Origin of the sequence: Flavobacterium sp. (assembly GCF_027533505.1) — a bacterium.
GTDB lineage: Bacteria > Bacteroidota > Bacteroidia > Flavobacteriales > Flavobacteriaceae > Flavobacterium.
Genome location: NZ_JAPZUB010000008.1, coordinates 1 through 114593 on the forward strand (window position 1 = coordinate 1; position 114593 = coordinate 114593).

107 protein-coding genes, 1 tRNA gene and 1 pseudogene are annotated in these 114593 nt (G+C 42.3%); 89 read left to right on the top strand and 20 right to left on the bottom strand.

Annotated elements, in window-relative coordinates; translation table 11 throughout:
- The 35 genes and pseudogenes from O9316_RS02230 to O9316_RS02400 all read left to right on the top strand — a co-directional run.
- A pseudogene (locus O9316_RS02230) lies at nt 1-230 on the top strand (hypothetical protein); the annotation flags it as partial.
- Nucleotides 231-332: 102 nt separating this feature from the next.
- On the top strand, nt 333-1466 hold the full coding sequence (rffA, locus tag O9316_RS02235; protein ID WP_298203782.1) for a dTDP-4-amino-4,6-dideoxygalactose transaminase: 1134 nt from the start codon (nt 333-335) through the stop codon (nt 1464-1466).
- The gene (locus O9316_RS02240) at nt 1456-2841 is read left to right on the top strand and encodes a hypothetical protein (protein WP_298203781.1); all 1386 of its coding nucleotides are present in this window, start codon (nt 1456-1458) and stop codon (nt 2839-2841) included. Before rffA ends, O9316_RS02240 begins: the two co-directional genes overlap by 11 nt.
- Before the next feature lie 96 nt (nt 2842-2937).
- Entirely contained in the window at nt 2938-3450 is a 513-nt protein-coding gene (locus O9316_RS02245; RefSeq protein WP_298203780.1) for an ArsR family transcriptional regulator, read from the top strand.
- Nucleotides 3450-4301, top strand: a complete 852-nt coding sequence (locus tag O9316_RS02250; RefSeq protein ID WP_298203779.1) for an ABC transporter permease — start codon at nt 3450-3452, stop codon at nt 4299-4301. Before O9316_RS02245 ends, O9316_RS02250 begins: the two co-directional genes overlap by 1 nt.
- Before the next feature lie 2 nt (nt 4302-4303).
- Nucleotides 4304-5635, top strand: a complete 1332-nt coding sequence (locus O9316_RS02255) for an ABC transporter ATP-binding protein (RefSeq protein WP_298203778.1) — start codon at nt 4304-4306, stop codon at nt 5633-5635.
- Complete coding sequence (locus O9316_RS02260; RefSeq protein ID WP_298203777.1) at nt 5632-6819, top strand: UDP-N-acetylglucosamine 4,6-dehydratase; 1188 nt, start codon at nt 5632-5634, stop codon at nt 6817-6819. The genes O9316_RS02255 and O9316_RS02260 overlap by 4 nt, the downstream gene beginning before the upstream one ends.
- A gap of 3 nt (nt 6820-6822) precedes the next feature.
- Nucleotides 6823-7956, top strand: a complete 1134-nt coding sequence (locus tag O9316_RS02265) for a LegC family aminotransferase (RefSeq protein WP_298203776.1) — start codon at nt 6823-6825, stop codon at nt 7954-7956.
- 9 nt (nt 7957-7965) lie between these two features.
- Nucleotides 7966-8607 (top strand): acetyltransferase, encoded by a 642-nt coding sequence (locus O9316_RS02270; protein WP_298203775.1) that lies wholly within the window; start codon nt 7966-7968, stop codon nt 8605-8607.
- 4 nt (nt 8608-8611) lie between these two features.
- Nucleotides 8612-9619 carry an N-acetylneuraminate synthase gene (gene neuB / locus O9316_RS02275; protein WP_298203774.1) on the top strand — a complete coding sequence of 336 codons (1008 nt, stop codon included), beginning with the start codon at nt 8612-8614 and terminating at the stop codon, nt 9617-9619.
- 2 nt (nt 9620-9621) lie between these two features.
- Nucleotides 9622-10731 carry a UDP-N-acetylglucosamine 2-epimerase gene (gene neuC, locus O9316_RS02280; protein ID WP_298203773.1) on the top strand — a complete coding sequence of 370 codons (1110 nt, stop codon included), beginning with the start codon at nt 9622-9624 and terminating at the stop codon, nt 10729-10731.
- The gene (locus O9316_RS02285; protein ID WP_298203772.1) at nt 10718-11764 is read left to right on the top strand and encodes a nucleotidyltransferase family protein; all 1047 of its coding nucleotides are present in this window, start codon (nt 10718-10720) and stop codon (nt 11762-11764) included. The genes neuC (O9316_RS02280) and O9316_RS02285 overlap by 14 nt, the downstream gene beginning before the upstream one ends.
- Nucleotides 11764-12456: an acylneuraminate cytidylyltransferase family protein gene (locus O9316_RS02290; RefSeq protein ID WP_298346933.1), complete on the top strand. Its 693-nt coding sequence runs from the start codon at nt 11764-11766 to the stop codon at nt 12454-12456. The genes O9316_RS02285 and O9316_RS02290 overlap by 1 nt, the downstream gene beginning before the upstream one ends.
- Nucleotides 12453-13967, top strand: a complete 1515-nt coding sequence (locus O9316_RS02295; RefSeq protein ID WP_298203770.1) for a hypothetical protein — start codon at nt 12453-12455, stop codon at nt 13965-13967. Before O9316_RS02290 ends, O9316_RS02295 begins: the two co-directional genes overlap by 4 nt.
- Nucleotides 13957-14895, top strand: coding sequence for a glycosyltransferase (locus O9316_RS02300; protein ID WP_298203769.1), 939 nt, complete (start codon nt 13957-13959; stop codon nt 14893-14895). Before O9316_RS02295 ends, O9316_RS02300 begins: the two co-directional genes overlap by 11 nt.
- On the top strand, nt 14895-15857 hold the full coding sequence (locus O9316_RS02305) for a glycosyltransferase family 2 protein (RefSeq protein WP_288041481.1): 963 nt from the start codon (nt 14895-14897) through the stop codon (nt 15855-15857). Before O9316_RS02300 ends, O9316_RS02305 begins: the two co-directional genes overlap by 1 nt.
- On the top strand, nt 15854-16867 hold the full coding sequence (locus O9316_RS02310) for a glycosyltransferase (protein WP_298203768.1): 1014 nt from the start codon (nt 15854-15856) through the stop codon (nt 16865-16867). The genes O9316_RS02305 and O9316_RS02310 overlap by 4 nt, the downstream gene beginning before the upstream one ends.
- Before the next feature lie 52 nt (nt 16868-16919).
- Nucleotides 16920-17930 (top strand): glycosyltransferase family 2 protein, encoded by a 1011-nt coding sequence (locus O9316_RS02315; protein WP_298203767.1) that lies wholly within the window; start codon nt 16920-16922, stop codon nt 17928-17930.
- Between the two features lies 1 nt (nt 17931).
- Nucleotides 17932-19086: a polysaccharide pyruvyl transferase family protein gene (locus O9316_RS02320; RefSeq protein ID WP_288041485.1), complete on the top strand. Its 1155-nt coding sequence runs from the start codon at nt 17932-17934 to the stop codon at nt 19084-19086.
- Nucleotide 19087: 1 nt separating this feature from the next.
- Nucleotides 19088-20269 (top strand): glycosyltransferase, encoded by a 1182-nt coding sequence (locus O9316_RS02325; RefSeq protein ID WP_298203766.1) that lies wholly within the window; start codon nt 19088-19090, stop codon nt 20267-20269.
- A 42-nt stretch (nt 20270-20311) separates the two neighbouring features.
- Entirely contained in the window at nt 20312-21508 is a 1197-nt protein-coding gene (locus O9316_RS02330) for a glycosyltransferase (protein ID WP_298346935.1), read from the top strand.
- Nucleotides 21505-22668, top strand: coding sequence for a glycoside hydrolase family 88 protein (locus O9316_RS02335; protein WP_298203764.1), 1164 nt, complete (start codon nt 21505-21507; stop codon nt 22666-22668). The genes O9316_RS02330 and O9316_RS02335 overlap by 4 nt, the downstream gene beginning before the upstream one ends.
- Nucleotides 22665-23786, top strand: a complete 1122-nt coding sequence (locus O9316_RS02340; RefSeq protein ID WP_298203763.1) for a glycosyltransferase family 4 protein — start codon at nt 22665-22667, stop codon at nt 23784-23786. The genes O9316_RS02335 and O9316_RS02340 overlap by 4 nt, the downstream gene beginning before the upstream one ends.
- Nucleotide 23787: 1 nt before the next feature.
- A complete protein-coding gene (locus O9316_RS02345; RefSeq protein WP_298203762.1) occupies nt 23788-24894 on the top strand; it encodes a glycosyltransferase in 1107 nt (368 codons plus the stop codon).
- 13 nt (nt 24895-24907) lie between these two features.
- Entirely contained in the window at nt 24908-25999 is a 1092-nt protein-coding gene (locus tag O9316_RS02350) for an EpsG family protein (protein ID WP_298203761.1), read from the top strand.
- 43 nt (nt 26000-26042) lie between these two features.
- A complete protein-coding gene (locus O9316_RS02355; protein WP_298203760.1) occupies nt 26043-27107 on the top strand; it encodes a glycosyltransferase family 2 protein in 1065 nt (354 codons plus the stop codon).
- The gene (locus tag O9316_RS02360; protein ID WP_298203759.1) at nt 27107-27991 is read left to right on the top strand and encodes a glycosyltransferase family A protein; all 885 of its coding nucleotides are present in this window, start codon (nt 27107-27109) and stop codon (nt 27989-27991) included. The genes O9316_RS02355 and O9316_RS02360 overlap by 1 nt, the downstream gene beginning before the upstream one ends.
- A 2-nt stretch (nt 27992-27993) precedes the next feature.
- The gene (locus O9316_RS02365) at nt 27994-29076 is read left to right on the top strand and encodes a glycosyltransferase (protein WP_298203758.1); all 1083 of its coding nucleotides are present in this window, start codon (nt 27994-27996) and stop codon (nt 29074-29076) included.
- Complete coding sequence (locus O9316_RS02370) at nt 29073-30224, top strand: glycosyltransferase family 4 protein (RefSeq protein ID WP_298203757.1); 1152 nt, start codon at nt 29073-29075, stop codon at nt 30222-30224. The genes O9316_RS02365 and O9316_RS02370 overlap by 4 nt, the downstream gene beginning before the upstream one ends.
- Nucleotides 30217-30828, top strand: coding sequence for a sugar transferase (locus tag O9316_RS02375; RefSeq protein WP_298203756.1), 612 nt, complete (start codon nt 30217-30219; stop codon nt 30826-30828). Before O9316_RS02370 ends, O9316_RS02375 begins: the two co-directional genes overlap by 8 nt.
- Nucleotides 30818-31438 carry an acetyltransferase gene (locus tag O9316_RS02380; RefSeq protein WP_298203755.1) on the top strand — a complete coding sequence of 207 codons (621 nt, stop codon included), beginning with the start codon at nt 30818-30820 and terminating at the stop codon, nt 31436-31438. Before O9316_RS02375 ends, O9316_RS02380 begins: the two co-directional genes overlap by 11 nt.
- The gene (locus O9316_RS02385; RefSeq protein ID WP_298203754.1) at nt 31431-32564 is read left to right on the top strand and encodes an aminotransferase class I/II-fold pyridoxal phosphate-dependent enzyme; all 1134 of its coding nucleotides are present in this window, start codon (nt 31431-31433) and stop codon (nt 32562-32564) included. The genes O9316_RS02380 and O9316_RS02385 overlap by 8 nt, the downstream gene beginning before the upstream one ends.
- Nucleotides 32565-32708: 144 nt before the next feature.
- The gene (locus O9316_RS02390; protein WP_298203753.1) at nt 32709-34592 is read left to right on the top strand and encodes a nucleoside-diphosphate sugar epimerase/dehydratase; all 1884 of its coding nucleotides are present in this window, start codon (nt 32709-32711) and stop codon (nt 34590-34592) included.
- A gap of 46 nt (nt 34593-34638) precedes the next feature.
- Nucleotides 34639-35394: a polysaccharide biosynthesis/export family protein gene (locus O9316_RS02395; protein WP_298203752.1), complete on the top strand. Its 756-nt coding sequence runs from the start codon at nt 34639-34641 to the stop codon at nt 35392-35394.
- A 7-nt stretch (nt 35395-35401) separates the two neighbouring features.
- Nucleotides 35402-37807 (top strand): polysaccharide biosynthesis tyrosine autokinase, encoded by a 2406-nt coding sequence (locus O9316_RS02400; protein WP_298203751.1) that lies wholly within the window; start codon nt 35402-35404, stop codon nt 37805-37807.
- A gap of 9 nt (nt 37808-37816) precedes the next feature.
- On the opposite strand, the gene O9316_RS02405 is transcribed toward O9316_RS02400, so the two are convergent.
- Nucleotides 37817-38551, bottom strand: coding sequence for a CpsB/CapC family capsule biosynthesis tyrosine phosphatase (locus O9316_RS02405; protein ID WP_298203750.1), 735 nt, complete (start codon nt 38549-38551; stop codon nt 37817-37819).
- Nucleotides 38552-38634: 83 nt separating this feature from the next.
- On the opposite strand from O9316_RS02405, the gene O9316_RS02410 reads away from it, so the two are divergent.
- The 29 genes from O9316_RS02410 (at nt 38635) to O9316_RS02550 (ending at nt 69434) form a co-directional block, all read left to right on the top strand.
- Nucleotides 38635-39513, top strand: coding sequence for an ABC transporter permease (locus O9316_RS02410; RefSeq protein WP_298203749.1), 879 nt, complete (start codon nt 38635-38637; stop codon nt 39511-39513).
- On the top strand, nt 39513-40790 hold the full coding sequence (locus O9316_RS02415; RefSeq protein ID WP_298203748.1) for an ABC transporter ATP-binding protein: 1278 nt from the start codon (nt 39513-39515) through the stop codon (nt 40788-40790). The genes O9316_RS02410 and O9316_RS02415 overlap by 1 nt, the downstream gene beginning before the upstream one ends.
- Nucleotides 40787-41461, top strand: a complete 675-nt coding sequence (locus O9316_RS02420) for an FkbM family methyltransferase (protein WP_298203747.1) — start codon at nt 40787-40789, stop codon at nt 41459-41461. Before O9316_RS02415 ends, O9316_RS02420 begins: the two co-directional genes overlap by 4 nt.
- Nucleotide 41462: 1 nt before the next feature.
- Entirely contained in the window at nt 41463-42476 is a 1014-nt protein-coding gene (locus O9316_RS02425; protein WP_298203746.1) for a glycosyltransferase family A protein, read from the top strand.
- Nucleotides 42470-43381 (top strand): glycosyltransferase family 2 protein, encoded by a 912-nt coding sequence (locus tag O9316_RS02430; RefSeq protein ID WP_298203745.1) that lies wholly within the window; start codon nt 42470-42472, stop codon nt 43379-43381. Before O9316_RS02425 ends, O9316_RS02430 begins: the two co-directional genes overlap by 7 nt.
- Nucleotides 43378-44067 (top strand): acylneuraminate cytidylyltransferase family protein, encoded by a 690-nt coding sequence (locus tag O9316_RS02435; protein ID WP_298203744.1) that lies wholly within the window; start codon nt 43378-43380, stop codon nt 44065-44067. Before O9316_RS02430 ends, O9316_RS02435 begins: the two co-directional genes overlap by 4 nt.
- Nucleotides 44064-45104, top strand: a complete 1041-nt coding sequence (locus tag O9316_RS02440; protein WP_298203743.1) for an N-acetylneuraminate synthase family protein — start codon at nt 44064-44066, stop codon at nt 45102-45104. The genes O9316_RS02435 and O9316_RS02440 overlap by 4 nt, the downstream gene beginning before the upstream one ends.
- A gap of 5 nt (nt 45105-45109) precedes the next feature.
- Nucleotides 45110-46096: a glycosyltransferase family A protein gene (locus O9316_RS02445; RefSeq protein ID WP_298203742.1), complete on the top strand. Its 987-nt coding sequence runs from the start codon at nt 45110-45112 to the stop codon at nt 46094-46096.
- Nucleotides 46093-47214, top strand: coding sequence for a UDP-N-acetylglucosamine 2-epimerase (neuC, locus tag O9316_RS02450; protein WP_298203741.1), 1122 nt, complete (start codon nt 46093-46095; stop codon nt 47212-47214). The genes O9316_RS02445 and neuC (O9316_RS02450) overlap by 4 nt, the downstream gene beginning before the upstream one ends.
- Nucleotides 47215-47227: 13 nt before the next feature.
- Nucleotides 47228-48019, top strand: coding sequence for an FkbM family methyltransferase (locus tag O9316_RS02455; RefSeq protein ID WP_298203740.1), 792 nt, complete (start codon nt 47228-47230; stop codon nt 48017-48019).
- 219 nt (nt 48020-48238) lie between these two features.
- Nucleotides 48239-49162, top strand: coding sequence for a polysaccharide deacetylase family protein (locus O9316_RS02460; RefSeq protein ID WP_298203739.1), 924 nt, complete (start codon nt 48239-48241; stop codon nt 49160-49162).
- Nucleotides 49156-49992, top strand: coding sequence for a GNAT family N-acetyltransferase (locus O9316_RS02465; RefSeq protein ID WP_298203738.1), 837 nt, complete (start codon nt 49156-49158; stop codon nt 49990-49992). Before O9316_RS02460 ends, O9316_RS02465 begins: the two co-directional genes overlap by 7 nt.
- Before the next feature lie 3 nt (nt 49993-49995).
- Nucleotides 49996-51387: a hypothetical protein gene (locus tag O9316_RS02470; protein WP_298203737.1), complete on the top strand. Its 1392-nt coding sequence runs from the start codon at nt 49996-49998 to the stop codon at nt 51385-51387.
- Nucleotides 51388-51392: 5 nt separating this feature from the next.
- The gene (locus O9316_RS02475) at nt 51393-52475 is read left to right on the top strand and encodes a glycosyltransferase family 4 protein (RefSeq protein ID WP_298203736.1); all 1083 of its coding nucleotides are present in this window, start codon (nt 51393-51395) and stop codon (nt 52473-52475) included.
- Nucleotides 52457-53884 carry an MBOAT family O-acyltransferase gene (locus O9316_RS02480; RefSeq protein WP_298203735.1) on the top strand — a complete coding sequence of 476 codons (1428 nt, stop codon included), beginning with the start codon at nt 52457-52459 and terminating at the stop codon, nt 53882-53884. Before O9316_RS02475 ends, O9316_RS02480 begins: the two co-directional genes overlap by 19 nt.
- Nucleotides 53884-54777 carry a hypothetical protein gene (locus tag O9316_RS02485; protein WP_298203734.1) on the top strand — a complete coding sequence of 298 codons (894 nt, stop codon included), beginning with the start codon at nt 53884-53886 and terminating at the stop codon, nt 54775-54777. Before O9316_RS02480 ends, O9316_RS02485 begins: the two co-directional genes overlap by 1 nt.
- Nucleotides 54778-54820: 43 nt before the next feature.
- Nucleotides 54821-55975 carry a glycosyltransferase family 4 protein gene (locus tag O9316_RS02490; protein ID WP_298203733.1) on the top strand — a complete coding sequence of 385 codons (1155 nt, stop codon included), beginning with the start codon at nt 54821-54823 and terminating at the stop codon, nt 55973-55975.
- Between the two features lie 100 nt (nt 55976-56075).
- A complete protein-coding gene (locus O9316_RS02495; RefSeq protein WP_298203732.1) occupies nt 56076-57614 on the top strand; it encodes a glycosyltransferase family 2 protein in 1539 nt (512 codons plus the stop codon).
- A 1-nt stretch (nt 57615) separates the two neighbouring features.
- A complete protein-coding gene (locus tag O9316_RS02500; RefSeq protein WP_298203731.1) occupies nt 57616-59232 on the top strand; it encodes a hypothetical protein in 1617 nt (538 codons plus the stop codon).
- Nucleotides 59229-60299 (top strand): GNAT family N-acetyltransferase, encoded by a 1071-nt coding sequence (locus O9316_RS02505; RefSeq protein ID WP_298203730.1) that lies wholly within the window; start codon nt 59229-59231, stop codon nt 60297-60299. Before O9316_RS02500 ends, O9316_RS02505 begins: the two co-directional genes overlap by 4 nt.
- Nucleotides 60289-61035, top strand: coding sequence for a class I SAM-dependent methyltransferase (locus tag O9316_RS02510; protein WP_298203729.1), 747 nt, complete (start codon nt 60289-60291; stop codon nt 61033-61035). The genes O9316_RS02505 and O9316_RS02510 overlap by 11 nt, the downstream gene beginning before the upstream one ends.
- Nucleotides 61036-61074: 39 nt before the next feature.
- Complete coding sequence (locus O9316_RS02515; protein WP_298203728.1) at nt 61075-61521, top strand: GNAT family N-acetyltransferase; 447 nt, start codon at nt 61075-61077, stop codon at nt 61519-61521.
- Entirely contained in the window at nt 61511-62521 is a 1011-nt protein-coding gene (locus tag O9316_RS02520; protein ID WP_298203727.1) for a glycosyltransferase family 2 protein, read from the top strand. The genes O9316_RS02515 and O9316_RS02520 overlap by 11 nt, the downstream gene beginning before the upstream one ends.
- Nucleotides 62518-63462: a class I SAM-dependent methyltransferase gene (locus O9316_RS02525; protein WP_298203726.1), complete on the top strand. Its 945-nt coding sequence runs from the start codon at nt 62518-62520 to the stop codon at nt 63460-63462. The genes O9316_RS02520 and O9316_RS02525 overlap by 4 nt, the downstream gene beginning before the upstream one ends.
- Nucleotides 63463-63469: 7 nt before the next feature.
- On the top strand, nt 63470-64588 hold the full coding sequence (locus tag O9316_RS02530) for a glycosyltransferase (RefSeq protein WP_298203725.1): 1119 nt from the start codon (nt 63470-63472) through the stop codon (nt 64586-64588).
- Nucleotides 64585-65655: a glycosyltransferase family 4 protein gene (locus O9316_RS02535; RefSeq protein WP_298203724.1), complete on the top strand. Its 1071-nt coding sequence runs from the start codon at nt 64585-64587 to the stop codon at nt 65653-65655. Before O9316_RS02530 ends, O9316_RS02535 begins: the two co-directional genes overlap by 4 nt.
- Nucleotides 65648-67021: an O-antigen ligase gene (locus tag O9316_RS02540; RefSeq protein WP_298203723.1), complete on the top strand. Its 1374-nt coding sequence runs from the start codon at nt 65648-65650 to the stop codon at nt 67019-67021. Before O9316_RS02535 ends, O9316_RS02540 begins: the two co-directional genes overlap by 8 nt.
- Nucleotides 66987-67991 carry a glycosyltransferase family 4 protein gene (locus O9316_RS02545; protein WP_298203722.1) on the top strand — a complete coding sequence of 335 codons (1005 nt, stop codon included), beginning with the start codon at nt 66987-66989 and terminating at the stop codon, nt 67989-67991. The genes O9316_RS02540 and O9316_RS02545 overlap by 35 nt, the downstream gene beginning before the upstream one ends.
- A 48-nt stretch (nt 67992-68039) precedes the next feature.
- Entirely contained in the window at nt 68040-69434 is a 1395-nt protein-coding gene (locus tag O9316_RS02550) for an exopolysaccharide biosynthesis polyprenyl glycosylphosphotransferase (protein WP_298203721.1), read from the top strand.
- On the opposite strand, the gene O9316_RS02555 is transcribed toward O9316_RS02550, so the two are convergent.
- Together O9316_RS02555 and O9316_RS02560 are read right to left on the bottom strand one after the other, a co-directional pair.
- Nucleotides 69414-70532, bottom strand: coding sequence for a DUF4105 domain-containing protein (locus O9316_RS02555; RefSeq protein WP_298203720.1), 1119 nt, complete (start codon nt 70530-70532; stop codon nt 69414-69416). The genes O9316_RS02550 and O9316_RS02555 overlap by 21 nt on opposite strands.
- On the bottom strand, nt 70533-71516 hold the full coding sequence (locus O9316_RS02560) for a PorV/PorQ family protein (RefSeq protein ID WP_366941509.1): 984 nt from the start codon (nt 71514-71516) through the stop codon (nt 70533-70535). It abuts the gene before it with no gap.
- Between the two features lie 213 nt (nt 71517-71729).
- Here O9316_RS02560 and O9316_RS02565 point away from each other — a divergent pair, with 213 nt between their 5' ends.
- Both O9316_RS02565 and O9316_RS02570 read left to right on the top strand, forming a co-directional pair.
- Nucleotides 71730-72458 (top strand): CDP-alcohol phosphatidyltransferase family protein, encoded by a 729-nt coding sequence (locus tag O9316_RS02565; protein ID WP_298203718.1) that lies wholly within the window; start codon nt 71730-71732, stop codon nt 72456-72458.
- Nucleotide 72459: 1 nt separating this feature from the next.
- Nucleotides 72460-73290, top strand: coding sequence for a GH25 family lysozyme (locus O9316_RS02570; protein WP_298203717.1), 831 nt, complete (start codon nt 72460-72462; stop codon nt 73288-73290).
- On the opposite strand, the gene O9316_RS02575 is transcribed toward O9316_RS02570, so the two are convergent.
- From O9316_RS02575 to O9316_RS02595, 5 genes are all read right to left on the bottom strand, one after another.
- The gene (locus O9316_RS02575) at nt 73287-73508 is read right to left on the bottom strand and encodes a hypothetical protein (protein WP_298203716.1); all 222 of its coding nucleotides are present in this window, start codon (nt 73506-73508) and stop codon (nt 73287-73289) included. The genes O9316_RS02570 and O9316_RS02575 overlap by 4 nt on opposite strands.
- A gap of 160 nt (nt 73509-73668) precedes the next feature.
- Nucleotides 73669-74409, bottom strand: a complete 741-nt coding sequence (gene lptB, locus O9316_RS02580; protein ID WP_073363964.1) for an LPS export ABC transporter ATP-binding protein — start codon at nt 74407-74409, stop codon at nt 73669-73671.
- Between the two features lie 72 nt (nt 74410-74481).
- Complete coding sequence (locus O9316_RS02585; protein ID WP_298203715.1) at nt 74482-74832, bottom strand: carboxymuconolactone decarboxylase family protein; 351 nt, start codon at nt 74830-74832, stop codon at nt 74482-74484.
- Nucleotides 74829-75638, bottom strand: coding sequence for a twin-arginine translocase subunit TatC (tatC, locus tag O9316_RS02590; RefSeq protein WP_298203714.1), 810 nt, complete (start codon nt 75636-75638; stop codon nt 74829-74831). Before tatC ends, O9316_RS02585 begins: the two co-directional genes overlap by 4 nt.
- The gene (locus O9316_RS02595) at nt 75638-76603 is read right to left on the bottom strand and encodes a KpsF/GutQ family sugar-phosphate isomerase (protein ID WP_298203713.1); all 966 of its coding nucleotides are present in this window, start codon (nt 76601-76603) and stop codon (nt 75638-75640) included. The genes tatC and O9316_RS02595 overlap by 1 nt, the downstream gene beginning before the upstream one ends.
- A gap of 86 nt (nt 76604-76689) precedes the next feature.
- Between O9316_RS02595 and recQ the strand changes: the two genes are divergently transcribed.
- Nucleotides 76690-78885: a DNA helicase RecQ gene (gene recQ, locus O9316_RS02600; RefSeq protein WP_298203712.1), complete on the top strand. Its 2196-nt coding sequence runs from the start codon at nt 76690-76692 to the stop codon at nt 78883-78885.
- A 128-nt stretch (nt 78886-79013) separates the two neighbouring features.
- Here recQ and O9316_RS02605 read toward each other — a convergent pair whose 3' ends face one another.
- Nucleotides 79014-79253: a hypothetical protein gene (locus O9316_RS02605; protein WP_298203711.1), complete on the bottom strand. Its 240-nt coding sequence runs from the start codon at nt 79251-79253 to the stop codon at nt 79014-79016.
- 62 nt (nt 79254-79315) lie between these two features.
- Here O9316_RS02605 and O9316_RS02610 point away from each other — a divergent pair, with 62 nt between their 5' ends.
- The 3 genes from O9316_RS02610 to O9316_RS02620 all read left to right on the top strand — a co-directional run bounded on the left by O9316_RS02610 (nt 79316) and on the right by O9316_RS02620 (nt 83565).
- Nucleotides 79316-80839 carry a T9SS type A sorting domain-containing protein gene (locus O9316_RS02610; protein ID WP_298203710.1) on the top strand — a complete coding sequence of 508 codons (1524 nt, stop codon included), beginning with the start codon at nt 79316-79318 and terminating at the stop codon, nt 80837-80839.
- A 68-nt stretch (nt 80840-80907) separates the two neighbouring features.
- Complete coding sequence (locus tag O9316_RS02615) at nt 80908-81975, top strand: DUF2891 domain-containing protein (protein WP_298203709.1); 1068 nt, start codon at nt 80908-80910, stop codon at nt 81973-81975.
- A 12-nt stretch (nt 81976-81987) separates the two neighbouring features.
- Nucleotides 81988-83565: an NAD(P)/FAD-dependent oxidoreductase gene (locus O9316_RS02620; protein ID WP_298203708.1), complete on the top strand. Its 1578-nt coding sequence runs from the start codon at nt 81988-81990 to the stop codon at nt 83563-83565.
- A 25-nt stretch (nt 83566-83590) separates the two neighbouring features.
- Here O9316_RS02620 and O9316_RS02625 read toward each other — a convergent pair whose 3' ends face one another.
- Nucleotides 83591-84592: a bifunctional methionine sulfoxide reductase B/A protein gene (locus tag O9316_RS02625; protein WP_298203707.1), complete on the bottom strand. Its 1002-nt coding sequence runs from the start codon at nt 84590-84592 to the stop codon at nt 83591-83593.
- 262 nt (nt 84593-84854) lie between these two features.
- Here O9316_RS02625 and idi point away from each other — a divergent pair, with 262 nt between their 5' ends.
- The 6 genes from idi to O9316_RS02655 all read left to right on the top strand — a co-directional run bounded on the left by idi (nt 84855) and on the right by O9316_RS02655 (nt 87748).
- On the top strand, nt 84855-85382 hold the full coding sequence (gene idi / locus O9316_RS02630) for an isopentenyl-diphosphate Delta-isomerase (protein WP_298203706.1): 528 nt from the start codon (nt 84855-84857) through the stop codon (nt 85380-85382).
- 2 nt (nt 85383-85384) lie between these two features.
- Nucleotides 85385-85795 (top strand): 6-carboxytetrahydropterin synthase, encoded by a 411-nt coding sequence (locus O9316_RS02635; RefSeq protein WP_298203705.1) that lies wholly within the window; start codon nt 85385-85387, stop codon nt 85793-85795.
- Nucleotides 85796-85797: 2 nt separating this feature from the next.
- Entirely contained in the window at nt 85798-86253 is a 456-nt protein-coding gene (locus tag O9316_RS02640; protein WP_298203704.1) for a peroxiredoxin, read from the top strand.
- Nucleotides 86254-86313: 60 nt separating this feature from the next.
- On the top strand, nt 86314-87276 hold the full coding sequence (locus O9316_RS02645) for a type I phosphomannose isomerase catalytic subunit (RefSeq protein WP_298203703.1): 963 nt from the start codon (nt 86314-86316) through the stop codon (nt 87274-87276).
- A gap of 53 nt (nt 87277-87329) precedes the next feature.
- Complete coding sequence (locus tag O9316_RS02650; protein ID WP_073363939.1) at nt 87330-87596, top strand: hypothetical protein; 267 nt, start codon at nt 87330-87332, stop codon at nt 87594-87596.
- Between the two features lie 78 nt (nt 87597-87674).
- Nucleotides 87675-87748 (top strand) — tRNA-Thr (locus tag O9316_RS02655).
- A 244-nt stretch (nt 87749-87992) separates the two neighbouring features.
- On the opposite strand, the gene O9316_RS02660 is transcribed toward O9316_RS02655, so the two are convergent.
- The 3 genes from O9316_RS02660 to O9316_RS02670 form a co-directional block, all read right to left on the bottom strand.
- Nucleotides 87993-88946, bottom strand: coding sequence for a transketolase C-terminal domain-containing protein (locus O9316_RS02660; protein WP_298203702.1), 954 nt, complete (start codon nt 88944-88946; stop codon nt 87993-87995).
- Between the two features lie 13 nt (nt 88947-88959).
- A complete protein-coding gene (locus O9316_RS02665) occupies nt 88960-89805 on the bottom strand; it encodes a transketolase (RefSeq protein ID WP_298203701.1) in 846 nt (281 codons plus the stop codon).
- Between the two features lie 130 nt (nt 89806-89935).
- Nucleotides 89936-91162 (bottom strand): TlpA disulfide reductase family protein, encoded by a 1227-nt coding sequence (locus O9316_RS02670; protein WP_298203700.1) that lies wholly within the window; start codon nt 91160-91162, stop codon nt 89936-89938.
- A 156-nt stretch (nt 91163-91318) separates the two neighbouring features.
- Here O9316_RS02670 and tgt point away from each other — a divergent pair, with 156 nt between their 5' ends.
- The 10 genes from tgt (at nt 91319) to O9316_RS02720 (ending at nt 101236) form a co-directional block, all read left to right on the top strand.
- On the top strand, nt 91319-92449 hold the full coding sequence (tgt, locus tag O9316_RS02675) for a tRNA guanosine(34) transglycosylase Tgt (protein ID WP_298203699.1): 1131 nt from the start codon (nt 91319-91321) through the stop codon (nt 92447-92449).
- Nucleotides 92449-93531, top strand: a complete 1083-nt coding sequence (locus O9316_RS02680; RefSeq protein ID WP_298203698.1) for an LptF/LptG family permease — start codon at nt 92449-92451, stop codon at nt 93529-93531. Before tgt ends, O9316_RS02680 begins: the two co-directional genes overlap by 1 nt.
- The gene (locus tag O9316_RS02685; protein WP_298203697.1) at nt 93518-94396 is read left to right on the top strand and encodes a DMT family transporter; all 879 of its coding nucleotides are present in this window, start codon (nt 93518-93520) and stop codon (nt 94394-94396) included. The genes O9316_RS02680 and O9316_RS02685 overlap by 14 nt, the downstream gene beginning before the upstream one ends.
- Before the next feature lie 93 nt (nt 94397-94489).
- Entirely contained in the window at nt 94490-95443 is a 954-nt protein-coding gene (locus O9316_RS02690; protein ID WP_298203696.1) for an acetyl-CoA carboxylase carboxyltransferase subunit alpha, read from the top strand.
- 142 nt (nt 95444-95585) lie between these two features.
- Nucleotides 95586-97130, top strand: a complete 1545-nt coding sequence (gene dnaB, locus O9316_RS02695; protein ID WP_298203695.1) for a replicative DNA helicase — start codon at nt 95586-95588, stop codon at nt 97128-97130.
- Nucleotides 97131-97214: 84 nt separating this feature from the next.
- The gene (locus O9316_RS02700) at nt 97215-97532 is read left to right on the top strand and encodes a hypothetical protein (RefSeq protein WP_298203694.1); all 318 of its coding nucleotides are present in this window, start codon (nt 97215-97217) and stop codon (nt 97530-97532) included.
- 3 nt (nt 97533-97535) lie between these two features.
- The gene (locus O9316_RS02705) at nt 97536-98177 is read left to right on the top strand and encodes a hypothetical protein (RefSeq protein WP_298203693.1); all 642 of its coding nucleotides are present in this window, start codon (nt 97536-97538) and stop codon (nt 98175-98177) included.
- Complete coding sequence (locus O9316_RS02710; protein WP_298203692.1) at nt 98158-98958, top strand: sensor histidine kinase; 801 nt, start codon at nt 98158-98160, stop codon at nt 98956-98958. Before O9316_RS02705 ends, O9316_RS02710 begins: the two co-directional genes overlap by 20 nt.
- The gene (locus O9316_RS02715) at nt 98948-99613 is read left to right on the top strand and encodes a response regulator transcription factor (protein ID WP_298203691.1); all 666 of its coding nucleotides are present in this window, start codon (nt 98948-98950) and stop codon (nt 99611-99613) included. The genes O9316_RS02710 and O9316_RS02715 overlap by 11 nt, the downstream gene beginning before the upstream one ends.
- A gap of 357 nt (nt 99614-99970) precedes the next feature.
- Nucleotides 99971-101236, top strand: coding sequence for an asparagine synthetase B (locus O9316_RS02720; protein ID WP_298346938.1), 1266 nt, complete (start codon nt 99971-99973; stop codon nt 101234-101236).
- A gap of 272 nt (nt 101237-101508) precedes the next feature.
- Here O9316_RS02720 and O9316_RS02725 read toward each other — a convergent pair whose 3' ends face one another.
- The 3 genes from O9316_RS02725 to cphA form a co-directional block, all read right to left on the bottom strand.
- Nucleotides 101509-103644: a DPP IV N-terminal domain-containing protein gene (locus O9316_RS02725; protein ID WP_298203689.1), complete on the bottom strand. Its 2136-nt coding sequence runs from the start codon at nt 103642-103644 to the stop codon at nt 101509-101511.
- Between the two features lie 108 nt (nt 103645-103752).
- Nucleotides 103753-105213 carry a hypothetical protein gene (locus tag O9316_RS02730; RefSeq protein ID WP_298203688.1) on the bottom strand — a complete coding sequence of 487 codons (1461 nt, stop codon included), beginning with the start codon at nt 105211-105213 and terminating at the stop codon, nt 103753-103755.
- 94 nt (nt 105214-105307) lie between these two features.
- Nucleotides 105308-107923, bottom strand: a complete 2616-nt coding sequence (gene cphA, locus O9316_RS02735) for a cyanophycin synthetase (protein WP_298203687.1) — start codon at nt 107921-107923, stop codon at nt 105308-105310.
- Between the two features lie 233 nt (nt 107924-108156).
- Here cphA and O9316_RS02740 point away from each other — a divergent pair, with 233 nt between their 5' ends.
- The 3 genes from O9316_RS02740 to O9316_RS02750 all read left to right on the top strand — a co-directional run bounded on the left by O9316_RS02740 (nt 108157) and on the right by O9316_RS02750 (nt 110702).
- On the top strand, nt 108157-109029 hold the full coding sequence (locus tag O9316_RS02740) for a cyanophycinase (protein WP_298203686.1): 873 nt from the start codon (nt 108157-108159) through the stop codon (nt 109027-109029).
- 111 nt (nt 109030-109140) lie between these two features.
- Nucleotides 109141-109992, top strand: coding sequence for an isoaspartyl peptidase/L-asparaginase (locus tag O9316_RS02745; RefSeq protein ID WP_298203685.1), 852 nt, complete (start codon nt 109141-109143; stop codon nt 109990-109992).
- A 179-nt stretch (nt 109993-110171) separates the two neighbouring features.
- Nucleotides 110172-110702, top strand: a complete 531-nt coding sequence (locus tag O9316_RS02750; protein WP_298346940.1) for a hypothetical protein — start codon at nt 110172-110174, stop codon at nt 110700-110702.
- A gap of 391 nt (nt 110703-111093) precedes the next feature.
- On the opposite strand, the gene rplT is transcribed toward O9316_RS02750, so the two are convergent.
- From rplT to thrS, 4 genes are all read right to left on the bottom strand, one after another.
- A complete protein-coding gene (rplT, locus tag O9316_RS02755; RefSeq protein WP_073363906.1) occupies nt 111094-111438 on the bottom strand; it encodes a 50S ribosomal protein L20 in 345 nt (114 codons plus the stop codon).
- Nucleotides 111439-111531: 93 nt separating this feature from the next.
- Nucleotides 111532-111729: a 50S ribosomal protein L35 gene (gene rpmI, locus O9316_RS02760; RefSeq protein ID WP_073363905.1), complete on the bottom strand. Its 198-nt coding sequence runs from the start codon at nt 111727-111729 to the stop codon at nt 111532-111534.
- Nucleotides 111730-111827: 98 nt separating this feature from the next.
- Nucleotides 111828-112379 (bottom strand): translation initiation factor IF-3, encoded by a 552-nt coding sequence (gene infC / locus O9316_RS02765; protein ID WP_073363903.1) that lies wholly within the window; start codon nt 112377-112379, stop codon nt 111828-111830.
- A gap of 37 nt (nt 112380-112416) precedes the next feature.
- Nucleotides 112417-114363, bottom strand: coding sequence for a threonine--tRNA ligase (thrS, locus tag O9316_RS02770; RefSeq protein WP_298203683.1), 1947 nt, complete (start codon nt 114361-114363; stop codon nt 112417-112419).
- Between the last annotated feature and the right edge of the window lie 230 nt (nt 114364-114593).

Genomic DNA, 114593 nt, shown 5'->3' on the forward strand with positions numbered 1-114593 from the left:
TATGGGGACATTCTGAAAATGCGGTTAATATTCATATTTGGATAGCAATTTCAACCTATTTGATAGTAGCTAAAATCAAAAAAGACATCAATAGTAGCCTATCTATATATGAAATTATTCAAATTCTAGGGATATCAGTATGTAGCCTTCCCCGTTTTTTTTATGAAAAAATGGGATATGCAGTTAATGATGAGGTTATCATTAAGCATTATTGGAAAAAGAATTTGTAAGTTTACAAATTGTAATTATTAAAATGAAATATAGGCTTGTTGTATATTTCTTTTTTCAAAACGTTAATTTTTTATTGAATTTGAAAATCATTAATTTTAATTATGATTCCATTTAACAAACCTTTTTTAACCGGAAAAGAAACCCAGTATATACAAGAGGCTGTTCAGTCAGGGAAATTATCGGGAAACGGAATATTTACTCAAAAATGCCAAGCTTTTTTTGAGCAAGAATACGGATTCAAAAAAGCTCTATTGACAACTTCATGTACCGATGCTTTAGAAATGTGTGCACTTTTGGCCGACATTCAACCAGGGGATGAAGTTATTGTACCTAGTTTTACCTTTGTTTCAACGGCTATTGCTTTCGTTCGGCAAGGTGCGACTATCGTTTTTGCCGATTCGTATTCGGACAATCCCAACATGGATGCGTCGCAATTGGAAGCTTTAATTACTCCCAAAACAAAAGCTATTGTTCCAGTGCATTATGCAGGAGTGGCCTGTGATATGGACGCTATTATGGATTTAGCAAATCGTTATAATCTACTTGTTATTGAGGATGCGGCGCAAGCTATCGATAGTTTTTACACGGGAAAAGAGGGTGTAAAGCGCGCTTTGGGGAGTATAGGTCATTTGGCTGCTTTTTCCTTTCATGAAACCAAAAATATTATTTCGGGAGAGGGAGGAATGCTCACGATTAACGATGAGCGTTTTATCCATCGCGCAGAGATTATTTGGGAAAAAGGAACGAATCGCGCTGAGTTTTTTCGAGGCGAAGTTAACAAATATGGATGGGTAGATACGGGTTCATCTTTTTTACCCTCTGAAGTTATTGCCGCTTTTTTGTGGGCTCAAATCGAAAATTTGGCAGTGATTCAACAGAAACGAAAAACGTTGTGGAATGCGTATTATCAAGGTTTACAATCTGTTCCTTCGGTAACACTCCCGCAATTGCCCGAATATGCTACCAATAATGGTCATATGTTTTATGTTGTGTTGCCTTCTTTGTCGGCTCGGACGCAACTGATACGTTATTTACAAGAAGCGGGTTATCACGCTGTTTTTCATTATATCTCGCTGCATTCCAGTCCTTATTACCAGTCCAAACACGACGGGCGTTCTTTACCGCATTCTGATCATTTTACGGATTGTCTTTTACGACTTCCCTTGTTCTATAGTTTGAGCGAACTTGATGTCCAAAAAATTGTTGAAACTATTCGATTTATTTATGAGCAATAACAAAACTTCTAATATACTTTGTATTTTATTACTGCTACTTGTTTTTCTGTTTTTTTTAAATCCTATTATATATCCATTGGCTAGTGCTGACTCAGGATATTTTTTGTCAATTGCACGCGAGTTTTTTAATGGAAAAAAATATTTTATTGAAATTGGGACAATTTACAACCCATTGGCAATTTTTACTATTGGTTTTCCATTTACTTTCAATTCTAATCCTGATCTAAGATATCATATTCTTATTAATAGTTTTATTATTTTTTTTTGCGGAATAGTTTTTTATAACATTTGTTTAAATTTTTTAAGTAAAAAAAAATGGCGACTAATACTGAGTTTAATGTTGATTGTGTTAATGTTTTATAATGATGGGCGCTATATTATTTTAGAGCCTTTATCTATATTATTTCAACTCATTTCGTTATTAGTTTTATTTCAATTTTATAAGGGTTTAAGGAGCGTTTATTTATTCTTTATAGGTTTTTTTATTGCATTGTCATTTCTTTCAAAACAATTTGGGCTATTTATAATATTGCCTATTCTAATTAGTTTGTTTCTTGAAAATAAAATTAATTTGAGGAATATATTTTTACTTTTTTCTGGTTTCATTTCCCCATTGATCTTTTTGTATTTATTTTTAAATTACAACAGCAATTTGCATATTGCAGAATATTTAAAGTATATACTTGGATTAGGTTTTAAATTAGATGTTGGTAATGGTACGGGAATAGAGTTAGATTTTTATTCGAAATTGTTATTTTTAGCATTGGTGATTATCTCAAATTTTTACACACTATTATTCCCCTTTTATTTCCGTTCAATAGTTAAAACTAAATCTGCAGTTATTGTTATTAGCTCATTATTTGCTTCAATGACTGTTTTATATTTTGCTTTTTACTTACATTACTTTCTTTATGTAATTCCTTATTTTCTTATGTTAATGGCATTAGTGATTGATAAAAATTTTGAAAATAAAAATTTTAAATTTTATCTATTTTCTATGTTGGGGATTTCTTATTTCTTTCTTTTAAGTAATTCTTTAAGGGCATTTGTGAACAGAGCTGAGCAGTTGAAATTACAAAATGAGATGGCAACTAAGTTAAATTTTGTAGTTCCAACTAATTCTAAGGTTTATATAGACGGAATTTCCCCATCCTACTATTACAGTTGTAATTTTCGTTCCATCGATTCAAAATTTGTTAGCTATTCGTTTCCAGGTTATTTAAATGAAGCAACAATAGCGAAATACTTAAATTCAGGAGAGTACTTAATATTATCCTTAAATAAACTTTCATTATATGAGAAGGTTCTTCAAAAATATACTCTAAAATATTTATCAATACATGGAATACAATTAGTTGTTATCAAAAAAGTATAGATAAAAATGCTTTTATAAAGTATATATTATTTTTTGATAGAATGTTTGTACGGTTATGACAAAACGAGTACTTTTGTTACTCGATTTAAATCACTGATGTTAGAAACACTCATTACTTCCAAAACACGGTTGCGGCTATTGGTAAAGCTTTTTATCAATGCTGCCAATAACGGGTATCTTCGGGGGTTGGCAGACGAACTCAACGAGTCGACCAATGCCATCCGCAAAGAGCTCAACAACCTTACGGAGGCGGGTTACTTGGAAAAAGAGGCGGTACGCAATACCATTTTGTACAAAGCCAACACCCGACACCCTTTATTTAGTACCTTACAGAAAATTGTCCGCCAGCATTTGGGGTTGGATGCCATCATTGAAATGATTTTATCCCGAATGGGTACGGTCTACCAAATTGCTTTGGTAGGGGATTATGCCAACGGGATTGATTCGGGATTTATTCAGGTACAGGTATATGGTGCCGATTTGAATGCGGCGTACATTGCACAACTGCAACCCAAAATCGAAGCGCAAATCAAACGAAAAGTCTTCTTTGAACTGCGGGATGAACCGCTCAAAGAGGGTTTAATTATCTATGAAAATCAAGAATCCTAATGGCACAACACGAACAACATTGGACGGAAGAAATCAGGTCAGAGCATTCGCTTTTTAGTATTAATTTTAAAGAAGTTTGGCGCTACAGAGACCTTTTGTTTATGCTCCTTAAACGCGATTTTATTACTTTTTATAAGCAAACGATTTTGGGTCCCTTATGGTTTATCATCCAGCCTTTATTGACAACCCTAATTTATATTGTATTGTTTGTACAAGTAGCCAAAATTGACGTAGGAGGAGTCCCTTCTTTGGCATTTTACCTTTCTGGCGTTACCATTTGGAATTATTTTTCGGATTCGTTGATAAAAACAGCCAATGTTTTTCAAGGAAATGCCAGTGTTTTTGGTAAAGTATATTTTCCACGACTCATCATGCCTTTATCGGTAGTGTTTTCATCCTTGATGAAATTTGTGATACAATTTTTATTATTTGTGGGTGTTGTGGTTTATTATGCCTATGTAACTGATGAGATAAAGCCAAATATGTGGGTGTTGATGACTCCCATATTGTTGTTGATGATGGCGTGTTTTGCCCTAGGAGTGGGAATGATTTTTTCTTCCATGACTACCAAGTACAAAGATTTGAGTTTTTTATTAGCCTTTGGAGTACAGTTGTATATGTACGCTACTCCCGTGGTGTACCCAATTACCGCAATGCCCGATAAGTACCGTTGGATAGTTTCTTTGAATCCACTAACGAGTATTTTTGAATGTTATCGGTTTGGGTATCTTGGGGAAGGACACTTTGAACCTCAACGTCTTCTCTATTCGGCAATCATAATCATCATTTTATTACTCACAGGAACACTTATTTTTAATAAAGTGGAAAAAAGTTTCATGGACACAATTTAATCATGGGAAATATAGTAATCAAAGCAGAAAACATTTCCAAGCAATACCGTTTGGGTAAAGTCGGAACGGGTACCTTGACCCATGATTTGAATCGGTTATGGTATAAATTTCGGGGTTTGGAAGATCCCTATTTGAAAATTGGCGATGTAAATGATCGAACCGCATCGGGCAGTAGTGATTACGTATGGTCGTTGCGCGATATCAATTTTGAAGTTGAGCAAGGGGATGCTATTGGGTTGATTGGGCGAAACGGTGCAGGAAAATCTACTTTATTAAAATTGTTGAGTAAAGTCACTAAGCCCACCACAGGTTCTTTTAAAGTAAAAGGGCGCATAGCTTCCTTGTTGGAAGTAGGTACTGGATTCAATCCTGAAATGACTGGAAGGGAAAATATCTACCTCAACGGGGCTATTCTTGGAATGCGTCGGTCTGAAATAACCCGAAAGTTTGATGAAATTGTCGATTTCTCGGGGGTTGAACGCTATATTGATACCCCAGTGAAGCGTTATTCCTCAGGAATGTATGTGCGATTGGCATTTGCTGTGGCGGCCCATTTGGAATCAGAAATTTTGATTGTCGATGAGGTATTGGCTGTGGGTGATGCCGAGTTTCAAAAGAAATGTTTGGGTAAAATGGGCGACGTGAGCAAAGGGGAAGGGCGAACCGTATTGTTTGTGAGTCATAATATGGGAGCTATTCAAACTTTATGTAACAAAGGAATCATGCTTGAGAAAGGAACTATTGTTGGTCAAGGTCCCACCGATGAAATTGCAGCCATGTATTTTAATATCAATAATCAAGATAATGGTGTATTTACCCTAGGAAAGTCCAATACTTCGGATAAAGTTTACATCCAACAGGTACGGTTGTTTAATCAAAAAGGCGACCAAACCCACAATTTTGAGTTTGGAGACTCCATTACAGTGGAGCTTGAGATTAATGCAGCACATCAATTTAATAAGCCATATGTTTGGATGGTTATCAAATCATCAAGAGGTCCGTTGTTTTCGGCAACAGGAATGTTGGATGGCTTCCGGCCAAGCGAATTCAAAGAGGGCGTTACCATTGTGCGCTGTACGTTTCACCACGTTCCATTGTTAACAGGGACGTATTTTATTCACATGGGAATTCGTGCAGAAAATGGAATACAAATGTTGATGGCTTCACAAGATGTTGCCTCATTTAATAGCATTGGGAGTATTGGAAACAAAGGACTTAATGGAACATTAGCTGATGAATTAGCGAGTTCATTACATTCGCCATTAGTGCCTTACTCTTGGGAATTTGAGAATCAACCGATCCATTATTTTAACCCCTATGCCAAGGAATTATGAATTATTTAAAGTTACTCAACAGAGAGCGTCAGTTATTTGAAGCCGATATAGAAAGCAATAGAACGGCATTACAGTCTGTTGTTTGTCAATCTCGGTTTTTAGTTTTGGGAGGCGCTGGGTCAATTGGTCAAGCGGTCGTCAAAGAGATTTTTAAACGAAATCCGTTGAAACTTCATGTAGTTGATATCAGTGAAAATAATCTGGTGGAGTTGGTGCGTGATTTACGAAGTACGTTTGGCTATATTGAGGGTGATTTTCAAACCTTTGCCTTAGATATCAATTCTGTTGCCTATGATGCTTTTATAACACATGATGGCCGCTATGATTATGTGTTAAATCTTTCTGCTTTGAAACATGTGCGAAGTGAAAAAGACCCCTTTACTTTGATGCGCATGATTGAAGTCAATATTTTCAATACTACCAAAACCATTGAACAATCTATCGCCAAAGGGGTCAAAAAGTATTTTTGTGTTTCCACAGATAAAGCGGCCAATCCAGTAAATATGATGGGAGCCTCAAAACGAATAATGGAGATGTTTCTTCTTAAATATAGCAATCAAATCGAAATTTCTACAGCACGATTTGCTAACGTTGCCTTTTCTGATGGATCACTGCTCCATGGTTTTAATCAGCGTTTGTTAAAAAAGCAACCAATCGTTGCTCCCAATGATGTGAAACGCTATTTTATAGTTCCCGAAGAGTCAGGGCAATTGTGTTTGATGTCTTGTATTTTTGGTCATAATGGTGATATTTTCTTTCCAAAATTAGAAGGCGATTTACATCTAATCACTTTTCAAGAAATTGCCGAACGATACTTAAGGGAATTAGGATACGAACCCTATCATACGACAACCGAAGAGGAAGCACGTGAAGCTATTCAAACACTCGGAGGAACTCAAAAGTGGCCATGTTTATTTACCGCAAGTGATACCACCGGGGAAAAAGATTTTGAAGAGTTTTTTACCGAAAATGAACAGTTAGACCTCCTTACTTATCAAGGTTTTGGTGTAGTAAAAAATAATGTTGCTGTTGACTTGCGTTTGCTGGACCAATTTGCAGAAGCAATAACGCAAATGAGTACCTCCAAACAGTGGTCGAAGGCATCAATTGTAGCATGGTTTGAAAAGTTATTACCTGATTTTAATCATTTGGAAAAAGGAAAATACTTAGATAGTAAAATGTAGCCTATGCAAAACATTGTTGAATACATCCAAGAGGAATTTGGTACTCGGGAGTTTATTCCGCTACATGCTCCTGTTTTTTCTGGTAATGAAGCCCAATATGTTCAAGAAACCCTTCGCTCCACGATGGTCTCCTCGGTTGGAAAATTTGTCGATCAGTTTGAAGTCGCTTTAGCCCAATATACACAATCGGCAAAGGCAGTTGCAGTGGTTAATGGAACTTCAGGCTTACAAGTTGCTTTACAACTCGTTGGTGTGAAAACAAATGATGAGGTATTGACACAAGCCCTCACTTTTGTGGCGACAGCCAACGCCATTGCTTATTTAAACGCACGTCCTGTATTTTTGGATGTCGATCGAGACACCATGGGATTATCCCCAAATGCTGTTCAGGATTTTTTGGAGCAAAATGCCGAAATTCGTGAACAGGGATGTTTTAACAAAAAAACAGGACGACGCATAGCGGCATGTGTTCCTATGCATACCTTTGGATTTCCAGTTCGTATTGCTGAATTGGTGAAATTGTGCGACCAATGGCATATCCCCTTGGTTGAAGATGCTGCTGAGTCTTTAGGAAGTTTTATGGGGTCAAAAAGTACTGGAAGTTTTGGAGCTGTTGGTGTTTTTTCCTTCAATGGAAATAAGATAATTACAGCCGGTGGAGGAGGGGCAATAGTCACTTCATCAATACAGTTGGGTGAGAAAGCAAAATACATTACCACCACAGCCAAAGTACCCCATGCTTACGAATATGTACACGACGAGTTAGGTTATAATTTAAGGATGCCCAATTTGAACGCGGCATTACTATTGGGTCAAATGGAACAACTCGATTATTTTTTACAACGTAAAAGAGCTCTCGCACAGCGATATGCTCAGTTTTTTGCTACTACTTCGATGCGTTTTCGAATGGAAATTGAAGGGAGTACAGCCAATTATTGGTTGATGTGTGTAGAAACGGAAAATAAAGAACAACGGGATGCCTTGTTGCAACAAACCAACGCTCAGAAAGTAATGACCCGCCCCATTTGGCAATTGATGTATCGGTTACCCATGTATCAACATTGTTGGCGCGATGCACAAATCAATGCCGAATTTTTAGAAGAACGTATCGTTAATATTCCAAGTAGTGCCCTTTAAAAAAAAGTTATGAAACACTATTTTATTCTAGGTTCAGGTGGGTTTGCTAAAGAAGTTTATTTTCTTGCATCAGAAGTTTTAGATTCGAATTACCAATTTGGAGGATTTATTGATCGAAATCCTATTAATGATTCTATAGAAGTACGTAAACATAAAGTTAAAGTTTGGGATGAAAATATTTTTTTAAGTCAAGTCTTACCCCAAAATAATACTACACTGTTTATGGGGGTAGGAGACCCAAAATTGTTATTGAAATTAAGTGTTAAATTTCAAGAATATCATTTTCCTAATTTAATTCATCCCTCCTTTGTTGGAGATTTTCAATCCATCCAGTTAGGTCGAGGGAATATTATTTGTGCAGGATGTATCTTCACTGTAGATATACAAATAGGGTCATTTAATGTTTTCAATCTAGGGGTAACTGTTGGACATGATACCCGAATTGAGAATGGAAATGTATTTAATCCGGGCGTCAATGTCAGTGGTGGAGTTCAAATGGGTTCTGGTAATTTGTTGGGAACCAATGCAACTGTACTTCAGTATTTAAGTATCGGAAACTATACTACATTGGGTGCTGCTTCCTTGGCTACGAAATCCATTGAAGATCATCAAGTTATGATAGGTGTTCCTGCAAAACCTTTAAATCGTTAAATACATGGCTGTTGTTATCATTGCTGAAGCTGGAGTAAACCACAATGGACAGTTGGATTTGGCCTTTCAACTCATTGATGCCGCTGCTAATGCTGGGGTTGATTTTGTAAAATTTCAAACGTTTAAAACAGAACTAGCCATTTCAAAGAAAGCAGTAAAGGCTGCGTATCAAATTGAAAACACCGCTAATGCGACCGAAACGCAATTTGAAATGGTAAAAAAATTAGAACTTTCAGCCGAGGATCACGAGGCGATTATTGCCTATTGCCAACAGAAAGGAGTTGCTTTTTTTTCAACTGCATTTGATTTAGAATCCATGGATTACTTGGCTTCTTTGGGATTGAAAATGGTAAAAATTCCTTCAGGAGAAGTAACTAATTTACCTTTATTGCAAAAAGCAGCTTCCTTATTTGAGGAAGTAATTCTCTCTACCGGGATGTGTACAATGCCTGAAATACAAGAGGCAGTTGCAGTTTTTGAAAAAGCGGGAATCCCTCGTGAGAAGATTACCATTTTACATTGCAACACCGAATATCCTACCCCCATGGAAGACGTGAACTTGAAGGCTATGTTGAGTATTCAAAACACCATGGGAACCGCTGTAGGATATTCAGATCATACCTTAGGGATTGAAGTCCCAATTGCAGCTGTAGCCCTAGGTGCCACGGTCATCGAAAAGCATTTTACGTTAAACAAAAACATGGAAGGACCCGACCATCGGGCTTCGTTAGAACCGGATGAGTTGGTAGCTATGACCAAGGCCATTCGAAATATTGAAAAAGCAATGGCTGGTGATGGGATCAAACAACCCTCTCCGTCCGAAATAAAAAATATTGCAATTGCACGCAAAAGTATTGTAGCCCGAACGTTTATTCCAAAAGGTGCTGTATTTACTGAGGAAAATCTAATCACTAAACGTCCAGGAATCGGATTGTCTCCTATGCGTTGGCATGAGGTTATTGGACAAACGGCGCAACGGGATTATCAAGAAGATGAATTAATTGAATTGTAATCATGAAAATAGGAATACTAACCAGTTCACGGGCCGATTTTGGAATTTATCTTCCCTTATTGAAAGTGCTTCAAAACGAAACTCATGTTACGTTGGAGATTATTGCCTTTGGGACGCATCTTTCGGTTTTTCATGGATATACTCTCTCCGAGATTCAAGCGTATTCGTTCCCGATAGTACATGAGTTGAATACCGTCTTAGCTCATGATGATGCCAATGCCATTGCGACAAGCTATGGATTAACTGTTTTAAAATTTGCTGAGTTTTGGAATCAGCATACCTATGACTATGTTATATGTTTGGGCGATCGGTATGAAATGAGTGCGGCCGTTCAAGCCGGGATACCTTTTCGGGTTCGATTTGTTCATTTGTATGGTGGAGAGACGACTTTGGGAGCCATTGATAATATTTATCGCGATCAAATCAGTTTGGCTTCTTCCCTTCATATTACAGCCACGCCACAGTACAAAGATCGCGTGGAAAAACTTTTTGACTACCCTGTTCCTGTTTATGCCTTGGGTTCGATTAGTTTGGACGAACTATCGCATTTTACCCCTGTGCCTAGAGTAGAGTTGGAGGCCCAATTTAAGTTGCCGCAAACCCCCTATTTACTAGTTACATTTCATCCCGAAACGCTGCACCCTGAGGATAATGTACACCATATAGCAGCTATGGAAACCGCATTGGAAGTCTTGGCTCGAGAAATTCCAATTGTAGTTACTATGCCCAATGCAGATACCCAAGGGTCGGCTTATCGTAAGGCCTTGATTGCTTTAGAACAACGTGCCAATGGCGCCCTTGTCTTGGTTGAGAATTTTGGAAAAAACAATTATTTTTCAGCCATTCATTATTGTGCATTGATGCTAGGAAATACCTCAAGCGGTATCGTGGAAACGGCCTCTTTTGGGAAGTATACCATCAATGTAGGTAATCGTCAACAGGGAAGAGCACAAAGCGCTAATACATTTAATGTTCCTTTTGATGCCCCAGCAATTATTGAACTCACGCGTTCCGTATTACAAAAAGGAACATACAAGGGAATCAATTGTTATCAAGGCAAAAATGTAGCACAACAAATCTTCCAAATATTAGAAGCGCATGAAAAAAATTAGAGAACATCTTATCCCGTCTCATGCCCAATTGAAAGACGCGCTAGTACAATTGGATGCCCTAGGTAAAGACGCCATACTGTTTGCGGTGAACGAGGAACAGCAATTGGTGGGTGCCTTAACGGATGGTGATGTGAGACGTGCTTTGTTGAAAGGAGTGACTATCAATGATCCTATTCAAACAGTGTATCAATCAAAACCTAAATTTATTCGCAAAGGTGAGCATGATTTAAAAAAAATTATTGCTTTTCGTGAAGGACATTTCCAAATTCTTCCCGTTTTGGATAAAGATGATCGGGTGGTCAATGTGATAAATTTATCAGAAATGCGTTCTTATTTGCCTATTGATGCCATTATTATGGCTGGAGGACGTGGCGAACGCTTGAAGCCGCTTACCAACACCACACCCAAACCGCTTCTAAAAATTGGTGACAAACCTATTATGGAACACAATGTGGATCGTTTAGCGCTCTATGGTATCGATGATTTTTGGATTTCGGTCAATTATTTGGGGGAACAAATTGCCGATTATTTTGGATCGGGTTCTCTAAAGAATATCCAAATACAATATTTGTGGGAAAATCAGCCACTGGGAACCATTGGAGCGGTCTCTCAAATAAATAATTTAACGCATGATTATGTTCTTATCACCAATTCTGATATTTTAACCAATCTTGATTATGAGCATTTTTATCTTGATTTTATCGATCAGGATGCTGATTTTTCTGTAGTTACAATACCCTATCAAGTTCGAATACCCTATGCAGTTTTAGAATCGCAAGACAATGCAATTGTGAGCTTTAAGGAAAAGCCAACATATACTTATTACTCTAATGGGGGAATTTACTTAATGAAAAAAAGTATGTTGGATTTTATTCCAAAAAACACCTTTTATAATGCTACTGATTTGATGGAGCAACTCATTAAAAGGGGTAAAAAAGTAGTTTCATATCCTTTAGCTGGGTATTGGTTGGATGTGGGGAACCCTGAAGATTTCAATAAAGCGCAACATGATATAACGCAAATAAAGTTTTAATGAAGCCATTAATTATTATACCTGCTCGTGGAGGATCCAAAGGGGTTCCGGGAAAAAATATTCGTGTCTTGGGAGGTAAACCTTTGATTCAACACACGATAGTAGCCGCCCAAGCCTGTTTTGATAGCGCAGTAATCTGTGTTTCAACCGATGCAGAAGACATTAAATCACTGGCAGAGGAAACGGGTTTAAACGTCCCATTTCTTCGTCCAGCGGCACTGGCAACAGCTGAAGCTGGAAGTTACGAGGTCATTCTCCATGCTTTGGACTTTTATGCCCAACAAGGATATGAAGCGGATTATGTTGTTTTGTTACAACCCACGTCTCCTTTTCGAAATGCACATCATATTCGAGAGGCTTTGACCTTATTTCAAGAGGAGTTGGATATGGTTGTAAGTGTAAAAGAATCCAAACAAAATCCATATTATAATCTTTTTGAGGAATCCCATGAAGGTTGGTTAGCACCTTCAAAAGAAGCTCATTACACGCGAAGACAAGATGTTCCTCCTGTTTATGAATATAATGGAGCGATTTACATTATGGCGACAAAAGCCTTGCGAAAACAACCTTTAAACGCTTTTCAAAAAATTAAAAAATACGTTATGAATGAACAATCCTCGCATGATATTGATTCAGAGTGGGATTGGTTTTTGGCTGAAAAAATATGGGAAAAATACGGGAATAGCTTATGAAACATTTTAATTTTCCTCCAGGTATTAAAAAGGTAGCTTTTTTTCATTCACATGTAAATTGGCCTTCTCATTTGGAGACCGAACTCGAGCTAATGCACTATTTTGACGCACAAACCGAAGTATTGAGCTATCAATGTAATGATGTTTTGCAACGATGTGATGGGAATCCACATAGAGATTTGTACTACTGTTCAAAGTGTATTTCAAAGCGATTGAAAGGGTTGCAACTCATGCGCCGTCCTTTTCGATCTATCCCCATTCAATTGATGGGGGATAAGCTTTCTTTGGATTTAGATTTATCCATCGAGGAGTTTAAAAAAATGTGTCATCATAATTTTGATGTGGGGTATGCTGTTTTATCCTCGGTGGTTTCAATCTATCGCGATGCCTATCCTACATTGCGTAAATATGCATCAGACTTCCAAGATTTTTATGCCAATAGTATTCAATTGTATGACTTCTTTATCCAATCGTTTTCGAAAGAGCAGCCCGATTTGGTAGTTATATTTAACGGTAGATTCGCCTATACTCGGGCTCTTCTAAGAGCTTGTGAAGCGATGAACATTCCTTTTTATACTCATGAACGCGGTGCCGATCCTACCAAGTTTATGATGTACCCCAAGGCATTGCCTCATGACATGAAGTTATACAATTCGATAATGCTTGAAGCTTGGAACGACGATTCGGTTTCACTAACCGAAAAGACAGCCATTGCCGAAAAGTATTATCAAGACAGAATGGCTGGAAAAAGTCAGAGTTGGTTTTCTTTTGTTGCAAATCAAGAAAAAGAAAAGTTACCAGAACAATGGAATCCAAACCACTACAATATCGGAATTTTTCTCTCTTCCGAAGATGAATTTATTGCAATTGGTAATACTTGGGAAGCAGGTTTATTTTCGAATCAGTTAGTTGGGATTCAGCAGCTTTTTGAAAAATTACCTAGAAAAGAAAATTGTCATTTTTACATACGAATACATCCTAATTCTAAACAGTCTGTTGACTTCATTCGTAATCTAAAAGCATTAGAAAATGATGCGGTTACGGTTATTTTACCCGATTCAAAATACAGTACTTACAAGTTGATGATGGAAGTTGATAAGGTGATCTCTTTCGGTTCAACGGTTGGTATTGAAGCCACATTTTGGGGGAAAACATCTGTCGGTTTGGGACAAAGTTTTTACACTGCTCTCGAAGCAGTTTATTTTCCAACGTCTATAGATATGGCGATTCAATATATTGACGACGACAGTTTAGTGCCCATTGCTAAAGAAAGAGCGCTCCCATACGCTTACCATTTGGCCACTTTTGGATATGCTTTTCAGACTTACAAAGGGGAGTCGATCATGGTTGGAAGTTTTAATGGTACCGATTTGAATACCGTTCGTGGAATAAAGAATACATTTTTTAATAACGCAATACGCCGATGGGGTTGGTTTGGAAGAAAATTGTATAATTTGGAGTTCAAACTTCGCTACAACTATCTTAAAAATAAATCAACCTATGGAGCTTAAACCCAAAATATCGGTCATGATTCCCACCTACAACTGTGCGGCATTGTTGCGTAAAACCTTAGCTTCTGTTTTGGAGCAGGATTTGGGCCCTGAGCTCATGCAGATTGAAGTGATCGATGATTGCTCTACAGACCACCCTGAAGCAGTTGTGGCCGAACTAGGGAAGGGGCGGGTGATGTTTTTTCAACAACCCTACAACGTTAAGCACGTGAAGAATTTTCAAACGGCTTTGTCTCGTGCGCAAGGAGAAATTATTCACTTATTGCACGGCGATGATTTTGTATTGCCCGGGTTTTATACCCAAATGTTGAACATGTATGCGCAATACCCCGAAATCAAAGCTTGTTTTACACAAAATCATGTGGTGAACAGCGCCAATGAAATTATTCATACGGCCAAAAAAATTCAAGAACACCACGGAATTATTCCGAATTTTTTTGAAATGCAGGTCAAACAACAGCTTATTCAAACCCCTTCCATCACCGTAAAAAAAGAGGTGTATGAAACGCTAGGTACCTTTAATCCTACGTTGAGTTGGACCGAGGATTGGGAAATGTGGGCACGAATTGCCAAGTATTATCCCATCGGGTATATTGCACAACCCTTGGCCTGTTACCGCGTTCATACACAGTCGAGTACTTCAACAAAGTCGATTATTGGTGAAAACGTTAATGATTTAAAGCGTATTAAAGTAATTCTTTGTGACTATTGCCATAGCACATCTCTGAAAAAGGAAGTATCACAATCGCTAAATCGCATAATATTTAATACAGCACAGAAAAATTATCAAAAAGCATTTGCCCTCAAAAGTCGCCATGTTTTTACTAATTTGATAACATTAATTACTTATTCACCCAATGTGTATAATGTGATTTACCATAGTTTAATTTACATTAAATTAAAATTATTAAAAACCTTTGCCGATTAATGCAGTTGTCCATCGTTATCCCTGTCTATAATGTAGCCTCGTATTTGGAGGCGTGCTTGGCTAGTGTGACCCAATACACGGGGCCGCTCGAAATCATTGCGGTCAACGACGGCGCTACCGATGATTCGCCCGCTATACTCGCGCAATGGGCCGCTAAAGACGCTCGGATACGCATTATTTCACGTGAAAATGGAGGGTTGAGTGCCGCCCGAAATACAGGGTTAGAAGCGGCTACCGGCGACTATATTTGGTTTGTCGATAGCGACGATTGGATTGCCCCGCAGGCGCTTCCGATTTTGTTGGAAGCGATCGAAAGGCAACCCGCCCAGATGATTGCTTTTTCCCATATCGATTATTGGGAAGCCACCGCTACCTTTTCGGAAGCGCAATATTTGCAATCCATTCCGCTTTGCACGGGACGGGAGTTCATACAACAATCGCACTTCTTTTTTACAGGAGCATGGAGTTTTTTGTACCAACGTTCTTTGTTGATGGCCCATGGGTATCGTTTCAAAGAAGGGCAATTGCACGAGGATGATTATTTGAACTTTTCGCTGTTTGGAAAAGTAACGGAAATCTACAAATTGCCACAAGCTTTGTATTATTACCGACGTCGCCCGGGCAGTATTATCACCTCCATTCAATGTGAGAACATCGCCAAACGGATTCGTTCCTATTTGCATTTAATCCAACTGTTGCGGGGTATTACCGATTTGGATGCTGCTTTCTTGCACCAAAAATGCGAAGCCTACGAGCGCAATCTGTTTGGATTGTTGGAAAAGTATTTAAAATCCTCCGATGCCCGAGAACGGCAGTTGGCCTTGGTACAAGAAATCAAGAAAGTACTTCCTCAGCGTAAGCTCACTTGGGAGGCTTTTCGCCATTCAAAATGGAAATGGTTGTTGAAACTAATGTATAATTATTCCCCCAAGGGATATGTAACGATGGTGTCTTTACGATGAGTGTACGATTGAGTATTATAGTGCCTGTATACAATGTGGAGCCCTATTTGGAGCATTGTTTGCAATCGATAGTATCGCAACCGCTAGCCCCTTCTGATTATGAAGTGTTGGTGATTAACGACGGTTCCCCCGATGGTTGTGCTGCCATTATCGATCGCTTGGCTAAGGCTTATCCTCAAATCATTGCGATTCATCAAAACAATCAAGGGGTTTCAGCGGCTCGAAATGCCGGTTTGGATCGGGCACGTGGAACGGTTGTCACCTTTGTCGATTCGGATGATTCTCTTGAACCCAACAGTTTGCCTGCGGTTTTGGAACGCTTTGAAGCAGCCAATTTGGATATTTTGTATACCCATATTCAGGCTGTTGATGAAAATGATAACCCAGTAGCACATGATTACACCGTGGGTTTTGATGATGTGGTTGACACCGGTTTTCGTCATTCGCGGCGAACTTTCACAGCTACTTTTTACCATAAAGAAGTTATTGGAGACCACCGTTTTCCTTTAGGTATACCCATTGGGGAGGATACGGTTTTTAACCTAAAAGTACAAGCCTTTGCGCAACGGGTCAGTTACTGCTCGCTCCCGTATTATCGCTATTTACTTCGGGGCAATTCGGCGACCAAAGCGGTTAATACAGATAAAGCCTATCGCGGTTTTCGGCAGGCGTTGGATGAAATTGTACACTTTCAAAAAGCGCATTTTCTGGAGCATACAGCGGCCTCACGCTATTTTGACGCCCAACTTTTATTGTTTCTCGATCGAATCGCGAGGCATCATGTGGTGTATTCGCTAAAGGCAAGTTATTTTAACGATATTGCCCGCTGGGTGCGGGAACAACAGAAGGAATCCCTTTTGGTGTCATTGTCGGCTACCTATCCAGCGATTCACCGTCCGTATGTCGTTTTTTGGCTCATACAACACGGTTTTCGATGGAAGCAACGCTTTCGTACACTTTTGTGGCGCCTAAAGCAGGGACTTTTGCCCCGAAATAAAAATGAAGTTTAATCCGACCCACGGGATTTTGTATCTTTACCCGACGGTCCAAAAACGATAACGCGTGTTCGTTAGTATTCTCATTCCGGTCTATAATGCGGCTTCCCATTTGGCTTCTTGTTGGGCTACCTTGGAGGCACAAACGATGACCGATTTTGAAGCGGTGTTTGTGAACGACGGGTCGACCGATGCTACCGAAGCATTGCTCCAGGAAAAGGTTTCCCAAGAACCCCGTTTTCGCTTGGTTTCGCAGACCAACCAAGGGGTGAGTGCTGCCCGAAATGCTGCTTTGGCTGTGGCTCAAGGCGATTATATTGCGTTTATGGATGTCGACGATACGCTAGCTCCTGATTTTTTGGAACAGTTGGTTACCGCGGCGAGAAAATACGATTGTGATGTGGTTTTTTCGGGATTCCAGCGCGAGTTACAAGGCCAATGGTATGCTGAAGTCCCCCAATTGCCCTTGCATACACGGTTGGATACGGCACAAATTCGCCAAGAGGTTTGGCCAGCGTATTTGCGAAGTAATCGATTGAATTCGGTCTGTAACAAATTGTTTGCCCGTGCGCTGGTGCAATCGATTCGTTTTCCCGTAGGTCAAGCCTTGGGTGAAGACGGCGTATTTGGTCGACAGGTGGTTTCTGAAGCGCAATCGCTGGTGGTTTTGGACTATTGTGGGTATTATTACCGGGAAGTGGTTGGAAGTGCCACGCGAAATCTATTAAAACACGATTATTTTCAAGCGGCTTTACAGGATTATGCGACGCCTACGGGTTGGGAATCCATACCAAATTATACGGCATTGCAATCCGAAAAGTTCCTACGACAAGTGATGATGTGTTTGGGCTTGTATACTAAAAAAGCCAATGGACTCTCGTGGTGGGCGCAATGGCGTACCTTACGAAAATTAGCACATCACTCGGCGGTGCAACAAGCCTTGCTAGAGGTGCCGGAGTCGTTTCTAGCGGGTCAGTCCCGGTTTTATCAAACGATTTTAACTTTATTGAAAAAAAAGCAGGTTACCTTCCTTTTTTTGGCCCTGCGCTATAGTCATTATAAAAATAAAACGAAATAAATTGAAAGTACTATTATTTTATCACGGAGGAAGTTTAAACCGCGGTTGCGAGGCTATCGTGCGTTCAGCCCTAGGTATTATTAAAAAAAGTATGCCCGAGGCGCACATTGGATTGGCCTCTATGGCTCCCGATACCGATCGCCTATTTGAGGGGACGCTCACGATTCATGATGTGCGGCGAACCACCATAGCCAAGTATTCGCTTCCTTGGTTGAAAAGTGCTTTGTCCGTCAAGTTGTTTGGCGATGATTCGCCCATGCACCGTTACCAAAATGAGGCGTTGCTGGCCTTGATTCCGCAATACGATTTATTTTTGTCGATTGGTGGGGATAACTATTGTTACGGCGAGCAGCCTTGGTTGTATGTGGTAGACCGAGCAATCAAAAAAGCGGGAAAAAAATTAATTCTTTGGGGCGCATCGATAGGTCCGGAGGATTTGTCGCCGGCGAAGGTCGCCGACCTAAAGCAGTTTGATTTGGTATTGGTTCGGGAAACCCTTACCCAAGCCGCCTTGCAAGAAGCGGGGATTCCCAACGTACAATTATGTGCCGATGGGGCGTTTACCATGGAAAAAGAATTACTGCCCTTGCCCGAAGGCTGGTTGGAAGGAAATACGCTGGGATTCAATTACAGTCCCCTTGTGTGGCAACGCAATCCGCAATCGAAAGCAGCGGCTTTGGCGTTGGTGCAGCATATTTTAGCGACTACCGATATGGCTGTTTGTTTAACGCCCCACGTAATTATACCGGGGAATGATGATTATGCCGTTTTGGAAGAATTCAAATCGCATTTTTCATCCGAACCGCGGGTTATTTTATTGCCCAATACGCTCAATGCGATTCAATACAAGGGGTATATTGCCCGAATGCGCTTTTTTATTGGGGCACGAACTCATGCAACGATTGCGGCCTATTCCAATTTTGTGCCCACCTTAGTTTTGGGCTACAGTATCAAATCGAAAGGGATTGCCAAGGATTTATTTGGTTACGAACGCATGGTGTTGTCGATTGACCAGATTGCTGACACAGCCTTATTGATTGCACAATTTGATGCCTTACTTCGCGAAGAACATGAACTTCGTCAAGCGTTGACGCAACGTATTCCCGAAATTCAAGCGCTATCATGGTCGGCGGGTGATGCTTTGAAACGTTTATAATATGAAGAAAAAACTACTGTTTATTATCCCTGGCTTGCACATGGGTGGCGCTGAAAAGGCCCTGGTTAACCTCTTGAAAAAGTTGGATAAGGAGCAGTATGCGCTTCATTTGTGGGTTTTTGACCCTTCTGGGGTATTGATGCACGAAGTACCCAAAGAAGTAAAAATTTGGGATGCAGGGGCGCGGTTTGCTCAATTTTCAAAAGGGTTTCTACCGTCGGTACTGTATTGGTTGCTTCGTTTTCAGTGGCATCTCGTACTGCACCGTTTGCGTTTTACTTGGATTACCCAACGGCATTCTGTTAATCAAGCCGAGCAGTACAGTTGGAAAGCGCTTCGAAAATTTCTTACTCCCCCTTCGGATGCCTTTGATGTGGCCATCGGATTTTTGGAAAAAACCTCCATTTATGCCTGTGTCGATTGCATTACGGCTTCCAAAAAGATCGGATTCATTCGGGTGGATTATACCTTTTTGAATTTGGATAAAACCTTTGACGCGGCTTATTTTCAGCAATTGGATTATTTGTGTGCCAACGGTAATTTGTCAGAAGCTGTTTTGCTTCGCGAGTTTCCATCCCTTCAAACGCGAATTCGGTGTGTTGAAAATGTGACGTTTCCCGAGACCATTTGTGAGCGTGCCCGGGCCGAAAAAGTGATTGATCCCAATGAAATCACCTTGGTCACTGTGGGACGATTGGAGGGGCAAAAAGGGTATTTATTGGCCCTGGAGGCTTGTAAAATTTTGGTGGATCGGGGTATTCCCGTGCGTTGGTACATCATCGGGGAGGGAAGTGAACGGCAAAAGTTGGAACCCCAAATCGCCGCATATCAACTGCAAGACCATTTTATTTTGTTGGGACGTTTGGAAAATCCCTATCCCTATATGCAACAATGTTCGGTTTATGTGCAGACGTCATTGTACGAAGGCAAAAGCAATACCGTCAATGAAGCCAAGATTTTGAAAAAGCCCATTGTAGTCACCGATTTTGATGTAGTTTTTGAGCAAATTACCTCGGGCGTCAACGGAATCATTGTGGCCAAACATCCCGAAGCCATCGCCGAAGCCCTTATCGAAGTCTTGCAATCGCCTGAATTACAACAAAAGCTGACTTCCCAATTGGCGCAAGAAAGTCAGCGTTATGGTAATGAAATTGCACAGTTTACGGCTTTATTGACGCCCTAATTTTTTTGATAAAAAGCGTAATTTTATGAATCAAATCTAAGTATGCGGAAAAAGAGAGTATTGTTTGTGATCAATAATTTATCGGCCGGTGGCGCTGAAAAAGCCTTAGTCTCTTTACTTCACGAATGGGATTATGCGCGCTATGACGTTGATTTGTTGTTGTTTTCGCCTACGGGTTTGTTTTTGGATCAAGTCCCCGATGCCGTGCGCTTGCTCCCCGCACCCAAAGCCTTTCGTTTTTTTGACATGCCCATCACCCAAGTGTTGCGCCATGCGTTGACTCACTTTGATTTTGCTCCTTTGTGGGCACGTTTGCGCATGAAGAACGCTTTGCGCGGATCGTATCCCGCCACGGTGCGGGAGCAATTGACTTGGCCGTGTATCGCTCCGGTCATTCCAGCGTTGGACGAACCCTACGATGCCGCCATTGCTTATTTGCAAAAAACGCCCATTTATTACATTGTAGATAAGGTTGAGGCACCGGTGAAGATTGGGTTTATCCATAACGATTACCAGCATTTACAACTCCGTGCGGGATTAGATCGACCCTATTTTGCGCAATTGCAGGTCTTGGCTTCGATTTCGGAATCGTGTGTACACATTTTAAAAGAAACCTTTCCCGATCTTGCCTCACGCATTCATTTGAAATACAATATGATTTCAAAATCGATGATTCAACGTTTGGCGGAAGCCCCCATAACGGAGGATTTCGATGGCCTTACGGTAGTAAGTATTGGACGCTTACAATCGCAAAAAGCATTTGATCAGGCCATTGATAGTTGTGCTCTATTGGTCGCCAAAGGGTATCGCTTTCGGTGGTATATTATCGGAGAAGGTCCCGATCGCCCTATGCTCGAAGAAAAAATTAAAGCCCAAGGTTTGGAACAGGTTTTTATCCTTTTGGGGTTACGGGCTAATCCCTATCCCTATTTGCAAAAGGCTACGGTTTATGCCCAACCTTCGCGTTATGAAGGCAAGTCTATTGCCATAGACGAGGCCAAAGTTTTAGGCAAACCTATTGTGGTTACTAATTATCCCTCGGCGCGCGATCAAATTACCCATCGGGTCAACGGACTCATCGTGGATATGTCTGCTGAGGCGGTCGCTGCAACCCTAGCGCAATTGTTGGACGATGCTGCGTTACGTTCACAACTTACGGAAAACCTTCGGCAGGAAGCTTCGGTGGGAAAAGAAGAACTTACTAAATTGTACCACTGGATAGAAAACGCTACCCTATGATGCTTCTTTTTTGTATATTCCTCGCTATTGCGATGGTTTTTCTCGCGGTCGATGCGTTTCACCATGGGTATGTGTGGCAAAGTCGTATCAAAATTGGACGCTTACACGATGCCCAACAATGGCAAGAAGCGGTAAAAAAACGCGCCTTACGTTGGTTATACCATACCCCCACGGCCAAATTGACCGATCAGAGTCGTTTGATTTTGTGGGATATGCTTCGGGGCAATTATTCGCGTTCGACGATACAAGTTTGGCAAAAAGCCTCCTTGTTGATTGGGTTGACCGATGTGGCCGAGCGTACCCACGACAAGGCATTGCAAGCCGAACTTACCCGTTTTGTAGCGGGGTTGTTTACGGCCCATGGCACTTGGAAGAATCCTCCGCAAGAATCGGATTGGATTATGTTGTCTCATGCGGTGATTCGTATCCCGTGGATGGATGTCACACGCTATCAGCCTGCCTTTCAAGAGTCGTTGGCGTTATTGTATTCGCTGCAAGGAGATGATGGTACCATTGCCTATAAGGCGCATATGCGGGGGTATCGTTTTGTCGATACGATTGGATTTATCTGTCCATTTTTGGCCCTTTACGCCCAAAAGTTTAACGATGAAAAAGCGCTTACTTTAGCGCTTGACCAATGGGGATTGTTCTACCAATATGGGATGATGCCGGGCGGGGGCATACCTTGCCATACCTATCATGTGGCCACCAAAATTCCGGTGGGACTCTTTGGTTGGGGTCGTGGATTGGGTTGGTATAGCTATGGTTTAGTGGAATTATACCATGCTTTACCCGAAGGACATGCGCGAAAGCAAGAACTCGAAAAGGCGTTGCGTGCTTTAGTGGAAGCAGCGTTACCTTTTCAGCAGGCCGATGGGAGTTGGAACTGGTTGCTTTTTGACGCGAAAGCCCGAAAAGATTCTTCCATTACTGCGGTCATGGGGTGGACGCTCACACATTTGCCCTCTTCCTTACAAACGGAGGCGACCGCAAAAGCAGCTGCATTGTCCCGTCGCTATTTACAAAAAGTGACCCGTCGTGACGGGGCCATTGATTTTTCACAAGGGGATACCAAAGGCATCGGGGTGTATGCCCAAACCTTTGAGGTATTGCCCTTTACACAAGGGTTTGCGTTGCGTATTCCGTTACAGTTAACATGATGCGCATTCTTTACATCACCAACGGTATTGACGGTTCGGGCGGACTTGAGCGGGTCCTTTCGTTGAAAGCCTCGTGGTTGGCTGATACGAAAGGCTATGAAGTACATGTTTTAGTGCTCAATGGGGCTTATCAACAGCCGTTTTTTTCCTTCAGTCCGAAGATTATTTTTCATTCGATTGCTGTAGGTGGAAATCCATTTGCTTATTGGCGTGCCTATTCCAAAGGTTTGGTTGCTACAGTGAAAGCCATTCAACCCCAACTCATTTTGGTGTGTGATGATGGTCTTAAAGCATTTTTTTTACCGTTATTCTTAAAAAAGTATGCGCCGCTTATCTATGAACGTCATGTTTCTCGCACGGTATTTATAGGCACACAAAAAGGACTGTTACCCCGAATTGTAAAGGGTGTTCAAGCCCGACTCATCACTTGTTTGGCGACACGTTTTGATCGTTTTGTGGTGTTGACATCCAGTAATCGTAAGGAATGGCCTCTGTCAAATTTGACCGTAATTCCCAACCCGTTGCCCTTTTATCCTGAGTCGGTCGCGGCGCAACGGGAAAAGGTCGTCTTGGCGGTAGGGAAGCAATCGTATCAAAAAGGGTATGATTTATTGGTGCAGGCTTGGGCCCAAATTGCCGCTGATTTTCCCGATTGGCGTTTGGAAGTCTATGGCAAATTGGACCCAAATCAAGGGTTGGAATCGCTGGCGAAAACTTTGCAAGTGGATGCTTCGGTACATTTTTTTCCTCCTCAAAAAAATATAAGTGCGCAGTATCAAAAGGCTTCTCTTTATGTGATGTCTTCCCGCTACGAAGGATTTGGTATGGTGTTGATTGAGGCCATGGCGCATGGACTGCCCTGTGTTACTTTTGATTGTCCGCATGGACCTGGCGATTTGGTGCAACACGAAACCACGGGTTTGGTCATTCCCTCGGGCGATGTAGCTGCCTTGGCGCAAGGCATGGCTCGATTGATGGCCGATGCTTCTTTACGTGAGTCTTGGGGAACAACCGCGCGAGCCGATGTTACAAACTATGCTATGGAGACCGTGGGGCAGCAATGGATTGCCTTATTTGAAACCGTAGTTGGCGCTAGAAATTTTCACAAAAAAGGATAAAATGAAGGTGCTTTTTACGACAGATCAAATTTATAAACACGGAGGCATTGAAAAAGTGATGGCACTCAAGGCTAATTATTTTGCCCGTGATTTGGGGTATTCGGTTTCGATTCTTACCACCGAGCAAATGGGTAAAGCGCCATGTTATCCCTTAGACCCTTCGATTAGCCTCGTTGATTTGGGGGTCAATTATGTGCGTCACCAATCGTATTTTCATCCGGTTAATATTTTTCGGGTGTTTTCACATTATCGCCGTTGGCGTAAAGTCATGCAAAATCTCACTCCCGATGTAGTGGTAGTTTGTAATTATGCTTTTGATTTTTTCTGGACCCCATTGTGCGTGCCTCCACGGGTGAAAACCTTTAAAGAATACCATTCTTCCCGTTTTTATTATCATCAAAATCGCCAAAAAGCCGCTGTTTTTCGTCGTTTATGGGATCGATTTTACGGCTATTTTGAATCGAAATATACCCAAGTTGTGGTGTTGAATCCGGATGAAGTAGCGTTTTATCCCCAAGCACAAACGGTTGTGATTCCCAACCCCATGGCGCGTTTCCCTCAACAAGCCGCACTTACGGCTACAAAGGCTGTAGCTGCGGGTCGTATTGCCCCGGTGAAAGGCTTTGAGCGCATGATTGCTCTGTGGCGTGACGTTGTAGTGAAGCATCCGGAGTGGCAATTGGATATTTATGGAGAAGGGGAACCCGACTATATAGCCCAGTTACGTCAGTTGATTCAACACCATCAGTTGGAGCAGCATGTATTTTTTAAAACCCCTGTACCGAGTTTGCAACCTGTTTTGTTGGATTACTCCTTTTATCTAATGACGTCATGGACCGAGTGTTTTCCTATGGTTTTGTTGGAAGCGTTGAGTGTTGGTTTGCCGATTTTGACTTACGATGCTCCCACTGGGCCACGTCATATAGTTACTCATGCAGCCGATGGATTGTTGGCGCCCGATGGCGATAGTGCTGCTATGCTTAAAAATATTACTTTTGTGATTGCTAATGCCCAAGAACGGCAGGCTATGGGAGCGCGCGCCTACCAGCATAGTAGCCGTTTTGAATTGCCCATTGTCATGGCTTCTTGGCAAGCCTTAATCGAATAAAAAAAGAAATTTCTTGAATACACTTGTTCCGTTACCGATATACACCGACCTGTTTTACCATTTTACTTTGGTGATTTGTATTCTTGTGATTTTCAATTGTTTTACCCGTGATTTAGCCCTTACATCCAATCGAAAGTTTATATCAGGGATGGCTTTTCTTGTCTTTGCGTTGGTGCTGTTGCACATGGGTTTACGTCCTGTCAACTACCGGTTTGGAGACATGATGGTATATAATGCAGAGTTTGTAAATTTAATGCGAGGTAATCCTCCAAAGGGTGAGGTTGAATTTTTGTTCCAGAATTTGATGGAGATTTTAGCAAAATTTAAGTCTCCTGAACTTTTCTTTTTTACTTGTACCGCGCTGTATATTACCCCATTGTATTATGCTAGTAAACGTATTTTTTTAGATTATTGGGGCTATGCCTTTTTGATGTTGGTGTTTTCGTTTTCGTTCTGGTCGTATGGGGTTAATGGGATTCGTAATGGGATTGCAGGATCGATTTTTATTTTGGCACTTTCACAAAAAACTATAGTAAAGAAAGCGCTCTGGTTTTTAATTGCCTTGTTGTTTCACAAGTCGATGTTATTGCCTTTGATGGGATACCTGGCTTTTACATTGGTTAAAAATGTGAAATTGTATTTTTTGTTTTGGTTGTTTTGTATTCCTTTATCCTTAGTATTGGGAAGTGTTTTGGAAAGTTTCTTTTTAAGTGTAGGCTTTGTCGACGATCAGAAACTTTCGATTTATTTAGGTGATGTGAACGAGTTAAATGAGGGTGTAGAATTAAAAGTAGGATTTCGTTGGGACTTTTTGCTATTTAGTGCCTTACCGGTCATTTCTGGGGCCTATTTTATTTTTAAACAAAAAATTCAAGATGTTATATTTCAACAACTCACAGCCCTTTATTTGTTTGCTAATGGCTTTTGGATTTTGATTATACGTGCCAACTATTCCAATCGATTTGCCTATTTGTCTTGGTTTTTAATGGGTATCATTTTAATCTTTCCTTTAATAAAATATAAGTTTTTTAAAAATCAAAACTCAGTGGTTGCATGCGTGATTTTGTTCTATTTTTTATTTGGATATTTGTTGAACATAATATGAAGTTTATTTGAGAATAGTTTTAATTTTCAGCAATTTAAAATAAATGAAAAACTTTAATAACCCAAGAATTAGCGTAATTGTACCCATCTATAATACTGAAAAGTATTTAGCTAAATGTATAAAATCAATATTAAATCAAACGTATAAAAATTTCGAGTTGTTGCTAATAATTGATGGTTCGCCTGATATGTCTTTAGAGATTTGTGAAAAATTCGAAGAAAAAGACAATCGAATTATCATAATTAACAAAGCAAATGAAGGTTTAGAAAAAACAAGAAGGGTTGGAATACTTCATTCAAAAGGTGAATACATAACGCATGTTGATTCTGATGATTGGTTACATAAAACGGCATTAGAAAAAATGATTATTGCCGCGGATAGTTCAAAAGCTGATATTGTTATTGCTAAATATTTTCGTGTAATGGATAGATACGGAGTCTTTCAAAAAGCCTCTCCTTATAATATCCCTAACGATTTAATTCTTGATAGTCAAAGTTTTATCAGGGATTATTTTATCGGATTTTTTGGTGTTAATAGATTTTCAATTTCAATGTGGGCTAAACTTTACAAGAAATCATTTATTGATAAAATTGAAATTACAATCGGTGGATTTGATTTGGGCGAGGATTTGAATTATAATATTCAGGTTTTTCCCAAGGCCAATATAATCCATTTTATTGACTCGCCGATATATTTTTATCGATTTGGTGGTATGACTACAAAGCTTAATGAAAAAATTATTGAGTCTGCTCTTAGCATGTTTAATTTAAAGAAAAAAATGATTGTTGAATATAACAAACCAGAATATAATAAATGGATTATTATTGAAATGGTAAATTATATTAAATCATTTGTAAAAATGATGATTGAATATAAAAGAAACGATCCAGTTTTTATAAATACATCTTTAAATGAATTATTTAGTCGACCAGAAATTTATGATGTGATTGAATATAGTCGAAATCTAGAAAATTTTAAAAACGATAATTTTGTTAAGGCATTACAACGTCAGGACATTGACACTATGTTAGAAATTCAGGCTGTTGTTTATAAAAAAGAGAAATTTAGAAAGTCTTTAATTAGAACTGTTTCAAATTGTCTAAAATAATGTTTAATACAAAAGGTATTACAGTTTTTACGCCTACGTTTAATCGCGCTTACTGCTTGGGACAGCTTTACGAAAGTTTGTTGCGGCAAACGGCCACCGATTTTTGTTGGCTTATTGTGGATGATGGATCGTCGGATACCACAAAGGATTTAGTGGCGGGATGGATCGCCGCGCAAAAAATTCCCATTACCTATCTTTATCAAACCAACCAAGGGATGCATGGGGCTCATAATACTGCCTATGCTCACATCGAAACACCCTACAATGTGTGTATTGATTCGGATGATTACATGCCCGATGATGCTATAGCACAAATTTTGGCCCATCTTCCCCAACTCGAAGCGTCGGATTGTGCGGGGATGATTGGATTGGATTGTGATCCTCAAGGGAAGCTTATCGGAACCGCTATTCCAGCGCAATGGGAGCGTGGGACGTTGAATGATTTGTATCGAAAAGGGGTTACTGGGGATAAAAAAGTGGTGCTGAAAACAGCAGTAGTGCGCCAGTTTCCATCGTATCCGATCTATCCCGGTGAAAAATTGGTTCCTTTGGGAACGCTTTACCTGCAAATCGATCAGCACTATACTTTTTTGTATACCCCAGCGGTTTTGTGTGTGGTCGACTACCAGCCCGATGGATCTTCGAATACGATTTTGAAGCAATACAAGGTGAGTCCCCGAGGCTTTGGATACGCTCGACTACTCCGTTTACGCTATCCCGATACGTTCGTAAATCATTTTAAACAAGCCATGCACTTGGTTTCCTCTGCTTTTTTTTCAGGTGATTTTTCACTTCTCACTAGGAGTCCACGGCCTGTGTTGACGCTTTTGGCATTCCTACCGGGATTGGCTTTACATGCCTACATCCGTTTTAAAACCCGATAATCATGCGCATTCTTCAAGTCATCAACGGATTAGGAACGGGAGGCGCCGAGAAATTAGTCGTCGATATGGTCGTAGCGCTTCAACAACGCGGGATTACTGTTGATCTTTTGTTGTTGAATGGCACAGAAACGCCTTTTCTTGCCCATTTACAAGCCATTAGTACGGGTAAGATCATTGATTTGGGCCGTTCTTCCGTATACCATCCGAAGTTGTTGTTTGCCCTTCGATCCTCTCTTCAATCCTATGATGGGATTCATGTGCATTTATTTCCTGCTTTGTATTGGGCGGCTTTAGCAACGTTTTTACCCGGTACTTTTCCCCCTATGGTGTATACCGAACATAGTACGCACAACAAACGGCGCGACCGATGGTTATTTCGATGCGTTGACCGTTGGCTCTATGCACGCTACCGTTGTGTCGTAGCCATAACCCCTTTGGTGAAAACCAATTTACAAGCGCATTTGCAATGGGCCAACGACCGGATTCAAGTCATTCCCAACGGTATTGATGGTAGCGCATTGCGTCAAGCCAAGCCCTACACCAAAGCCGATTTGGGACTTCCCGAAGACGCACGGGTGCTGCTTCATGTGGCTCGTTTTTATCCTCCCAAAGATCCTATAACCCTTATTTCAGCGATGGTGGCTTTGGACTCTTCGGTACATTTGCTATTGGTGGGGGAGGGCCCTGAACGTGCGGCAGCGGCGGCTCATGCTGTGCAATGCGGTGTCGCTTCTCGTGTTCATTTTTTGGGAGTTCGTACCGACATTCCCCAATTGTTGCAATCGGCCGATATCATCGTATTGAGTTCGAAATATGAAGGATTATCATTAGCCGCTATCGAAGGAATGGCCTCTGGGAAACCCTTTGTTGCGTCGGATGTGCCTGGAATTCGCGATTCGGTAGCAGGAGCAGGTGTCCTTTTTACCTATGGCGATGCCAATGATTTGGCACAAAAAATACAGCGATTGCTTGGGGATGTTTCGTATCGAGAAGCTATTGTTGCCCAGTGTTTAACCCGTGCCGCGCAATTTGATAGTACGCTTATGGTTGATCGTTATCTGGCTTTATACCAACATTTGTTATGAAAAAGCTCATTCGTATTACTACCGTACCGCTTTCGTTGGACAAACTTTTGGAGGGACAACTCCGCTATATGGCCTCGCATTATGAGGTGGTGGCGGTGTCGTCGGAGGCTGCTTATTTGAAGCGTGTTGCCGAGCGGGAAGGGGTACGTTACCATCCCGTTACGATGACCCGAAAAATAACGCCTTTTCACGATGTGAAAGCGGTGTATCAATTGTATCGTTTCTTTCGAAATGAAAAACCCTTTATCGTTCATACCCATACCCCCAAAGCGGGTTTGGTGGGCATGTTGGCGGCTCGCTTGGCCGGTGTTCCCCATCGGTTGCATACGGTGGCAGGTTTGCCGTTGTTGGAGGCTCGGGGGATAAAGCGTTTAATTTTGAATGCGGTAGAGCGATTAACGGGGTTTTGTGCGACGAAGGTGTATCCTAATTCCAAGGCCTTGTGTCGCATTATGGTCCAAGAGCGTTTGGCTCCTGATCAAAAATTGAGCGTGATTGGGGCGGGGAGTTCCAATGGAATTGCGACCGCTTATTTTTCTAAACATCATTTTTCTTCTGAATCGCTTGCTGCGTTGCGGGAAACGCTTGGTTTATCCTCGGCTTTTGTGTTTGTTTTTGTGGGGCGCCTTGTAGCCGACAAAGGGATTCAAGAGTTGGTTGCCGCGTTTGAAGCGTTGCATAAAAAAGGGATTGCCTGTCAGTTGTTGTTGGTAGGTCCTTTAGAATCGGAATTGGATCCGCTGCAGGCCTCCACTTTGGAAGTAATTGAGCAGCATCCCCATATATTTACCACAGGGTATCAAAACGATGTCCGTCCCTATTTTGCCTTGGCGGATGCCTTGGTATTTCCGAGTTACCGCGAGGGTTTCCCGAATGTGGTATTGCAAGCTGGCGCGATGGCCTTGCCTTCGATTGTAAGCGATATCAATGGCTGTAACGAGATTATTGAACACGGGGTCAACGGTTTAATTGTTCCCGTAAAAACGGTGCAACCATTGTTTGACGCCATGTATACTATGGTAACCGATGTAGATTTACGCCATCAAATGCAAGCGAAGGCCCGCAGTTTGATTACGCAACGTTATGAACAGCAAGTAATTTGGGAAGCCATTTTGGAAGAATATCGTACCTTTGACCGCAATGCATAAGGCGTACCTACATCTCGTAAAACCTTTTTTCGATCGGCTGTTTGCCGCGTTTGGATTGTTGATAGCTCTTCCTGTTTTGCTATTGGTGACCTTTTGTTTAGCCGTGGTGAATCAAGGCAAACCGTTTTTTATTCAAGCCCGACCGGGGAAAAACGGAACGGTATTTCGTATTTATAAATTCAAAACGATGAACGACCGAAAAGATGCGGAAGGCAAGTTGTTGCCCGATGCGGATCGGTTAACTCGCGTGGGCGCTTTGGTTCGGAAAACCTCCTTGGATGAGTTGCCTCAATTGTGGAATGTGTTGAAAGGCGACATGAGTTTTGTAGGACCCCGACCCTTGCTTACGCATTACCTCCATTTGTATGATGCTTTTCAAAACCGTCGGCACGAAGTAAAGCCCGGTATTACCGGATGGGCGCAAGTCAACGGACGCAACGCCATCTCTTGGGACCAGAAGTTTGCTTACGATGTTTGGTATGTAGATCATATATCCTTTTTTTTGGATGTCAAAATATTGTTCAAGACTGTAAAAAAAGTCCTCATCAGTGAGGGAATCAACGCGGCAGATTCCGCTTCAATAGAACCGTTTGATGGAAACTAAAGTGCTTTTGTATGGGGCCAGTGGGCATGGCAAAGTGGTGTTGGATATTCTCCAAGCCCAAGGAGTTGTCGTCGATTGTATTTGTGACGACAATCCTAAATTTTCCCACATTCACGGTGTTCCGGTAGTGCCAACTAAGGAAATCGATTGGAACGAAAACTATGTGATGCTGTTTTCCATTGGGAACAATGCGATCCGAGCTGCTTTGGCGCAACGGTATGCAGGTCCATTTATAACGGCCTTACATCCCCAAGCGGTAATTTCTCCTCATGCTACTTTTGGGGAGGGGAGTGTGGTTATGGCCGGTGTGGTCATCAATACCGATGTCCGTGTGGGGAAGCATAGCATTATCAATACGGGGGCGACCTTGGACCATGATTGTGTGGTGGGCGACTTTGTACATATATCCCCAGGGGTTTCTTTGGCGGGCAATGTCACTATTGGTTCAGCGACACATGTCGGAATTGGGGCCTGTGTGATTCAAGGGGTGACTATTGGTAAAGGGTGTACCATTGGGGCCGGGGCAGTGATTATTCGCGATGTTCCCGATAGCGCTGTGGTCGTTGGTAATCCGGGAAAAATAATAAAATACAACAAAACGTATGAATAATTCTAAAATATGGTTGTCCTCGCCCCACATGGGCGGTACAGAGCAAAAATATGTTCAAGAAGCGTTTGATACCAATTGGGTGGCGCCCTTGGGACCGAATGTGAGTGGTTTTGAATCGGATTTAGAGCAGTATTTAGGGGGGCACTATCCCGTGGCAGCCTTGAGTTCGGGTACGGCCGCCTTGCACTTGGCCTTGATTATGGCTGGGGTCACGGCGGGTGATGAGGTCATTTGCCAGTCGATGACCTTTTCGGCTTCGGCCAATCCGATTGTGTATTTGGGGGCAACTCCGGTTTTTGTAGATTCTGAACCTGAAACCTGGAATATTTGTCCTCAAGCGTTGGAAGACGCCATTAAAGCTCGAATGGCGAAAGGGAAAAAACCCAAAGCCATCATTGCAGTGCACTTATATGGAATGCCCTTTCAAGTGGAGGCCGTGGTGGCCTTGGCGCGTGCCTACGATATTCCGTTGATTGAAGATAGTGCTGAGGCGTTGGGGAGCCATTATAAGGGTCAGTTTTGTGGAACATTTGGTGACTTTGGCGTATTGTCGTTTAATGGGAATAAAATAATTACAACCTCTGGCGGTGGTGCTTTGGTTTGTCGTACGGCGGCTGAAAAAGACCATGCCGTTTTTTTAGCCACCCAAGCCCGCGATGCTGCACCCCATTATCAGCATAGCCATATTGGGTATAACTACCGCTTGAGTAATATATGTGCGGGGATTGGTCGGGGACAGATGGAAGTTTTGGATACCCATATCGCCTTGCGTCGTAAGATGCATGATTTTTATACCGATTTATTTCAATCCCATGAGGGCGTTCGGGTTTTTCAAGAGCCGAGTTCCGACTATTTTTGTAACTTTTGGTTGTCTGCGATCCTGGTCGATCCTACGCAATGCCAAGGAAAAAATAGAGAAGATTTGCGTCTGGCTCTAGAAGCGGCCAACATAGAGAGTCGCCCCTTATGGAAACCCATGCATTTGCAACCTGTATTTGCTTCAGCACCCTACTATGGTGGAACAGTCGCAGCACGTTTATTTGACGACGGTTTATGTTTGCCTTCAGGCTCTAATCTTACCGATAACGATTGCGAACGAATCGCTCGGATAATAAATTCTTTTTAGTTTTTTTTAAGAATTAAAATTCCCTAACTTTACCTCAATAATTAGGTTGTATTGGAGGATAAGGATAGACATAATTATTTTGCCCTATTTCGAAGAACGTTTGCGGATGTCAATACGTCGTTTTCTTTTCGGAACCTCGGTTATTTGCCGCGATGGCTCATTTTGTTATTGGATGTGTGTATTGTGTTACTCTCCAGTATTCTCACTTATTTTTTATTTAAAGGGCTCCGTTTGTCGTATGTTCCCGACAATTCGCTCTCCTTTGCCTTGGTGTTTTACCTGCTGATTAATGTCTTTTTCTTTTGGTTATACCGCACCTACTCAGGGATAATTCGTCACTCCTCGTTAATTGATGCGTTGAAATTATTTTTCTCGCAGTTATCTACTTTCATTGCGCTCTTGGTGTTCAATTTTATCGTGATTGTATTTTCCAATTCCAAAGTATATCTCACGACAGGCGCCTTTATCAATGCGGTCTTATCCTTCAGTTTTTTGTTTTTTTATCGCTTGGTCGTGAAGCAAATTTTTGATCGAATGTTTACTTCGACTACCGACGAACATCGTATTTCTGCCATCATTTACGGGTCGGATGCCAATGCGATTGCGGTAGCCAATGCCTTACTTTCGGAGCGCCCGGGTCGCTTTAAGTTGTATGGATTTATCGATAAAGACAATCAAAATTTTACGAAACGAATTTTAAACTTACCTATTTTTCAAATACGCAAAAGTGTTCCTGTATTGCTGCGTTCCAAAGGCGTAGAAGCGTTGATTATTGCCGATCGGTCGTTGACCAAAGAGGAGCGTTCGATTATCGTTGATGAGTGTATTGAATATGGGTTTAAGGTGTATACGTTACCCCTTGTCTCCGATTGGGACGATCAAAAAGAAATCTCCAAGAAGATTAAGAATTTTGAAATTCACGATTTGTTGGAGCGCAAGCCGATTACGTTGGATACCCAATTAATTTCGGAGTATTTGCAGGAAAAAACGATATTGGTTACGGGGGCAGCCGGGTCGATTGGGAGTGAGATTGTGCGTCAAGTGTTTTTATTCCAACCCAAGCGCATTATTCTATTGGACCAAGCCGAGACTCCGTTGCATTCCCTTTCTTTGGAAATAGCGGGGAAAGATTCGGCAATTGAATTGATTGATGTAGTGGGCGACGTAAGGGATTATGCTTTTATGGAAACCGTTTTCAAAGCCTATCTCCCCGATGTAGTCTACCATGCAGCTGCTTATAAGCATGTGCCGTTGATGGAAATCAATCCCGCTCAAGCCGTCTTTACCAATGTGTTGGGCACCCGCAATGTAGCCGATTTATCCAATCAATATCATGTGGATCGTTTTGTGATGGTTTCCACCGATAAAGCGGTAAATCCCAGTAGTGTGATGGGCGCCAGTAAACGCATTGCAGAAATGTATGTTCAAGCGAAACATTTTAAACACCAACGTCAAAACAGTGGCCGATTTACACGATTTATTACCACTCGTTTTGGGAATGTATTGGGGTCCAACGGTTCGGTAGTGCCGCTATTCACAAAGCAAATTCAAGAAGGGGGACCTATTACGATTACCCATCCTGAGATTATTCGCTATTTTATGACCATTCTTGAGGCTTGTCAGTTGGTCTTGGAGGCGGGATCGATGGGGAAAGGAGGGGAGATTTTTATCTTTGATATGGGGAAACCCGTTAAGATTATTGATTTGGCTCGTAAAATGATTCGTTTAGCAGGCTTTGTTCCCGAAAAAGACATTGCCATCAAAATCGTTGGGTTGCGACCGGGGGAAAAGTTGTATGAAGAATTGTTGAATGATTCGGCCAAAAACTTGCCTACCCACCACGAAAAGATTATGATAGCCGTGGAAAGTAGCGCCGATTTTGAGTACGTAAGTCAACAGGTGGATGTTTTGATTACCACTGCCCGAACAGGAGCTTTTGAAGCTACGGTTTCACAAATGAAGGCTTTGGTGCCTGATTTTAAAAGCTTAAATTCGGTATACGAAAAATTGGATAGCACCTCACCCTAAGTAGCTTTGGGAATAATCGCTATATTTGCAACTCATTACGAATACTATGAAGAAAATTTCCTTACTTTTTTTGTTGCTATTGGCCCTTACTCAAGTGTCGTGTGTCTCCAAGAAAAAGTACTATTATTTGCAGGGCGATTACAATATGGGGAATGCCGCTGCCAATTATGAGCCTATTATTCAAAAAGACGATCGGATTTCGATTGTAGTGATGACCTATCAGCGGGAACTCTCTGAGCCGTTTAATATGAATGTTGGGGGTAATATGGGCGGTGGAAATATTGCTAACAATCCTAATGCGGGGTATTTAGTGGATAGTGAAGGCACTATCGATTTTCCAACCCTAGGGAAACTATCGGTGGCGGGCTATACAATTGAACAGCTTCGCTTAATGTTGACCGAGAAACTGAAAGCCTATTTGGTGGATCCCATCATCAATATACGGATACTCAATTTTAAAGTGACCGTTTTAGGGGCTGTAGGAAAGCCTGGTGTGAAAAGTTTTAATACCAATCGGGTAACTATCCTAGACGTTATCGCCGAATCGGGTGATGTTTCCCCTTTTGGACGCCGTCAAGAGGTGCTTATCATTCGGGACTATCAAGGGGTAAAATCGTTTAACACCATTGATTTAACCAAAGCCGACCTTATGAATTCTCCGTTTTTCTATATGGATCAAAACGATGTGGTCTATGTGCGCGAGCGTAAAGCCAAAGTTGACGCCACGGCGTTACCCAGTCTACCCATCATTGCTTCAACGATTAGTTTTATAACTACAATGATATTTCTTTTTACGCGATAACGATTCTATGCAACAACCCCTTACACAAAATACGACAACCACAACCGAAACAAAATCGGAAGATTTTAATATCAAAGACATTCTCTTTCGTTACCTTATCTATTGGAAATGGTTTGTATTATCGGTAGTAATCAGTCTCTCTTTATCTTACCTGTTTTTACGGTATAAGGAAGTATATTACGGTACTAATGCTTCCATTTTGATTAAAGATGAAAAAAAAGGGGGAACCAGTGAGTTTTCGGCCTTTAGTGATTTGAATATTTTTGCCGGGAAAAGCAATATCGAAAACGAGATTGCTATTTTAAAGTCGCGTGGGATTTCTCAAAATGTCGTCAAAAAACTGGACTTGGATATTAGTTATTTCAGTGAAGGGCGCGTGGTCGCTAAAGAATTGTACCGTGATTCTCCCATAAAAATAGTCTTTGTCAAGAAAAATGAAACCTATGATACGCGCTCACAATCGTGGCGTGTTCGCGTCTTGGATTCCAAGTCCTTTGAACTATCCCAACCGGATTTATCGCAGTCCCAACAATACCGTTTTGGACAATTGATTCCTTCGCCTGTTGGAACCTTTTTTATTCAAATCAAATCTTTCCCCGTCAACAAGCCGATGTCTGATATTCTCATCGTCAAAAGTTCGGTAGAGGCGAAAGCCAATGCCTTACGCGCTAGTTTGGGCGTGATGAGTCAGGAGAAAACGAATATCGTTAATTTGAGTTTTACCGATTTAACCCAAGAGCGCGGGTTGGATTATATTAACGGACTCATTGAACAATACAATGAAGATGCCGTTCGTGACCGAAATCAAGTAGCCGAATTTACCAAAGAGTTTATCAATAGACGTCTTGAAATTATTACCAAAGAATTGGGGGGCGTTGAGGGCGATGCCGAAGTTTTTAAAAAACAACGCGGGTTAACTACACTAGAAGCCGATGCAGGATTGAGTTTGTCTTCAAAAACGGAGTATAATAGATCGGTTCTTTCTTTAGAAACGGAACTTAAAGTAAGCGACTTTCTGTTGGAAGAAGTGCGTAAAATCAAAAAGGGAATGTTAATCCCCACCAATGTGGTTACTGCTTCTCCCTCGATAGTTACCTTTATTACAAAATACAATGAATCAGAACTAAATCGGAAAACCTTTTTGATTAGTGGTACCGAGAACAACCCTCGCGTGAAGCAAATTGAGCGTGAATTAGAGGAGCTAAAGCAAAGTGTAATCAGCAGTATCATCAGCCACCAACGGGATTTGCGTATCAAAAAGAACGATTTATTAAACCAACGCGCGCTTTACGAAGGGAAAGTATACAATGTGCCTACGAATGAGCGTTTTTATAATGAAATTGCGCGGCAACAAAAAATCAAGGAAACCTTATACTTATACTTGCTCCAAAAACGTGAAGAAACCGAAATATCCTTAGCAGTTACCTCTCCCAAGGCCAAGATTATTGATGCGGCCTATCTCACGGGTCCGATTTCAATTAAATCATCCTTAGTTTATTTAATCGCTTTTGTGTTAGGTTTGGCCTTGCCCATTGGATTTTTGACCTTACTTTTTGCATTAGACACCAAGATTAAAAGTCGCATGGACGTCGAAGGAAAAGTATCTGTTCCTTACTTGGGCGATATTCCACGTTCGGATAACAGCGAAGAGCTTATCGACTCCAACAGTCGCTCTAGTTCGGCAGAGGCGGTTCGGATGATTCGGACGAATTTAGAATTTGTGCTGTCCGAAGTGCAGCCCGGTCGCTGTAAAACAATTTTTGTCACTTCCTCCATTCCTAAAGAAGGGAAGACGTTTATTGCCATTAATTTAGCTACGACAATCGCTCTTTCTGGGAAAAAAGTTTTAGTGATCGGCTTGGATATTCGAAATCCAAAATTGGATACGTATATCAATCTTCCTGCCAAGGGACTTACCAATTATTTGTCCAAAACGGGCGAAGCGATACAAGACTACATTATTAAAGTCAAAGGGTATGAAAATTTTTACGCCCTTCCCTCTGGGGTTATTCCGCCCAATCCGGTAGAACTTTTGATGAATGATAAAGTCAATCGCCTTTTTGATGAATTGAAAGCAGAATTTGATTACATTATTGTGGATACTGCTCCCGTAAGTGTGGTTACCGATACCTTCTTGATTTCGCACAATGCCGATGCTTTTATCTATGTGATGCGTGCCAATTATTTGGACAAGCGCATGTTGCGTTTTGTGGAAAACCTATACAAAGAGCGTAAGTTGCCTAACATGGCTGTAGTGTTGAATGATACCGATATTCAACGTTCTTACGGCTATGGGTATGGCTATGGGTACGGCTATGGCTATGGCTATGGGTACGGCTATGGGTACGGTTATGGTGTAGAAGAAAAGAAACTCACCCTCACGGATAGGATACTCCGCTTTTTTAAGAAATAAGTAGTTAACTTATTTCGCGTAAAAGCCTACATTTTTTTGCAGTAATTCTATTACGGCTTTTTCGTTTTTGACGGCTAGGGGCTGGCGTAAGGCGAGCACGTGTTTTTCATGGTGCACATCGGTTCCTGAGTAGTCATAAAGTCCTTCATGTAATAGCAATTCTGCCGTTTTGAGGACCGGCCAGCCATAATACCCTGTTAGCGCAGGAAGATTCAATTGAAATAAACACCCTGCTTTTTTAAGACGTCGGTACTCGTCCATTTTACCATGATAAAAATTGTACCGTTCTGGATGTGCTACTACTGGACGATAGCCTTCAACTTGAAGCTCAAACAGCCAGTCGTATAAAGCCAAAGGAGGCTGTTGGTAGGACATTTCAACCAAAACCAAATTATCTTTTAAGGTACAAAGGGGGCCTTCCTGAAGTTTTTGCGTAAAATCGGCATCCAACATATATTCGGCGGCCCAATGCAACGAACCCGAGTCTAAAGGGATATGGTCTGAAAACGACTGCGCTAAGGGTTCGATGGTAGCCCTAGTATTGTGCCAAACGCCCGCCATAATATGAGGCGTAGCGGTAAAGTGATGAATCCCCAACGCTTTCAATTCCATGCACCGCTGTTGCGTCTCTTCCCACGAAGTACAACCGTCGTCAATTCCGGGGAGTAAATGCGAATGGATGTCGACATAACCCTCAGGAATTAAGTTGCTTACTACTGGTTTTTGTTTCTTGAAGAACCACATGAAATTATCCGTTTTAAAAGCGCGGTAAAGGTAACTAATTCGTGATTTAGTTTTATATTTGCCCGACAAATAACCCAACCCTTGTGAGTCAACATACACGTCCACATAACGAAACCGAAGACTGGGATCTCATCATCAAAGGGAAACAAGGCATCTTTGCACTCCACCTCAAGGATTTATGGCGGTACCGTGATTTACTTTTCATGTTTGTAAAACGCGATTTCGTAAGTTTTTATAAACAAACGATTCTAGGGCCACTGTGGTTTTTTATTCAACCCTTTTTCACTACCCTCGTTTTTACTTTCGTGTTTGGGAATTTGGCAGGAATTAGCGCCGACGGTTTGCCCCACCCGCTTTTTTATTTGTGCGGCATCACAGCTTGGAATTATTTTTCCGATTGCTTAACCAAAACCAGTACCGTATTTAAAGACAATACCAATATTTTTGGCAAAGTATACTTCCCGCGTTTGATTATGCCTTTGAGTATCGTAGTGAGTAATCTGGTGCGTTTTGGAGTGCAATTATTGTTGCTCATCGCCATGATGGGTTATTTTACGCTCTATCCTATCCCCAATACCTCGTTTCAGCTTACGGAAGGGATTTTTCTTTTTCCTTTTTTAGTCTTGCTGATGGCGCTTTTGGGACTCGGATTAGGTTTGATTATTACAGCCATTACCACCAAATACAAGGATCTTACTTTTTTGGTTACGTTTGGCGTGTCACTCATGATGTATGCTACTTCGGTGATTTATCCGTTGAGTTATATCCAACCCGAATATAAAAAATGGATTGCATGGAATCCGATGACGACTATCATCGAGACGTTTCGCTATGCCTTTTTAGGAAAAGGAGAATTTACTACGTATAGCTTATTGTATACTACTGGGGTAACCTTAGTGGTGTTGTTTTTGGGGATTTTGATTTTTAACAAAACCGAACGTACGTTCGTCGATACCATCTGATGCCACGCACTGTTATAGAAGTTCACCAGCTTTCCAAAGCCTATCAAATCGGACAAATCGGTACCGGTACCATTTCACGCGACTTGGAGCGATTTGTGGTGACTAAAATTTTACGTCGTGAAGACCCCTTTTTGAAAGTAGGAGAGGTTAATGATCGAACGGTGAAGTCCGATTCGGATATCGTTTGGTCTTTGCGCGATATCAATTTTGATGTACAAGAAGGCAATGCAGTAGGGATTATAGGTAAAAATGGAGCCGGAAAAAGTACATTACTCAAACTCTTGTCCCGTGTTACCGCACCTACCACAGGGGAAATTCGAATCAAAGGCCGCATCGCTAGTTTGCTCGAAGTGGGTACTGGATTTCATCCCGAATTGACGGGCCGCGAAAATATTTATTTAAACGGCGCGATTCTAGGAATGCGCAAAAAAGAAATCGATCGCAAAATAGATGAAATTATTGCATTCTCGGGTTGTGAACGTTACATCGATACTCCCGTAAAACGCTACAGTAGCGGGATGACCGTTCGCTTGGCTTTTGCGGTAGCAGCGCATCTCGAACCCGAAATTTTGGTGGTCGATGAGGTTTTGGCTGTAGGCGATGCCGAATTTCAAAAGAAAGCCATTGGTAAAATGCAAGACATTTCCAAAGGGGAAGGGCGCACCGTGTTGTTTGTCAGTCACGATATGACCGCTATTCATGCTTTGACCGATTCGGTAATTATTTTGAAAAATGGCGAATGCTCTACTCGCATGCCCACCGATGAAGGAATTCAACAGTATTTGGCTTCTAATTTGTCGCAAAGTAGTGGGAAGTTAATTCGTAAATCAGATGGCGATTTATACGTAGAACGCTTTTTGATCAATAGCGATGAGGTGAATTACACGCAACTACCTTCCGGTGATCCCTTACGCATGCAGTTTTTTCTCAACAAACCCATCTCGGCCAAGGAGGCTTCGTCTTTGGCGTTTTATGTTGTCTTTCGAAATGAACTGAATTATCCTGTATTTACCGTTTCCAATCGGTACGATGCCCACGCCCAAGTCTCTGATTCAGGTCAGGTGCAATCCATCGAATGTATCGTGCCTTCTATGGCCCTGGCGGAGGGAAAATATACCGCCAAAACGTGGATGGCCTTTAAAGGAGGGTTTTGTGACGAAATTACCGACGCGTTTGAAGTAGACGTGTTGGCTTCCAACTTTTTCCATACGGGTCAAATGCCCATTGCGCGGAAGCATGGCGCTTTTTTATTGAATCAAAATTGGACATTGAAATGATAGCGAACAAAATTCGAGAATTCATCTATCGCCGTTATAATATAAGCTTTTCTAAGGCGGGTGAGGACATGCAACTGATGAAGTTAATCATTCATCGTACGCCCGGTGTATATGTCGACATCGGTTGTTGGCATCCCGTGAAAGCCTCCAATACGTATTTGTTTTACATTCACGGATGGAAAGGCATTTGTATTGATCCCAATCCCGAACTTCGCCCTTTGTATCAAAAGTTTCGTCCTACCGATATTTTTGAGAATTGTGCTTTAGGATCCCAAGACCTCAATTTAAAATATTATATGCTTCCCGACAGTTCGATGAATACCCTTGATTATGGGTTTATTGAAAAACGGGAATTGCAATCGCAAATTCAAAAAGTACTCGACGTTCCGACCATTCCATTGGCGACTATACTGGAGCGGCATTTGCAACCTGGCGATCGTTTGGATTTCTTTGATGTGGATGTGGAAGGATACGATCTTGAAGTGTTGAAAACCAATGATTGGGCGCGTTTTCGTCCTCGGTTTTTAGTGGTTGAATCCGATTTACCGCTAAAAGAAGACTTGGTTTCGGAAATGCATGACTACCTCGTTTCCGTAGGGTATACCCTTATCGGTAAAGTGGTTACTAAAGGAAATCTCGGCAATACCTTTTACATCGACAACCGTTTGTAATATGCGCTCTGGATTTAATCCCAACAAAGATCAGTTGGTTCCGCCTTCCAAGTACCTCCATCAAGTAGTGGTGCCCGTGCATATCCCCCACCAAACGGACTACTTTAAGGATAGTCTATCCATTTTACAGTATTGTTTAGACTCCCTAACCGCTACAGTGCAGCCGTTTACCTTGATCACCGTAGTCAACAACGGCTCTTGCGAAGCTGTTGTGCAAGAATTGAATCGCCGACAAGAAGCGGGCACTGTGCATGAAATTATCCATACCACCGCCATCGGAAAAGTCAATGCGCTCTTGAAAGGATTGGTGGGTCATCAAACCCCATTGGTAACCCTCACCGATGCCGACGTGTTGTTTCAACCGGGGTGGCAAGAAGAGACCATCGATTTGTTTGAAAAAGTGGGACGAATAGGGGCAGTGGGACTCATTCCGCAGATGAATTTATTTCGTGTCGATGGATTTTCGTTGGTGTGGGAACATTTGTTTTCAACCCGCTTGCGATTTGCCCAACTTCCCGATGTTGCGGCTGGCGAACGTTTTTACGACAGTATTGGTTGGAATCGCGACTATAATCCAAACCATTTGCAGTATAACTTGCTCTATACCGAAAATGGCAAATCGATGTGGGTAGGTTCGGGTCATGTGGTGACTACCTTTCGACGGGATGTGTTTCGTGAATTACAGCAGTCCGTTCCGCATCAGTTGGGCGGGGATTCGGAATGGTACCTCGAAGAAAAACCTTATCAGTTTCATTATCATAAAGTGACTACGCAGTCCAATTATGCCTTTCACATGGGCAATGTAAAAGAGTCTTGGATGGAAGTTCCACCCCCGATGCCCAAAACTGCTACGCGAACACACATTGCATTGTCAGCCGCTGCGCCCAAGATTAACCGTCTCGTTTACTTTTGGCGGTATCGGTTTTGGCGAAGAATAATCATGAACACACCACTGCTTTTCCGTTGGTGTATTCTTCGTAAAGGACTTCCAAAATCAGTGATCGATACATGGTAACTATTCCTGTTTTTAGTATAATAATTTCCACCCGCAACCGTTGGCCGGAATTACAGTTTACGTTGCAACAACTTTTCCCGTTATTCCAGCGTGACGATGTAGAATGCTTGATTGTCGACGACGGTTCTACCGATGGTACTACTGCTTTTGTGAACGAACAATTTCCACAGGTACAGCTTTTTACTCACCCGGAACCCCGAGGGTATATCTATAATCGAAACTTTTTGTTGCATACCGCCAAAGCGCCGTATTTAATCAGTTTGGATGATGATGCGCATTTGGTGTTGCCGCAACCCCTTGAAATCATACAGCATCACTTTGAAAAGTATCCCCGTTGCGGACTCATAGCCTGTCGTGTTTTTTGGGGAAAAACGTTACCCGATTCTCTCCATACGGACGCCTTACCCCACAATGGTTTTGGATTTGTAGGCTGTGGACATGTTTGGCGCAAAACCGCTTGGGAAACCATTCCCGATTATCCCGAGCCTTATGAATTTTATGGTGAAGAAGAGTTTGCCGCGATGGCGCTGCTTCAGAAACGATGGGAAATGCATTATGTCCCCGATCTACTGGTTCACCATAGAGTGGAAGTGCGCCTACGAAAAAACGATGCCGATTATGCTTACCGACAGCGAAAGGCGTTTGCCAATAGTATTCGCAATTACATGACTTTTTACCCCTATTTTCGCCTTCCGTATACCTTGGCGTATTGTACGGTCATGCAGTTTTACAATAAATTAAAAGCACGGGATTATGTGGCATTTTGGGCGACTTTTCGTGCGATTTTTAGTATATTGGGCACTTTAGGCGACTTGTTTCAAAACCGATACCGATTGACTAAAATGCAGTATATTCGGATGAAAAAGTTACCTTTGAATCCTATATTCTGGAAACCTAACCCATGACAAACCAGTATATCGCCATTATTCCTGCCCGTGGCGGGTCAAAACGCTTGCCCGGTAAAAACATTCGTGTATTGGGTGACCTGCCCTTACTTGCCCACAGTATTCGGTATGCACAAGCTTCTTCGCGTATCCAGCGGGTGATCGTAACTACCGATGATCCTGCGATTGAAGCCGTGGCCTTGGACTATGGTGCCGAAGTTATCCAACGGCCTAGCGAATTATCGGGTGATGAAGCTCCTACGGTTTCGGCCTTGCAACATGTGTTGGCACAATTAACCGAATCCCCTGATGGGGTAGTGGTGTTGCAACCCACCAATCCGTTGCGCCCTTTGGGACTTTTGGACGAAGCTTTGGATTACTTTGCCGAGCATAACGTTTCGGGATTGTTTACCGTTTCGCCCAATCCCCATAAATTAGGACGTATCCATGAGCAGCGCTTTGTGCCTTTTAATTACCATTTTGGCCAACGCAGTCAAGATATGGAACCGTTGTTTTATGAAAATGGCTTGCTCTATGTCTGTCGACCTTCGTTAATCAACAGTGGCGCTGTGATGGATGAAACCTGCTATCCCTTAGTCGTTACCCATCCATTTGCCACCGTCGATATCGATACGGAAGCCGACTTTGCCTATGCTACTTTTTGTTTTCATTATTATAAAACCCAACATAAATCAAACCACCCATGAATCCTTACTTTGAAATCGCTGGTCGCAAAATAGGACCGGATTACCCGCCCTTGGTCATCGCCGAAATTGGTATTAATCACGAAGGCAATCTGGAAGTGGCCAAAGCCATGGTTGACGCCGCGCATCGTGCGGGTGCTGAGGTTGTGAAACACCAAACCCATATTGTCGCCGACGAAATGAGTGGTGCTGCCAAAAAGGTTATTCCCGGCAATGCCACGGTTTCTATCTATGAAATTATGGAGCGTTGTGCTTTAAATGAAGCCGATGAATGGGCGTTAAAATCCTATGTGGAACGCAAAGGAATGCTCTTTATTTCTACCCCTTTTTCCCGTGCTGCCGCCGAACGCTTAAAGCAATTTGATATTCCAGCGTACAAAATTGGCTCGGGCGAATGCAACAATTATCCGCTACTCGAACATATTGCGGCTTTTGGAAAACCGGTCATTTTAAGTACGGGCATGAATACCATCGAAAGTGTCCAAAAGGCGGTGGCTATTTTTGACCGCCATCAAGTTCCCGTAGCCCTTTTGCATACCACCAATTTGTATCCCACGCCCATACCACTCGTTCGTCTGGGCGCCATGACGCAGTTGCATGAAGCTTTTCCTGATAAAGTGTTTGGATTGTCGGATCATACCCTAAACAACAATGCATGCCTTGGGGCAGTGGCGTTAGGGGCCAGTATTTTGGAACGCCATTTTACCGATCACATGCAGCGCACCGGTCCCGATATTGTGTGCAGTATGGATGAACAAGCCTGCCGTGAATTGATCGTAAGTTCTAATGAAATTTGGCAAATGCGTGGCGGTGAAAAACGTCCCGCGGCCGAAGAACAAGTCACCATCGATTTTGCTTTTGCCACCGTTTGTTCTATCGCACCCATTGCCGAAGGGGAAATGCTAACCAAGGACAATATATGGGTAAAACGACCGGGAACCGGAAAGATTTTAGCCGAACATTTTGAGTCGTTGCTCGGAAAAAAAGCAACCCGTGCCATTTCGGCCGATGAACAATTGGATTTTTCAGATTTTAACTAAGTACTATGCGCGTAGGAATGAACCCCCAAAAAAGCGAAGGCTTTATTTCGTTGACATCCAAACACCGGATGATCATGGTTTGCTATATTCCTGATTTTAGTGATTATTACCAAGCGTCCTTTGAGGTGCTCCAACTCTGTGTCGAATCGGCGATAAAAACGTTTAACGCGCACGGAAAAATTACCTTGGTCAACAACGGGAGTTGCGCCGCTGTGCGAACCTATTTCAATACATTGTTTGAGTCCGGACACATCGATAGTGTGATTCACCACCAAGAAAATATGGGTAAAATAGATGCCATGATGCAGGCAGCACGCGGCGTTCGTGAAGAATATATTACCTTTTCGGATACCGATATTTTATTCAAAAACGGCTGGCAACAAGCGGTGGAACAGCTTTTGGATGCGTATCCCGATATCGGGTCGGTTTCTCCCATATCGGTTCGCAACACGCACAGTTATGTCTCCGTGGCTACGATGCGAAAATTACTTCGCGGGAAATACCGTTTTTACTACGAATCGTTACCCCAAAATATGGAGGACTACAATTGTTTTCTCCTTAGTATCAATTGGAAACCCATTGACGATGTACAGGTGAAATGGCCTGTCATTGATTTGGGGGCTCACAAAGCTTTGATGGGAGGCGGACATAGTGTTGTAACGATGCGTCGTTCGATTGTGCGTGATTTTGTGCCCAAAGATCCAACATTGATATTAATCGGGAAGCATTCGGTGTATAATTATATCGATTTGCCTGTAGATTTAGCTGGAAAAATGCGGGTTTCTACTTATGCCAATTGGGCGTATCACATGGGGAATGCCGCCGATGCCTGGATGTATGCTATACAAAAAGACAATCAAGCCCTGCCTCAAGCGCCCTACGACCCTCCTGTTTTTCAACAAGGAAAAATGATCGACTACAAAACGTTTTGGTACAAAATTCAAAAAGAGGTGTTCAAAAAACTGTTCTTTTTACGTTATCCCAATCCATGAGAAAAATTGTTTTTTTAACCGGTACCCGAGCCGATTTTGGTAAAATCAAATCCTTGATTCAAATTCTAGAGGAACACCCCGATTTTGAACCCTATGTTTTTGTCACCGGAATGCATTTGCAACAAACCTATGGCTACACGCTCATTGAGATTCAACGGTGTCAGTTTTCACACGTGCATACCTTTGAAAATCATACGCATGAAACCACGATGGACTTGACGTTGGCCAAAACCATTGCGGGATTTTCGGCGTATGTCAAAACGGTTCAACCCGATATGATTGTGGTGCATGGCGATCGAGTGGAGACCCTAGCGGGTGCCATCGTGGGTTCACTCAACAATATTTTGGTCGCGCACATTGAAGGCGGCGAATTGTCGGGTACCGTTGATGAATTGATACGCCACAGTGTGTCCAAATTAAGTCACGTGCATTTTGTTTCCCATGAAGAAGCGGCCAATCGATTGATTCAAATGGGGGAAATGGAACCGTCTATCGTGACGATCGGGTCGCCCGATGTCGATATTATGTTTTCCGATCAGTTGCCCTCCCTCGAAACCGCTAAAACGTATTATGAAATTCCGTTTGAGACCTACGGAATTCTCATGTTTCATCCTATAACTACCGAAGCGGCAGCCATGCAAGATTATGCCCAGCAATTGGTGCAGGCCTTGCTTGATGACACCCGTCAGTATGTTGTGATTTATCCGAATAATGATTTGGGCAGTCAAAAAATTCTAGACGCCTACGCTGCTTTTCAAGGGCATCCGCGGTTTCGGGTGTTTCCTTCCTTGCGGTTTGAGTACTTTTTGACCCTGTTAAAAAATGCGCAGTTCATCATCGGAAACAGCAGTGCGGGCATTCGTGAAGCGCCCTATTATGGCGTGCCGATTATAAATATTGGTACCCGGCAGCAAAATCGTGCCTTGCATGCCGATATCATCAATACCGACTATTCTTTGGAAGCCATTCGAGAAGCTTTGAAGGGAATCGATGCGCATGCTGTGCAACCTTCGGCTTCCGATTTTGGAGCGGGCAACAGTGCAGCGCTATTTCTTGAAGCTTTGCAACGCCCGGGGTTGTGGGACATTAACCACCAAAAACAGTTTAAAGACCGTTAATTTTTGAGTTGTAGTGAAAAAAAGAGTCAAATTCCTCCTCAGTCGTCTCGTGCCCCAAGGTTTATTTCGGGAGCAACTAAAGTTACGGTATTACCAATGGCGTGCGCCACGAGGTATTCGATTTGCTTTAGAAACCACCGCTTCGGGTTGGATTTACCGCACAACGATTGAAGGCGTTTCGATTCGCACGGTCGACCCGGTGTATACGGTAGCCAACGATTTTTTTTATTATCAAAAATTATACAAACCCCAACCCGGTGATGTGGTCATGGATGCGGGCGGCAATGTCGGCATGTTGGCGTTGTATTTTGCACAACTTGTGGGACCTTCGGGCAAAGTATATTGTTTCGAACCCGATGCGCATAACCTTCGCGATGTTCAACGGAATTTGGCGATTAATCCCGAGTTGCAAGACCGCATTGTAGTGCAGCCTGAGTTGTTGTGGAATGCCAATACGTGGGTCGATTTTCAGGAATCGGGTACGGTAGGTTCGTCTGCGGTATGGTTTTCCAGTGGCGAGGCCATTGTAAAAAAACAAGCCTTAACCATTGATACTTGGGTGGAATCGTTGGGATTGACCCGTTTGGATTTTATAAAAATGGATATTGAAGGCGCTGAGATTGAAGCTTTGGAGGGCGCTGTTGAAACCTTACGTACGCTGCACCCCAAGATGGCGATAGCGACCTATCATATCGTAAACGGTGCTCCCACGTATGCATGGGTGGAAGCTTTTTTGACCCAACTCGGGTATCCACACCAAACCATTCGGTTAACCCGCCAAGAAATTTTAACGTTTGCGGGGTAACACCATCCAAAAAACCTTACTTAAGGACAACTTCGGCACTGGGGTATATGGGGTAAGCTTATGGATCAATGGCAAAAAAGCCGATACCAAAAAGATTATTTTTAACTAATTTGCAAAAGATCATTTTAAAAACGCTGGGCTTTGCTTCAGCGTTTTTTTTGTTTTTATTTTAGCAATTGAGAATTAAAAAGGATAATTTCGCTTTTTTAAAATAGTAACATGCTTGTTGTAAGTAACTATCATTATATTCGACCTCATTTTGAGGCCCCTTATCCCAGTATTTTTGGCGTTACACCCGAACAATTTGAAGCACAGTTACTGCAATTGAAATCAGAATTTGTTGCTATCACGCCCCAGCAATTCGTTTCACATTATCAGCAAATTTTGGCGGATTCTCAGAGGTATCTTTTAATCACCTTTGACGATGGATTACGGGAGCAGTATGAATATGCTCTCCCGATATTGGACGCCTTAGAAATGGAAGCGCTTTTTTTTGCGAATTCATTGTACTATGAACAGCAAAAAGTGAGTACTGTGCACAAACTTCATTTGATACGTTCCCAAATCGCTTCGTCAATGTTACTGCATCAATTAAAAGACGATTTTGATTTGCATCTTACCGAGAAGGAAAAAGAAAGCGCCTTAGCCACGTATGTGTATGATACTACAGAGGCAGCAACGGTAAAGTATTTGTTGAATTTTAAAATGGATTTTGTACAACAAGAGCACTTTGCCAATCAAATATTTGATCTCTATTTTCAAGAGGAACTCGTGGGACCAGAACTTTATTTTACTGAAAAGCAACTTACCGACTTAGCCCAACGAGATTGCCTCGGAAGTCATAGCCATTCCCACTATCCACTAGGTTTGCTCTCACCAGAAGCGATTCATTCTGAAATTGAGAAAACCCTCCTTATCTTTGAAACAATTACAAATCATCGTCCCATGGCAATTTCGTTCCCTTATGGCACCTATGAAGCTGCTCCAGAGCTCGTTTCCACAATAGCAATGCAAAGGGGTCACTCGTTAGGTTTTATGGCTACAAGAGGAATAAATGATCAATTTACAAACCCAATGCGATTAAATCGTTTTGATTGTAATGATTTGCCCGGGGGTAAAAATTATACAAAAAAATTATGGTAACACGCGAAGCTACAACTCAAGATTGGGATCAATTGTTATCCTTTTTTACCCGAGTTTATAGAACAAACCATCCCTTGCAAAATCGTGCATTTTGGGAGTGGCAATATGGTAATCCAATTCATGGTCGTTCTTTTATTTGTCTTAACGAAAAAGAGGAAATTGTAGGACATGTAGGGGCCAATTTTGGGGGAGGCATGGCATGGATAATCAATGTTTTTTTGGATGAAGAATGCAGAGGAAAAGGAATTCTTGGTCGCTTGTATGCACTTGCTCGTCAATATTATCCTTTAGCTGCTACAGCGGCCAATGAAGCTGGATTAGGTTTGTACCGAAATATGCGCTGGTATCGTTACCATGATTTGGTTCGTTATGTTAAAATTAATCCTGCTCTTCATAGTCCGACGCTTGAACATGTCTGCGTACCGGTTCAGGTTAACATTGATGCTTTTCTAACTACAGAGTCCCATTATTTTCAACAACCTACCATAAAAGGCATTCGGCTATCACCTACCGAAACAGCCTTTTCTCAGGAACTTGTTGGCGGGCTTCGTTTTGTGGATGTTGATAACATTGGATTTGCTGAAGAAAAAGCTTGGGAATTAGGTTACCATTGGATTGATTTTATTACTTCTTGGAATGATTTACGGTGCCGAGAGTTTGAGAAAAAGGGTTGGGTATTGGATTATAAGTCCATTGTTCCCTGGCGTTTAAATCCTATTGAACCCAATTATTTTTGTGATATTACCTATCTTTCAGAAGAGCCTGTTGATAAAGATTTTATCGTTCATCGTTCCTTTTCCGATCATGGAAGAGTTGGAAGTATTTTGTAAGTTATGAAGTGTTTAGGTGTTGTCATTACCGATGGTGTTGGTTTTCGAAACTTTATTCTAACCGATTTTTTAGCGGAAGCTCAAAAAAAGTTTGACCGTGTTGTAATTTTTTCATGCCTGCCCAAGTCTACCTTTGAAGAACTTTCTGTTTCCTGCGAAGTTGTCGAGTTGGAAGTATTTACAGAGCAATTTAAACATTGGTTTTTTCGAAAGGCAAAAGAAACGGCGCACCTTCAGCTACACCGAAAATCCAACTTTGGAATTCAAGATAATTTTGATTTAAACAATGCTACGGCAATCACAACTCGAGGTATTGCTACACGATTGATTATAAACTTCACCCGTTTTTTTCACTCCGAAGAATGGATTTTACGGTTTAATGCATGGCAACAGCGCTCTTTTGCGCGTCATTCTGTAACGAAAAGTTATTCCAAACTTTTACAAGAGTATGGCATAACCCAGCTCTTTTTTACCCACCAACGGCCTCCTTATGTTGCCCCATTAATTTTTGCCGCCGAAAAGTTAGCGATAAAAACATCTACTTTTATTTTTAGTTGGGATAACTTGGCTTCTAAGGGAAGAATGGCAGGGAATTTTGATTTTTTTCTTGTTTGGAGTTCCTTGATGCGAGAAGAGCTTCTACATTTTTACAGCTCCGTAAAACCCCATCAGGTAGCTGTAGTAGGGACACCACAATTTGAACCGTATGTTTTAGATCGGTATGGATATTCTAAAGAACTTTTGTGTCAAAAATTCGAATTAAATCCTGAATGGCCAATCATTTTATTTACATGTAACGATTCAACAAGCAAAAATGACCCTTTGTATTTGGAACAATTGGCAAGCTTTATTCAGAATAATGAATTGGTGAAATCGGTCAATCTAATTGTTCGTACATCACCAGCGGAAGAGCCTTTACGATTCAAAAAATTGTCGCAAGAGTTTCCTTTTATTCGGTGGAATTATCCCGCTTGGGAAAACAAAAGAAGCAATCACCAAGAGCAATGGTCTCAACGTGTTCCATCGGCTTCTGATTTGAGTGATCTAAAAGCTTTATTGATGCATTGTGATTTAAATATTAACGTGCTTTCTACGATTACTTTGGATGCTTGTTTGTTTGATAAACCGGTGATTAACCCAGTTTTTGGAAATCCTCAAAATGGAATGTTTGACGATCAAAAGTTTTTGAATTACGAGCATTTAAAGCATATGGTCAATGCCCATTGTTCAAATATAGTTAAGGATAAAGAAACTTTTTTGAAGACTTTAAATGAAATGTTATCAGGACGTGACGAGCAAAGTGACCAAAGAAAAGCTTTTATCGACCTCGAAATCGGATTGCCCTTACCCGGAACCAGTGCTCGAATCGCTGATACTCTTTACCAATGGTCGTAACGCCCATGCATATCGCCCTTGTGTGTAACTACCGTTTGATGCCCGAACGGGTAGGAGGGATGGATCACTTTTTTATGCAATTCAATCAACATTGTTTGGCTGCCGGTATCGCTGTTGATTGGTATTTTCCCAATAGCGCTACCCATTTAGACTATGGCTCGTTTTCTATTGTTGCGGCCGAACCCGAAGCCTTGGAAACCGTATTTTTAGCGCACTTGCCCCAGAAAAACTATCAGGTTATTTTTACGCATTTTCTCGAACTCTGCACGCCTTTTTATGCTCAGGTGCGCCAAGGCTCCCAAGCCCGTATCGTTGCTGTCGACCACAATCCACGTCCCGCGGGAGGATATTCCTGGAAGAAACGCCTAGAAAAACGCATCAAAGGGTGGCGCTATCAAGCCGCTATCGATCTATTTATTGCGGTTTCCGAGGCGATGAAAAGCGGTCTCATCACCGATTTCGGTTCGATTCCTCCTTCAAAAATTCTTGTCATTCCTAATGGAATTGCCGATGCGGGCTTGATTCAAAAAACCGATTTTACACCGCGCTATCGTTTTTTAACCGCTTCTCATTTGCGCCCTGAAAAAGGCATTCACGATCTTATTGCAGCAGTAGCCCAATTGGATCGAACTGCTTTACCCCATTTTCAAATCTCAATTTTTGGGGAGGGACCTGCCGCCGCGGCGTTGCAACAACAAGTCGCCGAACATCAGTTGGAGTCGGTCATTCATTTTGAAGGCAGTGTGCCTACGTTGCAGCAGCGGTACCACGAATTTGATGCCCTTCTCCATCCCTCACATGGCGAAACGTTTTGCTATGCTGTTGTCGAAGCCCTGATGGCCAACCTGCCCGTGATCACAACACGACACCAAGGCAATGTGTTGGGATTGGTGCAACACGGGGTCAACGGACTTTTATTTGAGGAAGGGGCTGTTGATGAATTGTCGCATCACCTAAAAACGCTACTTTTGAATCCGACCATGCTTCAAAATGGCTTGCATCGTTGTCCAGAAGTACGCCAATATACGTTGGGTCACATGGTTGAAAATTATTTAAATATTGTGCGCGAATGCTCTTCAACTCCATAGGCTTTTTACTCTTTTTACCTCTTGTGTTTGGGGTATATTGGTGCTTGTCCCGTAAGGCATTGTCGCTACAAAACGCCTTTTTATTGGCAGCCAGCTACTTTTTTTATGCCTGTTGGGATTGGCGGTTTTTGTTCTTGCTCTTGTTTTCAACGGTACTCGATTATTATACCGGATTGCGCATGCACCAAGCCCGAACACAGCAGGCCAAGTCCTTTTGGTTTTGGCTGAGTATCGGCGTCAACATCAGCTTTTTAGGCGCCTTTAAGTATTATGATTTTTTTGCGACTTCGTTTCAAGCCTTGCTGGGGCAATTGGGACTCAAGGTCGATGTAGTGACCCTTTCGCTGGTGCTTCCCGTGGGGATTTCTTTTTATACTTTTCACGGCCTTTCGTATGTGATTGATATTTACAAAAATCGCATCGAACCCGAACGAAATCCCATTACTTATGCACTTTTTGTGACCTATTTTCCGCTTTTAGTGGCGGGTCCAATCGAGCGTGCTACCCATTTGCTTCCTCAAATAAAGGTCAAACGTCAATTCTCCTATCCCTTGGCGGTTGAAGGAGTGCAACAATTTGTTTGGGGGTTGTTTAAAAAAGTAGTCGTGGCCGACAATTGCGCTTTTTTTGTGGATGAAATTTTTAAAAATAGCGGTTCACTGTCAGGTTGGGAATTACTGGGGGGCATGTTTTTATTCTCCTTTCAGATTTACGGCGACTTCAGTGGCTTTTCGGATATAGCGTTGGGAACCTCTAAACTATTTGGAATTCAGTTGCTTAAAAATTTCAACTTCCCCTATTTTGCCACCGATATCGCTGATTTTTGGCGCAAATGGCATATTTCGTTGTCTTCTTGGTTTCGCGACTATGTGTACATTCCGTTGGGCGGTAGCCAAGGTACTCGTATGCAGCAGTTGCGCAATGTAATGGTGATTTTTTTGCTCAGCGGTTTTTGGCATGGTGCCAATTGGACATTCATCGTGTGGGGATTGCTCCATGCTTTGTTGTTTATTCCGTTGTTGCTCCTACAACGAAACCGAAATTCGGTACACCAAACGGGGTATCGTTGGTCGGATGGATTTCGCATGCTGACTACTTTTGTGTTGGTAAGTATCGCTTGGGTTTTCTTTCGCGCCGATTCGCTCACCGATGCGGTGCAGTATCTCACACAAATGACGCATTTGTTTCCTTTTGATGTTGACTTTTTCTTCAAAAATGCCAAGTATACCTTACTCACCGGAATTACCGTTTTAGCCTTAGTTTACCTGCTCGTTCAAGAGGGGTATTGGGTGTTTAAAAAACAAAGTCAACCCGTATTTTCGCCGCGATGGACCCTTTGGGTTATCGTTATGTTGTTTGCCATGGGTACATATCGCAATCAAATGAGTTTCATCTATTTTCAATTCTGATGCACAAGTTTTTAAAGAAAATAGCGCTGTATGGTCTTGGGGCATTTTTGCTGGTCAACGTTTTTGCAATAGCAGTGCTGTATGGTTTGCGAAAATCCTCGTTTTACAAACCGTCGTATGTGGCTTCGCATTACGCCCCCAAAAATTTGGATTATGTGGTTATCGGCTCCAGTATCGGATTGACCACCTTAAACACCCAACGCATTGACAGTCTCACAGGCCTACAGGGTTTTAACCTGAGTATCGACGACACCTCGTTAAGTTCAAATTACTTGATGTTGCATCATTTTTTTGCCCAAGGAAAAACGGCGAAGAATTGTATTTTGGCCGTAAGTTATTGGGATGCCGACAACGCGCAGCCCCTGTTGAACAATAATGATTATCGGTTTTTGCCGTTTGTCAATGAACCCTATGTCCACGACTATTATGCCGAAATGGAGTCGGGCTATTTCAAACCTCTTACCTTTTCGCAGTACATTCCAGCTATTGGCGTGGCTTATTACAATACCGAATTGATTGTTCCCTCGCTATTGGGGATGGTGCAACCCCAACGAAAGAATCGATTTGATGCCCACGGCGATTATGCCTATCCCGGCGAAGGGATTTCCAAAAAGGTCCCTTTTAAAACCGTTACTCTTTCGTGGAAGAATCCGTTTATACAACGTATCGCCGACTTGTGTGCGAAGCATCAAACCCGTTTGATCGTCTATCAAGCGCCACAGTACCATACGCAAGTCGTGATGCAACACCCGAAATACCGTATCCTTAATCATTCGCAATACCTTACTGAGGCGAAGTATTATTACGATGCGATTCATGTAAATTACCGCGGTCGTCAAGCGGCAACCGATGGCGTGATCAAGGCGATTAACGAAGGATGCTTCCAAAAATAATGGCTATCTTTGGCGCGATTCATTTTCTAATAACAACCCACGCATGATGCATATTGGTTTTATTGCAATGGAATTTCCGCACCCCCGTGTTGGGTCTTCTGGCGGCATTGGAACCAGTATTTACAATCTTGCCAAAGGACTTATCGCAAGAGGGCACCAAGCTACGGTCATTTTGTATGCGCAACAAGAGGATGCTGTTTTTGAAACCGAGGGTATCACAGTATACATGGTCAAAAATGTGGTCGTGCGCGGACTTTCCTTGTATTTTTCTCAAAAAAAGGTGGAAGCCCTAATCAATACGTTGCATGCCGAAGGAAAAATGGATATTGTAGAAGTACCTGAATGGACAGGCTTTTCGGCATTTGTGCAACCAAAAAAATGTCCCGTCATCATCAAGTTGCACGGGAGCGACACCTACTTTTGCCATTTGGAAAACCGAAAGGTGAAATTTAAGAATCGGTTTTTGGAAAGACGCGCCCTACGCAAAGCCGATGGCATCATCGCGGTGAGTGATTTTACCGGCCGCACGACCAATACATTATTTGGATTACAACGGGCCTATACGGTGCTTCACAACGGGTTGGATACCCAACAGTTTACCCGTGTACCTCAAGTTTCAACATCCAAAACCATCGTGTATATTGGGACTTTAATTCGCAAAAAAGGGATGATGGAATTGCCGTCTATTTTTAACACCATTTACCAAAACGACCCCGAGGTTAGGTTGGTGTTGGTGGGCACCAATGCTTTAGACATCAGTACCCAATGGCAACCTACTTGGGATTTAATGCAACCGCTTTTTCATCCGGAGGCATTCCGAAATGTACAGTATGTAGGGGCGGTTCCCTATGAGGCGGTACAAGGGTATTTGGACGAAGCGGCCGTGTGTGTATTTCCTTCTTTTGCCGAAGCCCTTCCTGTTTCTTGGATTGAAGCCATGGCGATGGGAAAAGCCGTGGTAGCCTCCAATATTGGTTGGGCGCCCGAAATTATAACCGATGGCGAAGATGGCTTTTTGGCCGACCCGCGCGATCATGCTGCTTTTGCGCAACGCATTTTATCGCTACTTCACCACCCAGAAAAGGCAGTTGAAATGGGGAAAGCCGCCCAAGCAAAGGTGCGAAAAGCGTTTGCATTGGAGGCCATTGCGGCCCAACACGAAGCGTATTATCAAGCGCAAATTCAAGCCAAAAAATAGACACTTTGTAAAATTTCCTTTCCGTATTTCGGTGTAAAATCGTACAGGCTAACCCGTTAGAATTGCTTACATTTGCGGGAATTTGAACGATTTTTGCAGTATGAATTTTCAAACGTATACGACTTCCAAAGGAGAAACGCTATATTATTTGGGTCAACCCGATACGACTCAGTTGGAGGCGTTGGCAGCAGGCTATGGCGATCTTTGGCATTCGTCTCTGGATCAAGGATTTAAGAATGCTTTTTCCGATATTGTCTATCAAGCCGTTGTTTTCTTTTGGTTTGTTAGTGATTTTGACGATTTGTACCAATGTGTGAGTTGGCGCATCAATCCGGATGCTTTTGTGGTGCGGAAGTCAGTTTGGGACACGCTGAAAGGATTTGATACTGCGTACACCAATCCGGTGATGGCAGCGTTCGATTTCGGATTCAATGCGTTACGTTATCAAGGAGCGATTCCGATGTATGTGAAAGGACTTTTTCCCGCTACACCACAAGCGGCTCCAAAAATAAGTCGTCAAGACCGGTACGATTTTTACCGTCGTAATTTTATTCCTTCTCATGCAGTGTATATGGCGTTTCGCAAAGGCTGGTGGAATCCTTTGGAATGGTGGGCCTTAGCAAAAGCGAAATCCCGTCTTTCCCTAAAAAAAGACATGCCGGTTATTCCACCCAAACCCTTGGAACCCATTCAAGGAACCCCTACGGTGAGTTATATTATTCCCACGATGATGCGTCAAGATTTTACGCTGAATTTGTTGGGCGATTTAAAGCAACAAACCTATCTTCCAACCCAAGTGGTGGTAGTGGATGCTACTCCCGAAAATGCCCGAGATGCCTCGTTATATCGTCCTGAAGATTACCCGTTTGAGGTGATTTTTCGTTGGCAAACGACCAAAGGAAGCTGTCGGGCACGCAATGAAGCTATTGGGTTGTGTACGGGGGACTTTATCATTTTTGGCGATGACGATATCCGTATCCCTCCTGATTTTGTAGAAAATCATATTCGTTTGTTGCAAACGTACCGCGCAGGTGCCGCCAATGGATTGGATATTCGTGCCGACCACCAGCAACAGGACCTGACCGATTTAGCTTATAAATTACAACATTATAAAGGACAACGTTGGTTGGTAGGTTGTGCAGCGACGTTCAATAATGCCAATTCGTGTGTACGTCGGGAGCATGTACAAACCCTGGTGGGGAACGATATCAACTATGATGGAGGCTATGGCGAGGACAGTGATTTTGGATTGTCCCTGACGAAAATAGGCGTCGACGTGTTGTTCAATCCGTTTTCGACCAATTTGCATTTAAAACCTCCGATGGGAGGGTATCGTTTTTGGGGCAGTCAAGCGAAGTTGATGGGCAAAAAACGCAAAGCCCAACCCTGGGAATTGGACACGCCCGTAAAATCCATTCGACCTGTTCCTAGTCCCACCATCATGTACCAACTACATAAGCATTTTACCGCCGAACAACGCAAGGAATACGGGGTGAAATATTTTATTTTTTACCTTTTTAAAGGGAAACCGTGGACCTTGCCGATGCGTGTGTTCCGACTTCCTATGCGTATTTTGCAATACCGAAAATCGGTTTTTTACGCCAAAAAATTAATGGCTTTAGGCAAACGAACACAGTAATATGATTGTCTCGGTTCATTGGGAAAAAAAAGGCATACGTCGGAAATTGGATACCGCGTTACACGGGTTGCAATGGCAGCCTGAAACCTTTGCTGTGACCGATTTTTCCGAAGCCTGTTTCTTGGAGTTTGTTTTTGATGCTCCCATTACGGCCTTTCAAAATCACGCCTACCGTTGGGAGGTTTTACCCAGTAAACACCCCGTTTTTTGTGGTTTGATGGTGCCCAAAGTGATCCGATTAGCCCATGGGCAACTGATTCAAGCTACGATTCAAGGCGGTCATTGGGAATTGCATGCGCGTTACCCCAATCGTTTGCGGTGGTGGTTTTACCCCGAAAAGGCGCAAGTACTTACCCGTTATACCGGAGCGCATCACGAGCGGCAATTGGAATCGGTGGCCGGCGTTGGCCCATTACCCGCGTTGCCGGGATTGCTTTTTTGTACCCAGTATGTGTCGTGGAGTAGGGCGCCTATACCGTTTGCTGCAACGGCATGTTTTACCGATCACTGTGATTTTGATACGCCTGAAAATTTGGAAACCCAACGCCAATTCCTTCAGGAATGTGGTATTCGGGTGACCAAAGGAATGTTTGTACACCATTTTTCTAAACGCGAGGATAATGCTTCTTGGGAACGGGAAGCGGCATTATTACAGGCTTGGGCCAATGACGGACATGAACTGGCCTATCATTCGTTGACCCAATCGATTCGCGATCAGGAAGCCGCTTTTCAAGAATTTGAAACGACCATACCTCCGGTATCCATGCCAACTTGGATAGATCATGGCTACCAACCGTACAATCTATCGTTGTATGCCCATCAAGGAAAAAGCGATGCTTGGATGGGACAACAATTGTCTCATAAAAATATCACTAACCTTTGGAACTATGTGGATTGTGGCACCGCAACGAAAGGCGTGTTGAATCAGCTTAATCCACAGCATTTTACGTTAAAGGCCTACCATAAAGGCAATCGAACTTTGGGTGGAGTCACCCGACTTTCACTGCTCCTCAAAGCCATTTTATTTCATTATTATGCGCAAGAATCCTTGATTCGGCAGTATAAATCGTTGGCTTCACAATTTAAGGCGGTGGTATTCCGTAGGCAATGGCGGCAGTTCCCCGAATTTGTCAAGAAAATGATACACGTAACGGGTCCACTTTCAAAAGTGCTCTTTCGTTGGGGCTCTCGTGGCAGCGAATCGTTTCCGTTGGCCCGCTACCAAACCCTCTTTTTTGAATATACTATAGCTACCCATCCCGTGTCCATTTTTCAAACTGTCGAAATGGTCGATTTTGAACGCGCTTTATGTCCCACGAATATTGACGATTTGATTGCAGATAGTGGCGTGTTTATTGCCCATACCTATTTTTCAGTTCCTTTAGCCTACCACACGGGTCGTCTTTTGTTGAATGATCAAACGGTTCAGCCCAAGGTGCGTTCAAATTTTGAGTATTTGGGGGAGAAAATCCGCGGGCAAGTAGTATGGAATCCAACCCTTGACGAATGGATGGCCTATGTCAAAGGATTTACAAAAACGGTACTCACCTGCGATGCCTCGGGGCATAGCGTCGTGGTGTGTGACGGTCAATTAAACTATCGCATCACAACATCATGATACAATTTCCTTCCACTGCGGCTGAATTTGAGGCTTGGGATGCTTTTGTGGAGCACTATCCGCAGGCGTCTCACTTGTTGTATTCCGACTGGCTACATTCCTACCGAAACTACGGATTTCAAACGGAAATTGGGATGTATCAAACGGCAGGGGGAATTCAGGGCGGTTTCGGAGCTGTTATTGCTAAAGTAGTGGGTTTTCGATTTTACATTATCCCCTACGGACCGATTGGTACAGCCCCCGAGGTGATTCAAGCCTGTTTGGATGCGGCTTTGAATCGCGCTCAAGCGGTGGGTGCCTGCATCATTCAGGTTACCCTTCCGATGGGAAGCCAATCCTGCCGCCCCATGTATCGATGGAATGAAGATTACATTCCCCCGGGATTTCAATTGGGAAATGCTTTCAAATACGTATACTCCAGTCCCGGATTTAATTGGGTGGACCTCACGGGTCAAAACACCCTTGAGGGTTTGATTGAATCCTTTCCTTCGGCTTCTTTTCGTCGGGACGTTCGCAGCGGTATGCGGAAAAACGAACAGCTATCTTGTGCAACAACTTCTGAGGAAGTGGCTTTAGCCTACGCCTTATGTCAGGAAAATGCCGACGAAAATGGGTATCAAATTCGTTCGTGGTCGGATATCGGTCCCACACTGTTGACCTTGATAGGCAAAGGGCGATTAAAACTTTTGACCACCACATCGGACGGGCAACTAAAAGGGGCTGGCTTGTTTTTGAAAGCCGGACAGTATTACACCTACGTTATGGGCGGCACTAAAAAGGAAAAACCCACACGGCATACCGGCCATTACCTGCAAATGAAAGCGTTAGAAATGGCACTTCAAGAGGGGATGGATGGTTACAATATTTCATTGGGGGGCTCCGAGGGTGTGAAAGCGTTTAAAGGAAGTTTCGGAACAGTACCTTATTATTTTAATGAAGGAACCTATTACCGGGTGTTGAAACCGATTCGCTTTAAAATTTTTCGTTACTTTGACACTTGGATAAAACCCTATAAAGGACACATTGCAAAACTCTTAAAACGGATTAAACGGTACAATGAAGATTGAAAATAAGGAATTCTGGGAGCGTGAAGACGTGATTTATTCTCAGGATAAGACAGTAGAAAATACGGCCAATTATGAAGCGTATTTGTATGAAAAAGTAGTAGCTTATTTTCAAAAGCAACAGATCTCCATTCAACATGCCAAAGTGTTTGGATGCGGGACAGCGCGTGAAGTAAAAGGACTTTTGGAATTTATGGATATCCAAAAAATCTATGCTACGGATATTTCTGAAAATATGATTGCCAAAGGGAAAGAGAATATCCAACGCTGGGGATTCTCGGATAAAGTGGCGCTAGGCGTTCAAGATGCGGTAACCTACACTGCTCCTGAGGCCACCTATGATTTGGTGACGCTGATGAGTTGTATTCTCACCTTTGTGGCCACCCAAAAAGAGCGGTATACCCTTTTTCAAATGGTACATCGCATTTTAAAACCCAACGGCTGTTTGATAGGTGTGGTGCACAATCAAGTGGGTACGCCCCAGAAAACCTTTTATTTTTGGTTGCGCCGATTGTTTAAACCGTTCCTCCGCAATGAGGTAGGCAATCGCAATACGGGCTTTTATGGATTTAACGTAAAAGGCTATTATTTTTCTAAGGAAGGTTTGTACGATCATTTGAACGATAACGGTTTTAAAAATATTGAAATCAAATCGCTTTCGGAATTATATAAAGAAATGGGGGTTCCCTACAACCGTTTGAAAGGATACAATAATTTAATCTTTTTTGCAACGAAGTAACCGATTCAAAAAGGCATGAGTATTTTTAAATATTTTAAAATGAAAACCATCCACATGCACGTGTATCAACGCGATACGCAAAATGTGGTGGATTTGCCTGAATTGGAATACGCCTATCATGTTGAGCACAATATAAAGAATCAAACCACCTACCGAATTGAAAAAGACGGTTGCACGATTCACGAGAGTACCGTTTATAATCGTCTTCATTTTTTAGGAATCATCGATAAGCAAGGGCCTACCATTGGCAATTGCTTTACACACAACGATTATCGCGGGCACGGTATTTACCCCGCCATGCTCAATTTAATCACCAACAAACTTTTGGTAGAGGAAAAAGTTCCTGAAGTTTTTGTGATTGTAGATGTCCATAATACGCCTTCTATAAAAGGCATTGAAAAGGCAGGTTTTACGTTGTATGCCACAGTTAAAACCAAACGATTTTTATTTTTTTACCTCAATCAAGAAGTCCGTTATGGCGCTTAAGGTTACCTTAATCATTTGCACTTACAAACGCGCTGAAAGTTTGCGTCGCCTACTACAAACCGTACGTGCGCAAACGCAATATCCCGATGCCATTCTCATTATAGACGGTTCACCCGACGATCTAACCGAAGTGATGTTGCAAGCCAATCCGGTTGCCAATCTAGTTTATTTTCGAGTGGCTCCAGCGCAACGCGGTTTGACCAAGCAACGTAATTTTGGGATTCAACAGGTGGCGTCCCCCATGGATATTGTTTGTTTTTTGGACGACGATGTTTTGTTGGAACCCAACTATTTTCAAGCTTTATTGCAAACGTATGTGGAGTATCCTGAGGCGTTGGGTGTGGGAGGCTATATTACCAACGAAACGCAATGGATTCCGATGCAAGCCAATGAACTCCTTAGTAATTCTTGGTTTGCTTATGATGGTTGGAAAAGAAACGAGCCCCTGCGAAATAAAATTCGTCGAAAACTCGGGCTAGATGCCGATGTGCCGCCAGGCTGTATTCCGATGTTTTCTCACGGACGTAGTGTGGGGTTTTTACCGCCCAGTGGAAAAATTTATCCGGTACAACAATTCATGGGAGGCGTTTCTTCATTTCGGAAATCGGTTTTTGATCGCCTACAATTTTCACATTATTTTGAAGGCTACGGACTCTATGAAGATGCCGATTTTACCTCGCGTCTTTCCAAATTGGGACCCTTATATGTCAATACAGCGGCACGATTAAGTCACCACCATGATTTTTCGGGTCGCCCTAATGCGTATAAATACGGGCGTATGGTTGTGCGTAACGGGTGGTATGTGTGGCGTGTGTATGCGCCATACCCCGGTTGGCGCAACCGCGTAAAATGGAATCTCATCACAGGTGTATTGATTGCCATACGATTTAGTAATATCTTTACGGCCACCAACCGTATGGACTGCCTTCGGGAAACGCTCGGTCGCCTTTCAGGGTGGCTTAGCCTTATAGTCCATCAACCCAAAATTGAACATTCATGATTGCCGACGCTATACTTACCTCCCTTATTCATCCCAAAACAAAAGCTTCAGTTACGGCTGTAGATACCGATAGGATTCGTTTTGCAGACGGTCACAGCTTACCGATGATGCAAGGGCGACCTGTTTTACTTTCGGAAGATTCTTTATTTACCATCGAAGGTATTTTACAAAATGCAGCGACTACGCAAGAAGCAACATTTATTGATACCCAAGGTTCGATGAAGAATTACCTCCGCAAACGGGTTCTCCCTTCCTTGGCTAAAGATTTTCACATCGAAAAGCGTTACAGGGAATTGGCACAAACCGTTAATGCACAGGGCGGTCGCGTTCTTGTCATCGGTTCGGGCGATAAGGTAAACTATTATAAAAATCTATTCCATGCTTGTGAGGTGGTTTGTAGTGATGTGCATTTACAACTGGGTGCTGATTGTGTTATCGATGCGCATGAAATTCCTTTTCCCGATGCGTTTTTTGATTTGGTGTTTGCGGCCCAAGTATTGGAACACACCATGAATCCTTGGAAAGTGGCGCAAGAAGTACAACGTGTGACCAAAATAGGGGGTCGGGTTCAAATGGAAGTTCCTCAGAATTACCCCTATCACGGACAGCCCTACGATTTCTTTCGGTTTACCTTCACTGGATTACGCGTTTTATTTGAACAATGCAGCGTAGAAAAAGCGTCGATTACCGAGAGTAATGCGGCTATGGTTGGCGTTACGTTGGGCAATTATATGATGAATTTATCGGCACAAAAATACTACCGTCAAGGAGCACTTTTCCTTTCGCGATTTTTATTCGGATGGCTAAAATACCTCGATCGTTTTACCTTACACCAACGTTCGGTGTCTTCCCCCAAAGGATATGCGTTTACTTTTTTAAAAGATGGTGAAATGCGAAAAGGAGCGGCGTTATTGGAAGAATATTACGCTTTAAAACCATAATGATTCCATGAAAACGGTAGTCGTTTCTTCTGCTCCGCTCATTCAAAAGGCTGATGGCTGGTATGCCTACAGTCCGTATGTCCAAGAATTAGAGTTATGGGCAAAGTACGCCACCACAGTCACCATGGTTTGTCCTGTTTGGTCAGACACCAAAGGCACCTTGGTTACCCGATTGTCATTTTCGCCCGAACACGTTATAACTCTTCATGAATTTAATATCAAAACGCTGCAAGGTGTTTTGCGGGCGTTTTTCTTTTTACTACCCAATCTCTGGAAATTGTACCGTGCTATGCAACGGGCTGAACATATTCATTTGCGTTGCCCTGGGAATTTGTCGTTGTTGGGTTGTGTGGTGCAATCCCTTTTCCCCAAAACGTACAAAACCTGCAAATATGCGGGCAACTGGGACCCAAAAGCGGCGCAACCCTTGGCGTACCGTTGGCAAAAAAAACTCTTATCCCATACCCGTTTTACCCAAAATATGCGTGTATTGGTGTATGGGGAATGGCCTCAAGCGACTAAAAATATTGTTCCTTTTTTTACAGCGAGTTATTATGCCTCCGAAATTCACTCTGTTCCTGATCGATGGGATACTCGTCCGTGGCATGTAGTTTTTGTGGGAACACTCGGGACCAACAAACGGCCGATGTATGTGGTGGAACTAGTGGCGCAATTGCGTCAACAAGGGGTTCCGATCACTTTGGCACTGTATGGGCATGGGGCAGCGCAGGCACGGATAGCGCAGTTTATTAAAGAGCACAATTTGTCACAATGGATTGTGTTGCAGGGCAATCAACCCCGCGAGGTAATTCAACAAGCACTTTGTAAGGCGCATTTTGTGTGTTTACCCTCGCAAAGTGAAGGTTGGCCCAAAGCGGTGGCTGAGGGGATGTTTTGGGGCGCTATTCCTTGGGCTACCCCTGTTTCGTGCGTGCCTCAAATGCTGGATGAAGGGCGAAGAGGACTCCTGTTGACCTTAGACATGGACCGAGATCTTGACCATATTAAGCAATTGTGTACCAATCCAAATGCATTGCGTCAACAAGCGCAACAAGCGATGGAATGGTCGCGGCAATATACGTTGGACGCTTTTGAAATGGCTATCCGTAAACTGATGCAACCATGAGGATATTACAATTAATCGATACCTTAGAAACGGGCGGTGCCGAGCGTATGGCGGTGAATTATGCCAATGCCTTGCACCAAGCCGGCGATTTTGTGGCTTTGGCGGTAACTCGAAAAGAGGGGCCTTTGCGCGCCGAATTGCATCCCGAGGTACCTTATCTTTTTGTGCAAAAAAAAGGGACGATTGATGGGGCTGCATTATTTCGGGTACGAGCCTTTTGCAAACGCCATAAAATCGATTGGATCCACGCGCATTCCAGTTCGTTTTTTTGGGCTGTTTTGTTAAAATTCACTTGGCCACGATTGCAAATTATTTGGCATGACCATTATGGATTAAGTGAGTTTCCCGAAGCGCGACCGCTGTATCCCTTACGGTTTTTCTCCCTATTTTTTTGGGGCATTCTTCCCGTGAATCACAAGTTGGCCGCATGGTCTCAACAGCGCTTATGGTGTAAAAATATTCAGTATTTACCTAATTTTTCATTGCCTTCCATACAAGAACAAAAAGTGACTTTGTTGCATGGGGGAGCTGGTAAACGGGTTTTGAATCTTGCCAATTGGCGTCCTCAAAAAAATCAGCTTCTTTTGTTGGAGGCTATACGGCAAATTCATAATGCGTTTCCCGATTGGACCTTTCATTTGGTGGGGAAAGATTTTAACGATGAATATGCCGCAAAAATAACTACTTTTATCCACGACAATCAACTGGAAACGGTGGTGTTTGGGTATGGAGCCTGTCCCGATACAGATTGGATTTTTCAGCAATCAGATTTGCTGGTATTGAGTTCCGATTCGGAAGGGTTGCCCGTTTCTTTATTGGAAGCAGCTCAGTATGGTTTGCCCGTTGTTGCCACAGCCGTTGGGGAGATTCCTTCCATCATTCATTCGGGTGAGACGGGATTGTTAGTACCTCAAGGGGATGTTTCAGCATTGGCTTCGGCACTGACAACACTTATGGCTTCGGAAGAAAAGCGACAAGCTTACGGAACCGCTTGGCATCATGCTGTAAAAGAAAATTATTCGGCAACTGCCATGATACAACGCTATAAAAATTGGACGCGTGTTTAAGTTTTTAGAACAAAAAGAACGAAATTATCTTTTACTCATCCTCGTGCATGCGGTATTGGGGGTGCTGATTTATTACAATCTTTTTATCTCTAAAATATACGGTATACTCATCTTCGTTGTGAGTTTGTATTTTATTGTAAAAACGCGTAATCGGAACAACGAAGTGCTTTACGCCTCCGCTTATTTGGTGGGAAGTGAAGTGTTTCTTCGAATGACAGAGGGTAATCCCAACCACGAATTTTCAAAGTACGGAATCATGCTGTATGTGACTATTGGTATGATTTATAGTGGTTTTTCCAAGAATGCGATACCCTATTGGATTTTCTTGCTATTGTTGGTGCCGGGACTGATTTTAGGGACCCAAGAATTGGACTTGAATACGCAAAATATTCGAAAAACGTTAGCTTTCAATATTTCAGGACCGGTTTGTTTAGGAATGGCATCCCTGTATTGTTACAATAGGAAACTCACCTTTCCTGAGATGAACAATATTTTACTCATGGTTGGGCTCCCTATGGTAGCTTGTTCTACCTATTTATGGTTGTTTACTCCCGAATTGAAAGAAGTTTTGACCGGTACGGGTTCTAATGGTGAAACATCGGGTGGATTTGGTCCCAACCAAGTGTCTACTGCCTTGGGACTGGGGATGTTTGTGTTCCTTTCCCGGCTTTTTGTGGCCTCCAAAACCAAGGTCTTGTTTGTAATCAATTTAGTAGTTGCCCTGAATATTTCCTACCGAGGGCTGGTAACATTTTCGCGCGGCGGAATGATTACTGGATTTGCCATGTTGGTCATTTTATTTGCCTTTATGTATCTGAATTCCAGTAAACGCGGTCGTTTTAAAATGTTTTATTTTGGCGGAATCATGGCGGTTATTCTCACCTCAGTTTGGTTTTATACCGAAGTGCAAACGGGTGGGTTAATCGGACTCCGCTACGCCAATAAAGATGCTTTAGGTAGGGAAAAGGAGAGTAAGTTTACCGGTCGAGAAGAGATTGCCGAAAGTGAAATCAATGCTTTTTTGGATAATCCTTTTTTTGGGGTGGGCGTGGCCAAAGGAACCGAAATTCGCTTGACAGAAACAGGTCAGGTCATCGCCTCGCACAACGAAATCACCCGCATGCTGGGCGAGCATGGTTTTTTTGGTTTGTTGGGATTGGTTTTACTAATACTTACCCCATCTATTTTGTTTTTGGGGAATAGGCAACATGTGTATGCCTTCTGTTTCGTAGCCTTCTGGCTATTAACCATCAATCATGCGGCCATGCGAACGGCAGCTCCCTCATTCATATACGCATTGTCATTATTGAAAGTTTACCTCATAGACCCTAATGAAATTACTCTACATCGGGAACAAACTGTCTAAACATAATCGCGGACAGACGGTTATGGAATCCTTGGGTCCCGACCTCGAGCAGGAGGGGTTTACGGTGCGGTATGCTTCCGATAAAAAAAACTTACTGTGGCGTTTTCTCGATATCGTTGGGGCTGTATTGCGCCATGCTCGAAGTGCTGATTATGTACTCATTGATACGTATAGCACCTGGAGTTTTTATTATGTGGTAGTTACCGCTACACTCTGTCGTTTGTTTCAAGTGCCTTATATTCCTATCTTACACGGTGGTCATTTACCCCATCGGCTGCAACACTGGCCCCGACTTTCCCGTTGGGTTTTTGCTCCTGCCTATGCCAATGTAGCGCCCTCCGGTTATTTGTATACCGTATTTAAGCCCCTTTTTCCTCAAACGATTGCCCTACCCAACGCGATACCGATTCAAGCGTATACCTACCAACCCCGCGATACACGAACGCTAAATTTGCTTTGGGTACGTTCGTTGATTCCATTGTACCATCCTGAAATGGCTTTAAAAGTTTGTGCTGCCTTGCAACACCATCAGCCGTGTACACTTACGATGATTGGGCCCGATCCACAACAGCGTCAACCTGAACTCGAAGCTTTAGCCAAAACATTGGGCGTTTCGGTTACTTTTACGGGAAAGCTGACCAAAACCGAGTGGCATCAACGGGCAACTTCAAGTACCATTTTTCTCAATACAACCCGTGCCGATAATACCCCTGTAAGCGTCATCGAAGCGATGGCTTTGGGATTGCCCGTAGTGAGCACCAATGTGGGTGGATTGCCGTATCTTATTTCACACGATGAAACAGGACTCTTGGTCCCTCCCGAGGATGTTCAGGCGATGACGGAGGCGGTTTTGTATCTTCATCGTCATCCAGATAAAGCCCTGCAAATGGCTGAACGTGCGCGTACTCAAGTGGAAAAGTATGATTGGTCGGTGGTAAAAGAAGCGTGGATAAAACTTTTAAAAGCGTAGACTTTCATTTCAGAATTTGTAACTTGCACCCGTAATTGGAACTTCTAAATGAATAGCAACAAGAAAATACATTTTGAAATCTCCGAACGGAAATTATTGCTGCGCTTGTTTGATACGTTGCTCGTTTTAATGGCACTTTACATCATCAGTTCGCTTTTTGATTTCCGCTATTTTACCTTTTCCAAAGACAATTTTATCTGGTCGGTCGTTTTGGCGGTTTACCTCAATATTTTTAGCTCGGTGTTTGAAATGTACAACTTGCAAGTGGCAAGCAACCAGTTTCAAGTCATTCGAAGTATCATTTTGACAACCTCGACGACTGTTTTGTTTTATTTGTTAACGCCTATCTACACGCCTGTTTTACCGTCGAATCGAATTCAAATTATCATATTCTTCCTTTCGATTTTTATCACATTGCTGCTATGGCGTTTGTTTTATGTCTTTTTTCTAGCCTCCCATCGTTTCGTGAAAAAGGCGATATTGGTCTGTGATCAAGAACAGTTGGATGCATTGATTTCAGGTATCGAAAGCGTCGATCCGCATTATAAATTTATTGCTTTTGTAAATTCGGATGAAACGGATGCCGATAGTGCAAAAACCTTTTCCATTCGCCGAATTCCCTCGCAAAATCTTGAAGCCTTTGTGCGTAAAACCTCTATTTCTGAATTGGTTATCGCTACTCAGAAAACCGATGGAATTACGGTAAATCTCTACAATCAATTGATTCATTTGCTCGAAAACGGGATTATTATTCGCGAATACACCCAAGTGTATGAAGACAGTACAAAGCGCATTCCCGTGCAATATGTTTCGCGCGATTTTTACCGGTATTTCCCCTTTAGCCGAAGCAATCAAAATCATTTGTATTTGCTTTTCTCAAGGATTTTTGATGTGCTTTTTTCGGTGATTGGACTTCTATTGGGGCTCGTGTTTTTTCCATTAATTCTTTTTGGAAATCTCATTGGAAATCGAGGCCCTTTGTTTTATACGCAAGAACGAGTGGGTAAAAACGGGGAAGTGTTTCGCATCTATAAATTCCGAACCATGGTTAAAAATGCCGAGTTTAACGGGGCTGTATTTACCACTGCGAATGATTCTCGAATAACGGCTTTTGGTAAATTTATGCGAAAAACCCGACTGGATGAATTTCCTCAGTTTATCAATATTCTTCGTGGCGATATGTCGATTATTGGGCCTCGTCCTGAACGCCCTGTTTTCGTACAGCAAATTGCCGAAAACATGCCCTTTTATGAAACCCGTCATGTGGTGAAACCCGGACTAACCGGTTGGGCGCAGGTTAATTATTCCTATGGCGATTCCATTGATGATAGTTTGGTGAAGTTGCAATACGATCTGTATTACATCAAACACCGCAGTATTTTCTTGGACATCAATATTGTGATTAAAACCTTTAGTACGATTTTATTCTACCGTGGGCAGTGATTTTTTGCGAATTTGTTGCAAACGAATCCGTAGCATCCCTACATGGGCTACCACAAAGGGAAGCATCAACAAAAGATGCGGTTTATTGAATAAGAGTACGGCATAAATTCCCAAAGCTACCAACGCTACTCCCATTAATCGCACTAACGCTTTCATCGAACGGATAAACGGTAGTACAATGTATATCGGATTGAATAATAAAGCGTTGTAGTTCCATAATACTTCTTTGTGCTCTGAATACAAGCCTATCAATACCAAAAAAATCCCCAACCCTCCTGTTAAAAACCAATAGCCATGGTATATCCAAACGCGGCGACTCAGCACAAGGGCGGCCAAACATAAAATCACTACGACGATGCTATTCCAAAAGGAAAAATCGGACGTTAAGGATTTTCCTTCTACCCATTTTTTCTCTTCAACCACGATGGGTTTTCCCTTGATTTTTGTTTGGTTGAGGCTATGCATCAATTCAACAGGTAAAAACATCTGGGTGGCGGCCTCATCGGTTTTCGCCCCAAATAGAATATTTATGCCCAGTTTAAAATAAAAATGGTCGTTGAAATAGGGGTACAACAATTCCCGATATGTAATTGCGGTATCGTCTACCTTTTGCAAAATGGGTTTTCCCAGTAGGGCATTGATTTTTTCATAGACCATGGTGGTACAATTCCGGTCTATGAATTTATACGTGTAATAGCGCTCGTCAGAATATAACGATTGGTTGAGTACCGTAAATAAAGAGTTTACTTGTTCGGGAGTGAGTCGTAAGGTTTGTTCAACCACCTCACGTTCGGTCATTTGGTATTCCATCAAAAAGTCGGAAAAGGCATAGGCAGCCACAAAATAGTGCAAATCCCCTTTGACAAATTTGAGGTAAAAATTGGGCGTTTGAAAATCAAACATCCCGTAATTATAAACAATATCCAGATTTTGTATCGTATCTTGAACTCGTAAAGCGGTGTGTCCGAAGGTCGTGTACAATTCTGAACCACGGCCACAGGTTAGCACACTTATTTTAGCGTCTTTGGAAAGGGTGGGTGTCTGTCCCAACAATGCTAAGGGAACCCACAAAAACAGCCAACGGAGGAGTGCCTTCATTTATCGGAAAATGCTAAAATCAACTTTTACAGAAAATATATTCGAGTACAACGCAGCACTTTGATCGCCCAAGTCGGTGAGGGCATAATCAATTTGAATGCCTTTGTATTTGAAACCTATGCCAATATTGGGCTGGAAACCAATTCGACGACTCCCATCAATTTGGGTTACATTTTGGAAATTTCCCAAACCAGCGCGAACAAAAATCAAGTCGGTATAGTTGTATTCCGCTCCCAAAGCAGGGTCGATACTTACCACGTCGGTTGCTAGAATATCATTGGTTTTGGTAAACTGCATGTTGAGGTTCCCCGACACCCGCAAAAACGTTTCGTTGTGCAAGTCAAATTCACGCGATACCCCAAATTGTGCTTTCGGAGCCGTAATTTCGGTGCTTTCAGGAAGCTCCTGATTTTGTCCCGCTACCGCACCTTGAATGCTTTTAAATGCCTCTTCATTAATAGCCCACACATTGTAAGTGGTGGTAATATCCCGTACCATGAGTCCAAAATTCCAATCGTCGCGGTCCCATTGCAATCCCAAATCAAAACCGAATCCCCAAGAATTGGCAAAATCACCAATCGTACGTCGGATGACTTTGGCATTGATGCCGTACTGGAATCCGGGGATTTTTAATTTACGGGCGTAAGAGAGGGTAAAGGCATAATCAGCGGTAGAGAATTTACTGATGCGATTATAGTCAATGTTTCCCTGACTGTCAATCAATTGCGTCGTATTCAAAATGTCATCAACCCCAAAACGAATGACCGAAATTCCCCAAGCACTTTCGGTGTCAATGGGTTGGGCAAAAGCTGCATAATCGTATTGGGCAATATTGGCAAAATAACTCGCGTGCATGGCAGCTGCTTGTCCGTCTTCCAAATGGACCAAACCGGCGGGATTCCAATACACCGAGTTTACATCCTGCGTTTGCGCTACAACCGCGTTAGCCATACCAAAAGCAGCGGCATCTACTCCAATGTTCAAAAACTCATTGGAATATTTCCGTACCGATTGGCCAAAGGAAACCCCTGCAATCCAAAACAATACCCATGGAGCAATTTTTTTCAAGCGCAATTTTTTTTTCAAAAGTAGCAATTTTCTGAGCGGTTTCCAACAAGTAACCTGTCGAAAACTACGTCTTTAAACGTGTTTGTACATACACTTATTGTGCTACCTTTGTGATTTAAATTTAATTGCATGGCGTTGCTCAAACACCTTCCCAATTTTCTCACCCTTCTCAATTTGCTTTGCGGATGCATTGCGCTCCAACACGCGGCCGAATTCAATTTTGAAGTCGCCTTTTCCTGGGTGTGTCTCGGTATCTTTTTTGATTTTTTTGATGGGTTTTTTGCACGAAAATTTGGCGTTGCAGGTCCCTTGGGAGTGCAACTCGATTCGTTAGCCGATATGGTAACTAGTGGTGTTGTCCCAGGGTATGTGATGATGTGTATGTTGAGTGGTCAAGCGTTTCCGATGCCAATTCATGGATTTTTTCCTTACCTCGGCTTCCTGATCACTTTAGGCGCTTGTTATCGTTTGGCCAACTTTAATATCGATACCCGTCAATCCGATTCATTCATTGGGTTGCCCACTCCAGCCAATGCCTTATTTATTATGAGTTTACCGCTTGTGGCTCGGTATGCCCCAAACCCAGCTTGGTTTGTTGGGTTGCAACAGCCGTGGGTTTTAGTCGGAATCACCCTACTCAGTACCTGGGTCATGAATGCACCCCTTCCGCTTTTTTCTTTAAAAATTAAAAAATTTAGCATCAGTGCCTACAAATTGCAATTGGGTTTTGTGGCCTACGCAATGCTTTTACTCGTTTTTTTAAAGATAGTCGCGGTGCCTTTCATCATTCTTTCGTATGTAATTGTTTCGGTGTTGCATACGTTTTTTACCCGCGCCACGTTAGGAATGAAAAAATAACATGGCTGCCACACCGCGCAAAAAAGCACCCGCTCGTCGCAAGTCCTCATCCGCTTCCCGTTTTTCTTGGGCGAAAGTACTTAGTTGGGGATTTGTCCTTTTATTTACCGCAGGAGTAGTGCTCCATTACCGTGATGCGCTTTTGTATTATTTCAGCTTCAAGTCCAAACACAACCTCCAAGAAGATAAAGTGGCTGAAGCCCGTATTTTTCAAATTCTTCAAAAATACCCCGATTACTGTGTGGGTCTTGATGTGTCTGAATACCAAGGCGCTATCGATTGGGAAGCGGTCGATTCGCTAGAAGGTCGCCCGATTCGGTTCGTATTCGTTCGGGCAACTTGTGGTCGTGACCGAAAAGACGCACAATTTGAGGCCAACTGGAAAGGCGCCAAAAAGTTCATTCGCGGCGTTTATCATTACTACCGTCCCGACGAAAATTCATTGGAGCAAGCCCGAAAGTTTATCGCTTCGGTTGCGTTACAGCCCAGTGATCTTCCGCCGGTGTTGGATATTGAACAAGTGCCCGAAAATCAATCGATGGAGCAACTAAAAGTGGGTTTGCAAAAATGGCTTGATGCCGTTGAAAAGCATTACCAACGAAAACCCATTATTTACTCAGGACAGCGCTATTATGAAGATTTTTTAAAGAAAGAATTTTCGGGGTATACATTTTGGGTGGCCAATTACAATTTCTTTGCCGAAACCCTGCAGCCAGAGTGGTTGTTTTGGCAGTTTTCCGAAAAAGGACGGGTCGAGGGAATTCCCGAAAAAGTCGATGTCAATTTGTACAACGGTACCCCCAAAATGCTAGAATACCTCGTACACCCTTAGTCCAAAAACCAAACCGGGAGCAACAAAACGACGAGCAGAAGCACGAAAGCGAGCACCGCTTTCGGATGCGCAAAATTGACCATACATCCCATCCATTCTATTGGTTTTGGGGGGAAATACCGCAGGTCGTCAGCATTATGGTAGATCAACCCACCCCAACGCCAATTTTTGGGTTCTTCCATCCACGATTGATGCGTTTCTTTCGAAATAGGGTTCATAGTTTTCTTTTTTGGGCGTGCCCCCTCGGAGGCGATGCTTCAATTCAAAGCGGTATTCAGATTCCTCGGGGTCAGGCTTTCCGCAGTACGCACCTCCCTTACGTCCGGTGGGTACTTGCTGCAATCCTTCACGCAACCGGCAATCCGCATCGGATGGGCGTTAAAATTCGAGTTTCTTTTTACGCAACTCAAAGTTTTGCCCCAAGTATACTTTTCGTACCATTTCATCGGCTGCCAACTCTTCGGGAACACCCGCTTTCAAGATGCCTCCTTCAAACATTAAGTAGGTTTTATCCGTGATGGCCAAGGTTTCTTGTACGTTGTGGTCGGTGATTAAAATGCCAATGTTTTTATTGCGTAATTGCGCAACAATACGCTGAATATCTTCTACGGCAACCGGGTCAACCCCCGCAAAAGGTTCGTCCAAAAGGATAAACTTAGGGTCTGTAGCCAAGGCACGCGCAATCTCTGTACGACGCCGTTCTCCACCCGAAAGTAAGTCGCCACGGTTGGTGCGAATATGTTGCAAGCTGAATTCGTCCAATAAACTCTCCATTTTGGCCTCTTGTTCGGCTTTCGAAAGGGAGGTCAATTGCAATACACTCATGATGTTGTCTTCCACACTTAACTTTCGAAACACCGACGCCTCTTGCGCCAAATAGCCAATACCGTGTTGCGCACGTTTGTACATTGGGAATTCTGTGATGTTCAAATCGTCCAAGTATATCGTTCCCGAGTTGGGTTTGACCAACCCTACAATCATATAGAAAGAAGTTGTTTTTCCAGCGCCGTTTGGACCCAGTAGTCCCACAATTTCGCCTTGGTTTACTTCTACCGAAATGCCTTTTACGACCGTTCGTTTTTTATAGGTTTTGATTAGCTGTTCAGCGCGTAATTTCATAAGTCAGCAAACGTTTAGGGGTCAAATTACTACTTTTTCATCGTGTTCATCGCCCAATAAAGTGTTAAATGATTAGGGTTCTTGCGTTTCCAAAGCTTCCCAAAATTCGTAAGCACGACGCAAATGCGGAATCACAATGGTGCCTCCAACCAACGTGGCAATTCCCATGGCTTCCATCATTTCAGTTTTTGAAACACCTTGCTTGTAGGCGGTTTCCAAGTGGTATTTGATGCAATCATCACAACGCAATACAGCAGAGGCAACCAATCCTAAGAGTTCTTTGGTTTTCACATCCAAAGCCCCCTCGGCGTAAGCATTGGTGTCTAAATTGAAAATACGTTTGATGACCAAATTGTTGTCGGCCATCAATTTTTCGTTCATTTTTGAACGGTAACTGTTAAATTCTTCTACAAGGTGACTCATGCTTTTAATCTTCTTTTTTCTACTACAGCTGCAATGATTACACTGGCCTCAAACACCAAGAGCATTGGGATGGATACGGTAACCTGACTCACCACATCGGGTGGCGTGACTATAGCGGCAATAATTAATACAATTACAATGGCGTACCGACGGTATTTGCGCAAAAAGGCGACCGTGATTAATCCTAATTTAGTCAAAAAGTAAATGATTACGGGCAATTCAAAAAACAAACCACTCACCAAAACCGAACTCTTAATCATGCTGATGTAGGATTCCAAATTGAATTCGTTGACTACGGCGGTACTAATTTGAAACGTCGAGACAAAGTTAATGGTCATTGGGATGATCACAAAATACCCAAACAACACTCCTAAAAAAAACAAAAGCGACGAAACGATGATAAAGGCTTTGGCACTTTTTCGCTCTTTTTCATATAGAGCGGGACTGATAAAGTTCCAAAATTGATAAATGATGTAGGGAAAGGCCAAGATGAATCCTGCGGTTATACATATCCAAATAAAGGTGTTGATTTGCCCTTCCATCGAGGTGTTTTGGATTTTAAAGTCCAAATCAGTAATGCAAATATTCTCGGCAATACCTAAATATTTTGAGGCATCACAAAAAAAACGGTAGGTGACAAATTCAGCTTTCGTAGGGCCGAAAATTACGGAATTGAATAAGAAGTCATTAACCAGATAAGTGGCAAACGCCATGATTACCGTAGCCAACGAGCACCGTACCAACACCCATCGCAACTCCTCCAAATGTTCCATGAAGGACATTTCTTTATGTGCTTTTTTTGCCATTAGACGACGCCTTCTTTTAAAATGTCATGCAAATGAATTACGCCAAGATAGTGCGTGCCCTCTACCACTACCAATTGGGTGATCGCGTACTGTTCCATCCGATTTAAAGCATCCACCACCAGGGTGTCGGGCGCAATTGTTTTGGGATTGACGGTCATGATATCACGTGCTTTCCAGCCTGTAATCGTCTCTGTTTTATTCAACATACGTCGAATGTCTCCATCCGTAATAATTCCGATTACCTGTTCGGCCTCTAGCACAGCGGTGACTCCCAAACGGCCCTCCGAAATCGACACAATGACCTGTTTAATGTCTGAATCCGGATCCACCATAGGACGGTGTGCTGTATCGAGTAGGTCGTTTACTTTGAGTAAAAGTTTTTTTCCCAAAGCGCCTCCAGGATGGTATAAGGCAAAATCTTCTGCGGTAAATTGACGCATTTCAATCAAACAAACCGCAAGCGCATCGCCCATAGCCAATTGGGCCGTGGTGCTGTTGGTGGGTGCCAAGTTGTTGGGGTCTGATTCGCGTTCTACCCATGTGTTTAAAACAAAATCAGAGGCTTTTCCCAAATAGGACTCAGGATTGCCCGTCATGCCGATGAGTATATTGCCTTGACGTTTTAAAAAGGGGACCAGTACTTTTATCTCGGGACTGTTTCCACTTTTGGAAATACAGAGTACGGGGTCGCCCGGTTGTACCATGCCTAAGTCGCCATGTATTGCCTCAGAAGCATGAAGAAAAAGCGCAGGTGTCCCTGTGGAGTTCAGGGTAGCGACTATTTTTTGCGCTATAATGGCGCTTTTCCCGATTCCTGTGATTACCAGACGTCCTTGGGTTTGAAACAAAAGTTCGACCACAGCGACAAAGGAATCATCCAGAAATTCAGCGAGTTTGGCAATCGAGACACTCTCTGATTGTAAGGTGCGCCGTGCACACGCGACTAGGGCTTCTTTCGTTATCAAAATGAAATGTTATAAAATTTGTACGTACAGAAGTTTATTGTATATTTATGGTTGCAAATTTAGATAAAAATACCTGTAACTAAAGAATGAATTCCAACGAAATTGACATCCACGCAGCGTTAAAGAAGTATTTTGGATTTTCCCAATTCAAAGGGTTGCAAGAGCGTGTGATTCGAAGTGTGATTGCTAAGCAGAACACCTTTGTAATTATGCCTACAGGAGGCGGTAAGTCCCTATGTTACCAATTGCCAGCCTTGATTCAGGAAGGTACTGCCATTGTGGTGTCTCCTTTGATCGCTTTGATGAAAAATCAAGTCGATGCAATTCGCAGTTTGTCGGCGACTGAGGGGGTAGCGCATGTGCTGAATTCTTCCTTAAATAAAACGGAAGTGAATCAGGTGAAAAAAGATATTGCCACGGGGATAACCAAGTTATTGTATGTGGCCCCAGAATCGCTTACGAAAGAGGAATATGTAGAGTTTTTACAATCGGTTCCTATTTCTTTTGTCGCCATTGACGAAGCGCATTGTATTTCAGAATGGGGGCATGATTTTCGACCGGAATACCGCAATTTACGTTCAATAATAAAGCAATTGGGAAATATACCTGTCATTGGTTTGACAGCAACAGCCACGCCCAAAGTGCAAGAAGATATCCTCAAAAATTTGGACATGACCGATGCGACTGTTTATAAAGCTTCGTTCAATCGCCCCAATTTGTTTTATGAGGTACGGACCAAAACTAAAAATGTGGAGGCCGACATCATTCGTTTTATTAAACAAAACAAAGGGAAATCGGGCATTGTCTATTGTTTGAGCCGTAAAAAAGTAGAGGAAATTGCGCAAGTATTGCAGGTGAATGGCATTAGTGCAGTACCGTATCACGCGGGACTCGATGCAAAAACCAGGGCCAAACATCAAGATATGTTTTTGATGGAAGATGTTGAAGTGGTGGTGGCAACAATAGCTTTTGGAATGGGAATTGACAAACCCGACGTGCGCTTTGTGATTCACCATGATATCCCAAAATCGTTAGAAAGTTATTACCAAGAAACAGGTCGTGCAGGTCGTGACGGTGGGGAAGGCCATTGTATCGCCTACTACTCCTATAAGGATGTAGAAAAACTGGAGAAGTTTATGGCCGGAAAACCTGTGGCCGAACAAGAAATAGGATTTGCCTTACTGCAAGAAGTGGTCGCGTATGCCGAGACTTCCATGTCGCGGCGAAAATTTTTACTCCATTATTTTGGAGAAGAATTTGATGCTGAAACAGGCGAAGGTGCTGATATGGACGATAATGTGCGCAATCCCAAGTCCAAAACGGAAGCCCAAGCCCAGGTTAAATTGCTTTTAGAAGTCGTACGTGACACCAAGCATTTGTACAAGTCCAAAGAGATTGTCTTTACTCTTATCGGCCGAGTCAATGCCATTATCAAAGCGCATCGCACCGATACGCAACCCTTTTTTGGGTGTGGAAAAGCATTTGACGAGCGCTATTGGATGGCGCTGATTCGTCAAGTATTGGTCGACGGATTGTTGCATAAAGATATCGAGACCTATGGGATATTGAAACTATCCGAAAAAGGACATGCGTTTATCGCTTCTCCGCACTCGTTCATGATGTCGGAAGACCATGAGTATAGTGAAAGTGAGGATGAAACAATCGTTGCCGCTTCCAAAGCCACTGGTACTGCTGATGAAACTTTAATGGCCATGTTAAAGGAGTTGCGTAAAAAAGTCGCCAAACAGTTGGGGGTACCTCCGTTTGTGGTATTTCAGGATCCTTCTTTGGAAGATATGGCATTAAAGTATCCCATTACCATTGATGAGTTGACTAATATTCATGGCGTGGGTGAGGGGAAAGCCAAAAAATACGGTAAAGATTTTGTCGCCTTAATTGCGCGTTATGTTGCGGATAACGATATTATTCGTCCCGATGATTTGGTGGTGAAATCTACCGGAGCCAATTCGTCGAACAAACTCTATATCATTCAAAATATCGACCGTAAATTATCGCTCGAAGATATTGCCTCCGCCAAAGGCATGAATATGGACGCGTTATTAAAAGAAATGGAGCAGATAGTCTATTCGGGAACCAAGTTGAATATTGGCTATTGGATTGATGAAATACTCGACGAAGACCAACAAGAGGAGATTCATGAGTACTTTATGGAGTCGGAAACCGATCGTATTGAAGATGCCTTACGTGAGTTTGACGGCGACTATGATATTGAAGAACTTCGTTTGATGCGAATTAAATTTATCAGCGAAGTAGCGAATTAATTTTTTTATAAAACCTATCCAACCGCAATTCGAACAATCGGGTTGCGGTTTTTTATAACGCATAACTTGCCATTCGGCAGGCAGGCTCATAATTCATAACTCATAACTCATAACTCATAATTCATAATTCATAATTCATATACCTCTCCTCGGTGCGGTTTTAATGCATCTCGAACCGCAATCATATGCGATTCTGGAACCACCATGTAGGCGATGGCATGCATTTCATGCATAATTTCATGCCCGGTTATTTCAAGGGGTAGCTTTTCTATTTGTATATATTCCTTCAAATGAATTTCATGATGTGCAGCGGTTTTTGCCGATGTAGGACCACGAAAATCCCAAATGAGTTTGATGTTGCGATTCATTAAGTGTTTAATTTTCAGTAGTTATGGGTTTTTTTGTATATTTGAAAAAACAAACAAAACCAATGAAACAAAAGTACATTTTAATTCTATTATTTATGCTTCTTAGCATCAATTATAGCAAGGCCCAAGGAAACTACTCAGTAAATTCATTTCCTTATGTTTCCTACCAAGGAACTTTGACTAATATCAATACTAACGATGATATGTGTTCTGGATTGATTCCCCTTCCTTTTTCGTTTGATTACTATGGTACAACTTACAATCAAGTAGTGATTAGTACCAATGGATATATTGATTTTAGAAGTTCGAGTGCAAATTTATTTTCACCGTTTTCCTTTTCAATAGCTATTCCAAATACTACATTCCCCGTAAAAAATTCTATTCTTGGAGCTTATCAAGATTTGTATAACACATCAGGAGGTTTTATAGGATATAGTACTTATGGAACAGCGCCCTATAGAAAATTTGTGGTATATTATTATCAAAATGCATTATTTGCATGTTCTGCTTCACGAAGTACGTTTCAAATTGTATTGCATGAAACCTCCAATCTCATTGACATTATTCTTATCGATAAACAGGCTTGTGCGAATATGAATTCGGGTCGCACCGTAACGGGGCTTATAGATGCTACAGGGGCTAATGGGATTGCACCTCCGGGTCGTAATACTGGATTCTGGACAGCATCACAAGAAGCGTGGCGATTTTCAAGACCGGGGTATTATGCCAATTACAGTTATGTTGTTTGTGACCCTAACAACGATGGAATCGGAGAATACCTTTTGACAACTCTTCAAAATGATTTGGCTCCTTCCAATCCGTCGTCTGTTGCATTATATCAAACGTTAACAGATGCAACTCTTCAATCCAATCCAATCACTGGGTCAGTCTATACCTCGAATTCTTCCAATCAAGTGGTTTATGCGGTTTTTAATGGGCAAATCAAACCCGTGACGTTACAGGCTATTGATTGTGCCATCGATGCGGATGCTGATACGGTGCCTACTGCTTTGGAAGATTTGAATGGCGATACGAATTTGGCTAATGACGATACGGATGGTGATGGAATTCCAAATTACGCCGATAATGATGATGATGGTGATATGATTCTTACTAATCTAGAATACGTATTCCCTCGAATGAATGCCAATACGGTGCAAAATTCATTGTTAGATACCGATGCTGATGGTGTTCCCAATTATTTGGATAATGATGATGATGGAGATGGGGTTTTAACCTATTTAGAAGATTATAATGGAAATGGTAATCCCGCTGACGATGACACCAATGGCAATGGAACTCCTGATTATATGGAAAGTAATGTGGCTTTAGGGACCACCGAACTCACAGCAGGAATCATTGGGGTTTATCCAAATCCGGTTCAAGACGTATTGTACATTCAGAATGATCAAAATATACCCCTTCAATCCATTGCGATATATAATGTACAAGGAACATTGGTAAAAAATATTGCTCATGCGTCAACACTTTCCTCCATTCCAGTGAATGAATTGGCTTCTGGCTTATATTTAATTCAATGGAACACAGATAATGGAGTTGCTACTACCAAGTTTATGAAACAATAACACATCAATATTTATATTTTTAAGTCGGTTGTATGACCGACTTTTTTTATAATTCAAAAAAATCACCCATGAACTTTCGCATAACTAGCATAGCTTTTCTTTTCACTCTTTTCGGAAAAGCACAAGAATTGACACTCGATCGTGCCAACGGTTTAGCCCGTTTGCCCTTAAAATGTTTGCAACAAGAATATCCTAATAAGTTAAATCAATTACTCCTCGATGCCAGTGAATTGGGCTCTCCCAAAACGTTACATCCTGCCTTTTACGGCTGTTTTGATTGGCATTCGGCTGTGCATGGGCATTGGAGTTTAGTCTATTTGTTGAATCATTTTCCGCAATTAGACAACCGAAATCAAATTATAGAAAAACTACAAACTAATCTTAGCAAAGCCAATATTGAAGCTGAAATTGCGTATTTATCCAAAAAGCATGAGCAATCGTTTGAGCGAACCTATGGATGGGCATGGGTGCTAAAGTTGCAGATGGAGTTGGAACGCAGTAAAGATGCCACATTAAATGCGTTGGGGGAAAACTTAAAACCGCTTTCTCAATTGTTGTGTGAGCGTTATATTGAATTTTTACCCAAACTAAATTATGCCCTTCGCGTGGGAACGCACACCAACACAGCCTTTGGAATGGCATTAGCATGGGATTATGCCGTTTATTCCAATAACATAGCCTTACAACAATGTTTACGTCACAACGCGCTTCGTCTTTTCTTAAACGATCAAGATTGCCCGTTTGCATGGGAGCCCAGCGGAACGGATTTTCTCTCGCCATGTATGGAAGAAATTGGATTGATGCAACGCATTATGGAGCCAAAAGCATTTTTGAAATGGTTAAAAGCCTTTGCACCCGATTTATTTCGCAAAAATTATACTTGGGCCCCCGGAAGGGTAAGCGATCGCACCGATGGTCATCTCGTACATTTAGATGGTTTAAATTTTAGTCGGGCGTGGAATTTATATTATTTAGCCCATGCTTTTCCTAAAGAATTATCCCATTTGAAAGCGTTAGCACAAAGTCACCTCAATTTCTCTTTACCGGCCATTGTGGATGGCAATTACGAAGGCGAACATTGGTTGGCTTCTTTTGCTTTGTATGCTTTTGAAGTCCAAGGAACGTTAGAAAAGTAGTACTTTTGCTCCATGCCACGAGAACTTCAGTTTCAAGTTACACCCGAAATAGCTGCTCAGCCTGAGTTGTTGCATAGACATGTGGCACGTTTAGTACAGGTAACGGAAGCGGAAATCGAACATGTAATTATTCAAAAACGAAGTATTGATGCCCGTCAAAAGGCGATTAAAATCAATATTAAAGCCACGATTTACTTTTTAGGGGAATCATTAACTGAGGAAGCAATTCGCTTACCCGATTATCCCAATGTATCCCATAAAACGCCTGTCATTGTAGTAGGTGCAGGTCCTGCTGGATTATTCGCTGCACTGCAATTAATCGAATTGGGTTTGAAGCCCATCATTATTGAACGTGGGAAAGACGTGCGCGGCCGCCGTAGGGACTTGAAAGCCATCAATCGCGATCATGTGGTGGATGAAGATTCTAATTATTGTTTTGGCGAAGGAGGGGCTGGAACGTATTCCGATGGGAAATTGTATACCCGTTCCAAAAAACGCGGTGATGTGGATCGCATTCTCCGACTTTTGGTTGGTTTTGGAGCTTCTCCTGAAATTTTAGTCGAAGCGCATCCGCATATTGGAACCAATAAATTACCGCAAATTATTCAAGATATACGCCAAGCGATTATCCATTTTGGGGGCGAAGTGTTGTTTGAATCACGCGTAACGGATATTTTGGTTACTCAAGGCGAAGTACAAGGGGTGGAACTCCAAAATGGCCAGCGTATTGAAGCCAAAAAAATGATTTTGGCCACCGGGCATTCGGCCCGCGATATTTTCGAGTTACTCGATCGAAAAAAAATCCTCATCGAAGCCAAGCCTTTTGCTCTTGGCGTTCGCGCAGAACATCCACAAACCTTAATTGACCAAATTCAATATTCCTGTGATTTTCGGGGGGATTACTTACCGCCTGCACCGTACTCGATAGTGAAGCAAGTCAACGGACGCGGGATGTATTCGTTTTGTATGTGTCCCGGGGGGGTCATAGCGCCATGTGCGACGAGTCCGGGCGAAGTAGTTACCAACGGGTGGTCGCCCTCAAAACGCGATCAAGCTACAGCCAACTCTGGGATTGTAGTGGAATTGCGTTTGGAGGATTTCAAACCCTTTGCCAAATTTGGACCTTTAGCGGGGATGGAATTTCAAAAAGATATCGAACAGCGTGCTTTTCGATTGGCGGGTCAAACGCAGCGAGTTCCGGCCCAACGCATGGTTGATTTTTCACAAAAAAAGGTGTCCGTCGATATTCCCAAAACCTCCTATGTGCCGGGTACAACTTCGGTAGAGTTGGGTGACGTCTTTCCGTCTTTTTTAACCCAAATTATGCGGGAAGGCTTTGTACACTTTGGAAAATCGATGAAAGGCTATTTTACCAATGACGCCATTTTGCATGCTCCCGAAAGTCGTACTTCTTCCCCCGTGCGGATTCCGCGCGATCCCTATACGTTAGAACATCTTCAAATTAAAGGCTTGTATCCTTGCGGTGAAGGTGCAGGGTATGCTGGGGGTATTATTTCTGCGGCTATTGATGGGGAGAAATGTGCACTTAAAATTGCTGAATCGTTGACCAAAAAATACCCCAAAGAGTAGCTAACTTTTTGGGGCTTATCAATTACTATATCTTCTTATTTTTCAGACGATCTTTAAACACTTTTTCAAATTTTTCCACTTTGGGGCGAACAACCATTTGACAATAGGGTTTGTTAGCATTGTTGGCATAGTAATTTTGATGGTACTCCTCTGCCGCCCAGAATTTTTTGAGGGGTTCTAATGAGGTTACAATCTTCGAAGGATATACGTTTTTAAAGTTCAATTCGTCAATTAATGCTTGCGCTTCCTTTTTTTCATCCTCATTTTTATAAAAAATTACAGAACGGTATTGGGTACCTACATCACCTCCTTGTCGGTTGAGTGTCGTGGGGTCATGTACCGTGAAGAACACTTGATAGATTTCATCCAAACTTGTAACATTAGGATTGTAGGTGATTTCAACTACTTCTGCAGCTCCCGTTCGGCCGGTACAAACTTCTTCATAACTCGGATTCTCTACAGTGCCTCCTGCATAGCCTGAAACCACTTTTTCAACCCCATTCAAATTTTGGTACACGGCTTCCACACACCAAAAACAACCACCTCCTAAGACTACCGTTTTCAATTGTGCTGCTTTTTCAGCCGAATCAGGAACAAAATCAAGCGAAACGGCATTCATACAATAGCGTTTTCCCGTGGGTTCAGGTCCGTCGTCAAACAAATGGCCTAAGTGGCTGTCACAACGGCTGCATAAGGCCTCCACCCGCTGCATACCATACGAATTATCGGGTCGGAACCAAATGCTTTTAGGATTGTCTTGTTCAAAGAAACTAGGCCACCCGCAACTGCTGACAAATTTTTGCTGGGAGCGAAATAGTTTGTTGCCACAAGCTGCACAATAATAGGTGCCTTTGGTTTCACTCTTCCACATCGAACCCGTAAAGGCACGCTCGGTATCGGCATGACGGGCTACTTCGTAAAGGTCGGGGGGAAGCACTTTTTTCCATTCGGCATCAGATAAAACAAGTTTGCTCGTATCCGTGTTAGAGTAATACGGATTTTCGGGTTTTTGAATTGTATTTTCCATCGTCGTTTTTTTTGTTTTTTGGGATTGTTGTGGCTGGTTTTGGCCACATGCTGTTGTGGACAATAAGCTTAAACTGAGTAATAAACTATATATTTTTTTCATATTTTCAATGCTTTTCAATACAAAGGTATCAAGCAAATACGTTTCAATTCGTAATTTAGTTTACAAAGGGCGATGCTTTAAGGAAAGTTTAACGCTTGTTTGTAAAGCTTCGACAAAATTACCCGAGAATTGTTGTACTTTTGACCCTAGACATCCCGCTATGAAAGAAGAACAAGTCATTTTAGTCAACGCCAACGATGAGCCTATTGGTTTGATGAACAAGTTGGAAGCCCACGAAAAAGCCGTGTTACACCGTGCCTTTTCTGTTTTTGTATTAAACGATAAAAATGAAGTGATGTTGCAACAACGAGCCCATCATAAGTATCATTCTCCTTTACTTTGGACCAATACTTGTTGCAGTCATCAACGGGCGGGTGAAACGAATATTCAAGCGGGTAAAAGACGTTTGGAGGAGGAAATGGGTTTTGTAACCGAATTGAAAGAATTGTTCCATTTTATTTACAAAGCGCCTTTCGATAATGGGTTGACTGAACACGAATTGGACCATGTGATGATTGGGTATTATAATGGTGAACCGGCCATCAATCCTGAAGAAGTAGAGCGTTGGAAATGGATGGATATCGAGGCCATCCGTGAAGACATGAAAAACCAACCTGAGATTTATACCGTATGGTTTAAAATCATATTTGACGAATTTTATCATTACCTCGAAGACCATAAATTATAATCATGCGCGTTACTGTATCCCGAAAAGCCCATTTCAACGCTGCGCATCGTTTGTATCGAAAAGATTGGACGATGGAGCAAAACCAAGCGGTATTTGGCAAATGCAATAATCCCAATTTTCACGGCCACAATTACGAACTTATTGTTTCTGTAACTGGAGAAATCGACCCAGAAACGGGGTATGTGATCGATGTAAAGATTATTTCCGACTTGGTGAAAACCCTTGTCGAGGATGCATTCGACCACAAAAACCTTAATTTGGATGTACCCGAATTTCAAGAGTTGAATCCGACTGCTGAAAATATTGCCGTCGTGATTTGGCAGAAACTACGTCCTCATATCGGTTTGGATAAAGATTTAGAAGTGGTGTTGTATGAAACGCCACGTAACTTTGTGACCTTTAAAGGGAATTAATCATGGCATTACGAAAGGGTTCACTTGTTCCTCATTTTACAGCAATAGACAGCCAAGGAGAGCAATTCGATAGCGCTTTGGTTTTCGGAAAACAATGGGTAGTCCTCTTTTTTTATCCCAAAGACGATACCCCGGGATGTACCACACAAGCCTGTGCTTTTCGCGATCGCTACCAAGATTTTACCGATTTAGGTGCGGTGGTGATAGGCGTCAGTTCCGATGGCGTAGCTTCTCATGTGCGTTTTCAAAGCAAATACAAACTTCCGTTTACCTTATTGGCCGATACCCAAAAGAAAATACGAACCTTATTTGGTGTTCCCAAAGATTTAATGGGCTTGGTCGACGGTCGTGCGACCTATGTTATCGGTCTCGATCAGAAGATACACTATATCTTTGACTCGATAAGTGGAAGTGGTCACATGGAGCGGGCCTTAGCTTTTCTGAAGAGCAAGGTTTAACCCCTATTATTTTAGTTTATACAACTATCTCCTTATTTTTGTATTATTGACACAAACATTATGCATTGGTATCCTTTAGTTTTCAAACCCATCATCAAAGAACGAATTTGGGGCGGGACAAAATTGCGCGACGTTTTACGCAAACCTATTGTTTCTGAGATTTCAGGAGAGAGTTGGGAACTTTCAACGGTTCCAGGCGATGTGAGTGTAATCGCCAATGGAGCGCTGGAAGGCACCGATTTAAACACGGTTGTTTCCCTCAATCCTGAGGCGGTTTTGGGGAAGAAAGTAGTAGCACAATTCGGCAATCAATTTCCTTTATTGTTCAAATTCTTGGATGCTCATGAGGACTTATCGATTCAAGTCCATCCTAATGACGCTCTGGCCAAGGAACGCCACAATTCGTTTGGGAAAACGGAAATGTGGTATGTGATGCAAGCCGATCCTGGCGCACAATTGATCGTAGGATTCAAAGAAGATTCCAATGCTGAAGCCTATCAAACTGCCTTGTCACAACATCAAGTAGTGGATTTGTTGGCGAAACATTCGGTGCAAAAAGGGGATGTTTTTTTTCTAGAAACAGGGACGGTGCATGCCATTGGCGCAGGAACATTGATTGCCGAAATTCAGCAAACTTCCGATATCACCTACCGTATTTATGATTTTGATCGTAAGGATGTTCAAGGGAATCGTCGCGAACTGCATACCGATTTAGCGCTTGAGGCAATAAATTATCGGCGAACCAACAGTAAAATTACATATTCTAGAAATAGCAACGAATCTAACGTAATGGTGGATTGTCCCTATTTTACAACTTCCTTTATTCCGTTGACCGATACAGTAAGTCTACACAGCACACACGATTCCTTTACCGTTCTGATGGTCATGGAAGGCGATGGCATCCTTTTGTATGGAGATGAAAAAATGCCAATAACCAAAGGAGTAACGATTTTATTACCCGCTGCTTTAGGGCCAGTACAACTGAAGGGCATTGCCGAGTTATTAGAAATCACAATTTCCTAACTGCATTCCGAAGATAATCCTTACCTTTGCCCAAATTTAAAATACCAAGCATTATGGCCAGTGTAAGAAACTTAAAAAAAGACATTAACTACGTATTGGGCGATATCATTGAAGCCGTTTATTTGTTGGAAATGACCACCGCAGGTAAACCTACTGAACCCACCCAAGCCATTATCACGGAAGCTTTAGTAGCTTTTGATGATTTGATGACAAAAGTGAATGCCAAAAACGTTGAAAATAGAAAAGCGCATTTTAAGCAAATCAATACAGAATTGGAAGCGACTGCGAATCAATTGGTTGATAAAATCAACGCTTTGTAAGACTGATTTTTTTCCAAAAAGTGACGGAAATATTTTGGAGAATTCAAATTCAAATTTATATTTGCATCACAATACACCGCCGGTGTAGCTCAGCTGGCTAGAGCAGCTGATTTGTAATCAGCAGGTCGTGGGTTCGAGTCCCTCCATCGGCTCAGTTTTAAGGAACACCTTTGTGTTCCTTTTTTTATTCGTGCTAGGGACGAGAAATTTACCCCGAGTAACCTAGTGGATTCGGGGAGTCCCTCCATCGGCTCTTAGAAGGAACACCTCTGTGTTCCTTTTTTTATATGGTGTAATAAGAGAAATACTGTGGAGTTTCTTTACAGTTTCATTATCCTATCAACAACAAAGGCTCCTGTTGAGGAGCCTTTATCATATTCTATTCTTTACTTCACATTATTTTCGAGCGATTACCTTTTCACAAGCGGCCACAATCGAAGTGCTATTTAAGCCATATTTCTCCATCAATTGTTCGGGTGTACCGCTTTCTCCAAACGAATCTTTTACAGCGACAAACTCTTGCGGAGCAGGGTGGTTTACCACCAAGGTTCGTGCCACACTCTCGCCCAAGCCCCCCAAGAAGTTGTGTTCCTCAGCCGTTACAACGCAACCTGTTTTGGCCACCGACTTTAAAATCGCTTCTTCATCCAACGGTTTGATCGTGTGAATGTTGATCACTTCTGCTGAAATTCCTTTGGCTTCCAAAGCTTCTGCTGCCACTAAAGCTTCCCAAACCAAATGCCCCGTGGCAATAATGGTTACATCGGTACCTTCATTCAACAGAATTGCTTTTCCAATAACGAAAGGTTCGTCAGCAGGAGTGAAGTTAGGAACTACAGGACGGCCAAAGCGCAAATAAGCTGGGCCATGATGTTCGGCCAAGGCCAGCGTCGCCGCTTTGGTTTGGTTATAATCACAGGTATTGATAACGGTCATTCCGGGGAGCATTTTCATCAAACCGATATCTTCCAGAATTTGGTGCGTGGCGCCATCTTCCCCTAAGGTCAAACCTGCATGCGAAGCACAAATCTTGACATTTTTATCGGAGTAGGCTACCGATTGACGAATTTGGTCATAGACACGACCGGTTGAGAAATTGGCAAAGGTTCCCGTAAACGGAATTTTCCCACCAATAGTCAAACCCGCGGCAATACCAATCATGTTGGCCTCAGCAATTCCCACTTGGAAAAAGCGTTCGGGGTGGTTTTTTTTGAAGTCATCAAACTTTAACGAGCCAATTAAATCGGCACATAAAGCGACTACATTTTCATTTTTCTGACCCAATTCGGTCATCCCTGCGCCAAATCCGGAGCGGGTATCTTTACTTCCTGTATTTTCGTATTTTTTCATGATGTGTTGCCTATTAATAGTCTCCTAAGGTTGCTGGATTTTGCGCCAAACCACTTTCCAGTTGCGCATCGTTGGGCGCTTTTCCATGCCAAGCGTGGGTATGCATCATAAAGTCGACGCCATTCCCCATTTCAGTGTAGAGTAAAACAGCTACCGGTTTCCCTTTTCCTGTTTTCGCTTTGGCTTCGTTCATCCCGGCTAAAATCGCTTCGATGTTGTTTCCTTCTTTGATTTCCAAAACCTCCCAATCAAAGGCTTCAAATTTGGCCCGTAAATTTCCCAACGACAACACATCGTGGGTTGAACCGTCAATTTGTTGCCCGTTGTAATCCACCGTTGCAATCAGGTTGTCCACTTTCTTGGCCGAAGCATACATGATCGCTTCCCAATTTTGCCCTTCTTGTAATTCACCGTCACCTGTTAGAATGTAAACGAGTTTGTCGTCGTGGTTTAATTTCTTGGCCTCGGCGGCTCCAATGGCAACCGAAAGTCCCTGACCCAATGATCCTGAAGCCATTCGGATACCAGGAAGTCCTTCGTGGGTAGTAGGGTGGCCTTGTAGACGAGAGTTTAATTTTCGGAAGGTGGCCAATTCTTCTACAGGAAAATACCCGCTTCGTGCGAGTACACTGTAAAATACAGGAGAAATATGCCCGTTGGAAAGGAAGAAAATATCCTCCCCAATACCATTCATATCAAATCCTTCTTTGCGCTCCATCACCTCTTGAAAAAGGCACACTAAAAACTCAGCACAACCCAAAGAACCTCCTGGGTGACCTGAATTTACAGCATGTACCATTCGAAGGATGTCGCGGCGTACTTGTGTTGTTAAATCGTGTAGTTGTTGCATGTTAGACATTGTTGTGGTATTAAAATGTGGCACAAAAGTACACCGATTCTGTGGGTTACACAAATTGAAGAGGGATGTTTCTTCTATGGAAGTCAAATCACATATCAAGCAATGTAATTTAAGGATTAATGCCCAAATTTTAGTCCATACATTTAAGCGTAATTGCTTCAAAGGTTATTGGTTTTCGTACCAATTCTAAACCATAAAAGGCCAATGATTTTTTTAGGGCATCCATTGAAGAGTAATCAAGTATGAAATCATAAGTACTATTTAAACGTGGATCAGCATAAAACCGCTCACCCATTCGTTCCCATAAATCGTTGGTAACCGTTGTTATTTTGGTTTGAGAAAAAATTAACAGCGATTCCGTATTTCCAGAATGATTCTCCTCGGGATTAGTATTGATAATGAGTTTAGAGGTATCTTTTATATGAATGTAATACCCATCAAGTGTCTTAGATTCATGTACTAGGGTTATCCCAAGCGATTTTTGAATCAAATCTGTCAAATGTGCCACACTTTTTTCTTTGTCCGTATGATTTTTGAATTTGTAATACAATGAAAAATAGTTTGCAGTTGGGTTGCAATCATCATAAATTTCAGCCAAAGGTTTTTCAAAGAGTACTCCAAAAATCTCCGCCAAACTATGGTTCGTACAGTAGTAGACTCCTTTATTTAATCCGTTGAGTACGCTTTTGTTGTGACGTACATACGAACTATTTGAATTTTGTGGAAGTAATGCAAATAGCGATTTGGTATTGGTATCGGTTAGGCGCTCAAACCAGACATTTGATCGCTCCATTTCTTCTATAAACTTTTTTTGTTCTTCCAGAGCTTCAGGGGAAGGGGTAAATGGTTTCTCTTCAATTGATTTCCCTAGTAAAAGTTGTTCTAAAATAGTTTCAGTCAAAGCCTCTGGAGCACCAATCCAAAGAATAGTGGAGTCAGGGTGAATAACAACGGTTTGTGGTATAAGCATCATTCCCTCTTGTTCAATACCCAATTGTTGGTGTGTTTTTTTGCTTTGGTCTGAGACAACAACGGTTTTAAAATCAATTCGTTTAGTTGTATGTAGCGCTTTCACCGGTGTTTCATAGGTCATTGATAGAAACATGACCTCTTTGTTTTTTTGAAATTTTTCCTGTAACGCATTCATGTGCGGCACAGCTGCCAAACAAGGCGCACACCAAGTTGCCCAAAACTCGATAACCAAATATTTTCCCTTTAACGATTTGTTCTTAGGGGTGTTGAGAATGTAATCTGTGACTGTTGGAGTGGGGGTTTTTTGTCCAATTTTTTCGAATACTTGCGCTACACTTGTGATATGAACTAAACAAAATAGGAAGAAGAGCAATTTTTTATGCATAGATTTCGTTTTTTGGATAACTTCAATTCACACAATTTAGTATAACAGGTTCTATTTTTTTGCCACTAGGGTGAATTTTTATCTTCGCTAAGGAAATCTTAATCCCTCCAGCCCTTTCCCAAAAAAAAGTATCTTTGTCGGCTGAAATACCTTTCAATGAAATTTGAGTTACTGCATACCGATCCACAATCCCAAGCCCGTGCGGGTAAAATTACCACAGACCATGGCGTCATTGAAACCCCTATTTTTATGCCTGTAGGCACCGTAGCTTCGGTAAAAGGGGTGCATCAACGCGAACTCAGGGACGATATTAATCCCGATATTATTTTAGGAAATACGTACCATTTATACTTGCGTCCCCAGTTGGATATTTTAGAAAAAGCTGGAGGCTTGCACAAGTTCATGAATTGGGATCGAAATATTTTGACCGATAGTGGTGGGTACCAAGTGTATTCCCTCTCTGCCAATCGTAAAATCAAAGAAGAAGGGGTGAAATTTAAATCGCATATCGATGGTTCCTACCATTTTTTCTCTCCCGAAAATGTCATGGAAATTCAACGTACCATCGGCGCCGATATTATCATGGCTTTTGACGAATGTACGCCTTATCCGTGTGATTACCGCTATGCCAAACGGAGTATGCACATGACCCACCGTTGGTTGGATCGCTGTGTGGCGCATTTGAAAACGCTTCCCCCAAAATATGGGTATGAACAAACCTTATTTCCTATTGTTCAAGGCAGTACGTACAAAGATTTACGTCAAATGTCGGCCGAATACATTGCCAATGTAGGCGCAGAAGGAAATGCTATTGGAGGATTGTCCGTAGGCGAACCGGCTGAAGAAATGTATGCCATGACCGAAGTGGTGACGGCTGTACTTCCGAAAGACAAACCCCGTTATTTAATGGGGGTGGGTACGCCTATTAATATTTTGGAAAATATTGCCTTGGGAATTGATATGTTTGACTGTGTGATGCCTACACGCAATGCCCGTAACGGAATGTTGTTTACGGCCCACGGGGTAATCAATATTAAAAATAAAAAGTGGGAAGACGATTTTTCTCCTATTGACGAAATGGGAATTACCTTTGTCGATACCGAATACTCCAAAGCCTACCTTCGTCACTTGTTTGCCGCCAATGAATACTTGGGCAAACAAATTGCCACAATTCACAATTTAGGATTCTACCTTTGGTTGGTTCGTGAAGCCCGAAAACACATCATTGCTGGGGATTTCAGGGAATGGAAAAATAAAATGGTACAACAAATGAGTCAACGTTTGTAATGAAAATTATTGATCGCTACATCTTAAAACGGTACTTGGTGACTTTTGCCACCATGCTGTTGCTATTCATTCCCATTGGGATAACCATTGACGTAGCCGAAAAAGTCAACAAAATGATTGAAAATCGCGTTCCTTTTCCTGCGATTGCTCAGTACTATGTCGATTTTACCATTTATTTTGCCAATTTATTGTTTCCAATATTTCTCTTTTTATCCATCATTTGGTTTACCTCCAAATTAGCCAACAACACTGAAGTTATTGCCATCTTGAGTTCGGGCATTTCCTTTACTCGTTTTTTACGCCCCTATTTGATAGGGGCAGCCATGGTATCGGTTTTTGCATTGCTCATGGGATTCTTTTTGGTGCCCAAGGCTAGTGAGGGGTTCAAAACCTTTCGATTCATGTATTTGATTGGAAATGGTCAAAATGAGATGCGGGACAATTCGGATGTGTACCGACAAATCAGCGATAACGAATATATTTATGTGAGTTCGTACAATCCCGATAGCAAACTAGGGTTTAAGTTTTCCATGGAACGGTTTAAAGGCGATTCCTTAGTCTACAAAATTACCGCCGATCGGATCAAATTCAATGAGAACGACAGCACCTATTCGCTATTTGAATATAAAAAACGAAAAGTAGGTGCCCTCAATGATGTGCTCGAAATTGGCACGCGCAAAGACACCGTACTTCAATTTGATGTTGATGAATTGACCCCAACGGTTTATGTTGCAGAGACCTTAAATTACTTTGATTTAGTAAAGTTTATCGAGAAAGAGAAAAAGCGAGGCTCCGCCAATATGAATACCTATTTGGTAGTGTTGTACAAAAAATACAGTGTACCGGTTTCCGCTTTCATTTTAACGGTGATTGCCGTGGCCGTCTCTTCCATGAAACGGCGTGGCGGTATGGGAATCAATTTGGTGATTGGAATTGTCATTGCTTTTGCTTTTGTCTTTATGGACAAGGTTTTTGGAGTTTTGGCCGAGAAATCCAGTGCCCCTCCCATGCTTTTGGTTTGGTTACCCAATATGATTTTTGGTATTTTAGCTCTTTACTTATTGCGCAATGCCAAACGATAAATTTAGAAGTCTCCTACTACTGCACCTCATTGTATTCATCTGGGGATTTACGGCCATAATTGGGAAGCTCATTACGTTGGATGCGTTGGCTCTGGTATGGTTTCGCATGTTGTTTGCCGTTTTTTTTATTGGGGCTTATGTAGTGTATCAAAAAATCTCGTGGCGGCATTCCCGCTCTATGATTCCCATTTTTCTTGGCGCTGGAGTGGTGATTGCGTTGCATTGGTTTACGTTTTTTAAAGCGATTAAAGTCTCAAATGTTTCGGTAACCCTAGCGTGTTTGTCAACAGGTGCTTTTTTTACCTCTTTGTTGGAACCCCTTTTCACCCCAAAAAAGATGGTGCGTTATGAGCTTTTCTTTGGATTGTTGGTCATCGGAGGATTGGCCTTGATTTTTAAAGTAGAAACTCATTTTATAACGGGTATCGTTTTGGCCTTACTCTCTGCCTTTTTGTCGGCTTTATTTGCGGTACTAAATTCCCGTTGGGTCGCCCGTCATGAACCCGTAGTCATTACCCTGTTTGAATTGTTGGGAGGCGTATTGTTTTTTTCCATTTTATTGGGAATATCAGGCAGTTTTACCGCTACTTTTTTCCAGTTATCATGGAGCGATTTAGGCTATTTACTGTTGCTCAGTTCCGTATGTACCGCTTTTGCTATGATTGCTTCTACCGCTTTACTTCGGGTGTTGGATGCTTACACGGTGATGCTTACCATCAACTTAGAACCCGTTTACGGCATTATCTTAGCCATGCTTCTTTTTGAAGAAACTGAAACTATGAGTGGCACCTTTTATTTGGGCGCGGTAATTATTTTGGTCACGGTTATCGCCAATGGGATTCTGAAATCGCGCACAACTTCCTAGCGTATTGTTTACAATTAATCCCTTTTTTTTATTTCCTCAAAAAAAGGAAACCCCTATCTTTGTATTTCGAACTTTTACTAAACCCTATATTGTATGGAGTATTTAGATTTTGAGCTTCCCATTAAAGAATTGGAAGACCAATTAGAAAAATGTGAGCTTATTGGTCAGGAGTCCAATGTGGATGTTACGAATACCTGCAAACAAATCGAAAAGAAATTAGAAGAAACCAAAAAGAAAATATATAAGAATCTAACCGCTTGGCAACGCGTGCAACTTTCGCGTCATCCCAACCGTCCATATACGTTAGAATACATCACTACGCTCACCGACGGCACGTTCTTAGAACTCTTTGGCGACCGTAATTTTAAAGATGATAAAGCCATGATAGGCGGCTTAGGGAAAATAGGCGGACAGTCTTTTATGCTCATCGGTCAACAAAAAGGGATTAATACCAAAATGCGTCAATACCGCAATTTCGGGATGGCCAATCCTGAAGGGTATCGCAAAGCACTACGTTTGATGAAAATGGCTGAGAAGTTCGGTATTCCTGTAATCACCTTTATTGATACCCCTGGGGCGTATCCGGGGATGGAAGCAGAAGAACGTGGACAAGGGGAGGCTATTGCCCGAAATATCTTTGAAATGTCACGCTTACAAGTGCCTATCATTTGCGTCATCATTGGCGAAGGCGCTTCTGGAGGGGCCTTAGGAATTGGTGTAGGAGACCGCGTATTCATGTTGGAAAATACATGGTATTCCGTAATTTCTCCCGAATCCTGTTCGTCCATTTTGTGGAAAAGTTGGGATTATAAAGAGAAAGCTGCGGAGGCGTTGAAACTGACATCGACCGACATGAAAAAACAAAAGTTGGTCGACGATGTTATTCCCGAACCACTCGGTGGAGCCCACTACGACAAAGCAACGACATTTGCAACAGTGAAGGAATATATTTTAAATGCCTTCCAAGAACTCAAAGAATTATCAACATCCGAGCTTGTAGCCAATAGAATGGACAAGTACAGCAAGATGGGCGAGTTTAAAGAGTAAAAAAGAAGGATACAATACCCTTAATCCGAAGCCCGTGGTTTCGGATTTTTTTTGTGTTGTTAACAAAATATTAGGAGTTATAAACAAGGTGGTGGTAATAAATCCTCCTCCGGTTTTTAGTAGAATTGGTTACATTCGCTTTATGGAAAATTTACGCAATATTAACCCCGTAAAGGTGGATAAAACAACCTTAATTACGTTAGAAAAAGGGAAACTTCCGCCGCAAGCATTGGACTTGGAAGAGGCGGTTTTAGGGGCGATGATGATTGATAAAAAAGGAGTCGATGAGGTCATTGATATCCTGCAGCCCGATGCTTTTTACAAAGAAGCACATAAATTCATTTTTGAAGCTATTTTCCAACTCTTTACCGATTCCCAACCCATAGACTTATTAACCGTTTCGGCTCAACTAAAGAAAAACGGGAAGTTGGAAATGGCAGGCGGTGATTTTTACCTTATTCAGCTTACGCAAAAGATTTCTTCTTCGGCGCATATTGAGTTCCACTCACGCATCATTCTCCAGAAATATATTCAACGTTCGCTCATCAAAATCTCTTCCGATATTATTGAAGAAGCCTACGAAGACGCAACGGACGTTTTCGATTTGCTTGATATGGCCGAGTCCAAATTGTATGAAGTTACCCAAGGCAATATCAAGCGCAGCTCCGAAACAGCGCAAAGTTTGGTGATGCAAGCCAAAAAACGCATCGAAGAAATTTCCAATAAAGAAGGATTGAGCGGCGTCCCTACCGGATTCCACAAACTCGATCAAGTTACCTCCGGTTGGCAACCCTCCGATTTGATTATTATCGCAGCACGTCCTGGGATGGGAAAAACAGCTTTTGTATTGTCGATGGCCCGAAACATTGCTATCGATTCCCAAAGTCCAGTAGCTGTATTTTCGCTCGAAATGTCCTCCGTTCAGTTGATTACCCGTTTGATTTCCTCCGAAACCGGTTTGTCTTCCGAGAAATTACGTACAGGGAAATTAGAAAAACACGAGTGGGAGCAGTTGAGTGTCAAAGTGCGCGATTTGGAAAAAGCACCGCTCTATATTGACGACACCCCATCGTTGTCGATTTTTGATTTGCGCGCCAAAGCGCGACGGTTGGCCTCACAACACGGCATTAAACTTATCATTATCGATTACTTACAATTAATGACTGCGGGGGGTGCAGGCAAAGGCGGTGGAAATCGCGAACAAGAAATTTCTACCATTTCACGAAATTTAAAAGCCTTGGCCAAAGAATTGGATGTTCCCGTAATTGCACTATCACAATTATCCCGTGCCGTTGAAACGCGGGGTTCAAGCAAGCGGCCCTTGCTTTCGGACCTACGTGAATCGGGAGCTATTGAGCAAGATGCCGATATCGTATCGTTTATTTATCGACCTGAATATTATAAAATTGAAGAATGGGATGATGATGAACAATCCCCCACACAAGGACAAGCGGAATTTATCATTGCAAAACACCGTAACGGTTCGTTGGAAAATATTCGCTTGAAATTTATAGGAAACCTCGGTAAATTTGATAACCTTGATGATTTTGCCAGTGGTTTTAGTGATTTACCGTCCAAAATGAATGCCGATGATAATCCGTTTTTCACCAAAAATCTGCCTTCACCCAACGACGCCTTCGGTGGACCGCCACCTTCGCTCGAGGACGATAGTGATGTTCCTTTTTAAAAATTAGCGAAAACAGGTAGAAATACCTGTTTTTTTTGCCCAAAAAGTTATATTTATGTCATCAAACTAAAAACCCTAAAACATATGAAAGCTGAACCCGTAAATGTCATTCCTTTGACACAAGCACAAACCTGGGCCAAACGTTGGCAAGAAGCCAGCTCTGTAGATATCAAAGCGTTTTTGATTCCCGAAATTGACGTTACGCAAGTGCTCAACGAACCCAATGTTGAAAATCTTCGCGCTTATTTGGGTATTGATGACACCGGCAATCCCAAGCTGATGATTGTTGGGGTTGATAAAAATGGGGTCGATTTAATCAATTACGATCAAGGATTGTACGTTTATGATATGACCTCACCCTGTCCCAAAAACTGCGATTATACCAGTCCGTTAATGGGGTAATGAATGCTCATTTTTATTAAACAACTTTATTATTTAATCCAAATCGGAGTCATTTTGGTGTTGTGGGTTCGTTTTTTTAAAACATCCCGCGCACTACAATGGCTCACGATTTATGCGACAACAATGGGGGTGATTGAAACGTTAAACAAAGCACTTTCTTCCCTTGGGATTCACAACCTGTTTTTGTCGCATTTTTATTTTATATTCCAATTTTTACTGCTTTCAGGATTTTATTTTACAGTACTTGATAAGGCCAAAAATAGGCGCTGGATTCAAATTATGGTTCCCGTGATCCTACTCGTAAATGGGGTGCCTTATCTCGTAAACCCTCAACTATTTCACGATTTTAATCCCGTTGAAATTTACTTGTTATCGATGCCTATTGTCATTTATGCTACATGGCATCTGTACCAAATGTTGGATGGGGATAAAACTTTTTACTATTTTACTTTAGGCGTTGTTTTGTATGTTATGGGGAGTGCGGCCTTATTTTTAGCCCATTTTTTAATGGTGAAAATAGCGTACGATTTTCCTTTTTGGCTCATTTCGGGATTCAATCTCTTTTTATACACCGTTTTTCAAATGCTCATGGCCTATCAAGTGTATCAACTTTTTAAATTAAATTATGGAACTAACGTGGAGTGAATCAACCGTTGTGCAAACCATTGTGTGGACATTTCTCGCGTTTTTGTCCATGGCGATAGTACTTATCTTGTTTTTTTATTTTTCCCGAAAAAAAATCGTGGCCAAAGAAATTGAAAAACGGGAATTAGAAGTCAATCATCAAAAAGCCTTGTTGCAGGCGGTACTATTTACCCAAGAGGAAGAGCGAAAACGAATTGCGCAAGACCTACACGATGACATTAGTTCCAAGCTCAACGTGGTTACCCTGCATACCCATTTACTCAAAACACCCAATTTAGAGGAAAATGAACGGTTTGAAATCATGGAAAATATCGAAAAGCTTACCAGCAAAGCATTAGAAAGTGCACGACGTATCGCCCACGATTTGTTGCCTCCAGTGTTGGAAAAATTTGGACTACAAGCGGGCGTTGACGAATTGGTCTTGGAATACAATACCACACAAAAAGTAAGTGTTTCTCGCACAGGCGAAGGCTCCTTTGATAGCTTATCTTCCGAAAAGCAATTGCCTGTTTTTCGTATTCTACAAGAGTTGTTGCACAATTCCGTTCGCCATGGAAAAGCGTCCGAAGTACTTATCCATGTTGAAATGCTTGCGACGCATTGGCGGTTGGATTACCGTGACAATGGGTGCGGATTTGAGGTCAATGATCCCAAAGTACGCAAAGGAATTGGCTTGCGCAATATTGAAAGTCGCGTGGGGCTCCTTCATGGAGCGCTTACCTTGAAGGCACAACCCGGTCAAGGAGTACATTATCAAATTACGTTTCCAAATGAAAAATAAAATAAAAATTCTACTCGCGGATGACGAGGAGTTGTTCCGAAAAGGCTTGTATTTTTTACTGCAACGCGAGTCCGACATGGAGGTAATTTTTGAAGCGTCCAACGGGCAACAAGTACTGGATTTTCTAGAAAATACCGATACCTATCCCGATATCATTTTAATGGATTTAAAAATGCCAGACGTTAATGGAGTCGAAGCTACGCGGATGGTTCACAAAGCCTTTCCGGTTATAAAAACCATTGCATTAACGAGTTACCATACCCGTGCCTTCATTGCCAATATGTTGCATGTGGGCGCCTCTGCTTATTTGGTCAAAAATGCTTCCCCCGCTCTAATGGTCGAAACCCTACGACAAGTTTATGAAAAAGGATTTTACTACACGCCCGAAGTCCTCGAAGTTATTCAACAAGATATCGTTACGCAAACGCCCCGATTGCGATTTGCCACCGATGATTTAACCAACCGCGAACGGGAAGTTTTGCAATTGCTTTGTCAACAATTCAACACCCAAGAAATTGCGGATAAACTGTTTATCAGTCCCCGTACCGTCGAAGGACACCGCAATAATCTGCTGCTGAAAACCGAATCACGCAACATAGCAGGCTTGGTCGTTTATGCCATTCAAAACAAAATTGTCACACTCGAGGGGTTGTAAAAAAAACACCGACTACTAGGAATCGGTGTTGCATAGTATCGGTTTTGGCGTACAACATTACTTGAGAATGGGCGATAGGAGCGTTAACTCAGTAAAAAATTAACCGATAAAATTAAATAGACCAATAGTAAGATGAGTATGCAGCTCAAACCTAGTTTGGTGCCTACGCTCATATTTTTCATGGCGTTTTTCATTACAAATGCGGTTGGGTTGTTAGTCATGATTCAAAATTACAATTCGTGTTTTTATTACCTATACGTATTTTTACGTGTTTTGTATGTTTCTAGAATTAACAAATCTTTGTTGCTTAAATAGCAGAGAAAACTGTAAATTCGAAACAAATTTAGAAGTACTGCTATGAAAAATTGGGGCTCAATTTGTGTAGGGTTGTTTTTACTTTGTTTAGGGCAGGTTTACGCCAATTTTATTCTTTTACCCATGGACGATGTGTCGCAAAAAAACCATCTCAAAGCCTATGGGATTACGTATTGGGTACTGTCCAAAGACTATAAAGCTAGCTGGCTCCTTAACTATCGTGGGGGCTCTTTTCTACTTCCCGATGCGCCCGAAATTCGCAAAGAATGTCAGATTCGCGGGGTGAGCTTTGAAATCCTCTCCGACGGCGAAGCCAATCAAATTCTGGAAGAAATTTCGAGTCCCTCCCAAAACATGGAAACGGTTGTTTTGGAAAAAGCACCCAAAATAGCAGTCTACACCCCCAAAGGCAAACAACCCTGGGACGATGCCGTAACCATGGTGCTCACGTATGCCGAAATTCCTTTTACACCCATTTATGACGAAGAAGTGCTCACGGATCAATTGCTTTTTTACGATTGGTTGCACTTACACCATGAGGATTTCTCGGGCCAATACGGTAAATTCTATGGCGCTTACCGCAATGCTCCCTGGTATATCGAACAAAAGCGCGAGGCTGAAGTACTTGCTGCCAAATTGGGATTCACCAAAGTTTCTGAAGCGAAATTGGCCGTTGCCAAAAAAATACGCGATTTCGTTATCGGCGGTGGTTTCATGTTTGCCATGTGCTCAGCTACAGACAGTTTTGATATTGCTCTGGCAGCCGAAGGCGTTGATATTTGTGAACCCATGTTTGATGGCGATGACAGCGATCCCAACTACCAAGCACGTATCGATTATACGCGCACTTTTGCGTTCAAAGATTTTATCCTCGAACGCCGCCCTGAACGCTACGAGTTCTCCGATATCGATATGACCGAAAAACGACGCGTACCTTTTGAAAAAGACTATTTTACCTTGATGGAATACTCTGCCAAATGGGACGTGATTCCGAGCATGTTATGCCAAAACCATACCCAACTGGTCAAAGGATTTATGGGTCAAACGACCGCATTCGACCGCACGAATATCAAATCCAATGTCCTGGTCTTGGGCGAATGCCAAATAAATGAAGAAGCCCGCTACATACACGGCCAAAAGGGGAAAGGCTTTTTCACGTTTTTCGGGGGGCACGATCCCGAAGATTACCGCCATCAAGTGGGCGACGAACCTACCGTATTGGACCTGCATCCCACCTCACCCGGATTTCGTTTGATTCTCAACAACGTTCTATTTCCCGCCGCCAAGAAGAAAAAGCAAAAAACATAGCAGAAACGCACAATGGCGTACGGTTTTACCGTAAGTTTTCACGGTTGATTTTTAGGAGCACCTGTATCGTTTTCAAAAGTACCCTCCTCCCGTTTTCGCCCGTCGCTTTTCCGCTGCGCTACAAGAGCTCCAACAAGGGCTCTACCGGGGCTAGTAAGGGCATGCTGTTTTTCAAAGGCATAAAAAAACCCAAATTCCGTTGGAAATACAATGTGGAATCTGGGTTTTTATTATTGGAATTTCCAATTTTATAATTGGAATTTGAAATTTTACTATTTGTTATTTTCAAGAATATAATGCAGCACTTTGGTCATCAAATGCACTCGATCTTTCCCCGTTACATTGTGTTTGTGCATCGGGTAGGGGAAGTAGTCGGCTTGTTTGCCCGCTTCAATCAATTTTTTAACCAAAGCCAAATTATGTTGCTCCACCACCACATCATCCGAAGTGCCGTGAATCAGCAATAACTTTCCGGTCAAATTTTTAGCGTATTGACTCACATTGGCCGTTGTGTAGCCCTCAGGATTTTCCTCGGGCGTGTCCATATAGCGTTCCCCATACATCACTTCATACCATTTCCAATCAATCACAGGGCCGCCGGCAACCCCTACTTTAAAAACATTGGGGTGACGCAACAATAACGAGGTTGTCATAAAACCGCCATAACTCCACCCATGTACCGCCAATCGATTGGCATCCACATACGGTAAGGTCTTTAAGTATTCAACCCCCTTCAATTGATCGGCCATTTCATGATTCCCCAAATTGCGGTGAATGACACTTTCAAACGCAAAGCCCCGATTGTCCGAGCCGCGGTTGTCTACCGTAAATACCAAATACCCTTGTTCAGCCATCCAATACATCCATAAATTGGCTCCTAATAGGTAGGAGTTGGTAATCATTTGTGCATGCGGTCCCCCGTACACGTAAACCAACACGGGATATTTTTTGGAAGGATCAAAATTACTCGGCTTGATCAACCGTGTAAATAAATCAGTAGTACCATCGGCAGCTTTTATCGTATTGATTTCGGCACTGCCTATTGCATACCCCTCATATTTGTTGCTGCTGGTCATTAACACCGTTGCCTTTCCTTTGGCATTCCAAAGTACCGATTGGGAAGGCGTTGTTGCATTGGAATATTCGTCAAACAACCACTGTCCATCGGGCGATAAAATACCGTTGTGAACCCCAAGGGTAGTAGATACTAAGGTTTGCTTTCCTTTTACAGTTACCTTATACAAGAGCATATTGGTGCCCTGTTCGCCTGTCGCTTTAAAGTACACCACGGTGCCAGCAGAATTCGCTCCGATGATTTCGCGGGTAGGAAATTTGTTTTGCGTTAATTGTTGTATCAATTTCCCGTTTATATCGTAATAATACAAGTTTTGAAATCCATCACGTTCGCTAAACCAAATGAAATTAGTTGATTGCGCCGAAGGGAAAAAAGCCTCATGCTCGGGTTCCACCCAACGCTCATGGGTTTCCTGAATCAACGTGCGCACAAAAGAGCCCGTAGCGGCTTCATAGAGGTTCAAATGCATCGAATTTTGCCCGCGGTTTAATTCGGCAATTAAAACATATTTTTCATCCGGTGTCCATGAAAGATTGGTCATGTAATCATTCAATCCCCCACTTTTTGGACGAATAAAAACGGTTTTACCCGAAGCCAAATGATAAATTCCTACGCGCACTTGCTCTGACGCTTGTCCCGCCATCGGATACTTGATAGGCATTAATTTTCCTGGCGTTTGGGTCATGTCCAATAACGAATAGTCTGCCACTTGGGTTTCGTCTTTTTGGTAAAAGGCAAGGAAAGTGCTTTTGGGTGACCAAAAAATTCCTCCACTTATCCCAAACTCATTCCGCGAAATGGATTGTCCCGACACCATGCCTACCGACGACTCTTGGGTTACGGCAATTTCTTGTGAACCTGTTTGCAAATAAAGATTGTTGCCTTTGGTGTAGGCTATTTTTTGTTTTGCCGCATCTGGAGTTGTGTTTTCGGCTTCTTCAGGAAGGGAAAAGAGAAGTTTTCCCGATTTTGTCCCGCGATTGTATTGGTAATACTTCCCATTTTCGGTAACCAAAATATGACTATTATCGATCCATTGAAGGCCAAAGAAATTAGTGATTTTAGTTCCTAAAGCGGCATTGAGTTCCGCTAGCGTTATGCCTTCTTTGGCTTCAGTACGCGTTGCTGACGCCTGCATCATTTTTGTCCACGTATTAGTGTAATAAACATAATCCGTTGACCCGGGGATCCATTGAAATCCCGTCATGCGATCGGCCCCAAATTTTCGATTTTGTTGCAAGACGCTCTCTTCCAACGTGATTGTTTTTAATTGGGCCGAACTCCAGCCAAAAACCAAGAGCCATCCCAATACAATTCCAAATTTTTTCTTCATGAGTATAGAGGTTTGTGGGGTAAAAATACGGATTTCATGGGGAACTCCCTACTGCCACTAGGCGCGAATCAGCAAAAAAAAGGACAACGTATACGTTGCCCTTTTCCTTTATTTTTTACACGCCTGGTATTCTTTGGCGATGGTGATTAAATTTCGTTCTATTTTCAAATCCATTTCGCCTTTTCGAATCGAGGTGGCCGTTGCGGGACAAGCTTTGAGGTAGTCGGCCAAAACGGGCGCCAATTCATCGGTGTCGCGTCGGTCAATCATCTGTCCTTTGGATTCGCTTTTAATTTTCATCACATAACGATCGGTTTCGACAGGGTCTTGCAATACTAAAATGGCGTCTTCTTTATAAATCAATTGATAAAAATAAGCATTGTCAAAACTCAGGTTCCCCATATTTTGTAATTTTTTCATCGAATCGCCTTTCACTGCCATACCGTAATAAAAGGTTTCTTGACCTTGCTCTTGAATGCAAAAGTACGCCCCACTGTTGGCTTTAAACGATTTAGTGCGTTCCTGATTTTTATCGTTTTTGTAGGTAATGGAAACCGTTTTTCCAAATCGATCAGCCGTATTTTCAGGGAGTACTTGCCCGGTTTGGTTGACATCCAACATTTGAAAATTAATACTTATGATTCCAGTATATTTCACGCCTTCTTCATCAATTAAATAGCCTGGTTTTTGGTAAATATTGACACTGCGTTCTTTGGCTAAATTAATTTTTGCTTGTTGCAATTGCTGTTGTTCCATCTTCGCTTGATGGTTTAACATATACCCTCGACTCACTAAGTCGCACAAAAATTCGTACAAGAATGTGCTGTTGGTATTGTTATACTGACTTTTGATATAAAAATCATAGTTTTTGCCATCATAAGTTTCAATACGGTATTTATAAAAGTCCATAGCGGTATTGGATAATCGCGCTACGGGTATCCCATCCAAGTCATAAACGGTAACATATTGATTAACGCCATTACCTACTACATAGGGTTTGGCTTGAATACTTCCCACTATCGTCAGACGGCCGTTGAGGTTCATTGTAATGCTATTATCGGCTTTGATTTGGGGATTCAATGAACTCTTTACTTGTTGCACTTTGCGTTTTTGTTCGTCGGCTTCAAACTTGGCCGAAGCAACGATTTTGCCGTATTTTTCACTCAACGATTCTCGCGGTGTATCAAAGAATGTTTTCAATGCATCTTCATTGATCCCTTTTTCGTTGATAAGATTGTACTTTACGGCCAATAAGTGCACAATAATGCGATCGGAGTTAAAGGCGGTAATCAATACTTCATACGGAATTTCTGTTTTTTGTTTACCATCGGCGGAAGTAATTTCCAACCAGTTATACATTTGCATTTCATTGGCATTAAGTCCTTTGTATGCGACAGTAAATCGTTTTTCACCACTCAACGTTCCTATTTCCAAATGGTCGCGATACGGTTCTTTGACGGTAGCTACTTCCACTTTATCCCATAGAACTTTGTCTTTTTTTAATTGAATTTTCTGGGCCATAGCGGTCAAGCCCAAGGTCAAGCACCATAATAAAATACTATTTTTCATTTTCTTGATTTTTAGTAAAGATAGGATTTAAAGTTATGCCAAAAATAAAACCGGTGCATGAACACCGGTTTTTTATATTCATTTCTAGAGCGATTTAACTTTCTTGCTCTTTGTCTAAATATTCTTGAACAATTTCAATGGCATTTGTTACCACATCACTCAAAGCCGTAATAAAGCTTCCTTCTTCTGCCGTACTGATGGCATGCTTGATGGCCTCGGTTTCTTTGGTGATAATTTCATGAGTGACACTCGATCCACTTTCTTGAATTCCCTCCATAATGAGTCCGATAATTTCCTCTTCTGTACGGCCACGCAAGTGTTTTTCTTGTCGAATGATAATATGATCAAACATACGGGCGGCAATCGTTGCACATTCTTTGATGTCCTCATCCCGACGGTCCCCAACTCCTGCAATGATACCAATTTTTTTGGTGGCTTCAACATTGGATAAGAAATCTTCAATGCCACGGTAGCCTGCAGGATTGTGCGCAAAGTCGATCATCACTTTGAATTTTTTAAACTCAAAAATGTTCATACGTCCGGGCGTTTGTGCCGCGCCAGGAATAAACGTTTGTAATGACAAACTGATATCTTCGGTTTTGAAACCGTGAAGATAGCCTGCTAGTGCTGCTGCCAAGACGTTGGCAATCATGAATTTGGCTTTTCCCCCCATGGTTAGCGGAATATGCGTGGCGCGTTCGACACGGATTTTCCATTCTCCGCGTTTGATGGTAATGAATCCATTTTCGTATACAGCAACAATTTTTCCTTCTTTTGAAAGTTCCCGAGCTTTGGGACTGTTTTCATCCATCGAAAAATAGGCAATTTGACAACTTAAGTCTTGTGCAATTTTCATACAATGCTCATCATCGGCATTCAAAATCGCCCAACCATCTTTTTTTACACTGCGAACGACCACACTTTTTACACGAGCCAAATCATCTAAGGTATGGATATCCTGTAGGCCGAGATGATCTTCTTGAATGTTGGTGATTATGGCAATATCACAACGGCTGAAGCCCAAACCCGAGCGAAGAATGCCACCGCGAGCCGTTTCTAAAACAGCAAATTCCACTGTAGGATCTTTCAGGATATATTCGGCCGAAATGGGTCCTGTGGTATCGCCTTTTTCCATCATGTGGTTCTGAACGTAGATCCCGTCGGAGGTGGTAAAACCCACGCGGAAACCATTGTTTTTGACCATGTGCGCAATCAAACGGGTGGTGGTTGTCTTCCCATTGGTTCCCGTAATCGCAATAATCGGAATACGCGACGGTTTACCGGGGGGGTATAACATGTCAATGACCGGTGAAGCTACGTTTCTTGGCAACCCTTCAGAGGGGGCTAAGTGCATTCGGAATCCTGGCGCCGCATTGACCTCCAAAATACATCCCCCCGTTTCTTTAAGGGGTTGCGTTAAATTGGGGGCCATAATATCAATACCACACACATCCAAACCAATCACACGAGCGATGCGCTCACATAAGAAAATGTTTTCGGGGTGCATCATGTCGGTCACGTCAACAGAGGTTCCCCCTGTGCTCAGATTGGCCGTAGATTTTAAATAGACAATTTCATCTTTGGCAGGTACGGTATTCAAATCATAGCCTTTTTTGGTTAAAAGGTCAGTAGTATCTCTATCTACGGTAATTTCAGTCAACACATTTTCGTGTCCGTACCCTCGGCGCGGATCTCTATTGGTTTCATCGATAAGTTGTTGAATGGAATTAACACCATCGCCTTTCACGTGAGCCGGTTCGCGTAAAGCGGCTGCCACCAATTTATTGTCAATCACCAACACACGGAAATCAAATCCAGTGATAAATTTTTCAACGATAACTCTTCGGCTGTAGTTTTTGGCATGGGCGAGCCCCGCTTTGGCATCTTCTATATTTTGCACATTAATAGATGCCCCTTTACCGTGGTTGCCGTCCAAGGGCTTGATGACAATGGGAAAGCCAATTTTTTTAATGACCATTTCCAAATCCTCCTCATCCACACAAATGCCTCCGCTAGCGACAGGAATAGAGGCCATATCCAACATGCGTTTGGTTTCTTCTTTATTGCAGGCAATATCTACGGCGATGTTACTGGTTTTACACGTTATGGTCGCTTGAAAACGCATTTGATTTACGCCATAACCCAATTGAACAAGAGAGTTAGTGCCCAAGCGAATCCAAGGAATATCGCGTGCTACCGCCTCATCGACTATACTTCCAGTAGAGGGGCCGAGACGAACCCGTTCCCGAATTTCACGCATTTTTTGAATATCGTCTTGCACATCATAGTCGGTGCCTGCAATTAAGGCTTCGGCAATGCGCACAGAAGCTTCAGCGGCATACATCCCTACGCTCTCTTCCACATAACTGAAAACGACATTATACACGCCTGGGGTTTTGGTTTCACGGGTGCGTCCAAAACCCGTTTCCATGCCGGCGAGCGTTTGAATTTCAAGGGCAATATGTTCAATCACATGCCCCATCCAAGTTCCGCGATCAATGCGGGAGAAGAATCCACCGCGCACGCCTTCTGAGCAACGGTGTTCAATCATGGTAGGAAACATGGCTTCAATGCGTTCGCGAAATCCTGAAATTTTGTTGGTGGGTTTTTCTTCCATGTCTTCCAGGTCGAGACGCATTTGGATTAGTTTTTTGCGTTGTACACTCCAAATATTGGGTCCACGCAGGGCCTGAATCTTTTCAATTTTCATAAAACAAGGGTCTTGGGTTGAATTTAGCTAACGAATTTGTTAAAAATAAGGAATTATTTTTTTGATTGTACGATTTGATTGCGAAAAAATAAATTTGAAAAACTATACTTCTGAAATTCAGGAAAATGATTTTTTAGATTGTTGCCTATGTCGTGGAAAACTTGGGGAAAACTCCTGGGCTAATTGTGAAGAAAACGTTTGCGAAATGTATTGAAATGGTTATTTTTACCCCCATGAAAATACTAGGAAAATTGATCATTATCGGGGGGGCAGTAGACAAAGGAAGTTTTACCGAAACCGATTTGGATACGACAGCGCCTCAAAATTTAAACTTCTTTGAGGAAGGTATTTTAAAACGTATCATCAAAGAATCCTTACATAAAGAGAATTCACGTATCGAGGTGATAACGACAGCTTCGAAAATTCCGAGACAAATCGGACCCGAATATGTGAAGGCTTTTAATTATTTGGGCGCTCACAATGTGGATGTTCTGTATATTGAAAAGCGGGAACAAGCCATGGATCCCGAAATCATTCAGCGTTTGCGCGAGGCCGATGTGGTCATGTTTACGGGTGGCGACCAATTGCGACTGACTTCTATTTTGGGAGGGACTCCTTTTCACGATTTGTTACTCGATAAATACCGAAACGAGTATTTTATTTATGCCGGAACTTCGGCAGGGGCAGCGGCAGCTTCCAACAATATGATTTATCAAGGAAGTAGTAGCGAAGCCTTGTTGAAAGGAGAAGTAAAAATTACATCAGGATTGGGATTGATTGACGATGTGGTGATTGATACCCATTTTGTACAACGCGGGCGCATCGGACGCTTGTTTCAAGCGGTAGTTGGAAATCCTAAAGTGTTGGGGGTCGGACTCGGAGAAGATACCGGTTTGTTTATTGCCAATGGCAAACAAATGGAAGCGATTGGTTCCGGATTGGTTATTTTGGTCGACGGACGCGAAATTAAAGATACCAATTTGACCCAAGTCGAGTTGGGACAACCCATTTCGATCAACCATTTGGTGACGCATGTGTTGAGTAAGAACGATACCTTTGATTTGGATACGTTTAAAATGACGATCAAATCATCACAATACGTTTAATTTTTGAAAGTATAGGTTTTTTGGTTTTTAATCAAAAACCTGAAACCTGACACGAGGCTTTAGCCGACTGATGTAGCGAAGCGAAATAAACCTGAAACTTGAAACTTTTCCATGAATCCCACACGAATCATCATCCACGGCGGTTTTTTTTCAGAATCGTCAACCAGTTTGGAAACAAAAGTCGCCAAACAACAAGCGTTATTGCGTATTGTGAAAGAAGCGTATGCTTATTTACAGACACACTCGGCCTTAGAGGCGGTGGTTTATGCAGTGTCGTTATTGGAAGATGATGCCTTGTTTAATGCGGGGATTGGCTCGCAGATTCAGAGTGATGGCAAGATTCGCATGAGTGCTTCGTTGATGGATAGCGTTACGATGAAAATGAGTGGCGTGATTAATATTGAAGACGTCAAAAATCCGATTCAAGTGGCGCAGCATTTACTAGCGGTGGACGACCGAATTTTGAGTGGGGAAGGGGCAACGGCCTATGCGCGTGCCAACGGATTTGAAGCCTTTTCGACCGAAATTCCGCAACGTCGTGCCGAGTATGAAGCCAAAGTAGCTGCTACGCGTTTGGGCACGGTAGGTTGTGTGGCGCTGGATGCCGAAGGCAGCATTGCAGTGGCTACGTCAACAGGAGGGAAAGGATTTGAGTTGGTGGGACGCGTATCGGATTCAGCGACGGTGGCCGGGAATTACTGCAATGCCGATTGTGGCGTGAGTTTGACGGGTGTAGGCGAAGATATTGTTTCGGGGGCGGTTGCGGCCAAAATCGTGACGCGCGTGACCGATGGTTTTGCATTAGAAGATGCTTTTGCTAAAACGTTTGCTGAGTTAACCCCTTTTGATGGATTTGCTGGCGCGATTGCGATTGCGAAAGACGGGACAATGTTTCATCAAGATTCCCATCCGAGTATGGTGTTTGCGAGTTATGATGGGGAGAAAGAAGACGTTTTTCAGTAAGAAGAAAGAGCAAAGAAGCAAGAGTAAAGAAGCAAGAGCAAAGAAGCAAGAGCAAAGAAGCAAGAAGAAAGTTAGCAGTATTAATTTTGAACTCCGTATAATTGAAGAAGTTAATTTTTTTATTTGCTTTTATTTTTATCAGCTGTTCTACAAAGAACGAAGTGAAGAATATTGAATTTATGGCTTATAATTGGAATGTTTCTGAGCCAAAAAATGACCAAAAACCAAAGTTTGAAATTCAGCCAGAAATTTATTCGATTATTGAACTAAATGGAGAAAACAGAACTTACACATGCGATTTTCGTCCAAATAAAGTGGAAAAATATTTCGAAGCAAAGATTGACAGAAATAGCATAGATAGCCTAGTTAAAGGAGTTGATTTACTCTCCAAAGAATATAAAAGTGTTATACATTATGATTCAAATATTGGGTGCATAAAACCCTTACCAATTTTAAAAATTAAAGTAAATTATAGTGATAATACATCAAAATCTTATTACTACAATTTTACAGAAAATGAAAAGAAATATTCTTCAATTAGAAATCTTTACAGAAGTTTAAAAATAATTGAAATTGGTGAAACTTATCATAAAATAGATATAAACAGTAATCTGGAAAATAAAAAAATAGAGTTTATAAAAAAATCTATGAAGGAAGACACAACAGCATTCCCAAAACCTAGAAAATTGGTATTTGAAGTTGAAGGATAAAAATTACTACTGCTAAAAGCTGCTAGCCGCTATGCGTGGTATGCTCTAGTTTGGTGGTTGGTTTACAAGACCCGAATTTTACGAACGGTGCTTAGCAAAAACATTTATCTTAGTAAGAAATAATCGTTTCGCTTTATCGCCACGGTCGTCTAGCGTCTGAACGATTAAAGAAGCCCCGATTGAACCTCGGGGTTTCTTTTTTATACGGATTTGCGTGAAGGATCGCAGCGGCAGCCCGAAGGTGGAGCGCTAGCGGAACCGCACGGCTACAGCGGAGAGCCTGACAGCGGCGGAAGGATGGAGCCGGTGGCACGCCCAAAAATAAAAAATCCCAACCTTACGATTGGGATTTGATATAGTGAGTAAATTGAATCTGGTTGTACAAACGTTTTTATTTTACTTTATTCACGATAGCTTTGAAAGCTTCTGGGTGATTCATCGCTAAATCAGCCAATACTTTACGGTTCAATTCGATACCGTTTTTCTTCACTAATCCGATGAATTGGGAGTAACTCATTCCTTCTAAACGAGCTCCAGCGTTGATACGCTGAATCCATAAAGCGCGGAAGTTTCTCTTTTTCTGCTTTCTATCACGGTATGCATAAAGCATTGCTTTTTCTACCGCGTTTTTCGCAACTGTCCAAACGTTTTTACGACGGCCAAAGAAACCTTTAGCCTGCTTCATCATTTTTTTTCTACGTGCTCTTTTAGCAACTGAATTTACTGATCTTGGCATAATTTTTTAAATTTTTTTGAAGTAGGCGCACAATTGAATGTGCTTGAGGGGCCCAGCTCCAGGGTTATGAAATAATTTTAACCGTAAAGGCAATTATACGATACGTAATTGCTCTTTTACACTACGCTCGTCACTTGGGTGAACCAAAGCCGCGTGCGTTAACGCTAATTTGCGTTTTTTAGACTTTTTAGTCAAAATATGACTTTTAAAAGCGTGCTTTCTTTTGATTTTACCAGAACCAGTCACTTTAAAGCGCTTTTTGGCACTGGATTTTGTTTTCATTTTAGGCATAATTTCCCAAATTTATTGCGATTCAATTTACTCAATTTCGTACCGCGACGACGGGTTGCTTCGAAAATTTCCGAAACATATACGTCGGGAAGGCGGCTTTATTTTTTCTTTTTGGGTGCGATGAACATAATCATTCGCTTCCCTTCCAACACCGGCAGTGCTTCTACTTTTCCGTGTTCTTCCAAATCTTGCGCCAAACGGAGTAACAAGATTTGACCTTGTTCTTTGTAAATAATCGAGCGGCCTTTGAAGAAAACAAACGCTTTCAATTTCGAACCCTCTTTCAAGAACTTTTCGGCGTTCTTCTTTTTGAATTCGTAATCGTGCTCATCGGTTTGTGGGCCAAAACGAATTTCTTTTACCGTAATCTGTGACGATTTGGCTTTCAGTTCTTTTTCCCGTTTCTTTTGTTGGTACAAAAACTTGCCATAATCCATCAATTTACATACCGGCGGATCGGCATTGGGTGAAATCTCCACCAAATCCACTTCCAATTCCTCGGCCAAGCGCAAGGCTTCCGTGATTTTGTAGACTCCAGGTTCAACGTTGTCGCCAACTAAACGAACCTCCTGCACACGAATATTGGTATTGATTCGGTGTGCGTCTTTTTTTTCTTCGCGAGGTTTGTAACTACCTCTGTTATTTCTAATTGCTATGGCTTTTTTATTTTATCCTGTTGCCAGGGGGTTATACTTCAAATGATTTTAATGATTTTCCGATTTCTTCTTGAACAAGTCCAACAAAATCTTCGATAGCCATCGTACTATTGCCTTTGCCTTCTTGTCCATGACGGCGCACGGAAACGGTTCCGTTTTTCTCTTCTTCTTCACCCACAATCAACATAAACGGCATTTTTTGCATCTCCGCTTCACGGATTTTCTTGCCAATCGTCTCGTTGCGGTTGTCAATTAGGGCGCGAATTTCGCTATTTTCCAGCAAACTTAAAACTTTTTGTGCATAATTTTCATATTTCTCACTCAAAGACAGGATGATAGCTTGTTCGGGCATTAACCACAACGGGAAGTTTCCAGCCGTATGTTCGAGCAAAATCGCGATAAAGCGTTCCATCGATCCAAAAGGCGCACGGTGAATCATCACAGGGCGGTGCAACTTATCATCCGACCCTTTGTAGGTTAGCTCAAAACGCTCGGGTAGGTTGTAATCCACTTGAATGGTTCCCAACTGCCAACTACGACCTAAGGCATCTTTCACCATAAAGTCAAGTTTCGGACCGTAAAAGGCGGCTTCACCACTTTCAATAACGTAGTTCAGTCCTTTATCTCGTGCTGCATTAATGATGGCGTTCTCTGCTTTTTCCCAGTTTTCAACGCTACCAATATATTTATCGGGGTTGTCCAAATCGCGCACCGATACTTGTGCTGTAAAGTTCTCAAATCCGAGCGAACCAAACACGTACAATACCAAATCGATAACCTTTTTGAACTCCGAATCCAACTGTTCTGGCGTACAGAAAATGTGGGCATCGTCTTGCGTGAATCCGCGCACACGGGTCAATCCATGCAATTCCCCCGATTGCTCATACCGATACACCGTACCAAATTCGGCATAACGTTTCGGTAAATCTTTGTACGACCAAGGTTTGGTGTTATAAATCTCACAGTGGTGGGGACAGTTCATGGGTTTTAATAAGAACTCTTCTCCTTCTGCAGGGGTATGTATGGGTTGGAAACTGTCGGCGCCGTATTTGGCATAGTGTCCCGAAGTCACGTACAATTCTTTTTGTCCAATATGGGGCGTTACCACTTGTTCGTAACCCGCTTTCTTTTGTGCACGCTTTAAAAACTGCTCCAAACGATCGCGTAAAGCCGCTCCTTTGGGTAACCATAACGGTAAGCCTTGCCCCACTTTTTGCGAAAAAGCGAATAATTCCAACTCTTTCCCCAATTTACGGTGGTCACGACGTTTTGCTTCTTCCAGCAATTCCAAGTATTCCGTCAAATCTTTTTGTTTCGGGAACGAAATCCCATAGACACGGGTCAATTGCTTGTTTTTTTCATCCCCGCGCCAATAGGCTCCTGCTACACTCATGATTTTCATCGCTTTGATTAATCCGGTGTTCGGAATATGTCCCCCACGACATAAGTCAAAGAAATTGGAGTGGTCACAAAAAGTGATTGTTCCGTCTTCCAAATTCGAGATCAACTCAGTTTTATATTCGTTGTCTTTATAGATTGCTAAAGCCTCTGCTTTGGAAACCGAACGCATTTTGAACTCGTGTTTTTCACGCGCAATCTCCAACACGCGGTCTTCGATTTTTTTGAAATCGGCATCCGTTATTTTATGCTCCATGAAATCCACATCGTAATAGAACCCATTATCGATAGCAGGACCGAGGGTTAACTTGATGCCAGGGTAGATTTCTTGCAAAGCTTGCGCCATGACGTGCGAGGTAGAATGCCAAAAGGCTTTCTTCCCCTCCAGATCATTCCATGTGTACAATACCAAACTGCCGTCCGTGGTTAAAGCCGTTTCGGTTTCCACCGTAGTGCCGTTAAATGAGGCCGAAATTACATTTCGCGCCAATCCTTCACTAATACTTTTGGCCACTTCCATCGGAGTCACGCCCGCGGAAAACGCCTTAATCGAACCGTCTGGTAAAGTAATCTGAATCATTCCGTTTATTTTAATGGAGTGCAAATATAAGGTATTGGTGTGTCCCTACAAACAATGATACTATATAGTCATCCCTTAAAAAACAAATAACTGTCTGATTGTTATTTTATTACAATAAAATTTAGCTAGAAATAGATGATAATTATTGCCAAAAATGGTATATTTGAGTATAAAATAGTGGCAATATGTTAGGCAAAATAAAACCCGATTTACAACAAAATTTATTCAAA

Excerpts from the sequence above, each read along its gene's own strand:
- rffA (WP_298203782.1), top strand. The coding sequence starts at position 333 with ATGATTCCATTTAACAAACCTTTTTTAACCGGAAAAGAAACCCAGTAT.
- O9316_RS02240 (WP_298203781.1), top strand. The coding sequence starts at position 1,456 with ATGAGCAATAACAAAACTTCTAATATACTTTGTATTTTATTACTGCTA.
- O9316_RS02245 (WP_298203780.1), top strand. The coding sequence starts at position 2,938 with ATGTTAGAAACACTCATTACTTCCAAAACACGGTTGCGGCTATTGGTA.
- O9316_RS02250 (WP_298203779.1), top strand. The coding sequence starts at position 3,450 with ATGGCACAACACGAACAACATTGGACGGAAGAAATCAGGTCAGAGCAT.
- O9316_RS02255 (WP_298203778.1), top strand. The coding sequence starts at position 4,304 with ATGGGAAATATAGTAATCAAAGCAGAAAACATTTCCAAGCAATACCGT.
- O9316_RS02260 (WP_298203777.1), top strand. The coding sequence starts at position 5,632 with ATGAATTATTTAAAGTTACTCAACAGAGAGCGTCAGTTATTTGAAGCC.
- O9316_RS02265 (WP_298203776.1), top strand. The coding sequence starts at position 6,823 with ATGCAAAACATTGTTGAATACATCCAAGAGGAATTTGGTACTCGGGAG.
- O9316_RS02270 (WP_298203775.1), top strand. The coding sequence starts at position 7,966 with ATGAAACACTATTTTATTCTAGGTTCAGGTGGGTTTGCTAAAGAAGTT.
- neuB (WP_298203774.1), top strand. The coding sequence starts at position 8,612 with ATGGCTGTTGTTATCATTGCTGAAGCTGGAGTAAACCACAATGGACAG.
- neuC (WP_298203773.1), top strand. The coding sequence starts at position 9,622 with ATGAAAATAGGAATACTAACCAGTTCACGGGCCGATTTTGGAATTTAT.
- O9316_RS02285 (WP_298203772.1), top strand. The coding sequence starts at position 10,718 with ATGAAAAAAATTAGAGAACATCTTATCCCGTCTCATGCCCAATTGAAA.
- O9316_RS02290 (WP_298346933.1), top strand. The coding sequence starts at position 11,764 with ATGAAGCCATTAATTATTATACCTGCTCGTGGAGGATCCAAAGGGGTT.
- O9316_RS02295 (WP_298203770.1), top strand. The coding sequence starts at position 12,453 with ATGAAACATTTTAATTTTCCTCCAGGTATTAAAAAGGTAGCTTTTTTT.
- O9316_RS02300 (WP_298203769.1), top strand. The coding sequence starts at position 13,957 with ATGGAGCTTAAACCCAAAATATCGGTCATGATTCCCACCTACAACTGT.
- O9316_RS02305 (WP_288041481.1), top strand. The coding sequence starts at position 14,895 with ATGCAGTTGTCCATCGTTATCCCTGTCTATAATGTAGCCTCGTATTTG.
- O9316_RS02310 (WP_298203768.1), top strand. The coding sequence starts at position 15,854 with ATGAGTGTACGATTGAGTATTATAGTGCCTGTATACAATGTGGAGCCC.
- O9316_RS02325 (WP_298203766.1), top strand. The coding sequence starts at position 19,088 with ATGAAGAAAAAACTACTGTTTATTATCCCTGGCTTGCACATGGGTGGC.
- O9316_RS02330 (WP_298346935.1), top strand. The coding sequence starts at position 20,312 with ATGCGGAAAAAGAGAGTATTGTTTGTGATCAATAATTTATCGGCCGGT.
- O9316_RS02335 (WP_298203764.1), top strand. The coding sequence starts at position 21,505 with ATGATGCTTCTTTTTTGTATATTCCTCGCTATTGCGATGGTTTTTCTC.
- O9316_RS02340 (WP_298203763.1), top strand. The coding sequence starts at position 22,665 with ATGATGCGCATTCTTTACATCACCAACGGTATTGACGGTTCGGGCGGA.
- O9316_RS02345 (WP_298203762.1), top strand. The coding sequence starts at position 23,788 with ATGAAGGTGCTTTTTACGACAGATCAAATTTATAAACACGGAGGCATT.
- O9316_RS02355 (WP_298203760.1), top strand. The coding sequence starts at position 26,043 with ATGAAAAACTTTAATAACCCAAGAATTAGCGTAATTGTACCCATCTAT.
- O9316_RS02360 (WP_298203759.1), top strand. The coding sequence starts at position 27,107 with ATGTTTAATACAAAAGGTATTACAGTTTTTACGCCTACGTTTAATCGC.
- O9316_RS02365 (WP_298203758.1), top strand. The coding sequence starts at position 27,994 with ATGCGCATTCTTCAAGTCATCAACGGATTAGGAACGGGAGGCGCCGAG.
- O9316_RS02370 (WP_298203757.1), top strand. The coding sequence starts at position 29,073 with ATGAAAAAGCTCATTCGTATTACTACCGTACCGCTTTCGTTGGACAAA.
- O9316_RS02375 (WP_298203756.1), top strand. The coding sequence starts at position 30,217 with ATGCATAAGGCGTACCTACATCTCGTAAAACCTTTTTTCGATCGGCTG.
- O9316_RS02380 (WP_298203755.1), top strand. The coding sequence starts at position 30,818 with ATGGAAACTAAAGTGCTTTTGTATGGGGCCAGTGGGCATGGCAAAGTG.
- O9316_RS02385 (WP_298203754.1), top strand. The coding sequence starts at position 31,431 with ATGAATAATTCTAAAATATGGTTGTCCTCGCCCCACATGGGCGGTACA.
- O9316_RS02395 (WP_298203752.1), top strand. The coding sequence starts at position 34,639 with ATGAAGAAAATTTCCTTACTTTTTTTGTTGCTATTGGCCCTTACTCAA.
- O9316_RS02400 (WP_298203751.1), top strand. The coding sequence starts at position 35,402 with ATGCAACAACCCCTTACACAAAATACGACAACCACAACCGAAACAAAA.
- O9316_RS02405 (WP_298203750.1), bottom strand. The coding sequence starts at position 38,551 with ATGTGGTTCTTCAAGAAACAAAAACCAGTAGTAAGCAACTTAATTCCT.
- O9316_RS02415 (WP_298203748.1), top strand. The coding sequence starts at position 39,513 with ATGCCACGCACTGTTATAGAAGTTCACCAGCTTTCCAAAGCCTATCAA.
- O9316_RS02420 (WP_298203747.1), top strand. The coding sequence starts at position 40,787 with ATGATAGCGAACAAAATTCGAGAATTCATCTATCGCCGTTATAATATA.
- O9316_RS02425 (WP_298203746.1), top strand. The coding sequence starts at position 41,463 with ATGCGCTCTGGATTTAATCCCAACAAAGATCAGTTGGTTCCGCCTTCC.
- O9316_RS02430 (WP_298203745.1), top strand. The coding sequence starts at position 42,470 with ATGGTAACTATTCCTGTTTTTAGTATAATAATTTCCACCCGCAACCGT.
- O9316_RS02435 (WP_298203744.1), top strand. The coding sequence starts at position 43,378 with ATGACAAACCAGTATATCGCCATTATTCCTGCCCGTGGCGGGTCAAAA.
- O9316_RS02440 (WP_298203743.1), top strand. The coding sequence starts at position 44,064 with ATGAATCCTTACTTTGAAATCGCTGGTCGCAAAATAGGACCGGATTAC.
- O9316_RS02445 (WP_298203742.1), top strand. The coding sequence starts at position 45,110 with ATGCGCGTAGGAATGAACCCCCAAAAAAGCGAAGGCTTTATTTCGTTG.
- neuC (WP_298203741.1), top strand. The coding sequence starts at position 46,093 with ATGAGAAAAATTGTTTTTTTAACCGGTACCCGAGCCGATTTTGGTAAA.
- O9316_RS02460 (WP_298203739.1), top strand. The coding sequence starts at position 48,239 with ATGCTTGTTGTAAGTAACTATCATTATATTCGACCTCATTTTGAGGCC.
- O9316_RS02465 (WP_298203738.1), top strand. The coding sequence starts at position 49,156 with ATGGTAACACGCGAAGCTACAACTCAAGATTGGGATCAATTGTTATCC.
- O9316_RS02470 (WP_298203737.1), top strand. The coding sequence starts at position 49,996 with ATGAAGTGTTTAGGTGTTGTCATTACCGATGGTGTTGGTTTTCGAAAC.
- O9316_RS02475 (WP_298203736.1), top strand. The coding sequence starts at position 51,393 with ATGCATATCGCCCTTGTGTGTAACTACCGTTTGATGCCCGAACGGGTA.
- O9316_RS02480 (WP_298203735.1), top strand. The coding sequence starts at position 52,457 with ATGCTCTTCAACTCCATAGGCTTTTTACTCTTTTTACCTCTTGTGTTT.
- O9316_RS02485 (WP_298203734.1), top strand. The coding sequence starts at position 53,884 with ATGCACAAGTTTTTAAAGAAAATAGCGCTGTATGGTCTTGGGGCATTT.
- O9316_RS02490 (WP_298203733.1), top strand. The coding sequence starts at position 54,821 with ATGATGCATATTGGTTTTATTGCAATGGAATTTCCGCACCCCCGTGTT.
- O9316_RS02495 (WP_298203732.1), top strand. The coding sequence starts at position 56,076 with ATGAATTTTCAAACGTATACGACTTCCAAAGGAGAAACGCTATATTAT.
- O9316_RS02500 (WP_298203731.1), top strand. The coding sequence starts at position 57,616 with ATGATTGTCTCGGTTCATTGGGAAAAAAAAGGCATACGTCGGAAATTG.
- O9316_RS02505 (WP_298203730.1), top strand. The coding sequence starts at position 59,229 with ATGATACAATTTCCTTCCACTGCGGCTGAATTTGAGGCTTGGGATGCT.
- O9316_RS02510 (WP_298203729.1), top strand. The coding sequence starts at position 60,289 with ATGAAGATTGAAAATAAGGAATTCTGGGAGCGTGAAGACGTGATTTAT.
- O9316_RS02515 (WP_298203728.1), top strand. The coding sequence starts at position 61,075 with ATGAAAACCATCCACATGCACGTGTATCAACGCGATACGCAAAATGTG.
- O9316_RS02520 (WP_298203727.1), top strand. The coding sequence starts at position 61,511 with ATGGCGCTTAAGGTTACCTTAATCATTTGCACTTACAAACGCGCTGAA.
- O9316_RS02525 (WP_298203726.1), top strand. The coding sequence starts at position 62,518 with ATGATTGCCGACGCTATACTTACCTCCCTTATTCATCCCAAAACAAAA.
- O9316_RS02530 (WP_298203725.1), top strand. The coding sequence starts at position 63,470 with ATGAAAACGGTAGTCGTTTCTTCTGCTCCGCTCATTCAAAAGGCTGAT.
- O9316_RS02535 (WP_298203724.1), top strand. The coding sequence starts at position 64,585 with ATGAGGATATTACAATTAATCGATACCTTAGAAACGGGCGGTGCCGAG.
- O9316_RS02545 (WP_298203722.1), top strand. The coding sequence starts at position 66,987 with ATGAAATTACTCTACATCGGGAACAAACTGTCTAAACATAATCGCGGA.
- O9316_RS02550 (WP_298203721.1), top strand. The coding sequence starts at position 68,040 with ATGAATAGCAACAAGAAAATACATTTTGAAATCTCCGAACGGAAATTA.
- O9316_RS02555 (WP_298203720.1), bottom strand. The coding sequence starts at position 70,532 with ATGAAGGCACTCCTCCGTTGGCTGTTTTTGTGGGTTCCCTTAGCATTG.
- O9316_RS02565 (WP_298203718.1), top strand. The coding sequence starts at position 71,730 with ATGGCGTTGCTCAAACACCTTCCCAATTTTCTCACCCTTCTCAATTTG.
- O9316_RS02570 (WP_298203717.1), top strand. The coding sequence starts at position 72,460 with ATGGCTGCCACACCGCGCAAAAAAGCACCCGCTCGTCGCAAGTCCTCA.
- O9316_RS02575 (WP_298203716.1), bottom strand. The coding sequence starts at position 73,508 with ATGAACCCTATTTCGAAAGAAACGCATCAATCGTGGATGGAAGAACCC.
- lptB (WP_073363964.1), bottom strand. The coding sequence starts at position 74,409 with ATGAAATTACGCGCTGAACAGCTAATCAAAACCTATAAAAAACGAACG.
- O9316_RS02585 (WP_298203715.1), bottom strand. The coding sequence starts at position 74,832 with ATGAGTCACCTTGTAGAAGAATTTAACAGTTACCGTTCAAAAATGAAC.
- tatC (WP_298203714.1), bottom strand. The coding sequence starts at position 75,638 with ATGGCAAAAAAAGCACATAAAGAAATGTCCTTCATGGAACATTTGGAG.
- recQ (WP_298203712.1), top strand. The coding sequence starts at position 76,690 with ATGAATTCCAACGAAATTGACATCCACGCAGCGTTAAAGAAGTATTTT.
- O9316_RS02605 (WP_298203711.1), bottom strand. The coding sequence starts at position 79,253 with ATGAATCGCAACATCAAACTCATTTGGGATTTTCGTGGTCCTACATCG.
- O9316_RS02610 (WP_298203710.1), top strand. The coding sequence starts at position 79,316 with ATGAAACAAAAGTACATTTTAATTCTATTATTTATGCTTCTTAGCATC.
- O9316_RS02615 (WP_298203709.1), top strand. The coding sequence starts at position 80,908 with ATGAACTTTCGCATAACTAGCATAGCTTTTCTTTTCACTCTTTTCGGA.
- O9316_RS02620 (WP_298203708.1), top strand. The coding sequence starts at position 81,988 with ATGCCACGAGAACTTCAGTTTCAAGTTACACCCGAAATAGCTGCTCAG.
- O9316_RS02625 (WP_298203707.1), bottom strand. The coding sequence starts at position 84,592 with ATGGAAAATACAATTCAAAAACCCGAAAATCCGTATTACTCTAACACG.
- idi (WP_298203706.1), top strand. The coding sequence starts at position 84,855 with ATGAAAGAAGAACAAGTCATTTTAGTCAACGCCAACGATGAGCCTATT.
- O9316_RS02635 (WP_298203705.1), top strand. The coding sequence starts at position 85,385 with ATGCGCGTTACTGTATCCCGAAAAGCCCATTTCAACGCTGCGCATCGT.
- O9316_RS02640 (WP_298203704.1), top strand. The coding sequence starts at position 85,798 with ATGGCATTACGAAAGGGTTCACTTGTTCCTCATTTTACAGCAATAGAC.
- O9316_RS02645 (WP_298203703.1), top strand. The coding sequence starts at position 86,314 with ATGCATTGGTATCCTTTAGTTTTCAAACCCATCATCAAAGAACGAATT.
- O9316_RS02650 (WP_073363939.1), top strand. The coding sequence starts at position 87,330 with ATGGCCAGTGTAAGAAACTTAAAAAAAGACATTAACTACGTATTGGGC.
- O9316_RS02660 (WP_298203702.1), bottom strand. The coding sequence starts at position 88,946 with ATGAAAAAATACGAAAATACAGGAAGTAAAGATACCCGCTCCGGATTT.
- O9316_RS02665 (WP_298203701.1), bottom strand. The coding sequence starts at position 89,805 with ATGTCTAACATGCAACAACTACACGATTTAACAACACAAGTACGCCGC.
- O9316_RS02670 (WP_298203700.1), bottom strand. The coding sequence starts at position 91,162 with ATGCATAAAAAATTGCTCTTCTTCCTATTTTGTTTAGTTCATATCACA.
- tgt (WP_298203699.1), top strand. The coding sequence starts at position 91,319 with ATGAAATTTGAGTTACTGCATACCGATCCACAATCCCAAGCCCGTGCG.
- O9316_RS02680 (WP_298203698.1), top strand. The coding sequence starts at position 92,449 with ATGAAAATTATTGATCGCTACATCTTAAAACGGTACTTGGTGACTTTT.
- O9316_RS02685 (WP_298203697.1), top strand. The coding sequence starts at position 93,518 with ATGCCAAACGATAAATTTAGAAGTCTCCTACTACTGCACCTCATTGTA.
- O9316_RS02690 (WP_298203696.1), top strand. The coding sequence starts at position 94,490 with ATGGAGTATTTAGATTTTGAGCTTCCCATTAAAGAATTGGAAGACCAA.
- dnaB (WP_298203695.1), top strand. The coding sequence starts at position 95,586 with ATGGAAAATTTACGCAATATTAACCCCGTAAAGGTGGATAAAACAACC.
- O9316_RS02700 (WP_298203694.1), top strand. The coding sequence starts at position 97,215 with ATGAAAGCTGAACCCGTAAATGTCATTCCTTTGACACAAGCACAAACC.
- O9316_RS02705 (WP_298203693.1), top strand. The coding sequence starts at position 97,536 with ATGCTCATTTTTATTAAACAACTTTATTATTTAATCCAAATCGGAGTC.
- O9316_RS02710 (WP_298203692.1), top strand. The coding sequence starts at position 98,158 with ATGGAACTAACGTGGAGTGAATCAACCGTTGTGCAAACCATTGTGTGG.
- O9316_RS02715 (WP_298203691.1), top strand. The coding sequence starts at position 98,948 with ATGAAAAATAAAATAAAAATTCTACTCGCGGATGACGAGGAGTTGTTC.
- O9316_RS02720 (WP_298346938.1), top strand. The coding sequence starts at position 99,971 with ATGAAAAATTGGGGCTCAATTTGTGTAGGGTTGTTTTTACTTTGTTTA.
- O9316_RS02725 (WP_298203689.1), bottom strand. The coding sequence starts at position 103,644 with ATGAAGAAAAAATTTGGAATTGTATTGGGATGGCTCTTGGTTTTTGGC.
- O9316_RS02730 (WP_298203688.1), bottom strand. The coding sequence starts at position 105,213 with ATGAAAAATAGTATTTTATTATGGTGCTTGACCTTGGGCTTGACCGCT.
- cphA (WP_298203687.1), bottom strand. The coding sequence starts at position 107,923 with ATGAAAATTGAAAAGATTCAGGCCCTGCGTGGACCCAATATTTGGAGT.
- O9316_RS02740 (WP_298203686.1), top strand. The coding sequence starts at position 108,157 with ATGAAAATACTAGGAAAATTGATCATTATCGGGGGGGCAGTAGACAAA.
- O9316_RS02745 (WP_298203685.1), top strand. The coding sequence starts at position 109,141 with ATGAATCCCACACGAATCATCATCCACGGCGGTTTTTTTTCAGAATCG.
- O9316_RS02750 (WP_298346940.1), top strand. The coding sequence starts at position 110,172 with ATGGCTTATAATTGGAATGTTTCTGAGCCAAAAAATGACCAAAAACCA.
- rplT (WP_073363906.1), bottom strand. The coding sequence starts at position 111,438 with ATGCCAAGATCAGTAAATTCAGTTGCTAAAAGAGCACGTAGAAAAAAA.
- rpmI (WP_073363905.1), bottom strand. The coding sequence starts at position 111,729 with ATGCCTAAAATGAAAACAAAATCCAGTGCCAAAAAGCGCTTTAAAGTG.
- thrS (WP_298203683.1), bottom strand. The coding sequence starts at position 114,363 with ATGATTCAGATTACTTTACCAGACGGTTCGATTAAGGCGTTTTCCGCG.